The 112,518-nt window shown below is 73.3% G+C and carries 109 protein-coding genes, 3 tRNA genes and 3 pseudogenes (1 of these 115 only partly in view); 66 read left to right on the forward strand and 49 right to left on the reverse strand.

Annotation, left to right across the window (positions count from 1 at the left end):
• The 8 genes and pseudogenes from ACH495_RS00005 to ACH495_RS00040 form a co-directional block, all read right to left on the reverse strand.
• A pseudogene (locus tag ACH495_RS00005) lies at positions 1–1,163 on the reverse strand (hypothetical protein); the annotation flags it as partial.
• A 600-nt stretch (positions 1,164–1,763) separates the two neighbouring features.
• Positions 1,764–2,978 (reverse strand): RNA polymerase sigma factor, encoded by a 1,215-nt coding sequence (locus tag ACH495_RS00010; protein ID WP_396856473.1) that lies wholly within the window; start codon positions 2,976–2,978, stop codon positions 1,764–1,766.
• 70 nt (positions 2,979–3,048) lie between these two features.
• Positions 3,049–3,405: a YciI family protein gene (locus tag ACH495_RS00015; protein ID WP_396855569.1), complete on the reverse strand. Its 357-nt coding sequence runs from the start codon at positions 3,403–3,405 to the stop codon at positions 3,049–3,051.
• Between the two features lie 97 nt (positions 3,406–3,502).
• Positions 3,503–3,661 carry a hypothetical protein gene (locus ACH495_RS00020; RefSeq protein WP_396855570.1) on the reverse strand — a complete coding sequence of 53 codons (159 nt, stop codon included), beginning with the start codon at positions 3,659–3,661 and terminating at the stop codon, positions 3,503–3,505.
• A 4-nt stretch (positions 3,662–3,665) separates the two neighbouring features.
• Positions 3,666–4,025, reverse strand: a complete 360-nt coding sequence (locus ACH495_RS00025; RefSeq protein WP_396855571.1) for a YciI family protein — start codon at positions 4,023–4,025, stop codon at positions 3,666–3,668.
• 99 nt (positions 4,026–4,124) lie between these two features.
• Entirely contained in the window at positions 4,125–4,283 is a 159-nt protein-coding gene (locus tag ACH495_RS00030; protein ID WP_396855572.1) for a hypothetical protein, read from the reverse strand.
• A gap of 234 nt (positions 4,284–4,517) precedes the next feature.
• Positions 4,518–4,590, reverse strand: a tRNA-Arg gene (locus ACH495_RS00035).
• A 36-nt stretch (positions 4,591–4,626) separates the two neighbouring features.
• Positions 4,627–4,717: transfer RNA gene (locus ACH495_RS00040), tRNA-Ser, on the reverse strand.
• Positions 4,718–4,851: 134 nt separating this feature from the next.
• On the opposite strand from ACH495_RS00040, the gene ACH495_RS00045 reads away from it, so the two are divergent.
• Complete coding sequence (locus ACH495_RS00045; RefSeq protein WP_396855573.1) at positions 4,852–6,537, forward strand: hypothetical protein; 1,686 nt, start codon at positions 4,852–4,854, stop codon at positions 6,535–6,537.
• Here ACH495_RS00045 and ACH495_RS00050 read toward each other — a convergent pair.
• Positions 6,498–7,271 (reverse strand): CPBP family intramembrane glutamic endopeptidase, encoded by a 774-nt coding sequence (locus ACH495_RS00050; RefSeq protein ID WP_396855574.1) that lies wholly within the window; start codon positions 7,269–7,271, stop codon positions 6,498–6,500. The two genes, ACH495_RS00045 and ACH495_RS00050, sit on opposite strands and share 40 nt — an antisense overlap.
• A gap of 122 nt (positions 7,272–7,393) precedes the next feature.
• Here ACH495_RS00050 and ACH495_RS00055 point away from each other — a divergent pair, with 122 nt between their 5' ends.
• The gene (locus ACH495_RS00055; protein ID WP_396855575.1) at positions 7,394–8,515 is read left to right on the forward strand and encodes a globin domain-containing protein; all 1,122 of its coding nucleotides are present in this window, start codon (positions 7,394–7,396) and stop codon (positions 8,513–8,515) included.
• A gap of 255 nt (positions 8,516–8,770) precedes the next feature.
• On the opposite strand, the gene ACH495_RS00060 is transcribed toward ACH495_RS00055, so the two are convergent.
• The gene (locus ACH495_RS00060; protein ID WP_396856474.1) at positions 8,771–10,303 is read right to left on the reverse strand and encodes a peptide deformylase; all 1,533 of its coding nucleotides are present in this window, start codon (positions 10,301–10,303) and stop codon (positions 8,771–8,773) included.
• Positions 10,304–10,620: 317 nt separating this feature from the next.
• Here ACH495_RS00060 and ACH495_RS00065 point away from each other — a divergent pair, with 317 nt between their 5' ends.
• On the forward strand, positions 10,621–11,397 hold the full coding sequence (locus ACH495_RS00065; RefSeq protein WP_396856475.1) for a hypothetical protein: 777 nt from the start codon (positions 10,621–10,623) through the stop codon (positions 11,395–11,397).
• Positions 11,398–11,404: 7 nt separating this feature from the next.
• Here ACH495_RS00065 and ACH495_RS00070 read toward each other — a convergent pair whose 3' ends face one another.
• Positions 11,405–13,174 carry a hypothetical protein gene (locus tag ACH495_RS00070; protein ID WP_396855576.1) on the reverse strand — a complete coding sequence of 590 codons (1,770 nt, stop codon included), beginning with the start codon at positions 13,172–13,174 and terminating at the stop codon, positions 11,405–11,407.
• A 208-nt stretch (positions 13,175–13,382) separates the two neighbouring features.
• On the opposite strand from ACH495_RS00070, the gene ACH495_RS00075 reads away from it, so the two are divergent.
• Positions 13,383–14,087, forward strand: coding sequence for a class I SAM-dependent methyltransferase (locus ACH495_RS00075; RefSeq protein ID WP_396855577.1), 705 nt, complete (start codon positions 13,383–13,385; stop codon positions 14,085–14,087).
• Between the two features lie 83 nt (positions 14,088–14,170).
• Here the strand turns inward: ACH495_RS00075 and ACH495_RS00080 are convergent, their stop codons facing one another.
• The gene (locus ACH495_RS00080; RefSeq protein ID WP_396855578.1) at positions 14,171–14,704 is read right to left on the reverse strand and encodes a YbhB/YbcL family Raf kinase inhibitor-like protein; all 534 of its coding nucleotides are present in this window, start codon (positions 14,702–14,704) and stop codon (positions 14,171–14,173) included.
• Positions 14,705–14,899: 195 nt separating this feature from the next.
• Positions 14,900–14,989, reverse strand: a tRNA-Ser gene (locus ACH495_RS00085).
• Positions 14,990–15,061: 72 nt separating this feature from the next.
• Between ACH495_RS00085 and ACH495_RS00090 the strand changes: the two genes are divergently transcribed.
• Positions 15,062–16,036, forward strand: coding sequence for an NAD(P)H-quinone oxidoreductase (locus tag ACH495_RS00090; RefSeq protein WP_396855579.1), 975 nt, complete (start codon positions 15,062–15,064; stop codon positions 16,034–16,036).
• A gap of 4 nt (positions 16,037–16,040) precedes the next feature.
• On the opposite strand, the gene soxR is transcribed toward ACH495_RS00090, so the two are convergent.
• Positions 16,041–16,484, reverse strand: coding sequence for a redox-sensitive transcriptional activator SoxR (gene soxR, locus ACH495_RS00095; RefSeq protein ID WP_396855580.1), 444 nt, complete (start codon positions 16,482–16,484; stop codon positions 16,041–16,043).
• A 46-nt stretch (positions 16,485–16,530) separates the two neighbouring features.
• On the opposite strand from soxR, the pseudogene ACH495_RS00100 reads away from it, so the two are divergent.
• Together ACH495_RS00100 and ACH495_RS00105 are read left to right on the forward strand one after the other, a co-directional pair.
• A pseudogene (locus tag ACH495_RS00100) lies at positions 16,531–17,215 on the forward strand (transketolase).
• Between the two features lie 8 nt (positions 17,216–17,223).
• Positions 17,224–18,108: a transketolase family protein gene (locus ACH495_RS00105; RefSeq protein WP_396856476.1), complete on the forward strand. Its 885-nt coding sequence runs from the start codon at positions 17,224–17,226 to the stop codon at positions 18,106–18,108.
• A 48-nt stretch (positions 18,109–18,156) separates the two neighbouring features.
• Here the strand turns inward: ACH495_RS00105 and ACH495_RS00110 are convergent, their stop codons facing one another.
• The 6 genes from ACH495_RS00110 to ACH495_RS00135 form a co-directional block, all read right to left on the reverse strand.
• Positions 18,157–18,867: a glycosyltransferase family 2 protein gene (locus tag ACH495_RS00110; RefSeq protein ID WP_396855581.1), complete on the reverse strand. Its 711-nt coding sequence runs from the start codon at positions 18,865–18,867 to the stop codon at positions 18,157–18,159.
• A gap of 79 nt (positions 18,868–18,946) precedes the next feature.
• On the reverse strand, positions 18,947–19,579 hold the full coding sequence (locus tag ACH495_RS00115) for a hypothetical protein (RefSeq protein WP_396855582.1): 633 nt from the start codon (positions 19,577–19,579) through the stop codon (positions 18,947–18,949).
• A gap of 56 nt (positions 19,580–19,635) precedes the next feature.
• Positions 19,636–21,084: a sensor histidine kinase gene (locus ACH495_RS00120; protein WP_396855583.1), complete on the reverse strand. Its 1,449-nt coding sequence runs from the start codon at positions 21,082–21,084 to the stop codon at positions 19,636–19,638.
• Positions 21,077–21,769 (reverse strand): response regulator, encoded by a 693-nt coding sequence (locus ACH495_RS00125; RefSeq protein ID WP_396855584.1) that lies wholly within the window; start codon positions 21,767–21,769, stop codon positions 21,077–21,079. Before ACH495_RS00125 ends, ACH495_RS00120 begins: the two co-directional genes overlap by 8 nt.
• Positions 21,770–21,838: 69 nt before the next feature.
• On the reverse strand, positions 21,839–22,351 hold the full coding sequence (locus ACH495_RS00130; protein WP_396855585.1) for a hypothetical protein: 513 nt from the start codon (positions 22,349–22,351) through the stop codon (positions 21,839–21,841).
• A 69-nt stretch (positions 22,352–22,420) separates the two neighbouring features.
• Entirely contained in the window at positions 22,421–23,593 is a 1,173-nt protein-coding gene (locus tag ACH495_RS00135) for a thiolase family protein (protein WP_396855586.1), read from the reverse strand.
• Between the two features lie 125 nt (positions 23,594–23,718).
• Between ACH495_RS00135 and ACH495_RS00140 the strand changes: the two genes are divergently transcribed.
• Positions 23,719–24,153 carry a PH domain-containing protein gene (locus ACH495_RS00140; protein ID WP_396855587.1) on the forward strand — a complete coding sequence of 145 codons (435 nt, stop codon included), beginning with the start codon at positions 23,719–23,721 and terminating at the stop codon, positions 24,151–24,153.
• Between the two features lie 549 nt (positions 24,154–24,702).
• Here the strand turns inward: ACH495_RS00140 and ACH495_RS00145 are convergent.
• The gene (locus tag ACH495_RS00145; RefSeq protein ID WP_396855588.1) at positions 24,703–25,644 is read right to left on the reverse strand and encodes a rhomboid family intramembrane serine protease; all 942 of its coding nucleotides are present in this window, start codon (positions 25,642–25,644) and stop codon (positions 24,703–24,705) included.
• Positions 25,645–25,669: 25 nt separating this feature from the next.
• A complete protein-coding gene (locus tag ACH495_RS00150) occupies positions 25,670–26,200 on the reverse strand; it encodes a peptidylprolyl isomerase (protein WP_396855589.1) in 531 nt (176 codons plus the stop codon).
• Between the two features lie 84 nt (positions 26,201–26,284).
• On the opposite strand from ACH495_RS00150, the gene ACH495_RS00155 reads away from it, so the two are divergent.
• Positions 26,285–27,052, forward strand: a complete 768-nt coding sequence (locus tag ACH495_RS00155; protein ID WP_396855590.1) for a hypothetical protein — start codon at positions 26,285–26,287, stop codon at positions 27,050–27,052.
• Between the two features lie 99 nt (positions 27,053–27,151).
• Here the strand turns inward: ACH495_RS00155 and corA are convergent, their stop codons facing one another.
• Together corA and ACH495_RS00165 are read right to left on the reverse strand one after the other, a co-directional pair.
• Positions 27,152–28,300, reverse strand: coding sequence for a magnesium/cobalt transporter CorA (gene corA, locus ACH495_RS00160; RefSeq protein WP_396855591.1), 1,149 nt, complete (start codon positions 28,298–28,300; stop codon positions 27,152–27,154).
• Positions 28,301–28,585: 285 nt separating this feature from the next.
• Positions 28,586–29,680 (reverse strand): PLP-dependent aminotransferase family protein, encoded by a 1,095-nt coding sequence (locus tag ACH495_RS00165; protein ID WP_396855592.1) that lies wholly within the window; start codon positions 29,678–29,680, stop codon positions 28,586–28,588.
• A 197-nt stretch (positions 29,681–29,877) separates the two neighbouring features.
• On the opposite strand from ACH495_RS00165, the gene ACH495_RS00170 reads away from it, so the two are divergent.
• Together ACH495_RS00170 and ACH495_RS00175 are read left to right on the forward strand one after the other, a co-directional pair.
• Entirely contained in the window at positions 29,878–30,756 is an 879-nt protein-coding gene (locus ACH495_RS00170; RefSeq protein WP_396855593.1) for a 3'(2'),5'-bisphosphate nucleotidase CysQ, read from the forward strand.
• 104 nt (positions 30,757–30,860) lie between these two features.
• Positions 30,861–32,498, forward strand: a complete 1,638-nt coding sequence (locus ACH495_RS00175; protein WP_396855594.1) for a hypothetical protein — start codon at positions 30,861–30,863, stop codon at positions 32,496–32,498.
• Positions 32,499–32,559: 61 nt separating this feature from the next.
• Here the strand turns inward: ACH495_RS00175 and ACH495_RS00180 are convergent, their stop codons facing one another.
• The 4 genes from ACH495_RS00180 to ACH495_RS00195 are packed head-to-tail and all read right to left on the reverse strand — an operon-like array spanning position 32,560 to position 35,520.
• Complete coding sequence (locus tag ACH495_RS00180) at positions 32,560–33,474, reverse strand: glycosyltransferase family 2 protein (RefSeq protein WP_343444406.1); 915 nt, start codon at positions 33,472–33,474, stop codon at positions 32,560–32,562.
• On the reverse strand, positions 33,471–34,469 hold the full coding sequence (locus tag ACH495_RS00185) for a sulfotransferase family protein (RefSeq protein ID WP_396855595.1): 999 nt from the start codon (positions 34,467–34,469) through the stop codon (positions 33,471–33,473). The genes ACH495_RS00180 and ACH495_RS00185 overlap by 4 nt, the downstream gene beginning before the upstream one ends.
• The gene (locus tag ACH495_RS00190; protein ID WP_396855596.1) at positions 34,466–35,044 is read right to left on the reverse strand and encodes a glycosyltransferase; all 579 of its coding nucleotides are present in this window, start codon (positions 35,042–35,044) and stop codon (positions 34,466–34,468) included. The genes ACH495_RS00185 and ACH495_RS00190 overlap by 4 nt, the downstream gene beginning before the upstream one ends.
• Positions 35,044–35,520, reverse strand: a complete 477-nt coding sequence (locus tag ACH495_RS00195; RefSeq protein ID WP_281934126.1) for a UDP-N-acetylglucosamine--LPS N-acetylglucosamine transferase — start codon at positions 35,518–35,520, stop codon at positions 35,044–35,046. The genes ACH495_RS00190 and ACH495_RS00195 overlap by 1 nt, the downstream gene beginning before the upstream one ends.
• A 501-nt stretch (positions 35,521–36,021) precedes the next feature.
• Here ACH495_RS00195 and ACH495_RS00200 point away from each other — a divergent pair.
• The 13 genes from ACH495_RS00200 (at position 36,022) to ACH495_RS00260 (ending at position 52,630) form a co-directional block, all read left to right on the forward strand.
• On the forward strand, positions 36,022–37,872 hold the full coding sequence (locus ACH495_RS00200) for a Wzz/FepE/Etk N-terminal domain-containing protein (RefSeq protein WP_396855597.1): 1,851 nt from the start codon (positions 36,022–36,024) through the stop codon (positions 37,870–37,872).
• Entirely contained in the window at positions 37,869–38,876 is a 1,008-nt protein-coding gene (locus tag ACH495_RS00205; protein WP_396855598.1) for a DUF3048 domain-containing protein, read from the forward strand. Before ACH495_RS00200 ends, ACH495_RS00205 begins: the two co-directional genes overlap by 4 nt.
• Complete coding sequence (locus tag ACH495_RS00210; RefSeq protein WP_396855599.1) at positions 38,873–40,363, forward strand: O-antigen ligase family protein; 1,491 nt, start codon at positions 38,873–38,875, stop codon at positions 40,361–40,363. The genes ACH495_RS00205 and ACH495_RS00210 overlap by 4 nt, the downstream gene beginning before the upstream one ends.
• A complete protein-coding gene (locus ACH495_RS00215) occupies positions 40,363–41,568 on the forward strand; it encodes a hypothetical protein (protein WP_396855600.1) in 1,206 nt (401 codons plus the stop codon). The genes ACH495_RS00210 and ACH495_RS00215 overlap by 1 nt, the downstream gene beginning before the upstream one ends.
• Positions 41,569–41,585: 17 nt before the next feature.
• A complete protein-coding gene (locus tag ACH495_RS00220; protein ID WP_396855601.1) occupies positions 41,586–42,449 on the forward strand; it encodes a sulfotransferase domain-containing protein in 864 nt (287 codons plus the stop codon).
• Positions 42,416–44,035, forward strand: coding sequence for a polysaccharide biosynthesis C-terminal domain-containing protein (locus ACH495_RS00225; protein ID WP_396855602.1), 1,620 nt, complete (start codon positions 42,416–42,418; stop codon positions 44,033–44,035). Before ACH495_RS00220 ends, ACH495_RS00225 begins: the two co-directional genes overlap by 34 nt.
• A gap of 30 nt (positions 44,036–44,065) precedes the next feature.
• Positions 44,066–44,998, forward strand: coding sequence for a sulfotransferase family protein (locus ACH495_RS00230; RefSeq protein WP_396855603.1), 933 nt, complete (start codon positions 44,066–44,068; stop codon positions 44,996–44,998).
• 144 nt (positions 44,999–45,142) lie between these two features.
• Positions 45,143–46,186, forward strand: a complete 1,044-nt coding sequence (locus tag ACH495_RS00235; protein WP_396855604.1) for a glycoside hydrolase family 26 protein — start codon at positions 45,143–45,145, stop codon at positions 46,184–46,186.
• A gap of 217 nt (positions 46,187–46,403) precedes the next feature.
• Positions 46,404–49,460, forward strand: a complete 3,057-nt coding sequence (locus ACH495_RS00240) for a malectin domain-containing carbohydrate-binding protein (RefSeq protein WP_396855605.1) — start codon at positions 46,404–46,406, stop codon at positions 49,458–49,460.
• 150 nt (positions 49,461–49,610) lie between these two features.
• Positions 49,611–50,060, forward strand: a complete 450-nt coding sequence (locus ACH495_RS00245) for an NUDIX domain-containing protein (protein ID WP_396855606.1) — start codon at positions 49,611–49,613, stop codon at positions 50,058–50,060.
• Between the two features lie 89 nt (positions 50,061–50,149).
• Positions 50,150–50,881, forward strand: coding sequence for a sugar phosphate nucleotidyltransferase (locus ACH495_RS00250; protein WP_396856477.1), 732 nt, complete (start codon positions 50,150–50,152; stop codon positions 50,879–50,881).
• Positions 50,869–51,936: an iron-containing alcohol dehydrogenase family protein gene (locus ACH495_RS00255; protein ID WP_396855607.1), complete on the forward strand. Its 1,068-nt coding sequence runs from the start codon at positions 50,869–50,871 to the stop codon at positions 51,934–51,936. The genes ACH495_RS00250 and ACH495_RS00255 overlap by 13 nt, the downstream gene beginning before the upstream one ends.
• Positions 51,911–52,630: a CDP-alcohol phosphatidyltransferase family protein gene (locus ACH495_RS00260; protein WP_396855608.1), complete on the forward strand. Its 720-nt coding sequence runs from the start codon at positions 51,911–51,913 to the stop codon at positions 52,628–52,630. The genes ACH495_RS00255 and ACH495_RS00260 overlap by 26 nt, the downstream gene beginning before the upstream one ends.
• Before the next feature lie 357 nt (positions 52,631–52,987).
• On the opposite strand, the gene ACH495_RS00265 is transcribed toward ACH495_RS00260, so the two are convergent.
• Positions 52,988–53,182 (reverse strand): DUF397 domain-containing protein, encoded by a 195-nt coding sequence (locus ACH495_RS00265; RefSeq protein WP_396855609.1) that lies wholly within the window; start codon positions 53,180–53,182, stop codon positions 52,988–52,990.
• Positions 53,183–53,190: 8 nt separating this feature from the next.
• Positions 53,191–54,018, reverse strand: a complete 828-nt coding sequence (locus tag ACH495_RS00270; protein ID WP_396855610.1) for a helix-turn-helix domain-containing protein — start codon at positions 54,016–54,018, stop codon at positions 53,191–53,193.
• A 184-nt stretch (positions 54,019–54,202) separates the two neighbouring features.
• Between ACH495_RS00270 and ACH495_RS00275 the strand changes: the two genes are divergently transcribed.
• Together ACH495_RS00275 and ACH495_RS00280 are read left to right on the forward strand one after the other, a co-directional pair.
• A complete protein-coding gene (locus ACH495_RS00275) occupies positions 54,203–54,373 on the forward strand; it encodes a hypothetical protein (protein ID WP_396855611.1) in 171 nt (56 codons plus the stop codon).
• The gene (locus ACH495_RS00280) at positions 54,360–55,547 is read left to right on the forward strand and encodes a helix-turn-helix domain-containing protein (RefSeq protein WP_396855612.1); all 1,188 of its coding nucleotides are present in this window, start codon (positions 54,360–54,362) and stop codon (positions 55,545–55,547) included. Before ACH495_RS00275 ends, ACH495_RS00280 begins: the two co-directional genes overlap by 14 nt.
• Positions 55,548–55,589: 42 nt before the next feature.
• Here ACH495_RS00280 and ACH495_RS00285 read toward each other — a convergent pair whose 3' ends face one another.
• A complete protein-coding gene (locus tag ACH495_RS00285; protein WP_396855613.1) occupies positions 55,590–56,423 on the reverse strand; it encodes a TrmH family RNA methyltransferase in 834 nt (277 codons plus the stop codon).
• Positions 56,420–57,214: a phytanoyl-CoA dioxygenase family protein gene (locus ACH495_RS00290; RefSeq protein WP_396855614.1), complete on the reverse strand. Its 795-nt coding sequence runs from the start codon at positions 57,212–57,214 to the stop codon at positions 56,420–56,422. The genes ACH495_RS00285 and ACH495_RS00290 overlap by 4 nt, the downstream gene beginning before the upstream one ends.
• A gap of 121 nt (positions 57,215–57,335) precedes the next feature.
• Between ACH495_RS00290 and ACH495_RS00295 the strand changes: the two genes are divergently transcribed.
• Positions 57,336–57,818, forward strand: coding sequence for a GyrI-like domain-containing protein (locus ACH495_RS00295; protein ID WP_396855615.1), 483 nt, complete (start codon positions 57,336–57,338; stop codon positions 57,816–57,818).
• Positions 57,819–57,936: 118 nt separating this feature from the next.
• Here the strand turns inward: ACH495_RS00295 and ACH495_RS00300 are convergent, their stop codons facing one another.
• Positions 57,937–59,187, reverse strand: a complete 1,251-nt coding sequence (locus ACH495_RS00300) for a glycosyltransferase family 4 protein (RefSeq protein WP_396855616.1) — start codon at positions 59,185–59,187, stop codon at positions 57,937–57,939.
• A 24-nt stretch (positions 59,188–59,211) separates the two neighbouring features.
• Here ACH495_RS00300 and ACH495_RS00305 point away from each other — a divergent pair, with 24 nt between their 5' ends.
• The 5 genes from ACH495_RS00305 to ACH495_RS00325 all read left to right on the forward strand — a co-directional run bounded on the left by ACH495_RS00305 (position 59,212) and on the right by ACH495_RS00325 (position 66,085).
• Positions 59,212–60,072 (forward strand): Fpg/Nei family DNA glycosylase, encoded by an 861-nt coding sequence (locus ACH495_RS00305; protein ID WP_396855617.1) that lies wholly within the window; start codon positions 59,212–59,214, stop codon positions 60,070–60,072.
• A gap of 280 nt (positions 60,073–60,352) precedes the next feature.
• Positions 60,353–61,858, forward strand: coding sequence for a sugar transferase (locus ACH495_RS00310; RefSeq protein ID WP_396855618.1), 1,506 nt, complete (start codon positions 60,353–60,355; stop codon positions 61,856–61,858).
• 10 nt (positions 61,859–61,868) lie between these two features.
• Positions 61,869–63,092 carry a sensor histidine kinase gene (locus tag ACH495_RS00315; RefSeq protein ID WP_396855619.1) on the forward strand — a complete coding sequence of 408 codons (1,224 nt, stop codon included), beginning with the start codon at positions 61,869–61,871 and terminating at the stop codon, positions 63,090–63,092.
• On the forward strand, positions 63,089–63,856 hold the full coding sequence (locus ACH495_RS00320) for a LytR/AlgR family response regulator transcription factor (protein ID WP_396855620.1): 768 nt from the start codon (positions 63,089–63,091) through the stop codon (positions 63,854–63,856). Before ACH495_RS00315 ends, ACH495_RS00320 begins: the two co-directional genes overlap by 4 nt.
• A gap of 147 nt (positions 63,857–64,003) precedes the next feature.
• Positions 64,004–66,085, forward strand: a complete 2,082-nt coding sequence (locus ACH495_RS00325) for a carboxypeptidase regulatory-like domain-containing protein (RefSeq protein WP_396855621.1) — start codon at positions 64,004–64,006, stop codon at positions 66,083–66,085.
• An 83-nt stretch (positions 66,086–66,168) separates the two neighbouring features.
• On the opposite strand, the gene ACH495_RS00330 is transcribed toward ACH495_RS00325, so the two are convergent.
• Positions 66,169–66,720: a Uma2 family endonuclease gene (locus ACH495_RS00330; RefSeq protein ID WP_396855622.1), complete on the reverse strand. Its 552-nt coding sequence runs from the start codon at positions 66,718–66,720 to the stop codon at positions 66,169–66,171.
• Positions 66,721–66,890: 170 nt separating this feature from the next.
• Here ACH495_RS00330 and ACH495_RS00335 point away from each other — a divergent pair, with 170 nt between their 5' ends.
• Genes ACH495_RS00335 through ACH495_RS00355 form a run of 5 tightly spaced genes read left to right on the forward strand, consistent with a single transcriptional unit; the run spans position 66,891 to position 71,928 of the window.
• Complete coding sequence (locus ACH495_RS00335; RefSeq protein WP_396855623.1) at positions 66,891–67,325, forward strand: hypothetical protein; 435 nt, start codon at positions 66,891–66,893, stop codon at positions 67,323–67,325.
• A complete protein-coding gene (locus ACH495_RS00340; protein WP_396855624.1) occupies positions 67,325–68,965 on the forward strand; it encodes a cation acetate symporter in 1,641 nt (546 codons plus the stop codon). Before ACH495_RS00335 ends, ACH495_RS00340 begins: the two co-directional genes overlap by 1 nt.
• A gap of 31 nt (positions 68,966–68,996) precedes the next feature.
• Complete coding sequence (locus tag ACH495_RS00345) at positions 68,997–69,761, forward strand: ABC transporter ATP-binding protein (protein ID WP_396855625.1); 765 nt, start codon at positions 68,997–68,999, stop codon at positions 69,759–69,761.
• Complete coding sequence (locus tag ACH495_RS00350; RefSeq protein ID WP_396855626.1) at positions 69,746–71,440, forward strand: ABC transporter permease; 1,695 nt, start codon at positions 69,746–69,748, stop codon at positions 71,438–71,440. The genes ACH495_RS00345 and ACH495_RS00350 overlap by 16 nt, the downstream gene beginning before the upstream one ends.
• Positions 71,440–71,928, forward strand: a complete 489-nt coding sequence (locus ACH495_RS00355) for an SRPBCC family protein (protein ID WP_396855627.1) — start codon at positions 71,440–71,442, stop codon at positions 71,926–71,928. The genes ACH495_RS00350 and ACH495_RS00355 overlap by 1 nt, the downstream gene beginning before the upstream one ends.
• A 171-nt stretch (positions 71,929–72,099) precedes the next feature.
• On the opposite strand, the gene ACH495_RS00360 is transcribed toward ACH495_RS00355, so the two are convergent.
• Entirely contained in the window at positions 72,100–72,357 is a 258-nt protein-coding gene (locus ACH495_RS00360) for a hypothetical protein (RefSeq protein WP_396855628.1), read from the reverse strand.
• A gap of 74 nt (positions 72,358–72,431) precedes the next feature.
• A pseudogene (locus tag ACH495_RS00365) lies at positions 72,432–72,684 on the reverse strand (helix-turn-helix transcriptional regulator); the annotation flags it as partial.
• A gap of 117 nt (positions 72,685–72,801) precedes the next feature.
• Between ACH495_RS00365 and ACH495_RS00370 the strand changes: the two are divergent.
• Entirely contained in the window at positions 72,802–73,545 is a 744-nt protein-coding gene (locus ACH495_RS00370) for a flavin reductase family protein (RefSeq protein ID WP_396855629.1), read from the forward strand.
• Between the two features lie 44 nt (positions 73,546–73,589).
• Here ACH495_RS00370 and ACH495_RS00375 read toward each other — a convergent pair whose 3' ends face one another.
• Positions 73,590–74,570, reverse strand: coding sequence for a hypothetical protein (locus ACH495_RS00375; protein WP_396855630.1), 981 nt, complete (start codon positions 74,568–74,570; stop codon positions 73,590–73,592).
• A gap of 223 nt (positions 74,571–74,793) precedes the next feature.
• Between ACH495_RS00375 and ACH495_RS00380 the strand changes: the two genes are divergently transcribed.
• The 11 genes from ACH495_RS00380 to ACH495_RS00430 all read left to right on the forward strand — a co-directional run bounded on the left by ACH495_RS00380 (position 74,794) and on the right by ACH495_RS00430 (position 85,829).
• Positions 74,794–75,162 carry a DUF485 domain-containing protein gene (locus ACH495_RS00380; protein WP_396759729.1) on the forward strand — a complete coding sequence of 123 codons (369 nt, stop codon included), beginning with the start codon at positions 74,794–74,796 and terminating at the stop codon, positions 75,160–75,162.
• A complete protein-coding gene (locus ACH495_RS00385) occupies positions 75,140–76,813 on the forward strand; it encodes a cation acetate symporter (RefSeq protein WP_396855631.1) in 1,674 nt (557 codons plus the stop codon). The genes ACH495_RS00380 and ACH495_RS00385 overlap by 23 nt, the downstream gene beginning before the upstream one ends.
• An 82-nt stretch (positions 76,814–76,895) precedes the next feature.
• Entirely contained in the window at positions 76,896–77,876 is a 981-nt protein-coding gene (locus tag ACH495_RS00390) for an NAD-dependent epimerase/dehydratase family protein (RefSeq protein WP_396855632.1), read from the forward strand.
• A gap of 74 nt (positions 77,877–77,950) precedes the next feature.
• Entirely contained in the window at positions 77,951–79,195 is a 1,245-nt protein-coding gene (locus ACH495_RS00395; protein ID WP_396855633.1) for an LCP family protein, read from the forward strand.
• Positions 79,196–79,335: 140 nt separating this feature from the next.
• A complete protein-coding gene (locus ACH495_RS00400) occupies positions 79,336–80,550 on the forward strand; it encodes an LCP family protein (protein ID WP_396855634.1) in 1,215 nt (404 codons plus the stop codon).
• A 184-nt stretch (positions 80,551–80,734) separates the two neighbouring features.
• Positions 80,735–81,652, forward strand: a complete 918-nt coding sequence (locus ACH495_RS00405; protein ID WP_396855635.1) for an LCP family protein — start codon at positions 80,735–80,737, stop codon at positions 81,650–81,652.
• A gap of 26 nt (positions 81,653–81,678) precedes the next feature.
• Positions 81,679–82,014 carry a rhodanese-like domain-containing protein gene (locus tag ACH495_RS00410; protein WP_281934052.1) on the forward strand — a complete coding sequence of 112 codons (336 nt, stop codon included), beginning with the start codon at positions 81,679–81,681 and terminating at the stop codon, positions 82,012–82,014.
• Between the two features lie 14 nt (positions 82,015–82,028).
• Entirely contained in the window at positions 82,029–82,820 is a 792-nt protein-coding gene (locus tag ACH495_RS00415; protein ID WP_396855636.1) for a glycerophosphodiester phosphodiesterase, read from the forward strand.
• A 76-nt stretch (positions 82,821–82,896) separates the two neighbouring features.
• On the forward strand, positions 82,897–84,351 hold the full coding sequence (locus ACH495_RS00420; RefSeq protein WP_396855637.1) for an ATP-binding protein: 1,455 nt from the start codon (positions 82,897–82,899) through the stop codon (positions 84,349–84,351).
• 66 nt (positions 84,352–84,417) lie between these two features.
• Positions 84,418–84,840: an ATP-binding protein gene (locus tag ACH495_RS00425; RefSeq protein WP_396856478.1), complete on the forward strand. Its 423-nt coding sequence runs from the start codon at positions 84,418–84,420 to the stop codon at positions 84,838–84,840.
• Between the two features lie 104 nt (positions 84,841–84,944).
• Positions 84,945–85,829: a DUF5926 family protein gene (locus ACH495_RS00430; protein WP_396855638.1), complete on the forward strand. Its 885-nt coding sequence runs from the start codon at positions 84,945–84,947 to the stop codon at positions 85,827–85,829.
• A 73-nt stretch (positions 85,830–85,902) separates the two neighbouring features.
• On the opposite strand, the gene ACH495_RS00435 is transcribed toward ACH495_RS00430, so the two are convergent.
• Positions 85,903–87,117, reverse strand: a complete 1,215-nt coding sequence (locus ACH495_RS00435) for an arginine deiminase (protein ID WP_396855639.1) — start codon at positions 87,115–87,117, stop codon at positions 85,903–85,905.
• A 162-nt stretch (positions 87,118–87,279) separates the two neighbouring features.
• Here ACH495_RS00435 and ACH495_RS00440 point away from each other — a divergent pair, with 162 nt between their 5' ends.
• The 4 genes from ACH495_RS00440 (at position 87,280) to pheA (ending at position 90,221) form a co-directional block, all read left to right on the forward strand.
• Complete coding sequence (locus ACH495_RS00440) at positions 87,280–88,014, forward strand: hypothetical protein (RefSeq protein WP_396855640.1); 735 nt, start codon at positions 87,280–87,282, stop codon at positions 88,012–88,014.
• 235 nt (positions 88,015–88,249) lie between these two features.
• On the forward strand, positions 88,250–88,705 hold the full coding sequence (locus tag ACH495_RS00445) for a hypothetical protein (protein ID WP_396855641.1): 456 nt from the start codon (positions 88,250–88,252) through the stop codon (positions 88,703–88,705).
• Between the two features lie 27 nt (positions 88,706–88,732).
• Entirely contained in the window at positions 88,733–89,254 is a 522-nt protein-coding gene (locus ACH495_RS00450; protein ID WP_396855642.1) for a hypothetical protein, read from the forward strand.
• A 10-nt stretch (positions 89,255–89,264) separates the two neighbouring features.
• Positions 89,265–90,221 carry a prephenate dehydratase gene (pheA, locus tag ACH495_RS00455; protein ID WP_396855643.1) on the forward strand — a complete coding sequence of 319 codons (957 nt, stop codon included), beginning with the start codon at positions 89,265–89,267 and terminating at the stop codon, positions 90,219–90,221.
• A 43-nt stretch (positions 90,222–90,264) separates the two neighbouring features.
• On the opposite strand, the gene ACH495_RS00460 is transcribed toward pheA, so the two are convergent.
• The 3 genes from ACH495_RS00460 to ACH495_RS00470 form a co-directional block, all read right to left on the reverse strand.
• The gene (locus ACH495_RS00460; protein ID WP_396855644.1) at positions 90,265–90,987 is read right to left on the reverse strand and encodes an AIM24 family protein; all 723 of its coding nucleotides are present in this window, start codon (positions 90,985–90,987) and stop codon (positions 90,265–90,267) included.
• A 95-nt stretch (positions 90,988–91,082) separates the two neighbouring features.
• Positions 91,083–91,427 (reverse strand): metallopeptidase family protein, encoded by a 345-nt coding sequence (locus ACH495_RS00465; protein ID WP_396856479.1) that lies wholly within the window; start codon positions 91,425–91,427, stop codon positions 91,083–91,085.
• Between the two features lie 145 nt (positions 91,428–91,572).
• On the reverse strand, positions 91,573–92,001 hold the full coding sequence (locus ACH495_RS00470) for an OsmC family protein (protein WP_281934034.1): 429 nt from the start codon (positions 91,999–92,001) through the stop codon (positions 91,573–91,575).
• A gap of 109 nt (positions 92,002–92,110) precedes the next feature.
• Between ACH495_RS00470 and ACH495_RS00475 the strand changes: the two genes are divergently transcribed.
• From ACH495_RS00475 to ACH495_RS00485, 3 genes are all read left to right on the forward strand, one after another.
• Positions 92,111–92,845, forward strand: coding sequence for a hypothetical protein (locus tag ACH495_RS00475; protein WP_396855645.1), 735 nt, complete (start codon positions 92,111–92,113; stop codon positions 92,843–92,845).
• A 177-nt stretch (positions 92,846–93,022) separates the two neighbouring features.
• Complete coding sequence (locus ACH495_RS00480) at positions 93,023–93,844, forward strand: HAD family hydrolase (protein WP_396855646.1); 822 nt, start codon at positions 93,023–93,025, stop codon at positions 93,842–93,844.
• Complete coding sequence (locus tag ACH495_RS00485; protein WP_396855647.1) at positions 93,844–94,656, forward strand: HAD family hydrolase; 813 nt, start codon at positions 93,844–93,846, stop codon at positions 94,654–94,656. The genes ACH495_RS00480 and ACH495_RS00485 overlap by 1 nt, the downstream gene beginning before the upstream one ends.
• 37 nt (positions 94,657–94,693) lie before the next feature.
• Here ACH495_RS00485 and ACH495_RS00490 read toward each other — a convergent pair whose 3' ends face one another.
• Positions 94,694–95,284 (reverse strand): bacterial proteasome activator family protein, encoded by a 591-nt coding sequence (locus tag ACH495_RS00490; RefSeq protein ID WP_396855648.1) that lies wholly within the window; start codon positions 95,282–95,284, stop codon positions 94,694–94,696.
• 56 nt (positions 95,285–95,340) lie between these two features.
• Between ACH495_RS00490 and ACH495_RS00495 the strand changes: the two genes are divergently transcribed.
• Both ACH495_RS00495 and ACH495_RS00500 read left to right on the forward strand, forming a co-directional pair.
• The gene (locus ACH495_RS00495) at positions 95,341–96,156 is read left to right on the forward strand and encodes an alpha/beta hydrolase family protein (protein ID WP_396855649.1); all 816 of its coding nucleotides are present in this window, start codon (positions 95,341–95,343) and stop codon (positions 96,154–96,156) included.
• Positions 96,157–96,204: 48 nt separating this feature from the next.
• Positions 96,205–97,425: an ABC transporter substrate-binding protein gene (locus ACH495_RS00500; protein ID WP_396855650.1), complete on the forward strand. Its 1,221-nt coding sequence runs from the start codon at positions 96,205–96,207 to the stop codon at positions 97,423–97,425.
• Positions 97,426–97,479: 54 nt separating this feature from the next.
• Here ACH495_RS00500 and ddaH read toward each other — a convergent pair whose 3' ends face one another.
• Positions 97,480–98,313 (reverse strand): dimethylargininase, encoded by an 834-nt coding sequence (gene ddaH / locus ACH495_RS00505; protein ID WP_396855651.1) that lies wholly within the window; start codon positions 98,311–98,313, stop codon positions 97,480–97,482.
• A 59-nt stretch (positions 98,314–98,372) separates the two neighbouring features.
• On the opposite strand from ddaH, the gene ACH495_RS00510 reads away from it, so the two are divergent.
• A complete protein-coding gene (locus ACH495_RS00510; protein WP_396855652.1) occupies positions 98,373–98,831 on the forward strand; it encodes an Lrp/AsnC family transcriptional regulator in 459 nt (152 codons plus the stop codon).
• Positions 98,832–98,895: 64 nt separating this feature from the next.
• Positions 98,896–99,852, forward strand: coding sequence for a zinc-binding dehydrogenase (locus ACH495_RS00515; RefSeq protein WP_396855653.1), 957 nt, complete (start codon positions 98,896–98,898; stop codon positions 99,850–99,852).
• A gap of 10 nt (positions 99,853–99,862) precedes the next feature.
• On the opposite strand, the gene ACH495_RS00520 is transcribed toward ACH495_RS00515, so the two are convergent.
• From ACH495_RS00520 to ACH495_RS00530, 3 genes are all read right to left on the reverse strand, one after another.
• Positions 99,863–100,963 (reverse strand): T3SS (YopN, CesT) and YbjN peptide-binding chaperone 1, encoded by a 1,101-nt coding sequence (locus ACH495_RS00520; protein ID WP_396855654.1) that lies wholly within the window; start codon positions 100,961–100,963, stop codon positions 99,863–99,865.
• Positions 100,964–101,041: 78 nt separating this feature from the next.
• Entirely contained in the window at positions 101,042–101,299 is a 258-nt protein-coding gene (locus tag ACH495_RS00525) for a DUF6457 domain-containing protein (RefSeq protein WP_396855655.1), read from the reverse strand.
• On the reverse strand, positions 101,296–101,895 hold the full coding sequence (locus tag ACH495_RS00530) for a molybdenum cofactor guanylyltransferase (RefSeq protein WP_396855656.1): 600 nt from the start codon (positions 101,893–101,895) through the stop codon (positions 101,296–101,298). The genes ACH495_RS00525 and ACH495_RS00530 overlap by 4 nt, the downstream gene beginning before the upstream one ends.
• 156 nt (positions 101,896–102,051) lie before the next feature.
• Between ACH495_RS00530 and fdhD the strand changes: the two genes are divergently transcribed.
• Positions 102,052–102,906 carry a formate dehydrogenase accessory sulfurtransferase FdhD gene (gene fdhD / locus ACH495_RS00535; protein ID WP_396855657.1) on the forward strand — a complete coding sequence of 285 codons (855 nt, stop codon included), beginning with the start codon at positions 102,052–102,054 and terminating at the stop codon, positions 102,904–102,906.
• Positions 102,907–102,917: 11 nt separating this feature from the next.
• Here fdhD and ACH495_RS00540 read toward each other — a convergent pair whose 3' ends face one another.
• Complete coding sequence (locus ACH495_RS00540; protein ID WP_396855658.1) at positions 102,918–104,030, reverse strand: DUF4192 domain-containing protein; 1,113 nt, start codon at positions 104,028–104,030, stop codon at positions 102,918–102,920.
• A 172-nt stretch (positions 104,031–104,202) separates the two neighbouring features.
• On the opposite strand from ACH495_RS00540, the gene ACH495_RS00545 reads away from it, so the two are divergent.
• From ACH495_RS00545 to ACH495_RS00565, 5 genes are all read left to right on the forward strand, one after another.
• Complete coding sequence (locus tag ACH495_RS00545; RefSeq protein WP_396855659.1) at positions 104,203–105,117, forward strand: fructosamine kinase family protein; 915 nt, start codon at positions 104,203–104,205, stop codon at positions 105,115–105,117.
• Complete coding sequence (gene moaA, locus ACH495_RS00550; protein WP_396855660.1) at positions 105,114–106,130, forward strand: GTP 3',8-cyclase MoaA; 1,017 nt, start codon at positions 105,114–105,116, stop codon at positions 106,128–106,130. Before ACH495_RS00545 ends, moaA begins: the two co-directional genes overlap by 4 nt.
• Before the next feature lie 2 nt (positions 106,131–106,132).
• Positions 106,133–106,378, forward strand: a complete 246-nt coding sequence (locus tag ACH495_RS00555; protein ID WP_107156430.1) for a MoaD/ThiS family protein — start codon at positions 106,133–106,135, stop codon at positions 106,376–106,378.
• Between the two features lie 11 nt (positions 106,379–106,389).
• The gene (locus ACH495_RS00560) at positions 106,390–107,760 is read left to right on the forward strand and encodes a metallophosphoesterase (protein ID WP_396855661.1); all 1,371 of its coding nucleotides are present in this window, start codon (positions 106,390–106,392) and stop codon (positions 107,758–107,760) included.
• Positions 107,761–107,854: 94 nt separating this feature from the next.
• Positions 107,855–111,037 carry a UvrD-helicase domain-containing protein gene (locus ACH495_RS00565; protein WP_396855662.1) on the forward strand — a complete coding sequence of 1,061 codons (3,183 nt, stop codon included), beginning with the start codon at positions 107,855–107,857 and terminating at the stop codon, positions 111,035–111,037.
• A gap of 127 nt (positions 111,038–111,164) precedes the next feature.
• Here ACH495_RS00565 and ACH495_RS00570 read toward each other — a convergent pair whose 3' ends face one another.
• A complete protein-coding gene (locus tag ACH495_RS00570) occupies positions 111,165–111,845 on the reverse strand; it encodes a prepilin peptidase (RefSeq protein WP_396855663.1) in 681 nt (226 codons plus the stop codon).
• A gap of 11 nt (positions 111,846–111,856) precedes the next feature.
• Positions 111,857–112,518, reverse strand: the 3' portion of a protein-coding gene (locus ACH495_RS00575) for an EamA family transporter (RefSeq protein WP_396855664.1). 346 nt of this gene lie beyond the right edge of the window; 662 of the gene's 1,008 nt are visible here — the last part of the coding sequence; its start codon lies off the right edge, out of view; its stop codon occupies positions 111,857–111,859.

Genomic DNA, 112,518 nt, shown 5'->3' on the forward strand with positions numbered 1-112,518 from the left:
TCGAAACTGCCGAAGTAGAAGGGGAAGTGCGTACCCCAGTCGTTGCCCTCGGGGTAGTAGATCTCCGCCGAGTTCGGGCGGTAGATCGGGCTGGTGCCTCCGCTCGGCAACGGGAACGGCTTGTCGACCAGCGCACCGTACGTCCGGGTGATGTTGTGCAGCGCCGCCCTGGGCGCGGCCCGGTTGGCGAGCCCGTGGACGAAGCCCTGGTAGAGGCTCTGATCGAACGAGACCATGTACAGCGGATGCAGCCGTGAGTGATTCTGCAACGTCCCGTCGTCGGCGATGTTCGTGCCCTGTAGCCAGGACGACAGCCGAATCCCGTTGATCGTGGCGGTGCCGGTGAGATCCGCCGGACAGGCCGCCGCAGCCAGCAGGAGCTCGACGTTGCGGCGGGCCCAGCGAGCCACGTTGGCATGGCCGGGCAGCATCACCGCGGCCAGGGAGAGCGCGGCGGCGCTCCAGCTGTCCTCTTCGGCCTTGCTGTCGCCGGCCGTGACGACGGTGCCGTCACGGCGGGTCATGTAGAGCTGGTCACCGGCGGTACCCACGAGGTGGACCGCGTTGCCGGTGGCGAGCCGGTCGGCCTCCCAGGCGAGCATTGCCGCCAGATGTCCGTGCGTGACAGCGTCGAGATGGTCGGTGAAGAGCCGCCCGGCGAGCGCAGTGTAGTACGCCCAGAGCGCGCTCTGCCACGTTCCGCCCCAGCGGGTGGCGCTGTTCGTGTTGGTGGCCCGATGCCGGGCCGCGAGGGTACGGATCAGGTTGCGGGTGCGGACGGTGGCGTTTGGGACCGACAGGGCGCGAGGGTCGTAGGTGCCCGTGACCAGAGCCGCCGCGGCGGCGACGGCGGCCATCGCGGGCAGCCGGACAGCTCGCTCGTCGGTGCCCTGGAGATCGAGGTAACCGTCCGGCAGGTAATAGGTGTAGGTGGTCGCGTACCACGGCCCGATCAGGTAGCGGGAACTCCCCGCGAGAATCGGCGTCAACCGCTGGCCGGCAGCGTCGGCGTTGGGATACGACCCCAGTTTCCGCCAGTCGATCGGTACGACAGGGGTGGCGGCAGCCTGAGCGCGTCCCGGGGTCCCGAGCAGTGTGGCGGCACCGCTCGCACCCGCGGCACCCAGCAGTTGGCGGCGGCTGAGTCTGCCTGTACGGCTCATACGGGCGCTCCTTCAACTTATGCGTCGGGCACCTCGCAACTGGCGGCGACCATCCGCGGGGACGCGCGAACTCCAACGCCAGGCCGGTCGCCTGCCGGGGCGGTGCGGCTTACCGAACTAACGGTTAAGAAAACTTACAGATGATCCTCATGTCAATAGGTAGACGAAGTCCGCGTACGCATGCCTCCAACTTGGTCAAACGGCGAACCGCGATGAGTGGAGCGCGCGCATCAGTCGAGGACTCGTCCGGATCTCCACCATCACCCGCCCAGACGGCTGTGCCGGCGGAAGCCACCTCGCGTCCACGTCCACACATCAGGAGGCCGTTACTCATTGTTGTGGCGAAAGAACAGAAGACATCTCGCCGACAGGAGCACCCAACGGAGCATCATGCGTTCACAGAGTGAACGGTCACGCCACATCATGGGACACAAACAAGGCCGTGACCCGCGTTTCCGCTGGTCACGGCCTTGATCGTGAAGTGCGCCCGAAGGGACCCGCTGCTGGCTGGTTTCGTCGAACCCCAGCGCATCACGGATCGGCCCCAACGCGGCGGGCAGGGGCCCGCGTTGCACCCGGACTGCGTCCGGCGGAGGACGGTCACCGGTTCGGCGCCTGGGTCGCCGCGCCCGGGTCGAGGTCGTTGATCCGGCGCTGGAGGAAGTCGCGCTCGGCCCCGTTGGCGGTCAGGTCGAGCGCCGCGCGGTAGGCGGCGGACGCCTCGCCGCCCCGGCCGAGACGTCGCAGCAGGTCGGCCCGGACGGCGTGCACGTACGGGTAAGAGCGCAACCGGGGGTCGCCGGCGAGCCGCTCGACGATCGCCAGCGCCGCCGCCGGCCCGTCGGCGAACGCCAGCGCGGCGGCGCGGTTGAGTTCGACGACGGGTGACGGCTCGACCGCCAGCAGCAGGTCGTAGAGGTGCACGACGCGGGCCCAGTCGGTGGCTGCGAACGTCGGCGCGACGGCGTGGGCCCCGGCGATCGCGGCCTGCAGGGCGAACCGTCCGGGGTGCGGGGCCTGCAGGGACTCGACGGTCCAGCGCAGCCCCTCGACGATCATGACGTGGTCCCACTGCTGCCGGTCCTGGTGCTCGAGCAGCACGAGTCGGCCCTGCGCGTCGAGCCGCGCGACCCGGCGCGCGTGCGTGAGCAGCAGCAGCCCGAGCAGCCCGCAGGTCTCGCGCGTGGCGGGCAGCAGCTGCACGAGCGTGCGGGCCAGGTCGAGGGCGCGCTCGCAGAGGTCGTCGCGCACGAGCTGCTCGCCGGTCGGGGCGGTGTGGCCGGTGCTGAAGAGCAGGTGCACGGTCGTGAGCACGCTGTCGAGCCGTTTGGGCAGCTCGGCGGCCGTCGGGGTGCGGTAGGGGATCCGCGCCTGGGTGATCTTCTTCTTCGCCCGGGTGATCCGCGCCGCCATCGTCGGCTCCGGCACGAGGAACGCCCGGGCGACGTCGGGCGTTGCGACACCGCAGACCAGCCGCAGGGTGAGGGCGACCCGCGTGGCCGGGTCGAGCGCCGGGTGGCAGCAGGTGAAGAGCAGGCGGAGCCGGTCGTCGGGCACCGCCTCGTCGTTGCCGGCCATGGTGTGCTCCTCGGGTGCCTCGACGGGTTCGACGAGCAGCGGCAGTTTGCGGCGCAGGGTGACCTCGCGGCGAAGCCGGTCGACGGCGCGCCGCCGGGCCGTCGACGTGAGCCACGCCCCCGGGCGGTCGGGCACCCCGGTGCGCCCCCACGACTCGAGGGCGTCGACGTAGGCCTCCTGCGCGCACTCCTCCGCGACGTCGAGGTCACCGGCGACGCGCACCGTCGCGGCGAGCACGAAGGCCCACTCGCGCCGATGCGCGTCCGCCAGTGCCTCGGCGACCGCACCGGGCGTCGTGGTCACGCGGTCAGCGACCGCTGGCGGTCGAGACGTCCAGGACCGGCCGGATCTCGACCCCGCCGAACTGGGCGGGCGTGAGCTTGGCGATCTCGATGGCGTGGTCGAGGTCGCGCGCCTCGACGATGTAGAAGCCGCCGAACGCCTCCTTGGCCTCGACGAACGGCCCGTCGGTGACCTCACCGGACCGGATCGACGTGGCCGTTGTCGTGGCCTGCAGGACGCCGCCGCCGACGATCGTGCCGCCGAGGTCGCCGACGGCCTTGGCGAACGCGCTGTGCGCGTCGACGACCGACTGCCAGCCCTCGGGCGTCATGGTGGCGTAGTCGGCCTCGCGCTCGTAAATGGAGATCATGTACTGCGTCATGTCGGGCTCCTGTCGAGGGTGCGGGCCGGTCCCTCCGGCCCTACACCCTTCCGTCGCACAGCCTGACCCCAAATCGACAACGAGGACCCAGAAAACTTCAAACACTCGCCGGTTCGCCTGCAGGGTCACCCCGGCGGACGACGGCCGCGACGTCGAGGTCGCCGGCGACGCGCACCGTCGCGGCGAGCACGAAGGCCCACTCGCGCCGGTGCGCGTCCGCCAGTGCTTCGGCGACCGCACCGAGCATGGCGGTCACGCGGTCAGCGACCGTCGGCGTCCGTCGGGGCCTCCAGGACCGGCCGGACCTCGACGCCGCCCAACGGGGCAGGCGTGAGCTTGGCGATCTCGAGGGCGTGGTCGAGGTCGCGCGCCTCGACCACGTAGTACCCGGCGAGCGCCTCCTTGGACTCGAAGAACGGCCCGTGGGTGACCTTGCCGGACCGGATCGACTTGGCGGTGTTCGTCTGCTGCACTGCCTCGCCGCCCACGATCGTGCCGCCGAGGTCGGGGACGGCCTTGGTGAACGCGTTGTGCGCGTCGACGACCGAGGCCCAGCCCTCGGGCGACATGGTGGCGTAGTCGGCCTCGCGCTCGAAGATGAGGATCAGGTACTTGCTCATGGGGGGAGCTCCTGTCCGGGGTGCGGGCCGGCCTCTCCGGCCCCTGCACCCTCCCGTCGAACAACCCGGACCCACATCGACAACGAGGATCAAAAATCTTCAGACGCTCGCCTGGTTGCCTGCCGGGTCACCACGGCGGACGGCGGCCAGCAGCATCTGGGCGACGTCGACGACCTCCACACCCTCGCCCGCCGACCCGTCCGCCTGCTTGGACGTCAGGCTGTCCCCGAACAGAACACGGCAGAACAGGCCGGCCACACCGCGGCCCCACAACCGGCACCCCGACGCCGACCAAACCGAAAACAGGTGCTCCGACTCCACCGAAGCGCAAGCCGGCCGTGAAGCCGCAGGTCACGTCCCGACGAATCAGCGAAAAGGTCGCCTCCGGGCCTGCACCCACATCGCACCCACGTGACACCCACCATCCACACCGACCGGACAGCAAAAAGGGCCTGACCCGCGTCTCCGCAGATCAGACCCTTCATGATCTTGTGCGCCCGAAGGGACTCGAACCCCTAACCTTCTGATCCGTAGTCAGATGCTCTATCCATTGAGCTACGGGCGCCCGGTGCTCGGCCAGTCTACACAACCGGCTTTCGCGCGGAGACTCCGGGATTCGAACCCGGGAGGGGCTTTAAGACCCCAACCGCATTAGCAGTGCGGCGCCATAGACCAGACTAGGCGAAGTCTCCTCGGTGCCCCGAAGGTCACCGCGCCCGAGAATACAGGTCCGCACCCGCCGGGGGCAAAGCGGATACCGGCACCCCGCCGAACCGCCGCGTCGTCGCCGTGTGCCAGGTCACGTCCACGACTACGCTCCATCGATATGCAGGAGCAGCCGCCGAGCGATCCGCCCCATCGCGAGCCCACCGCCAAGGCCCGGCGGAGCCGCTCCCCCCGCCCGACCTTCAGCCCCCCGCCGACCCCCGAGCCGCCGCCGACGGACGTGACGGGCGACACGCCGCCACGCAGGCGAGCGCGCGGGGCCGCACCCACCGTGCTCTTCCAGCCGCCGACGCCGGCCGCCGACGTCCCGCCGGCCCCTCGCCCGAGACCGGCCGCCGAGCCGTCCCCGACCGATCCCGGCCCGCCGGCCGCCGCACCGGAACCGACCGATCCGGGTACGCCGGCCGAGCCGACGCCACCTACCGCGTCGGAGACGGCCGAGCCGACGCCGGACGAGACTCCACCCGCCGCACCGGCCCCCGCGAGCGCGGCAGCTCCGCAGCGGGCGCGCCGGGCCCCCGCCGCGAAGAAGGCCGCGCCGAAGACGCCCGCCACCACGCGCAAGACCGCCATCGCGCCGGAGTTCACGGCACCGGACCGGACGGATCCGTCCCCGACGGAGGCTTCCGAGGTAGCGGTGGAAGAGGCCGGGCCCGCGCCTCGGCCGGTGCGGGCCCGCCGGAGCACGAAGACCGCCCCGGCGGCGAAGACCAGCCCCGCGAAGCGCGCCGCCAAGCAGTCGCCCGCCGAGCCCCGGCCCGACGCGGCGGCCGGGGACGAGCCGATGACCCGACCCGCCCCCGCTCGGAAACGCACCGGCGCCACTGTCGAACGACCGGCCGCACTGATCGTGGGCCCGGACGTTCCCGGCCCAGACCCGGACCGGCCCGAGGGGACCGAGCGAAAGCAGGCCGAGCCTGAGCCGGCCGCACCCGAGCCGGCCGAGCCCGAGCAGCACAAGCCCGAGCCGACCGCACCCGAGCCGACCGGACACGAGCCGGCCGCACCCGAGCAGCACGCGCGGGCCGAGCGGAAGCGGAGCGATCCGGAGGCGGCCGGAGCAGCGGTCGCGACGGATGCGCGTACCCCGGTGGAAGGGTGGCGGGCGGTGGGGCCGCGCCTGCGCGACCACCCCGGGTTCGCGCCGGAGCTGCTGGCCCTGGCCGCGGTGGACGCGCTCGGGCCGCGGGCCCGGGGTTGGGTGGAGCAGGTCCGGCGGGCCTACCCGGCGGCGGACGCGGACGGGGTGGCCCGGCTGGCGACCCGCCGGTTCGTCCGGATGGCCGGTACGGGTGGCGCGCTCGCGGCGGGAGCCGGGGTGTTCGCGCCCGCTGCGGAGCTGGCCGTGGTGCTCTGGACGCAGGCGAACCTGGTGCTGCACCTGGCGGCCGCGTACGGACGGGATCCGGCGCATCCGGACCGGGCGGCCGAGTTGCTGGTGCTGACGTCGGTGCACCCGGACGACGGCACCGCGCGGGCGGCGCTGGCCGCGGCCCGGGCGGCAGACGTCCCGACGGACGGGCCGTGGGGCCGGACGGCCGAGGCGGCGTGGCGGCTGGCCACGCCGGTGGCGGCGCAGGCCGGCGGCTGGCTCGGGCTACGGCTGGCGGCGCGGTTGCTGCCGGGCGCGGCGGTGCTGGCGGCGGTGACCGGCGGCACGGCGGCAGCCGAGCGGGTCGCCGCCCGGGCGGTCGCGCACTACCGGACGCGAACGCCGAGCCGAGGGACGAGCGCCGACACGCGGGCTCAGAGCCAGCCGAACCAGGACTTCGGCAGCAGCGCGTAGCCGACGAAGGCGACCACGTCGAGCAGCGTGTGCGCGACGATCAGCGGGGCCACCCGGCGGGTGCGCAGATAGAACAGCCCGAAGATCACGCCCATCACCGCGTTGCCGACGAACGCGCCGAAGCCCTGGTAGAGGTGGTAGGAGCCGCGCAGCACGGCGCTGGTGGCGAGCACCGCGCCGACCCGCCAGTTGAGCTGCCGCAGCCGGGTGATCAGGTAGCCGACCACGATCACCTCCTCCAGCACGGCGTTCTGCACGGCGGCGAGGATCAGCACCGGCACCGCCCACCACAGGTCCGGCAGCGCGGCGGGGACCAGCGTGGCGTTCACGCCGAGTTGGGCCGCCACCCAGAACAGCGCCAGCCCGGGCAGGCCGATGAGCGCGGCCAGGCCCGCGCCCCGGACCAGGTCCGCGCCGGGCCGGGTCAGGTCCACGCCGAGCGTCCGCGTCGGGTCGCCGGGGTCCCGCGCCAGCAGGTGTACGGCGAGCAGCACCGGCAGCAGCGCGAAGACGATCCCGAGCAGTTGGTACGTGAGGTCGAGGTATGGCCGGGCCGACGTGGACGTGTTCAGCGCGGCGGTCTGCTTCGACAACCCGCCCGACGCGGTGAGCTTCGCGATCAGGGAGACCAGCGCGTACACGGCCGACTGGCCGAGGGAGAGACCGAGCACGAGCAGCGTCTCGGTGCCCAGCACCCGGCGGGAGACCGGCCGGGCCGACTCGTCAACCGTCACCGGACCATGAAACCACTTCGGCGGGCAGATGAGCCGATCGCACATTGTGTGCGACCGCCGCACACGCTCCGTGGACATTCTATCCGGGCCGATCCGCCCGTACGGAGAAGGAGCGTGCCCCTGTGGAGAACGTCGCGCGGCTGTTGAAGGAGAGCTGGGCCCTGGTCGAGGAGCACGGGGAGCGGCTCTGCGGCCACTTCTACGCCCGGATGTTCCTGCTCGACCCGGAGCTGCGGGCGCTCTTCCCGGTGCAGATGAGCGGGCAGCGCGACCGACTGCTGGAGGCGATCGTCACGGCCGCCCAGACGGCGGACGACCCGGAGGCGTTCGACGACTATCTGCGCGGGCTGGGCCGGGACCACCGGAAGTACCACGTCACGGCGGACCACTACGCGACGCTGGGCGTCGCGCTGCTGGACGGCCTGCGCACCGTCGCCGGGGACGGCTGGAGCCTGGAGTACGACCAGGCGTGGCGGGACGCATACGCGAGCATCAGTGAGCGGATGCTCGCCGGCGCGGAGGCCGACGGGAACCCGCCGTTCTGGCACGCCGAGGTGCTGACCCACGAACGGCACGGTCCGGACACCGCGGTGCTGACCGTGCGGGCGCTCCAACACACGTTGCCCTGGCGGGCCGGCCAGTACGTCAGCGTGGAGGTGCCCCGCCACCTCCCGCGGACGTGGCGGACGTACTCGGTGGCGAACGCCCCGAACGAGGAGAACGTGCTGGAGTTCCACGTCCGTACGCCGGCCGGGGCCGCCGGTTGGGTGTCCGGTGCGCTGGTCCGCCGCACCAAGCCGGGTGACCTGCTGCGGCTGGCCGCCCCGATGGGCTCGATGACGCTGGACCCGGAGTCCACCCGGGACGTCCTCTGCGTGGCCGGCGGGGTGGGACTGGCCCCGATCAAGGCGCTGGTGGAGGAGCTGACCCGGGTCAACCGCACCCGCTGGGTGCACGTCTTCTACGGCGCCGGCCACCCGGACGAGCTGTACGGGCTGCCCGGCCTCCAGGAGCTGGTGTCGGCGTACCCCTGGCTGTCGGTGACGCCGGCATGCAGCGCGGCCCCGGACTTCGCCGGCGAACTCGGCGACGTCTCCGAGGTGGTCACCCGGTACGGGCCCTGGACCACGCACGACTGCTACGTCTCCGGCTCGGCCGCCATGGTCCGGGCGACCCTGCGGGCGCTCGCCGCCGACGACGTCCCGCCGGACCACATCCGCTACGACACGTTCGGCACCCTCTAGAGCCCTACTCCCCCCCAAGCCGGGGGGGGGGGCCCCCCCCCCCCCCGGGCCCCCCCCCCCCCCCCCCCCCCCCGCGGCCTGGGGGGGGGGCGCGCCCCACAAGCCGGTGGGGCCGCCGGCCCCCCCCCCCCCCCCCCCCCCCCCCCCCCCCCCGCGGGGGGCGCCCCCCCCCCCCCCGGGCCCCCCCCCCCCCGGCCCCCCGTCTTCCGGTGCGCGGGCCGGGCCGGCAACCGGCCCGCGTGCCGGAGCCGGTCGTCAGTAACGCCAGGGGGTGCCGGTCTCGCGGTATTCCTCCACCGGCACCAGCGGCACGCCGGGCGCCATCCGGTCGACGTAGAGCCGCCCCTCCAGGTGGTCGATCTCGTGCGCGACCAGGCGTGCCATCGCGTACTCGAAGGACGTGATGACGCGGCTGCCGTCCCACTGGGCGTGTTCCACGTCGATCCGCAGCGGCCGGGGCACCAGGCCGCGGTGGTCGAAGAAGGAGAGGCAGCCCTCGTACTGTTCGTCGGTCTCGACGGCGGCGTCCACCACCCGGGGGTTGAGCAGCACGACCGGCTCGGCCGCCCGGTCGGCGGGGCGGACCAGCGCGGCGGCCCAGCCGATCCCGAGTTGCGGCGCGGCCAGGCCGACGCCCTTGCTGAACGGGTGCAGCTCGTCGAGGCGGGCCAGCATCCCGGCGAGCCGGTCGACCACCTGCCGGGCGTGCCGTTCCTCGGCCGGCAGGTCGAACTGGCGGGCGGGTTGCCGGAGCAGGTCGTCGCCGCGTTGCACGATGCCGACCGCGCGCATCCGGTCGCTGGCGCGCACCCGGGTCTCCCCGGCGGGTGCGCTGTCCGGCTCGGCGTCCGGCGCGGGGCTGCGGAACCGCCACTGCATCCGGTAGCGGGCGTTGAGCGGCGGGTCGTCGGTCCCCCACTCGTAGATCACCCGGTCGGCGTCGCGGGTGTGCTGGATCGGGGTACGCAGCGGGCCCTCCTCCGCCGACAGCGAGGTCTCCGCACCCCACACCTTGGGGTCGAGGTCCGCCGGCAGGTCGAGGCGCACCGCGAGGTGCCGGGTGGGCAGGCGTACGGCGCGCTGGAACCAGGGGCCCCACTTGTCCCGTCCGACGCGGTAGGCGTACTCGATGGTGACCCGGTCGCCCGGGTAGAGCGGGAAGCGCCCCTCGTCGTTCTCGAAGAGCAGCCAGATCTCCTTGAACGCGTCCCGGTCGTGCTTGGCCCGCCAGTGCATCGGCTCGCGCCCGCTGCCGTCGTCCCGGTAGGCGGTGAGTTGCAGCTCGGCGAAGGTCAGCGGGTGCTCGCGGTGGTGCCGGTTGGAGCGGCCCGGGTCGTTCGGGTAGCGGTCGACGGCGACCCGGACCAGGTAGCGGGTGACCGGCTCGGTGCCGGCGTTGTACAGCTCCCGCCGGATCGTGCAGTGGTAGCCGTCACCGGTGTGGGTGAGCGTGGCGATCTCGCGTTCGACCACCAGGCCGGTGCCGGGTGGCAGCCACTGGCCGGGGACGGGTGGATCCCGGTGTGTCCCGGTGGCCCGGCTGTGCCGCAGCTCGTCGTACTCCCGGAAACGCTGCCAGATGGCGCCGCTGGCCTCCAGGACGGCCTCGGCCCGGCGGGCGAAGTCCTCGGTGGGTCGGTGCCGGCGCCCTTCGACGTGGCTGACGTAGGACGGGTCGAAGCCCATCAGGGTCGCCAACTGCTTCTTGGACAGCCCTCGGCCGGTGCGGTGCCGGGCGAGCTCGGCCGCGAAGGAGTCGGCGGCACGCTCGATCGGTGAGGTCATCAGCTTCCTCGTACGCGGGAAGACCATTTTCACGTTTCGTGGTCGAACGCGCACGGAAACTGGCTCGTATTCGACAGTCACCTTGACAATTCAACGGCGTACGTCGATGCTTGCGCGACCCGGCCGGCGCTCCCGACGGCGTTTTCCGCCCCCCTCGCCGGGTAGTACGCGACGGCGGCGGAGTGACCGGGACCTCGCTGTGAAGCCCGCGCCACCACTTCCCTCCGCCGGAGGCTGTGGTTAGGCTAGCCTTAGCTTCGGTCGACGGCACGCGCCGGCCGACGGGCTACCAGACAGGGGACGGCCAGGTGACTGCGGTGATGCCGGGGCGCGACGTCGCCACCCCGTTCGCCCCGGTGACCGCGACGCTGCGCGCCATGTTCGGCACCGACGACCTGCCCGGGCTCGCGCCCGGCCTGCTGGTCCGCGACGAGCTGGACCGCTGGGCCCCGGCCACCCGCCTGATCGACGGCACGCTGCTCCCCGAGTTCCTGGCCGCCGCCGGCCGGCGCTGGGGCGGCACCCCGCACGCCTGCGCCGCGCTGGCCTGGAAGTCCTACAGCTACTGGACCGCACTGCCGGCCGTGCTCGGCTGGGCCTCGGCCCGGCGGGTGCCGCTGCTCGACCCCGCCGACGTGCTGGTGCACTTCGAGGACCACCACCAACTGCTCACCCTCGGGCTGCGCGGCTCCACGCCGGTGGCCGTGCTGCCCGGCGACCCGCTGGCGCTGGCCGGCACGCCGGGTGTCCGGGTCGTCGCCGACGAGGCGGCGCTGCTCGGCGCGCTGCGCACGTCGCTGCTCGACGCGCACTTCGCCCCGCTGATCGCCGCCATCCAGGGCGAGGTCCGGATCGGCACCCGTACGCTGCTCGGCTCGGTGGCCTCCGGCATCGCGCACGGCGTGCTGCGCGCGGCGGACGCGCTGCCCGGCCCGAGCGTGGCGGCCGTCGGCACGCTGCTCGACGCGCTCGACCTCGCCGACCTGGTCGAGCTGGTGCCCGGTCCGACCGGCGAGCCGACCGTGCAGCGGCGCACCTGCTGCCTGGCCTTCACGCTGCCCCGACCGAAGGTCTGCCAGGGCTGCTGCGTCCGCTGACCGCCGGTCAGTCGACCAGTGGGCGCACGTCCCACAGCCAGACCCCGCCGACGCGGGTCGGGGTGATCCCGGTCAGCTCGGTCATCGCCCGACGCAACGACTCGGCCGGCGGCAGCCGGGGGTCGAGGATCACCGCCCCGGCCCGCCAGTGACGCAGGTCGTCCACGGCGTCCACCCGGTCCTGCGGGGTGATCGGCGGCACCGCGTCGGTCCGCCGTACCGTCTCGAAGAACGTGCTGGTGGGGCGCGGCGGCGCGGTGAAGAGCGCGACCCGGCCGGCGCCCGGCCGGGTGTCCGGATAGAGGAAGTAGCCCCGGGCCAGCGGCATGTCCAGCCGGGTCTCGGCGGACCAGCGCAGCGGAACCGCGTAGGTGGTGTCGGGCAGCGGGAGCGTGACGATGCTCCGTCCACCCGCCACGTAGGGCCGCCACGCCCCGGAGGTGACGAACGCCGGCGTCGGGTCCAGGCGCGTCGCGGGCAGCGGGGTGGGCAGGATCGGCAGCAGCGCCATGGCGAGCACGGTGCCGGTGGCGAACCGGATCTGCCCCCGGGCCGCCGGGTGCCGCCGCGCCAGGCGTCGCGCCCGGTCGGCGCCGAACGCGAGCAGCACGCCGATGATCGGGGTGAGCGCGAGCGACCAGCGGGTGGGTACCACCGAGTGCAGGACCGGCAGGTCCTCCAGCGCGGCCCACGGCCCGGGAATGCCGGTGTCCCGCCCACCGAACCGGATCTCCCGGCCGAGCGAGAAGAGGCCGAACACCACACCGACCGCGGCCAGCCCGCGCACCACCGCGTCCCGGCGCAGCCACCAGACCAGCGCGGTCACCAGCACCACGAGCGGCCAGCCGAAGAACGCGTTCTCCTCGGTGGCGTTCTTGACCAGCGGCGCGCTGCCCCGGGCGTCGCCGGCCACCGACTCCCGGGACCAGGCGAGATGGGCGGCGAGGTCGGTGGAGTAGCCCCGGATCAGCGTGGAGAGCCCGGAGTACGCGCCGGGCCCGGCGAACTGCACGTGCAGCGGGTACGCGAGCAGCACCCCGGCCACCACGGCGGCCACCCCGAGCCCGGCGGCGAACGGCCGGGCCGCCGCCCGCAGCGCGGGCCGGCCGAGCGCGAGCGCGAGCACCACCACGCCCAGGCCGAGCGCGGTCATCAGCAGGATCTCCAGGTTGAGGAACGCCTGCCAGACGATCACCAGGCCGAGCAGCAGCCCGTTGCGCAGCCAGCGGCCGGGCTGCGCCAGCCGGAGCGTCCGCCAGACGATCAGCGGCACCACGAACTGGCTGACGATGTTGGGGTGGGCGTTGGCGTGCGACACCATGGCCGGCGCGAACGCGCAGAAGCCGGCGCCCAGCCAGGCCGGCCCTCGGGCGCCGACGACCACGCGGGAGAGCAGGAAGTACCAGGCGACGCCGGTGGCGGCGAGGCCGAGCGTGAGGAAAATGAGGAAGGACCAGCGCGGCCCGAACCATACCGTTATCGGTGACAACGGCAGCGAAATGGATAATACGGACGTATTTGCCATGAGATTGACGACGTCCGGCACATTCATCCGGTCCGAGGTGAATGGATAGGCGAAATCGGTCACCACGCGCGCACCGTGCGCCATCATCCACTCGAATTGCGCCTGGTCGGTGCGATTGTCGCGCACCCCGTTCGCCGGGTCGACCCAGAGCCGGGCGGTCACCCAGCACGCCAGCAGCACGAAGCTGAGCACGGCGAGGGCGTCTGTCCACCGCCCCCGCCGCGGGTCCGCGTCCGGTTGTGGAGTAGTCATGGCATTTCAGAGCGTAGTCATTGTATGACGGGCCCGTGACATATTTCTGGGACTCGCGTACTATGTGCCGAGTTCGCCGACCGCCGATCACGCGCCCCACCCGACCGCAATTCGGCCCGCGCGGTGCCCCCGATTTTCCCGCCGGCCATCCAGATGGTTGACTCTGACGGTCCAGGCGCGGGTCAGTCATATCGTGAGGAATCGACGCATGGCAGAAATCACTGGGGATCAGCGCGTCCAGGCGGAGGTGCTCGAGGGCCTGGCCACGGCGGTCAACCACCGGCGGTGGTTCGTCGAACTGGCCGTGCCCTACCTCGGTGACAACCCCATCGAGATCGGCAGCGGTCTCGGCGACTACGCCCTCGAGTGGGCCGAGCACATCCCCCGCATCACGGCCACCGAGGCCGACCCGGACCGGCTGGTCAAGCTCAAGGAACGGCTGTCCGAGCACCCCGGCGTCGAGGTCCGGCAGATGCTGCTGCCACACACCGAGCGGGGCGACTACAGCGCCGCCGTGTCGTACAACGTGCTGGAGCACATCGACGACCACGTGGGCGCGCTGCGCAGCATGCGCGACCTGGTCCGGCCCGGCGGCGCGGTGATCATCATCGTGCCGGCGTTCCAGTTCGCCATGGGCCCCGCCGACATCGCGACCGGCCACGTGCGCCGCTACACCAAGAAGACGCTCGCCACGGCGATGACCGACGCCGGCCTCACCGTGGAGAAGATCCACTACGCGAACGCGCTCGGCCTGATCGGCTACTTCATGGCCACCAAGGTCTTCCGGCTGATGCCGAAGGAGGGCCCGATGGTGAAGGTCTACGACACCCTGGTGCTGCCCGCCACCAAGGCCGCCGAGCAGCGCATCCGCCCCCCGTTCGGCCAGTCCGTCTTCGCGGTGGCCCGGGTGTAAGGCGGGGCCCCCGCTTAACGCTTTCGGTAGAGGCGGGGCCCCTTCTTAACACCAACTGTTAAGAAGGGGCCCCGCCTTACACCTCAGTCCTTGACCTGGTACGTGGGACGGATCACCGCGCGGGCCAGGGTGTGGAACGCGAGGTTGAAGCCGACGAAGGCCGGGCTCGCCTCCTTGCCCACCTCCAGGCGCTCCACGTCGACCGCGTGCACCGCGAAGACGTACCGGTGCGGGCGGTCCCCCGGCGGCGGCGCGGCGCCGCCGTAACCGGTGTCGCCGTAGTCGTTGCGGATGCTGAACGCGCCGCCGAGATCGGCCTCCCGCACCGCCGTGGGCAGCTCGGTCACGGACGCCGGCACGTCCACCAGGACCCAGTGCCAGAAGCCGCTGCCGGTCGGTGCGTCCGGGTCGAAGCAGGTCACCACGAAGCTCTTCGTCTCCGCCGGGAAGCCCGACCAGGACAGGTGCGGCGAGACGTTCCCACCACCGGCGCTGCCGTGCGCGTACCGCGCGTCCATCGGCTCGCCGTTGTGCACGTCGTCGCTGGTCAGGTCGAACGACGGCACGGTCGGCAGCAGCTCGTACGGGTCCGGGGCGATCGGTCGTTCCAGGGTCATCGAAACGGGTCCTTCCGGGTACACGGATGTTCTGCGCCCCTTCATACCCCGCTGTGGTGCTGCCGGCCGGGTCACCCGAGAAGAATGTGCACTCGAAACACTTATGCCTCTCAGTCATAAATATGACCGAGAGGCATAAGCCGCGGAAGCGATGGTTACTTCCGGCGCGACACGCCGATGCGGTCCGCGTGGAAGTGGCGGAGGGTGTGGGATTCGAACCCACGAAGACATCGCTGCCTTACCGGTTTTCAAGACCAGCGCCATCGGCCACTAGGCGAACCCTCCCGGCGCGCGCCCCGAGGGGGTACGCGACCGCGCCTAGTCTGCCACGAACGGCGGATCGGGTAAGACTGAGCCATGCGCGCGATCACGATCACGGAACCCGGCGGACCCGAGGCGCTCGTCTGGGCGGAGGTCCCCGACCCCGAGCCCGGCCCCGGCGAGGTGGTCGTCGACGTGGCGGCCAGCGCCGTCAACCGGGCCGACCTGCTGCAACGGCAGGGCCACTACCCGCCGCCGCCGGGCGCGTCCGCGTACCCCGGGTTGGAGTGCTCGGGGACGGTCCGGGCGCTCGGTCCCGGCGTGACCGGCTGGTCGGTGGGCCAGGAGGTCTGCGCGTTGCTGGCCGGCGGCGGCTACGCCGAGCAGGTCGCGGTGCCGGCCGGGCAGTTGCTGCCGGTGCCGGACGGGGTGGACCTGATCGACGCCGCCGCGCTGCCGGAGGTGGCCTGCACGGTCTGGTCGAACGTGGTGGACCTGGCCGGGCTGACCGAGGGGGACACGCTGCTGGTGCACGGCGGCGGCAGCGGCATCGGCACGTTCGCGATCCAGCTCGGGGTGGCACTGGGCGCGACGGTGGTGGCTACCGCGCGCGGGGCCAAGCACGACCGGCTGCGCGAGCTGGGTGCCGCGCACCCGGTCGACTACCGGGAGCAGGACTTCGTCGAGGAGGTCCGCCGGGTCACCGACGGACGCGGCGCGGACGTGATCCTGGACATCATGGGCGCGTCCTACCTGTCCCGGAACGTGGCGGCGCTGGCCACCGGCGGGCGGCTCGTGGTGATCGGCATGCAGGGCGGGCGCAAGGGCGAACTCGACCTCGGGATGCTGCTGGCCAAGCGGGCCTCGGTGCACGCCACCGCGCTGCGCTCCCGCCCGGTCGACGAGAAGGCGGCGATCACCCGGGGCGTACGCGAGCAGGTGTGGCCGCTCGTGGCGGCCGGCCGGATCCGCCCGGTGGTGCACGCCCGGGTGCCGATGGCCGACGCCGCCGACGCGCACCGGCTGGTGGAGACGAACGACCACCTGGGCAAGGTGCTGCTGGTGCGGTGACGCCTCAGTCCCGGGGGAGCACCAGGCGCGCGCCGGGTCCCTCGGCGGCGAGCGAGTCCCCCGGGTTGTAGAGCGTGCAGCGCTGCAACGACAGGCAGCCACAGCCGATGCAGCCGTCCAGGTCGTCGCGGAGCTTGCCGAGCAGCCGGATCCGCTCGTCCAGCCGCTCCCGCCAGGCCCGGGAGAGCGCGGCCCAGTCCTCCGGGGTGGGCGTCCGGCCGGCGGGCAGCGAGTCCAACGCCGCCCGGATCTCGTCCAGCGAGACGCCGACCTGTTGGGAGATCCGGATGAACGCCACCCGGCGCAGCTCGGTGCGGGCGTAGCGGCGCTGGTTGCCACCGGTGCGGGCGGCGTGGATCAGGCCGAGCCGCTCGTAGTAGCGCAGCGCGGAGGGGGCCACGCCGCTGCGCTCGGCGAGCTGGCCGATGGTGAGGGTTGCCTCGTGCATCACAGGCCCTTGAGGTGAAGTTCGGTTGAGGTTCGAGGCTATCGGCATGACGACGACCACCGCCACCGAGCTGGCCACCCTGCTGGACCGGGTCCGCGCCGGCCGCGAGTACGGCGCGAACGCGTACTCGACGCTCGACGTGCTCCAGGTGCTCTACGACCGGGTGCTCCGGATCACCCCGGCGACCGTGGCCGACCCCGACCGGGACCGGTTCCTGCTCTCCAAGGGGCACGCGGTCGCCGGCTACTACGCGCTGCTCGCCGCGCGCGGCTTCGTGCCGGTCGAGTGGCTGGACGACCAGGGCGGACCGGACAGCCGGCTCGGCGACCACCCGGACCGGACGCTGGTGCCGGGCGTGGAGATCGGGTCCGGCTCGCTCGGCCACGGGCTCGGGCTGGGGCGTGGGCACCGCGCTCGGCCTGCGGGCCCAGGGCCGCACCGACCCCCGGGTGTACGTGCTGCTCGGCGACGCCGAACTGGACGAGGGCGCCAACCACGAGGCGATCGCCTACGCCGGCGCGACCGGCCTGGCCAACCTGACCGCGATCGTGCTGGACAACCGCTCGGCCACGCACGGCTGGCCGGGTGGCGCGGCGAGCCGGTTCACCGTCAACGGGTGGACCGCCGCCACCGTGGACGGGCGCGACCACGACGCCCTGCACGCCGCCCTCACCGGGCACGACCACCACCGGCCGCACGTCGTCGTCGCGGCCGTCATCGACGGGGAGTGACCATGACCATGCGGGACAGGTTCGTGACCAGCGCCGAGGAGGTGCTGGCGGATCCCCGGAGCGTGATCGTGCTGGCGGACATCTCCGCCGACGCGTTCGCCCCGGCCGCCGCCCGCTACCCGGACCGGGTGGTCAACGTCGGGATCCGGGAGCAGCTCATGATCGGCGTGGCCGGTGGGCTGGCGTTGACCGGGCAGCGGCCGATCGTGCACAGCTACGCCCCGTTCCTCGTCGAGCGGGCGTACGAGCAGATCAAGCTGGACCTCGACCACCAGGGGGTCGGCGCGGTGCTGGTCAGCATCGGCGCCTCGTATGACCGGGCGGCGGCGGGACGGACCCACCTGGCGCCCGCCGACGTGAGCCTGATCGACACGCTCGACGGGTGGACCGTGCACGTGCCGGGCCACCCGGACGAGGTGCGACAGCTGCTGCGGGACGTGGTCTGCGGGACGCACCCGGCGTACCTGCGGCTGTCCACCCGGAGCAACGCGTCCGCGTACCCGGAGGCGGGTGACCTGCGGGTGGTCCGCGACGCCGGGCCGGGCGCGCCGCTGCTGGTGGCGGTCGGGCCGGTGCTGGACGCGGCGCTGCACGCGGTGGCGGACCGGCCGGTGACGGTGGCGTTCACCCACCGGCCGCGCCCGTTCGACACGGCCGGGCTGCGGGCGCTGGCCGGCGGCGAGGTGATCCTGGTCGAGCCGTACCTGGCCGGCACGTCCACCCGGGTGGTGTCCGACGCGCTGGCCGACCGGCCGCACCGGCTGCTCGCCCTCGGCGTGGGCCGGGCGGAGCTGCGCCGCTACGGCGGGCCGGAGGACCACGACCGCTGGCACGGGCTGGACGCGGCCGGACTGCGCCGCTCCGTGGACGCGTTCCTCGGCGTCCGACCCTGACACGACGAACCCCGCACCGAGGCCGGTGCGGGGTTCGCGGTCGTGCGGTCAGCGCGCGGCGGCGGGACCGGCCGGGCGGCGACGGGCGCGCTCGCGGGCCAGGATCCAGATCGCCTCGACGCCGTCCTTCCAGGTGATCTTCTTGCCCTCTTCCCGACCCCGGGCGCGGTAGCTGATCGGCACCTCGTAGGGGCGGATGCGCTGGCGGAGCAACTTGCCGGTGACCTCGGCCTCCATGCCGAAGCCCCGCGAGCGCACCTGAAGCGAGCGGTAGAGCTCCAGCGGCATCAGCTTGAAGCAGGTCTCCAGGTCGCCGATGTACGAGTTGTAGAGCACGTTGGCCGCCAGCGTGACGCCCTTGTTGCCCATCACGTACCAGAAGCTGTAGGAGCTGTGACTGCCGAACGTGCGGTTGCCGTAGACCACCGTGGCGTGCCCGTCGAGCACCGGCTGGAGCAGGCGCGGGATGTCCTGCGGATCGTACTCCAGGTCGGCGTCGAGGATGACCATGTACTCACCCTCGGCGTTGTCGACGGCGGTCTTGATGGCCGCGCCCTTGCCGGCGTTACGCGGGTGGGTGATCACCCGCAGCCGGGCGTCGTCCACCCGGCCGAGCACCTCGCCGGTGCCGTCCCGGCTGCCGTCGTCCACGACGACCAGCTCGATCTCGCACGGGTAGTCCACCGCCAACGCCTGCTTGAGGGCGTCCGCGATGCGTTCTTCCTCGTTGTAGACCGGCATGAGGATCGAAAGCTTCACGGGTTCTCCATGGAGGCGACGGCAGGTCGGGGCATAGCGTAGCCTGGCAGATTCCTGAGGTCACGACAGCCCGCCCACGTTACTCCTGGCGGAGCGGCACCACGACCAGCCGGGCGACCCCCTTCTCCCCGTCCTTGGCACCGGCCACGCCGACCGTCGTACCGACCTTGATCTCGTTCGCCCGGATCGTCGCGCGGCGCTCGACCACCCGCAGCTTCTCGCCGAACGTCCAGGTCATGGTGAACCCGTCGGCGGACTTCACGGTCATCGACTTCGCGTCGATCGCGGTCACCTGGCCGCGCTGCACGGCGACGGTCTTCGTCCCGTTCTCCTTGGTCTGCACCACGACCTCGCCGTGCAGCCGGTTCTTGCGCAGCAGCACCCGGGCGCGGTGCCGCTTGCCCCCCTCCTGCGCCCGGTCGCCCTTGCGCTCCGGCCCGGCCTGCTCCTCCGGCGTGCCGGAGTCGGCCTGCTCCGTCGGCGAGCCGGAGGCCGACGGGGCGGGCGCCGCGACCGGGTCGACGTCCAGGTCGGCCGGGTCCACCCCGAGCGCGGCCAGGGCCTGCCCGTCCGTGCCCATGGCGGCGGCCACCTCGACTGCGGTCTCCCGGGCCGCGTCGGCGCCGGTCTGCGCCGCGCCGCACCCGGCGAGGCCGAGCGCCGCGGCGGTGAGCAGCGCGGTGGCGCCGGTGACGATTCGCTGACGTGCCATCGGTGTTCCTCTCGTCGGTGGTGCGATCAGCGTTCCGCACCGGCGCGAGCGGACCGTCAGGCCGATGTTCGAGCCAGGTAAGGATCTCCGGGCAGCCGGACCGTGAACGCCGCGCCGCCCTCCGGCGCGTGCCCGGCGGCGATGTCGCCACCCAACCGGCGCACCAGCCCGGCGGCGAGCGCCAGCCCCAGCCCGCTGCCCACCTTGCGCACCCCCCGGTAGCGCTGGTGCAACGCGCCCCGCTCGAACGCCACCGCCAGGTCGTCGTCGGTGAAGCCGGGCCCGCCGTCCCGGACCTCCAGGATCCCGCCGGCCGCCGGGTCCGCGCCGGCGGGCCGGACCGCGAGCACCACCGGCGCCCCCGGGGGTACGACCCGCAGCGCGTTCTCCAGCAGCCCGTCCACCACCTGCCGGATCCGACCCGGATCGGTGTACGTGGGCACCGGCCCGCCCGGCGTCTCCACCCGGAACGGCACCCCGACCGCCGCGCACCGGTCCGACCAGGTGCGCTCGGCGTCGGCCGCCAGCCGGGTCAGGTCCACCCGCCCCGGTTCCAGCGGGAAGTCGGCGGCCTCCAGCCGGGCCAGCGAGAGCAGGTCGCTGACCAGCCGGTCCAGGTGTTCCGCCTCGGCCAGCACGGTACGACCGGTCGCCGGCACCGCGTCCGCGTCGATCACGCCGTCGGCCAGTGCCTCGGCGTAACCCCGGATCGCCGTCAGCGGGGTACGCAGCTCGTGCGAGACGGAGAGCAGGAACTCCCGCTGCCGGCCCTCGCTGGTGGCCAGCGCGGCGGCCAGCCCGTTGAGCGCGTACGCCAGGTCGGCCACCTCGTCGGGCGGCTCGACCGGCACCCGGACCGCCCGGTCCCCGGCCCGGAGCCGGGCGGCGGCCGTGGCCGCGACGCGGATCGGCCGGGCCAGCCGGCGGGCGAGCAGCAGCCCGGCGACCGCCCCGGCGGCGAGGCCGGCGAGCAGCGGCAGCCAGAGCCCGCTCAGCACCCGCCGCCAGGGGCCGGTGGTGACGGCGCGGGTGAGCACCACCCCGTCACCGCCGGGCAGCGCCCGCGCCTCGACGAGCCGGCGTTCCCCGTCGACGAGCCGCCGACCGGAGACGTTGCCGCCGGCGGCGACCCGGGCGACGAGCGGCGCCGGCAGGCCCGGCCGGTCGACCTGGCCACCCCGGACCACGTACACGTCGATCTGCTGCTGACGGAGCTGCCGGATGAGCCGGTCCCCGGCGCCGTCGCGCTGGCGTACCGCGCGGACGCGCAGCACGTCGGCGGCGAGCCGGGCCTGCGCGGCCAGCGCGTCCTGGTCCCGCCGTTCCGCGCCGCGTACCGCCAACGGCACCGCCACCAACGCGGTGACCAGCACCGACACCAGCGCCACCGCGCAGGTGACGAGCACCGCGCGGGCGGTCAGCGTGTGGCCGGGCCGGCGGCGGGCGGGCGGTGCGGGGGGCCCGGTCCGGATCACCGGCAGCGCCACGGTGAGCTGGTCAGGCATCGGCCGCGTACCCGACGCCACGGTGGGTGCGGATCACGCTGGCCGGGCCGAGCTTGGCCCGGACCTGCGCCACGTGCACGTCCACGGTCCGGGTGCCGGCGTGCGCCGCGTAGCCCCAGACGCCGGCCAGCAGCTCCTCCCGGGTGAACACCCGGCCGGGGCGGGCCATCAGGTGCGCGAGCAGGTCGAACTCGGTGGAGGTGAGCTGCACCGGCGTCCCACCGACGGCCACCGCCCGACGGGCCGGGTCGAGCGTGACCGGGCCGAGCACCCGCGGCTGCTCGGCGGTGGCCGGCGTGCCGGCGCTGCGCCGCAGCACCGCTCGGACCCGGGCGACCAGCTCCCGCGGGCTGAACGGCTTGGTGACGTAGTCGTCCGCGCCCAGCTCCAGGCCGACCACGCGGTCCACCTCGTCGTCGCGGGCGGTGAGGAAGATGACAGGCGTCCAGTCACCCGCGGCGCGCAGCCGCCGGCAGATCTCGGTGCCGGCCAGGCCGGGCAGCGCGATGTCGAGTACGCAGGCCACCGGGCGCAGCCGCCGCGCGGCGGCCAGCCCGGCCGTGCCGTCCCGTTCCAGGTGTACGCCGAAGCCGTCCCGGGTCAGGTAGAGCCGGACCAGGTCGGCGATGGACGGCTCGTCCTCCACCACGAGGACGAGCCCGCGCTGCGCGGTGTCGGCGGTCACCGGCCCATGATGACCGACCGGTGGCCGCCCGGACGGTACGGGAGACGTTCGGGTTCGGTAAGGAGAACGTCAGCGGGCCGGCGCCGGCCGGAACACGACGGGCCGGAGGCCGGCCGGTGGGTCACCGATGGTGGCGACCAGCCGTTCCGCCGGGGTCCGCAGCCGGGTCCGGAAGGCGTGGTGGAGCAGCGCGTCGAGCTGCCACACCCCCTTCGGATGGTGGGTACGGATCAGGAAACGCTCGCGTGCGCCGTCGATGGCGGTGGCGGCCAGCTCCAGGCTGTGCGCCCGTGGGTCCGGGCTCCAGGTGACGTTGCTCAGCTCGCGCAGCTCGGTGTTGAGGTGCAGGCGCAGCCGGTGCAGCAACCGGGTCTGCCGGGTCACCACCAGTCGTCGGTGGGTGAGGAGCATGAGGTATTCGCCGCCGACCGGATGCTCCGGGCGGCTGCACCGGGTGACCAGGATGGTGGCGTCACCGGAGCCGACGCAGCGGCGGAACACCGGCATGTGCCGGGTGGCGGTCTGCGTCGCCAGACCGGTCTCGGCCGCGGCCGGGAGGAACGTTCGGGAGAACACGTCCATGCAATGTGCAACGAGCGGTCGACCGGGGGTGACATGGGTCACCCCCGATTTCTGGAACTTCCACCGGCCTCAGAGCAGCTCGACGATTGTCGCGTTGGCCATGCCGCCGCCCTCGCACATGGTCTGCAGGCCGTAGCGGATGCCGTTGTCCCGCATGTGCTGGAGCATCGTCGTCATGATCCGCGCGCCGGAGCCGCCGAGCGGGTGGCCCAGCGCGATCGCGCCGCCCCGCGGGTTGAGCCGATCCGGGTCCGCCTCGGTCTCGGCCAGCCAGGCCAGCGGCACCGGGGCGAACGCCTCGTTCACCTCGTACACCCCGATCTCCTCGATGCCCAGCCCCGCGCGGCGCAGCGCCTTCGCGGTGGCCGGGATGGGTGCGGTGAGCATGGCGACCGGATCGTCGGCGGCCACCACGGCGGTGTGCACCCGGGCGAGCGGGCGCAGGCCGTGCCGGCTGGCCCACTCGGCGGTGGTCACCGCGAGCGCGGCGGCGCCGTCGGAGATCTGCGACGCGGACCCGGCGGTGACCACGCCGTCGGCGCGGAACGGGGTGGCCAGCTCGCCGAGCTTGGCCAGCGAGGTGTCCCGACGGATGCCCTCGTCGGCGCTGAACTTGCCGCCGTCGGCGAGCGCCACCGGCGCCAGCTCCGGCTCGAACGCGCCGGCGTCCTGCGCGGCGGCCGCCTTCTCGTGGCTGGCCAGCGCGAACTCGTCGAGCTGGGTACGCGAGAAGCGCCACCGCTCGGCGATCAGCTCGGCGCCGACGCCCTGGTTGAACGGCAGCGGCGAGTCCTCGGCGACGCCTTCGACGCCGCGGTAGCGGGCCAGGATGGCCGGGCTGAACGGCATCCCGCCGGCCACGCTGGAGCCCATCGGCACCCGGGTCATCGACTCGACGCCCCCGGCGACGACCAGGTCGGCCTGGCCGGAGAGCACGGTGGCGGCGGCGAAGTGCAGCGCCTGCTGGCTCGACCCGCACTGCCGGTCGAGCGTGGTGCCGGGCACCGACTCGGGCCAGCCGGCCGCCAGCACGGCGTTGCGGGCCACGTTCCAGGACTGCTCGCCGACCTGCGACACGCAGCCCCACATCACGTCGTCGACCTGACCGGGATCGATGCCGGTGCGCTCGGCCAGGGCGCGCAGCACGTGCGCCGAGAGGTCGACCGGATGCACGCCGGCGAGGCTGCCCTTGCGCCGCCCGACCGGGGTCCGCACCGCACCGACGATGACCGCGTCACTCATGTCTACTCCCCGGTAACGTCGCTTTGCCCCGATCCTACGTGCTGACCCGACCGACCGTCCTCCCCCGCCGCCCGGTCCTGCCGGGCGGCCGTGCCGGATGGTCGTGCCGCTGGCATGCTGGGCCGATGGATCCACAGCCGTCACCGGCCCGGGAGTGGCGCGTGCCCCGGGCGCTGCCGGTGGTCAAGGCGCTCGGCGCGCTCGCCCTGGCTGCGCTGGGCCTGGCACTCGCCGCCGGCGACCCGGTCCGCCCGGTGCTCGCCGGGTCGATCGCCGCCGCGCTGCTCGCGTGGGCGCTGCGCGACCTCGTCGCGCCGGTCCGGCTCGCCGTCGACCCGGAGGGCCTCACCGTGATCCGGGGGTACGCCGGCCGACGCCGGCTGCCGTGGGCCGCGGTGGAGGCGATCCGGTTGGACCGACGCAGCCGACGCGGGGTCACCGCCGAGACGCTGGAGATCGACGCGGGGGAGTCGCTGCACCTGTTCGGCCGCCGCGACCTGGACGCGCCGCTGGACGAGGTGGCCGCCACGCTCACCGCCGCCCGCGCCGCCGCACGCTGACGACGTGGCCGCTGCGGCGCGGCCCCGGCCCGGCGTGGGCCTTGCGACGTCGGCCCTGCGACGTGGGCCGAGGCTCGCGCGCGCCAGCGGATCGCATCCCAAGGTCGAGCGACCGCGCTGATCCGCGCGACTGGCCCGCCTATCGGTCACGTTGGGTAGGCGTTAGCCACAAACCGGTCAGTGACCACTGTGCGTAACGGCTGATTGACCCATCTCCGGGCGGCCTCCCGTGCCGCCACCCCCAGAACTGGCGCTGAGCTGGAACAACGCTCCCGAGTCCGAGCCACCGACAGAATGCCCTCCGCGCGCCTTTGCTCTGCAGCCATGGACGCAGCGGCAACGGTCCGTCACTGCTGCACCGGTGGCTGCAGAGCAAAGGCGCCGTGAGGATAAGGCCCGCCAGACCTCGGGCCACACGCACAGTGACGGTCAGCCGCGTCCGCCCGGCCCACCGCCGAGGGAGCGGGCGGCACCACGGGGAACGCGGGCCGTCCCACGGGAACGCGAATCGCGCCCGGCGGCGTCGGCCACGCGGAGGGGTACGCCGGATCAGCCGGTCAGCGCGGCGGTGCGGATGAGGGCCATGCCGATCAGGGCCACCAGCACGATCGCGCCACCCGCCGCCTGGAACACGGTCCGGCGCATCCGTGGGGCGTACGCCAGGACCAGCGCCGTGACCGCGCCCACCACGAGGCCGCCGAGGTGCCCGGCCACCGAGATGCTCGGCACGGTGAACGTGAAGACCAGGTTGATCACCAGGATCGGCACGATCGCCGAGGTGTCCCGGCCCAGCCGGCGCATGATCACGAAGATCGCGGCGAACAGGCCGAAGATGGCGGTCGACGCACCGGCCGAGAACCTGTTCGGCTCGGTGAAGACGTAGGCGGCCACGTTGCCGCCGAGCCCGGCGAGCAGGTAGAGCGCCAGGAACCGCAGCGGCCCGAGCAGCGCCTCCAACGACCGGCCGAGCACCCAGAGCCCCCACATGTTGAGCAGCAGGTGCAGCAGGCCGTAGTGCAGGAACATGGCGGTGACCAGCCGGTACCACTGGCCGTCAGCCACCCCGCCGACGGTGCCGTCGGGGAAGCGCGCCAGGCCGAGCACCGCGCCCCACTCGGTCAGCGGGGTCCCACCGCCCATCAGGCCGCCGAGGCCGCCGCCGGCGATCGCGGACCCGCTCCGGGCCGACGCGATGGAGATCACCATGACCAGCACGTTCAGCGCGATGAGGACCTTCGTGACGTGGCCGTGGCGGCCGGCGGCACCGCCCCCGAAGGCGGTACGCGCCGGCCGCACGCTGCGGCGTCCCTCGGCGACGCACTCCGGGCACTGGTGGCCGACGGAGGCGTCGCGCATGCACTCGGGGCAGATCGGCCGGTCGCAGCGGGTGCACCGGAGGTACGTCTCCCGATCGGGATGCCGGTAGCAGACCGGAGCGGTCGGCACCGGCCCCTCGGTGGCGTCGCCTGCCTGCCCGGAGCGCTCAGTCATGCGAGCAAAGGTACCCGCGCGACGTTCAGGACTGCTGCCGCTCGATCTCGACCCGCTCGATCACCACGTCCTGGCGCGGCCGGTCGCTCGGCCCGGTCGGGGTGTTCGCGATCGAGTCGACCACCTTCACCGACTGCTCGTCGGCCACCTGCCCGAAGATGGTGTGCCGGTTGTTCAGGTGCGGCTGCGGCGACACGGTGATGAAGAACTGCGACCCGTTCGTGCCCGGCCCGGCGTTCGCCATGGCCAGCAGGTACGGCCGGTCGAAGCGCAGCTCGGGGTGGAACTCGTCGTCGAACTTGTAGCCCGGGCCACCCCGCCCGGTGCCGGTCGGGTCGCCCATCTGGACCATGAAGCCGCTGATCACCCGGTGCGAGATGGTGCCGTCGTAGTACGGCCCGCTGCCCGGCTGACCGGTACGCGGGTCGATGTACTCCCGGTTGCCCTCGGCCAGCTCCACGAAGTTGCGGACGGTCTTCGGCGCGTGGTTCGGGAAGAGCTCCAGCCGGATCGGGCCGGCGTTGGTGTGCAAGGTGGCGTAGACAGCCTCGGCCACGGGTACTCCTCACTCGTTGGTCAGTTCCTTGCGGATCCTCCCATGTGCCCGATCTGGCCATGCGGAGGCATCCGAAGGTGGAGGATGACGAAGGAACAACTCCCAGGAGGTGGGACCGTGTTTGGAATCGGGCGGCGAAAGACCCAGGGCCAGCTCGCCAAGGCCGAGCTGAACCAGGGCATCGGTCACCTGAGGCAGGCCGCCTCGCACGCGGCGAAGGGTGCCGGTGCCACGGTCGGCCCGCGGGTCCAGGCAGCCCGGGTCGCCGTCGCGCCCACCGCGGTCATGGTCCGGGACCGGGCGTCCAGCGGCGTCGCGTCGAGCGCCGCCGCGCTCGCCCCGGTGCTCCTGGCCGTGCGCAGCGCCCGGACCGAGGCGGCGGGCAAGGCGCGCACCGGTCGCAAGGTGGTGGCGGCGAAGCAGTCCGCGATGACGAAGAAGGCGAAGAACATGAAGGCCGGAAAGAAGAAGCAGCGCAGGTCGCGGGGCATGACCGCCGGCCTGCTGGTCGCCGGCACCGTCGCCGGCCTGGCCGGGGCGATGGCCATGCGTCGCCGCCGCGAGCAGCAGGAGTGGGCCGAGTACGACCCGACCGGCACGCTCGGCCCGACCGGTCAGGACACGTTGGAGCCGATGCGGGAGGACGTGGACACGATCGTGGTGGAGACCCCGGACGCGAGCGCGAAGGTGACCCAGGCCACCACGCCCGGCGCCGACCCGGTGATCCACCCGAACAGCCAGGTCCCCTCCGTCGCCGAGGGCGCCCGGGACGTCTCCGGCCGGCCGGCCGACGACATCACCAAGGCCGTCCAGAACGGCCGGAACGCGGCGAAGGCCAGCGGTCGCCGCTGAGCCGGATCCGGCCGACGGATCAGCGCCGGCGCGCGGGCACGTCCCGCGTGGCCGGCGCTTCCGCGTCCGGACCCGCCGCGCCCCGGCCGGTGTCGCCGGTCACAACCAGCCGTTGCGACGGAACCAGCGGTAGAGGACGAACGACAGCGTCAGGTTGACCGCCCACACGCCCGGATAGCCGTACGTCCACGTCAGCTCGGGCATGTTCTGGAAGTTCATGCCGTAGATGCCGGCGATCGCGGTCCACACCGCGCCGATGGCGGCCCAGGCGGCGATCTTGCGCATGTCGTTGTTCTGGTCGACGGTGACCTGGGCCAACCGGGCCTGGAGGATCGAGTTGAGCAGGTCGTCGTAGGAGTTGACCTGCTCGACCGTGCGGCTGAGGTGATCCTGCACGTCGCGGAAGTAGCGCCGCACCTCCTGCGGCACCGCGCGGTTGACCTGGGCGGTGAGCGTCATCAGTGGGCGTTGCAACGGCACCACCGCACGCTTGAACTCGACCAGTTCCCGCTTCATCTGGTAGATCCGCTGGATCCGACCGCTGCTCTGCCGGTCGAAGACGTCCGCCTCCAGCACGTCGAGGTCGTCCTCCAGCCGGTCGGCGACCTCCAGGTAGAGGTCGACCACGCGGTCGGTGACCGCGTACGCGACCGCCCACGGCCCCTGCCGCAGCAGGTCGCGTTTCGCCTCCAGGTCGGCGCGGACCGGCGACAGCCGGCAGGCGTCCCCGTGCCGCACGCTGATCACGAAGTTCGGCCCGATGAAGAGCATCACCTGGCCGGTCTCCACCACCTCGGAGTTCTCGGTCAGCTCGGCGTGCTCGCAGTAGCGGGCGGTCCGCAGCACCAGGAAGACGATCTCCCCGAAGTGTTCCAGCTTCGGGCGCTGCTCGGCCTTGACCGCGTCCTCCACGGCCAGCTCGTGCAGGCCGAACGTGGCGGCGATCTCGGTCATCTCGGCCAGGTCGGGCTCGTGCAGACCGAGCCAGACGAAGCCGTCCCGCTCGCGGCGGGCGTCGGCCAGGGCGTCGGCGTACTGCGGGCGGCCGGGCCGACGCTCGCCGTCGACGTAGAGCCCGCAGTCGACGATCCCGCTGCGCCCGGGACGGGTCGGCTGGGGCGTACGCGGGGAGCCGTCGGCGTTGAGGATGCGGGACATGGCGCGTACCGGCGCTGCCCAGGCGCGGGGCCGGGGCGGCCGGTCTCCGTGCTGGCCGGCGGTTCGGTCGCGTGCCACCCGGTCCGTCATCTCTCGCCCCCTCTCCACGAAACTGCGGCTTGCAGGTTACGCCGATCGGGTGTGCGCGCAGCGCGGCCTGCGGTCGGGCGGCCGCGGTGCGGTGCCGGGCGGGCCGGCCGCGTCAGGGGGGTGAGGGGCGACACGGCCCACCCGGCACCCTTGGGGGCGGGAGTGATGCTGGCGGCGTCGCCCACGAAAGGTGAGCGACGCTCGCAGCATTGTGGGCCGAAGGCCGACCCGGCGGGAGAGCCGAGCCGGCCAGCGGGGCCATTCTGTCGGAAACCCGACAGAAAATCAGGCGCGAACGGCAGCCATCGCCTCGGCGAGTCGCCGTACCCCCTCGTCGATCCGATCCGCCGTCACCGCGGAGTACGCCAACCGCAGCGCGTGCCGACCGCCGTCGACCATGAAGTCGCTGCCCTTGACCACCGCGACGCCGCGCTCGGCGGCGGCCGGCGCCAGTCGGTCGACCTCGACGTCCTCCGGCAGCTCGACCCAGAGGAAGTAGCCGCCGTCCGGCTCGACGAACCGGGCCTCCGGGATGTGCCGGCGCAGCGACTCGGCCAGCACCCCGGCCCGCTCGCCCAGCGCCGTGCGGACCGTGTGGATCGACCGCTCGATCGAGCCGGAGACGCAGAACTGGTGCACGATCGCCTGGGCCACCATGCCCGGCGAGATGTAGAGGTTGGTGGCCCGCTTCGCGATCGCCGCGATCAGCTCCGCCGGGCCGACCAGGTAGCCGACCCGGACACCCGGGCAGACCGTCTTGGTGAAGCTGGAGGCGTGCACCACCACGCCCCGGCTGTCCATCGACAGCATCGAGGGCAGCGGCTCGCCCCGGAACCGGATGTCCGCGTACGGGTCGTCCTCGAAGATGGTGAACTCGTACTCGGCGGCCAGGTCGAGCAGCTCACGGCGCTTCTCCAGGGAGAGCGTCACGCCGGCCGGGTTCTGGTAGTTCGGAATCACGTGGGCCAGCCGCGGCCGGACCCCGGACTCCAGCAGCTTGCGCAGCTCGGCGGTGTCCAGGCCGTCCGGCTGGATGGTCACGCCGTGCACCTCGCCGCCCATCTGCTGAAGGTTGAGCAGCGTGCGGTCGTACGTCGGACGCTCGACGACCACCGCGTCGCCCCGGCGGACCAGGTGGTCGAAGAGGAACGCGTCGGCCTGCAACGAGCCGTTCGTGACCAGCACCTGGTCGGCCTCGACGCCGTGCTTCTCGGCGATCCACTTCCGCAGGGGCGGGTAGCCGACGGAGGTCCCGTACGCGGTGACCCCGGCGGGGTCGGCGTCGAAGGCGCGGACGGCGGCGGCCTTGAGCCCCTCGACATCGACGATGTCCAGCGAGGGAGCCCCACGGGCGAAGGAGATCAGCTGCTCGGCGGTCATGCGCAGAGCCTAGGGCCTGCCCCGTCGGGTCCGACCGGCATACACGCGAAGTTCAACATGCGGGCGGTCACCGGCGTCGACCAGCGTCGACGGGGAACCGAGGCCGGCTCGCGACTGTCTACGATCCGACCGGACGCTGGCGCCGGTGACACCGGTCGCCGAAGGATGACGGGTCGCGGCAGACCCGCGAGACAGGGATGGGGCTCGTGACCGAGGACGAGACGGGACGACTCGACGACCAGCAGTTCGCGCAGTGGCTGGCCGCCGAGGCCGGGGCGGCGCTCACCGCGTTGCGGGACCGGCAGGGCTTCGCCGACCCGAAGGCGCTCAAGGACGCCGGCGACCGGGCGTCGCACGAGCTGATGACGGCGGCGCTGGCGCGCTGGCGGCCGGCGGACGCGGTGCTCTCCGAGGAGGAGGCCGACGCGCGCCGCGCCTGGGCGGACGGGGAGCGGGCTCCCCGGCACGAGGCGGACCGGGTGTGGATCATCGACCCGCTGGACGGCACCCGCGAGTTCTCCGAGGCCGGGCGGGACGACTGGGCGGTGCACGTGGCGCTCTGGCAGCGCTCCGCCGCGCCGGACGGCGCGCTGGTCGCCGGCGCGGTCGGCATGCCGGCCCGGACCGGCGCGGACGGCAGGCCGGTCGTCCTCGGCACCACCTGCCCGACGCCGAAGGCGACCGACGGGCCGATCCGGATCGCGGTGAGCCGCAGTCGCCCGCCGGCGTTCGTGGGTGAGCTGGTCGAGCTGCTGGACGCCCGGGCCGTGCCGATGGGCTCGGCCGGGGTCAAGGTGTGCGCGGTGGTGACCGGCGAGGTCGACGCGTACGTCCACGCGGGCGGCCAGTACGAGTGGGACAGTGCCGCGCCGGTGGCGGTGGCACTGGGCGCGGGCATGCACGCGTCCCGGATCGACGGCTCGCCGCTGCGCTACAACCGGGCCGACCCGCGCCTGCCCGATCTGCTGGTCTGCCGCCCCGAGTTGGCCGACCGACTGCTGGACGCGATCGCCCGGACCGGGGTCGAGATGCCCGCTTCGGCCGTCACCGGTGACCCGGGTGAGGCGTTCGGCTGAGAGTGACGGTACGTACGGCCAGGGTGAATCGGGGTTATCGTCGGGTGCGAATGCGCGTCCGACCTGAGCCCGACACCACGGGCCGCCGACAGCCAGGGAGGGCCATGCCGGCCGACCGAGACCCGCACGATGCCTCAGGGCAGCCGACCGGCCTGTGGCCGGGGCAGGACATTTCTCGCCAATCGGGTGGCCTCGCGCTGCCCTGGCCCGAGAACCCGACCTCGCCACCGGCGCCGGTCCACAGCCACGGCGACCTGCCGTGGCCGGAACGGGAGCTGCCCGGCCCTGGTGGTCACGCGGACCAGTCCTGGGTGGACGCCGGCCCGGCCTGGCCGGGGCACGAGTCGCCCGGCTGGGGCGAGGCGCCCACCGCGCCCACGAAGTGGGCCCAGGGAGCGACCGCGTCCGCCGGTTGGGGCGAGGGACCGACCGCGTCCGCCGCCTGGGCCGAGGGACCGACCGCGTCCGCCGCCTGGGGCGAGGGACCGACCGCGTCCGCCGCCTGGGGCGAGGGACCGACCGCGACCGCCGGCTGGGGCGAGGGCGCGACCGCGACCGCGACGCTGACCGGGCCGCCGCCCGGAGGCGTACCCACCGGGCCGGACGCCCGACCGGGCGCGGGCGGTCCCGGCCAGCCGCCGCACCCACCGGTCGCGTCGGACCCGCCGCCCGGCGGGCCCCGGCGGCGCTGGCGCGCGGTGCTGGCGACGGCCGTCGCGCTGGCCCTGACCGGCGGCGGCGTCGCGGTGGCCGCGCTGCGGCCCGACGCGACCAACCCGCAGGCCAGCGAGGTGCCGACCACCGCCGGCCCGGCCCCGTCGGCCGGCCTGGGTGCGCCGGCCACGCCCGGCGCCGCCGCCCCGAGCGCCGACCAGGGCCTCGGCGGCAAGCCCGGCGCGAAACCGTCGGCCTCCGCCGCCCCCGGCGCCAAGGGCTTCGCCGGTACGCAGCAGACGTTGCCCGGCGCGTCGATCGGCGTGCAGAACGGGGAGAGCTTCGGTCAGGCGTTGAGCCGTTCCGACCGGACGTTCGGCAAGCTGCAGATGGCCCGGATCTTCTTCCCCGGCCTGCCGCCGGCCTGGTCGGGCAGCCGCGCCGACGTGGTGGACCGCACCGTGGTGGTGTCCTTCAAGGCTTCCCCCCACGAGATCAACTCCGGTCGGCACGACTCCCGCCTGCGCTCCTGGTTCGCCTCCATCCCGCGCGACCACAACGTCTACTGGTCCTACTTCCACGAGCCGGAGGACGACGTCGAGCGCGGCGCGTTCAGCACCGACGCCTACCGCGCGGCGTGGAAGCGGGTCGCCGGCCTGGCCGCACAGGCGGGCAACCCGAAGCTGATCAACACGCTGATCCTGATGTGCTGGACGCTCGACCCGAAGTCCGGGCGCAGCTTCGACGCGTTCTACCCCGGCGGCGACGTGATCGAGGCGCTCGGCTGGGACTGCTACAACTGGGGCAAGAAGTGGAAGCGGTACGCCTCGCCGCAGGAGATCTACGGCCCGATGATCAGCAAGTCGAAGGCGCTGGGCAAGCCGTGGGGTGTCGCGGAGACCGGCAGCGACCTGGTGCCCGGTGACTCCGGCGCCGGCCGGGCCGAATGGATCCGGTCGATGGCCGGCTTCCTCAACGGCCAGCGGCCGGAGTTCGTGGCCTACTACAACCAGACCGTCAGCCAGGGTGACTTCCGGCTGCTCGACCAGCCGAGCATCCAGGCGTGGAAGGCGTTCTGCGTGGCCTGAGCCGGGCCGGCGGACCACGACGGGCGGGCGACCTCGGTCGCCCGCCCGTTCCGCGTACGGCTCAGATGCCCCGGCCGCGCTTGTGCAGTGTGCGCAGCACCCGGTCGGCCTGCACGGCGCGGCTCGCCACCGCCAGCGCCAGGTAGGCGCGCGGCTCCTTCGGGTTGCGGGCCAGCGTGCGCCGGGCCCAGCGGACCGCGTCCCGCCGGTTACCCATCGCCGCCTGCGCGAACGCGATCTGGCCGGCCACCCGGGCCTCACCGTGCGGCACGGTGGCGAACTCGGGGTAGCGGCGCAGCAGCCACTGCAAGGCGGTCGAGATCGTCTCCCAGCGCTGCGCGAAGTAGGACCGCTTGTGCCAGCGCACCAGCACGTACGGGCTCTCCACGTTGACCAGCGGCGCGTACCGGGCGGCCCGGAGCAGGAACTCGTAGTCCTCCGCGTAGCTGCCCGGGATCTGCTCGTCGACCAGGCCGATCGCGTCGAGCAGCGCGGCCCGGCGGATCAGGAACGTGGACGGGTGCAGCTCGGTGAGCCGGTCCCGGAGCAACGCCTCCAGCGAGATCCGGGCCCGGTCCAGCGAGCGGTCCACCGTCCGGTCGTCGTAGCTGACCCGGATGCCGCAGCTCACCAGCGCGCCGTCCGGGTGCACGTCGAGCGCCCCGAACTGGGCGGCCAGCTTGCCGGGCAGCCACTCGTCGTCGTCGTCGCAGAACGCCACCCAGTCGCCGGTGGCGGCCTCGATGCCGGTGTTGCGTGCCCCGGCCAGGCCCGCGGTGCGGGTGTTCGTGATGACCCGGACGCGCCGGTCGCCGCGGTCGGACTCCAGCGACCGGTCCGGCTCGGACTGGTCGTAGACCACGATCGCCTCGATCAGGCCGGGGTGCGCCTGGCTGAGGATGGCGTCGAGCGCCGCGCGCAGCAGCTCCGGACGGTCCCGCGTCGGTACCACCACCGAGATGCTCGGCCCACTCATGCTCTCTCCACGGATTCGTCGGATCCCCGCTGGCCCAGGTAGCCGTAGCGGACTCGGAGCGGCAGCGTGGCCAGGCTGACCACGGCCCGGCTGCGACGCGGCAGGCGGTCCCGCCACGCCTCGTCCCGGCGTACCGTCAGCGGGCCGCCGCTGAACCGCAGCGGGTTGCCCGCGACGCTGTGCGCGCGGAACGGCGCGGCCGGCTCGGCCGGGGCGTCCGGCTGGTCGCCGGCCAGGATGCGCAGCGCCGCCGGGTCGTCCGGCAGGCCGCTGAAGTCGCGCACCCGGCGTACGGTGCCGGCCGGGTCGGCGGTGAAGTCCTCGTAGCGCAGCCGGAGCACCTTCGCCCGCTGGGCGAGCAGGTGGAACGCGGCGTTCTGCGCGGTCCACAGCTTGCTCACCTCGAACGGCGAGAAGGTCGGCATGAAGTCCTCGCCGTCGACCACCTCGGGCCGGCGCACCTGCTTGCCCCAGGAGTAGGCCACCGCCCGGCTGTCCCGGACCAGGTGCAGCACCCGCAGGTCGAGCCCGTCGGCCCAGCTCAGCGCGAAGGCGAGCGAGGCGTGCTTGCTGGAGTCGACCACCACCCGCGCCCCGGTCACCGCGAGCGCGGCGCGGTAGATCCGGGTGTAGAGGTCGGCGTAGCGGCGGACGTCGGCGAGCTGCTCGGGCGGGAGCGCGTTCTTGGCCAGCCGGGGAATGTGCCGGGTCCGGTCGACCCGGTCCTTGAGCGCCAGCACGTCGTCCCGGTCGATCGCGGACCAGCCGCCGAACGCCTGCTCGCCGACCTGCCGCCAGAACGGGCAGGCGGTGAACCGCTCGCCGCAGCCGCACCGCTCGTCCGCGCCGAGCGCCCGCTCCCAGAGGTGCACCACCTCACCGACGGCGCACACGTCGGGGCTCTGCGCCAGCAGCAGCTCCAGCAGCGTGGAGCCGCTGCGGCCGAGACCGCCGACGAAGAGGACGCGCGGCTGCGCCGGCTCCGGGGCGCTCATCCGCGCCGCCCGCCGGCCTGCTGACGGACCCGCCGGGCCACCAGGTCGTCGATCACGGCGCCGACCCGGGCGACCGCCTCGGCACGCGGGTCCGGCCGACCCGGGTCGGCGGCCAGCACGAACCGGCCTGGGTCGGCCAGCCCTTCGTCCAGCGCGGCGAGCAGCTCGGCCTCGGTCTCGCAGAGGCGGACCATGCCGGCCGCGCCCAGCCGTCGGGAGAACAACTGCTGGTGGTTGTCGACGTGCTCGTCGTGGGCCGGGTCGCGGGGCACCACGATCGGCAGGTGGCCGGTGCGCCGGGCCTCGGTGATGGTGGCCGGCCCGCCGTGGCTGACCACCAGCGTGGCCTCGGCCATCGCGCGTTGCAGCTCCTCGTGGCCGAGGAACGGGGTGGCCTCGGGCAGGGCCGGGGTGCGGCTGTGGCCGTACTGGAGGACCAGCCGGACCCCGGGCCGGGCGGCGTGCCAGCGCTCCAGCCAGCCGACGAGGCGGTCGAAGCGGTGCACGTCGGTGCCGACCACGACCAGCACGTAGGGGACGGACCGTCGGTCCCGCTGCTGCGGAATGAGCCCCATCAGAGGAGGTTCCCCACGACGGTCGCCTCCGGGTACATCCGGCGCTGCTCCTCCCACTGCACGAGCATCGCGGAGAGGAAGGGCCGGCAGAGCCGGGCGGTCAGCGTCGCGCTGTCGATCCGGTCGTACACCTCGATGTAGACCGTGGGGATCCGGCGCAGCCGGGCCGCCACCACGAACGGCAGGGCGACGCCGGCACCGGTGGTGACCACCGCGTCCACCCGGCGCCGGCGGATCACCTTCAGCGCGAGGAACGCGTTGCGGACCAGGTTCTTGACGTTACGGGTGGTGGGATGGTGCGCCCAGACCACGTCCTCGCCGTCGAGCAGTGAGCGGGCGTCCGGTGTGTCGAAGGTGACCCATGCCCGGTCCCGCTCCCGGTACCACGGTTCGAGAGCCAGGAGCTGGGCCAGATGCCCGCCACTGGAGCCGACCAGCAGGACCTGCCCCGAGCCCTCGGTTGACCCGCTCACCACAACGTTTCCTCCCGTAACCGTGCGTCCGCGCCCGGATTTACGTGAATGACCCTCGGACGCGCCCTGACAACCTACTGGCGCGGCCCTGGGCAACTGAAGGGGCCGTTGGACGGATGCCGGCCGGCCGGTCGGGTCACCTCGGGATTCCCGTCACCGGGATCCGGCCGGCGGTGCCACCCGCCAGGTCAGCCGCGCCGGCCCCGGGTCGGTGGGCCGGGACCACCGGCCCCCGGGCGGATGTGTCAGGATTCCGTCACCGCTCCGTACGCGAGCCGGCGGCGACGCCGGCTCCCGGGGGCAGGTCGGGCCCGATGCCGGGAAACCCGCTGAATGGCCAGCACCAATCGGCCATCTCTCCGCGGGCTGCCCACACCTGGGCAGGCTTACCGGAACGTGAGCAGACTTTCCCTCAACGTTCGGATCGGGGACACTCGAAGTCACGGTCAGTTCCAGCTGTGCCGTGGACTGCCCGGCTCGGTCGAAAGGGAGCGACAGACTCTGATGCCCTCACCCCATTTGGCCGAGAACGACTCCGACGGTCTTGCCCTGATGGCGTACCTGGGCTGGTTGCGCCGCCGCTGGTGGATCCTGCTGCTCGCCGCGGTCCTCGGCCTGGCCGGCGGCCTGGCGATCAACCAACTCCAGGACGCGCGCTACACCTCGACCACCTCGCTGCTGGTGCGCCCGCTCGGCTCCGGCGCGGAGAGCAACCCGAACGCCAAGGTCAACCTCGACACCGAGGCGCAGGTGGTCCGGTCGCTCGTGGTGGCGGAGCGGGCCAAGGGCCTGATGAAGGTCACCACCGGCGGCGACGAGCTGGTCAAGTCCGTGACCGTCAGCGTCCCGCCGAACAGCCAGATCCTCCAGGTGGCCTACGAGGCGGGCACCCCGGCCCAGGCGCAGGCGGGCTCGCACGCCTTCGCGCAGGCCTACCTCGACCTGCGCAAGGCCACCGCGCAGAAGGCGCTGGAGAACGAGACCACCGCGCTCAAGCAGCAGATCGCCGGCCTGAACAAGGAGCTCAGCGCCGTCGCGGGGCGGATCGCGGCGGCCCCGGCCAACTCCCCGGAGCGGGAGCGCGCCGAGGCCGACCGCAGCGTGCTGACCAACCAGCTCAACGGGTTGAACAACCGGCTCAGCCCGCTGGTCTCGGCCGACTCCGACCCCGGTGAGATCATCTCCGACGCCCGGCTGCCCGAGCGGCCCAGTTCGCCGAACCGCACGCTCAACCTGGCCAGCGGCATGGGCGCGGGGCTGCTGCTCGGCATCGTGCTGGCGCTGGTGCTGGACCGGCTCGACACCCGGATCCGGCGCGGACGCGACATCTCCGACCGGGTCGGCCTGCCGCTGCTGCTGGAGCTGACGACCCGCCCGCCGTCGCTCTCCGTCCTGCCCGCCACCCACCGGATCTCCCGCGAGCTGGGCCGGCTGCGCAACGTGCTGCTCTCCGCCGTCCCCGAGTCGGCCCAGGCCGGTCGCGGTCGTCAGCTCCTGCTCTGCGACGGCTCGGCCGGCACCGCCGCCGGGTTCGTCGCCGCCAACCTGGCCGCCGCGTACGCCCGCACCGGCGCGCAGGTCGCGCTGGTCACCACCAAGCCGGACTCGGCGCTGAGCGGCATCACCGGGGTCGCCGAGGGGCGGCACAGCCTCGCCTCGGTGCTCCGCCGCGACGTGCCGGCGCTCAAGGCGCTCGCGCCGGTGCCGGGCCTCGGTCAGCTCCGGGTGCTCGTCCCCGGCGACCTGGACGCGGAGGTCGAGCTGCCGGTCGCCGGCCTGCTGGAGATCCTGCACGAGCTGACCGCGCGCTTCGACCACGTGCTGATCGAGACCGGGCAGCCGACCCAGGCCGTGGAGGCGCAGGCGCTGGGCCGGTACGTCGACGCGGTGATCGTGGTGGCCGAGTCCGGCAAGACCCGCAGCGGTGAGATCACCGCCGCCCTCCAGCAGTTCGAGCAGGTGAACGCGCCGGTCATCGGTGCGGTGCTGGCACCGCGCCTGCCCGCGCCGACCGGTGGCGCCACCCGCCCGGCCACGCCGGCCGGCTCGACCGCCCCGGCGACGCCGGCCGCCAACCGGCCCAAGCCGCGGCCGAGTCCCGGCCCGTCCGCCGAGTCGACCATGGTGCTGCCGCGCATGCAGTCGTCCCGTTCCGGCCCGGGCGCCGGGTCGGCGAAGCCGGCGGCTCCGGGCAAGGGCGCCGCGTCGGTGAAGCCGCCGGCCGGTCCGGGCAAGCCGCAGGCCGGTCCCGGCAAGCCGATGCCGGTCAACGGCACCGGCGGCACCTACCGGTCCCGGGGTGACGGTGGCGACGGCCGCAGCTACGCCATCGACTCCGGCGAGGACCTGGGGTGAACCGCCGGCAGATGTTCCGCGCCGCCCTCGCGCCGGCCGTCGTCCTCGGCGTCGGCACCGGGTGCAGCGAGCCGCAGCCCAAGCCGGGCAGCGTCGACGTGGCCGACCCGGGCAGCGTCGCCGCGACGCCACCGTCGGCCAGCCCGACCTCGAGCCTGCCCACGGGCCCGCTGACCGGGGCGCCGGTGGGCACCCCGGCGGCGGCCACCCGCCAGGCGGTCGCGGTGCCGATGCGGGTGAGCCCCGCCACCACCCCGGCCGGGCTGGACGCCGCCGATCTGGTCTACGCCGAGTTCGCCGAGTCGGACACGCTGCACCTGACCGCCGTGTTCCACTCCCGGGACGCCACCAAGATCGGGCCGGTCACCGAGATCCGGCCGGTCGACATCCGCTCGGTCTCGGTGCTGCGCCCGTTCGTGGGGTACGCCGGCGGTCCGACCGGTTTCCTCAGCCAGTTCGAGAGTTCCGACCTGGACGGCGTCACCCCGGACGACGACGGGAAGGTCTTCAGCGGCGACTACACGTCGACGGCCGCGCTGCTCAAGGCCGCCCCGAAGGGGGGTCAGCCGCCCACGCCGGCGCTGGACCACGCCACCGACGGCGACGCGCTGGCCGCCCGGGACCTGACCCCCGCCACCGAGCTGTCGATCACGGTCTCCGGCGGCCCGCCGATGGTCTGGCGGTACGACCAGCCGAAGGCCCGCTGGGTGGGCAAGGTCGGCACCGCCACGGTGACCGCCACCTCGGTGATCGTGCTGACGATGGAATACCGCACGCTCGAGGTCCGCAAGCCGTCGTTCCGCGCGCTGCCGTCGGCGAACGTCTTCGGCGAGGGCGCGGTGGTCGCGGTGTCCGGTCCGAGCAGCGCGAAGGGCCGCTGGCGCAAGCCCGGCCTGGGGATGGTCTGCACGCTCGCCGACGCCGGGGGCGACCTGCTGCACCCGCAGCCCGGCAACGCCTGGGTGATCTACGCGCCGACCACCGCCAAGGTCACCGTGAAATGAGCACCGTCACCCCACCCCGCCCGGCGCGCGGGTCGGTCCCGGTGGGCGCGGTGGTGGCGGCGCCCGGGGGCAACCGGCTCGCGCCGGTCCGCGCCCGGCCGAAGGGCTGGTCGTGGCGGCTGCCGACCGCGTGGCCGCTGATCTCGCTCTTCCTGCTCTGGCCGGTGTGGTGGGCGCTCGGCGTGTCCAGCTTCGTCTTCATCATCTTCGCGGTCCCGATGCTGGTGCAGATGGCGCGGCGGGGTCCGATCCGGACGCCGGCCGGCTTCGGGATCTGGTTGCTGCTGCTGCTCTGGCTGTTCCTGTCCGTGCTCACGCTCGGGCTCACCGCGCCGGACACACTGCCGCCGGGCGGTGGCGGCGGCCGCTACCTCGGCTGGGGCATCCGGCTGGCCAACTTCGTCGCCATGACCGTCGCCATGCTCTACGTCTACAACCTCAGCGAGCGGGAGCTGTCCCGGCGCCGGATGATCCGCCTGTTCGGGTTCATGGGCGTGGTGGTGGTCATCGGCGGCTGGCTCGGCTCGCTCTTCCCCACCATGGGGTTCGTCGCGCCGCTGCGCTTCGTCCTGCCGCACTCGATCGCCACCCACCCCTTCGTCGCCTCGCTGATGGACGTGAAGTTCGCCCAGGTGCAGCAGGTGATCGAGGGGGAGGCCAGCTCACCCCGACCGTCCGCGCCGTTCACCTACACGAACTCGTGGGGCGAGAACACCGCGATCCTGCTGGTCTGGCTGATCGTCGGCTGGGTGGTGCTGGGCAAGCCGCTGCGCCGTACCGCCGGCGTGGCCGTCGCGCTGGCCGCCATCTTCCCGATCATCTACTCGCTCAACCGCGGCCTCTGGATCGGTCTCGGCATCGCCGCGGTCTACGTGGCGATCCGGCTCGCGCTGCGCGGCCGGATGGTGGTGCTCGGCGGGCTCGCCCTGGCGGTCGGGCTGATCGGCGTGCTGATCGTCGCCACCCCGCTCGGCCGCACGTTCGACGAACGGCTGCAGAACGGGCACAGCGACGACATCCGCACCACGCTGTCCGAGGGCGCGGTCACCGCGGCCAACCACTCGCCGATCCTCGGCTACGGCGGCAACCGGGCGCTGATCGGCAGCAACCGGTCCATCGCCATCGGCAAGTCCGACGACTGCAAGCAGTGCGGCAACCGGGAGCTGGGCAGCAACGGCCAGCTCTGGGCGCTGCTCGTCGGCCAGGGCTGGGTCGGCGCGCTGGCCTACAACGGCTTCTTCCTCTACTGCCTCTGGCGCTACCGACGCGACCACAGCGCGATCGGGATCGCCGGCACGCTCGTCATCATCCTGATGCTCTTCTTCCAGTTCACCTACGGCGCACTGGAAGCCACCCTCGCCTACGCCCTGATCTCGGTCGCCCTGCTGGCCCGCAACGACCGGCTCCGCCGGGCACTCGCGCCGGCGCCACCCAAGGGCACGATCGCCGGGCTACGGGCCCGACTGGAAGCAGCCGGTGAACGTTGATGGTGCTCCGCGTACCCCCGGACGGCGACGGCCGCTCCGCCTACCTCGGTGAGCTGGCCGGCCTGATCTGGCCCGAACCGGCCGAACCCGCGCTGCGCCGCGGCGGCGCCGGCTGGGTGGTGGTGCCCTCGGCCGCGCGCCCCCGGCTGCTGGTGCCCACCGGCTCGGGCCGGGCCGCGGCCGGGGCCGTCCGGCACTCCACCGAGGCGGTCGGCCGCAAGGCCAAGCTGGTCCGGCAGGGGCTGGCCACCGCGTTCCGACTCGGTGTCGGGCCGCTGGTGTTCCGCGACCGGCTGGTGGTCGCCGGCGGTGGGCTGGACGCCTACCTGACCGAGGTGCTGGGCGAACCGGCGCTGGTCAGCCTGCACATCGGCCCGGCCCGGGCCAACCGCAAGCCGGTGCTGCAACTGCTCGCCCCGGACGGCCGGGCCCTCGGGTACGCCAAACTCGGCGTCGACCCGCTGACCCGGGCCCTGGTCGACGCGGAGGCCGCCGCGCTGCACCGTCTCGCCGGCGTGCCGCTCGGCCCGGTCGTGCTGGCCGGGGTCCGCCATCACGGCGACTGGCACGGGCACGCGCTGCTGGTCCAGGAGGCGCTGCCGGTGCGGCTGCCCCGGGCCGCCCCGGCCGTCGCGGCGGCGGCCGAGCGGGCCGCCATGGTGGCGGTCGCCGGTTGTCTCGGCGTACGCCGGGAGTCGTGGGCGGGCAGCGGGCACGCGGCCCGGCTCACCCGGGCGGTGGACGCGCTCGGTGACCGGCCGGAGGTCGGGCGGCTGCGTGCGGCGCTGACGTCGGTCGCGGACGCCGACCCGGTGGTGGCGTTCGGCGCCTGGCACGGGGACTGGAACGGCGGCAACAGCGCGGTGCTGGCCGACGGCCGGGTGCTGGTCTGGGACTGGGAGCGGTTCGAGGCGGACGTGCCGGCCGGCTACGACGCGCTGCACCTGGCGGTGCAGGGCGCGATGAGCCACGACGGGGTGGAGCCGATCGAGGCCGCCCGCGCGTTGATCGCCGGCGCCGACCGGACGCTCGCGCCGTTCGAGCAGGTCGGTGGGGGCGCCGACCTGGTCGCCGTGCTCTACCTGGTGGAGCTGGCGGCACGTTATCTGCGGGACCGGCAGGCCGAGGCGGGTGCGCGACTGGGGCATGTCGACGCCTGGCTGCTGCCCGCCGTCGAGGAGCACCTGGCCCGCCGGGCCCGGTGAGAGTGAGGAGTGGGGACGTGACGGTGGCCAGGGAGCAGGCGCTCCGCGCGGTGAAGTCGGTGAGTCGGACGGTCGGTCGGTTGACCGCGGGCTCACGGATGGTGCCGGGATTCCTGATCGTGGGGGCGCAGCGCTGCGGCACCACCTCGCTGTTCAAGACGCTCTCGCAGCACCCCGGCGTGCTGCCGCCCGCCTACCACAAGGGCGTGCACTACTTCGACGTCGACTACCACCGGGGGATGAGCTGGTATCTCGGGCACTTCCCCACCAACGGCAAGGCGGACGCGGTGAAGGCGCAGCTCGGCGTGCGCGGGATCACCGGCGAGTCGAGCCCCTACTACATGTTCCACCCGCTGGCCGGGCAGCGGATCGCCAAGGACCTGCCGTCGGTGAAGCTGCTGGTGCTGCTGCGTGACCCGGTGGAGCGGGCCTATTCGGCGCACTCCCACGAGTTGGCCCGCGGCTACGAGACCGAGGCGGACTTCGAACGGGCGCTGGCGCTGGAGGAGCAGCGGACCGCCGGCGAGCGGGATCGGATGATCGCCGACCCGACGTACGCCAGCGAGCACCTCCAGCACAACTCCTACCTGGCCCGGGGCCGCTACATCGAGCAGGTGGAGCGGCTGGAGGCGCTGGTCGGCCGGGACCGGCTGCACGTCATCGACAGCGACGACTTCTTCGCCGACCCGCGGCCGTCCTTCGACGCGGTCTGCGACTTCCTGGAGTTGCCCCGCTGGGCGGACATCGCCTTCGGCAAGCACAACTCGCGGTCCCGTTCGCCGATGTCGGCCGAGCTGCGGGCCCGGCTGGAGGACCACTTCGCCCCATACGACGAGCGGCTGGCCACGTGGTGGGGACGCGTGCCGTCGTGGCGGCGGTGACCCGGGCGGACGCCGACGCCACTGTCGTCCTGCCGGCGGTCGGGCCGGGCGCGGGCCCGGGCGCGGGCCTGGGCGGCGCGGCCCGGCAGGGCTTCGCCAACCTGGTCGGGGTGGGGCTGGCCGCGGTGGCCGGCTTCGGTCTCAACATCGTCATCGCCCGGGGCTGGTCGGTCCGTGAGGCCGGCATGTTCTTCGCCGCCACCAGCGCCTTCATGATCGCCGCGTCGACGGCCCGGCTCGGCACCGACGTGGGCACCGTCTACTTCGTCAGCCGGCAGCGCACGCTGGACCGGCGGGACCAGATCCGCGGCACGATCCTGGCCGGCCTGCTGCCGGTGCTGGCGGTCGGCGCGCTGCTGGGCGCGGCCGGCTGGCTGGCCGCCCCGGCGCTGGCCCGGGCGACCATGCCGGAGGCCGGTCCGGGCGCGGTGACCGCGCTGCGCATCCTGCTGGCGTTCGTGCCGCTGGCCGCGCTGAACGACTACGCGCTGGCCGCCTGCCGCGGCTTCGGCCAGATGCGCCCGCTGCTGACCGTGGAGCGGCTCGGTCGCACCCTGGTGCAGTTCCTGGCCGTGGCGGTGGCCGCCTGGCTCGGGCTCTCCGCCACCGTCGCGTTGCCGGTGGCCTGGGTGGTGCCCTACCTGCTCGCCGCCGTGGTCGCGCTGATCTGGCTGGGCCGGCTGGTCGGCCGGGCCGGCCGGCAGGTGGCCCGGCCGGTCCCGACCGGCGAGATGATCGGGCCGTTCTGGCGGTTCACCGGCCCCCGCGCGGTCAGCAGCGTGGCCGCGATCGTGGTGCAGCGGCTGGACATCGTGCTGCTCAGCGCGCTCCGCGGGCCGGCGGACGCGGCGATCTACACGGCGGCGACGCGGTTCCTGGCGCTGGGTCAGCTCTCCAGCGTCGCGCTGTCCAGCTCGGTGCAGCACCGCCTGGCCGCCGCGTTCGCCCGGGACGACCGGGCCGACGCCCGGCAGCTCTACCAGGCCGCGACCGGCTGGCTGGTGCTGCTCTCCTGGCCGGCCTACCTCATCTTCGCGGCGTTCGCCGCGCCCATGCTGTCGCTGTTCGGCACCGGCTACGACGACGGCCGTCGGGTGGTCGTGCTGCTCGCGCTGACCATGCTGGTGGCGACCGGGTGCGGCATGGTCGACATGGTGCTCAACATGGCCGGCCGCACCGCGTGGACGTTCTACAACGCGATGGGCGGCACGATCCTCAACGTGGTCGCCAACGTGCTGCTCATCCCGCGCTACGGCATCCTCGGCGCGGCCCTGGCCTGGACCCTTTCCATCCTGGTCACCAACCTGGTGCCGCTGACCCAGCTCTGGTGGTCGATGCGACTGCACCCGTTCGGCGCCGGCACCCGGGCCGCGATGGCGCTGGCCGTCGTCGCGCTGGGCCTGCCGCTCGGGGCGGCCACCCTGCTCGGCGTGTCGCTTCCGGTGCTCGCGCTGGTGGCGGTCGCCGGCACGGCGGCGTACCTGGTGGGGGCGTGGCGCTGGCGGCGCACGCTGCACCTCGACGCGCTCCGGTCGCTGCGCCGGGGCCGTAACCGCGCCGGGGCGGACCCGGCGGCCCAGTCCTGACCGTTCCTGCGCACCCCGATGGGATCTTCGATGACCAGCGACTCCCCCCTCGCCCCGCACTCCGGGCTGTCCACGGTGAAGGCCGCGAAGCTGGCTGCGGTCGGCCTGCTGGCGGACCGCAAGGAACGCCGGGACCTGGAGCGGCCGGTGGAGGCCGGCAAGCGGAAGCTCACCCTGAAGGTGGAGCGGCCGATCTTCATCCTCGGCGCCCCGCGTTCCGGCACCACGTTCCTGGGTAGCTGCGTGGGCGCGTTGCCGGACGTGTCCTACCACTACGAGCCGCGGCTGACCAAGGCGGTCGCCCGCTGCGTCTACGAGGGAAGCTGGACCCCGCAGCGCGCCGCGCGTTACTTTCGCGGCTACTACGGCGCGCTGCTCGCCGCCGCCGGCCACGGTGGGCTGCGGTTCGCCGAGAAGGACCCGGAGAACTGCTTCATCGTGCCGTTCCTGGCCGACGTCTTCCCGGACGCGGTCTTCCTGCACGTCTACCGGGACGGCCGGGACGTGGCGGTGTCGCACGCCGAGCAGCCCTGGCTGAACGCCGCCTCGACCGGCACCGGGCGCAGCGGTCGCGGCGGTACGCCGTGGGGTGCCGCGCCGCGGTTCTGGGTGGAGCCGGACCGGCGCGAGGAGTTCACCCGGGTCTCCGACCTGGGTCGGTCCGCCTGGATGTGGCGGCGCTTCACCAGCAGCGCGTTGACCCAGCTCGCCGCGCTGCCCGCGGACCGGGTCCGGCACCTGCGCTACGAGGACGTGGTCACCCGGCCGGCTGAGGCGGCCGAGGTCGTCGCCGACTTCCTGACCGTCGGTGACCCGGCCGGCCGGCAGGCGTTGCACGCCCGGTTCGCGCAGGCCCGGCCCGGCTCGGTGGGGCGCTGGCGGAAGCGACTGACCGAAAAGGATCTGGCCGACGTGCTGGCCCAGGCCGGCCCGCTGTTGACGGAACTCGGCTACCACCCGTGAGGACGCTGGCACGGGTAGAGTGCCAGAGGTCGCCCGCCCGGCCCGGCGTGCCGTCCCGCTGACGCGGGGCCCGCCACCAGAATGACAGTGGGCCGGCGACCATCCTGGGGAGAGGTTGCGGTGGTACGACGGTTACGACGGACGATGGCGGCCGTGCTCGCTCTGGCCCTCCTGGCACCGGCGGTCGCGGCGTGTGACTCCGGGTCGGACGACCGGCCCGAGGAGACCGCGTCGGCGGTGCCGCCGCCCACGGTGACGCCCCGCAAGGGCGCGGTGCAGACCACCGGGCGCGGGCCGGAGCTGCCGGAGAAGGGCGCCTGGGTGGGCGCCTGGGTGAAGCCGGAGTTCCACAACGCGACCGGCCGGGTGGCGGCGTGGGACGACTTCAACCGGGCGGCCGGCGGCCAGCTCGCCATCGCGCACATGTTCCACGAGTGGAACGAGCCGTTCCCGGGCGGCACCGAGCGGGCGTTCCAGGCGCAGGGCAAGCTGCAAATGATCTCCTGGCAGGGCACCGACACCCGGTCGACGGTCAGCGGCGTCTACGACAACCTGATCCGGCAGCGGGCGCAGGACGTCAAGGCGTTCGGCGTGCCGGTGCTGTTGCGCTACCGGTGGGAGATGGACCGGCCGAACCTGGCCGCCAGCATGCACTCACCGGAGGACTACGTCGCCGCCTGGAAGCACGTGCGCGCCATCTTCACCGAGGTCGGCGTCACGAACGCGGCCTGGACGTGGTGCCCGCACGCGGACGGGTTCGCCGAGCCCGAACGCCGGGCCGCCGACTACTACCCCGGCGACGACCAGGTCGACTGGCTCTGCACCGACGTCTATCCCAGCCCGGAGTGGAACAGCTTCAGCAACCGGATGGACCACTTCATGGCGTTCGCCAAGAAGCACCCGCGGCCGGTGGTGATCGGCGAGTTCGGTCTCACCCAGGACGGCCGGCCGGGCCAGCGGGCCGAGTGGCTACGCGAGGTCGGCCCCTATCTGAAGAAGCACCCGCAGATCAAGGCCGTCATCTACTTCGCGGCCCGGCAGACCGAGAAGCCGCTGTACGACAGCACGTTCGGCAAGGACCCGGAGAGCGCGGCGGTGTTCCGCGAGCTGGCCACCGACCCGTACTTCAATCCGCCGATGCCGGATCTCAGTGCCTCCGCTGCGCCATCTCCCGCACGCACAGAGTGATCTTCACTCGTCTTTTCGTGCGACTCGGGTCGCTTCTTGAGTCAAAAAGGCCGGTCCCGGGTGGACGGGCGGTAGGCGAATGCGAGAAGGTATTGCTCTCACGTCTGCGGTCGGCCGTGCGACGCCACACCTCGCGTCGGCACCGGCCACGACCGCAGCGCCTCCGACGTTCCCCCCGGAGCAGCCTGTGCCTTCCTCGATCCTGAGACACCGCTCGGTGTCCGCCTTCGGTGCTGCCGTGCTCGGCATCGCCACCCTGTTCACACCGGTGCCGGCACTGGCCGCACCGGCGGCCACGGTCGCGCCCGACCACAGCACGCTGGTCGGCGAGGTGCCCTCGGAGAAGACGCCGAACATCAACGACGGCAACGTCGTGGCCATCCACGACGCCGGCAGCAAGGTCATCGTGGGCGGCTCGTTCACGAACGCGCAGAACCGCGGTTCCTCGCCCACCCCGGTCGACCGCCGGGGCCTGCTCGCCTTCGACAAGGCGACCGGCAAGATCGACAACGCGTTCGCGCCGGTGCTGGACGGTGACGTCACCGCGGTGGCCGCCGGTCCGACGCCGGGCACGGTCTACGTCGCCGGCACGTTCAACAAGGTCGGCGACAAGAACTTCCGCAAGCTCGCGCTGCTGAACGTCGCCGACGGCACCCCGGTCGACGGCTTCAAGGGCCCGGCGTTCAACGGCACGGTCAACGACCTCGCGCTGGTCGACGGCCACCTGCTGGTCGGCGGCATCTTCAGCACGGTCACCACGACCACCAACCGCGCCGGGCTCGCCTCGCTGAACCCGACCACCGGCGCCGTGGACGACTACCTGACCGTGTCGCTGACCGAGCACCACAACTGGACGCCGACCAACGGCGGCGCCTCGGCCGGCGTCGGCGTCGAGAAGCTGACCGTCTCGCCGGACGGCAAGCACCTCGTGGTGATCGGCAACTTCAAGAAGGCCGACGGCGCGGTGCACGACCAGATCGTGCGGATCAACCTGGGCGCCGGCTCGGCGACCGTCGCCAACTGGAACACCGACGGCTACTCCGGCGCCTGCAAGTACAGCGCGTTCGACTCGTGGGTCCGGGACGCGCAGTTCTCCCCGGACGGCAAGTACTTCGTGGTGGTCACCACCGGCGCGTCCTACCCGGGCACGCTCTGCGACTCGGCGGCCCGCTGGGAGACCGACGCCACCGGCGCCGGCCAGAAGCCGACCTGGACCAACTTCAGCGGCGGCGACACGTTCCTCTCCGTCGGCATCAGCGAGAAGGCCATCTACGTCGGCGGCCACTTCCGCTGGTCGAACAACCCGCTCGCCCGTGACAAGGCCGGGCCGGGCGCGGTGCCGCGGGCCAGCATCGCCGCCCTCGACCCGGCCAGCGGCCTGCCGCTGGCCTGGAACCCGGGCCGCCACCCGCGCGGCTACGGCGTCACCGAGATGCTGGTCACCCCGGAGGGCCTCTGGCTGGGCAGCGACCAGGAATACATCGGCAACTTCGACTACCAGCGGAAGCGGCTCGCCTTCTTCCCGCTGGACGGCGGCAGCACCCCGCACTCCACCAGCACCAAGGGCCTGCCCGGCGACGTCTACCAGGCCGGCCGCGCGGCGCAGACCGAGGTCCTCTACCGCGTCAACGCGGGCGGTCCGGCCATCCCGGCGACCGACGGCGGTCCGGACTGGGCGGCCGACACCGACGCCGCGCCCAGCCCCTACCACAACGGTGGCAACAGCGAGAAGGTGTACCCGACCAACGCGACGTTCGACGCCACGGTGCCGGCGAGCACCCCGACGACGCTGTTCAACACCGAGCGGTGGGACCAGTCGACCGCGCCGGACATGCAGTGGGACATCCCGGTCGCGGCCGGCACCCGGGTGGACGTCCGGCTCTACCTGGCCAACCGCTACCCCAAGACGGGCACGGCCGGCAAGCGCAAGTTCGACGTCAGCGTCGACGGCGTGCTCAAGCTGAACGACTTCGACCCGGTGGTGGCCGCCGGCGGCACCGACCGCGGCACCATGCAGTCCGTCTCCGTGGTCAGCGACGGCGTGGTCGACATCGACTTCGGCCGGGTCATCGAGAACCCGCTGATCCAGGGCATCGAGATCGTCAAGACCGCGCCCACGCCGGACGCCTCGGACGTGCTCTACCGGGTCAACGCCGGTGGCGACCAGCTCGCCGCGCCGAACGGCCCGGTCTGGGCCGCCGACACCCTGGCCGCGCCGAGCACCCTGCACAACGCCGGCAACACGGTGACGACGTACACCACCGACGCGACGGTCGACGGCACCGTGCCGGCCGGCACGCCGGTCCAGCTGTTCAGCAGCGAGCGGTGGGACGAGGCGCCCGCGCCGGACATGCAGTGGGACTTCCCGGTCCCGGCCGGCACGCCGGTGCAGGTGCGGCTCTACCTGGCCAACCGTTACGGCAAGACGGGCACGGTCGGCAAGCGCAAGTTCAACGTCAGCATCGACGGCGTGCAGAAGCTGAGCAACTTCGACCCGGTCGCCGCGATCGGCGCCACCAACAAGGGCACCATGCGGGCCTTCGCGGTCACCAGCGACGGCAACATCGACGTCGACTTCGGTCGCGTCCTGGAGAACCCGCTGGTGCAGGGCATCGAGGTCGTCAAGCTGCCGCCGGTGCCGCCGGCCACCACCGTCGACAGCATCACCAAGCGGTCGTACGACGGCGCGACCGGCGTCGGCAACGCGATGTCGGTGCCCAACCCGGACAACACCCGCTGGTCGGGCGTCAAGGGCGCGTTCTGGGTCGGCGGTGACCTGTTCTACGGCGTCGGCGGCGACCTCTACAAGCGCTCGTTCGACGGCACCGAGTTCGGCACCCCGAAGAAGCTCGACCCCTACCACGACGAGAAGTGGGACAAGGTCGTCACCGGCTCCGCGCCGGAGGGCTCGACCTACGCGGGCATGACCGTCAACTTCGGCGCCGAGCTGCCCAACGTGACCGCGATGTTCTACAAGAGCGGCCGCGTCTACTACGCGCTGGCCGGCCAGGCCACGCTGTTCTCGCGGCAGTTCGCGCCGGACACCGGCACGGTCGGCGCGGAGCGGACCACGATCACCGGAACGACCGCGTTCGCCGACGCGGGCGGCCTGTTCCTGGACGGCGACAAGCTCTACGTCGTCTCCCGGAGCACCGGCAGCCTGTCCTCGATGGACTGGGCGGACGGCGTGCCGACCGGTTCCGCCACCACCCGCAGCGGTCCCGCCGTCGACGACGTGGACTGGCGCGGCACCGCGGTCTTCGTCGGTCCCTGACGTTCACCTCGCACGACGCGATGGCCCGGCCGGTATCGGCCGGGCCATCGCCCGTGTAAGGCGGGGCCCCCTCTTAACGCCTGCGGTAGAGGAAGGCGCCCCGCTTAACACCACATCGCCGTGAGCGGCGCGGATGGCTACTGTCGGAGGGTGCCCACCGATCCCCTCCGCTGCGCCGGCGCGCTGATCGTCGACGACGACGGCCGCATCTTCGTCCAGCGCCGCTCGCCCCAGCGGCGTCTCTTCCCCAACTGCTGGGACATCGCCGGCGGCCACCTGGAGCCCGGTGAGGAGATCGACGACGCGCTGCGCCGGGAGGTCACCGAGGAGACCGGTTGGGCGGTGTCGCACGTGCTCGGCCTGGTCGGCGAATACCGCTACGTCGGCGACGACGGGCTGGACCGGGTGGAGACCGACTTCCTGGTCCGGGTGGACGGCGACCTGAGCCGGCCCCGACTGGCACCGGCCGAGCACACCGAGTTCCGCTGGCTGGCGGAGCGCGACATCGACCTGCTGGACGAGCACCGGGATGTCAACGACGGGCTGATCCGGCGGATCGTGGCGGACGGGTTCGCCGCGCTGCGGTCGATCGGCCTGTAAGGGCCCGATCATGGGCTGAACCACGGCGGCCGGGCCGCCGACGATATCCTCGCCTCGTGGAATCCGGTCGAGAAGAGGAGCGTGTCGGCATGATCGGGATGGTGCTCGCCGCGGGTGCGGGGCGCCGGCTGCGGCCGTACACGGACACCCTGCCCAAGGCCCTGGTGCCGGTCGACGGGGAGGTCACCATCCTCGACATCGCGCTGCGCAACCTCGCCGCGGTGGGGCTGACCGAGGTGGTCATCGTGGTCGGCTACGCGGCCGACGCGGTCCGGCAGCGGCAGGCCGAGCTGGCCGAGAAGTACGGCGTCACGATCACGCTCGTCGACAACGACAAGGCCGAGGAGTGGAACAACGCGTACTCGCTCTGGCTGGCCCGGGAGCACTTCTCCCGCGGAGTGCTGCTGGTCAACGGCGACACCGTGCACCCGGTGAGCGTGGAGAAGACGCTGCTGGCCGAGCGCGGCCCCGGCATCCTGCTGGCCGTGGACACGCTCAAGCCGCTGGCCGAGGAGGAGATGAAGACCACCTTCGACGCGGCGGGCCAGCTCACCCGGATCACCAAGCTGATGGACCCGGGTGAGGCGTACGGCGAGTACATCGGCGCGACGCTGATCGAGCCGCAGGTGGCCGACGCGCTCGCCGACGCGCTGGAGGCGACCTGGCGGCGTGACCCGAACCTCTACTACGAGGACGGCTACCAGGAGTTCGCCGACCGGGGCGGCGAGGTGCGGGCGGCGCCGATCGGGGACGTCTCCTGGGTCGAGGTCGACAACCACGAGGATCTGGCTCGGGCGCGGGAGATCGCGTGCCGCTACTAGCCCGTAGCGTCCTCACCCCGCTGCACATCGACGTGCGGCGGGGTGCGGTGGCGGACCTGGCGGCGATCCTCTCCGACGGCCGGATCTCGGCCGGCGGCGACGTCGCCGTGGTGGTCGGGCCGGGGCAGGGCGAGAAGATCGCCGAGCTGATCCGGCCGTCGCTGCGGTCGGCGGACGTGTTCACCGTGGCCGGGGGCACCCTGGACGCGGCCGACGAGCTGGGCGGCAAGCTGCGCGCCCGGTCGTACGACGCGGTGGTCGGCATCGGCGGCGGAAAGACCATCGACGTGGCGAAGTACGCGGCCACCCGGCGTGGGCTGCCGATGGTGACGGTGGCCACCGCGCTCGCGAACGACGGCATCGCCTCCCCGGTGGCCAGCCTGATCACCGAGGGCCTGAAGGGCTCCTACGGGGTGCACATCCCGATCGCGGTGATCGTCGACCTCGACTTCGTGGAGGCCGGGCCGGAGCGGCACAACCGGGCCGGCGTCGGGGACGTGGTCAGCAACATCAGCGCGCTGGCCGACTGGGAGCTGGCCCGGCGGGTCCGCGGCGAGCCGGTCGACGGGTTGGCCGCCTCGCTGGCCCGGGCCGGCGCGGAGGCGGTGTTGAACCATCCGGGCGACATGACCGACGACGCGTTCGTCACGGTGCTGGCCGAGGCGCTGATCTCCAGTGGCCTGGCGATGGCGGTCTGCGGCACCAGCCGCCCGTCCAGTGGCGGCTGCCACGAGATCATGCACGCGATCGACGCGCTCTTCCCGGGCACCGCCTCGCACGGTGAGCTGGCCGGGCTGGGCGCGTTGTTCTGCACGTTCCTGCGCGGCGACGAGCGCCGGTTCGCGGAGATGTCCGCCTGCCTGGCCCGACACGGGCTGCCCCGGCTGCCGTCCGAGGTGGGGCTGACCGATCACCAGTTCGTCGAGGCGGTGCAGTTCGCGCCCGCGACCCGCCCGGACCGCTACACCATCCTCGAACACCTGACGATGTCCGCTTCCGAGACCCGGGAGCGGCTGGCAGACTACGCCGGTGCCCTCCGCGACCACCTTGGCTGAGCCCCGTCCCACCGTCGCCGACTTCCACCGGGTCAACCGGGGTGGCGGCCTGTTCAGCGAGTCGATCAGCCAGTGGATCGGGGCGGCGTTCGCGCTGGCCGCCCAGCGGCTGGGACTGCGCCCGACCGCGTTGACGCTGGCCAACCTGGTGCTGGGGCTGGCCGCCTCGGTGACGGTGGTCGCGCTCGCCGACGAGGTGGCCGCCGGCAGCGTCCCGGCCTGGGTGGTGGGGCTGGTCGCGCTGGTCGGCTGGCAGATCGCGTACGCGCTTGACTGCGCCGACGGGCAGCTCGCCCGGGTGACCGGCCAGGGCAGCGCGGCCGGCGCCCGGATCGACGTGCTCTGCGACGTGGCCGCCCAGATCGCACTGGTGACCGCGATCGGCGCGGTGGCGGTGGCGCAGCGGCCGGCCACGCCGGTGTGGCTGGTGGCGGCGTTCGCCGGCACCTGGATGGTCAACCTGGTGACGTCGGTGATGCAGTCCGGCCCGAACGCGGCCAGCATGGTCACCTCGACCTCGTTCCCGGTGCGCGTGGTGAAGCTGGTCCGCGACTACGGTGCGGTGATCTTTCTGGCCGGGCTGGTGCTGGTGTTCGCGCCCGCGCTGGCGTTCTGGGTGATGGTGGCGTTCACCATCGTGAACGGCGGCTTCCTGCTCGCGAGCATCGCCTTCTCCGCCCGCGCTGCGCTGTAAGGCGGGGCCCCCGGTTAACGCTTTCGGTAGAGGCGGGGCCCCTTCTTAACACCGCCTGACGGAGTCGCCGGACCGCTGGCGTTCCTGGCGACAGGTTTCGTCGAGGCCCCTACAAGCTTGATGTCATGAATGACTCACTGAAGGGCTGCTCTTCGGTTCCACCTTCGAAGCCCCATGGGAGGTCCCCCACCTGCTGGTCCGTAAAGCGGCGGATGCGCAGGCAGCCGAGGCGATCCGCGCCTTCCATGTGGTGAGCAGGTTCCCGTCCCGTAGGCGCGGTTCCCGCTACCGACGCCGAACTCCGGGCAGCGGACGACTCTCAGTGGTAGCTGCTTGACCAGGTACGGGCAGCGGCCGCTAGTTGCTCTTGAGCGAGCCGATGAACGCGCGCCAACCCTGCGCTCCGAAGGCCAGCGTGGGACCGGCCTTGTCCTTGCTGTCTCGGACGGCCACCCCGTCGCGGAGATCGGCCACCTCGACACACGCACCACCGTTGGCGTCGCTACGGGTGGACTTCCGCCACACCGCGCCGGTGAGGTCCGGGTTCGTCATGTCAGCCTCTACTTCATCTCGTCGGCGATCCGGAGGATGAGCTTCCGGGACTCCGCCGGCCCCAGGGCCGCAGCCCGGAGACCATCCCAGAGTCGATTGTAGGACCGGAGCGCCTCGGGGCTGTCGAGGTAATCCGCGTCGGTGAGCGTCTCCAGATAGACAACATCGGACGCGACCTCCTCCCCGAACCGCAGGATGATGAAGTTGTACGAGGAAACCACATACGTCTCGGCATCCAACGGAAAGATCTGGATTGTCACGTTCGAACGCTTGGCGACGGCGGCGATTTGGGATAGCTGCTCCCGCATCGCCGTCCGGTCACCCAGGTCACGCCGTAGCGCCGACTCGCTGAGGATGAAGTTCAACTCCGGACCGTCCGGGCGATCGATGACCTTTTGTCGTTCGAGGCGCACTGCGGTCTGCGGCTCGACGTCCTCCCCGCCGATCATCGCCCGGATGTAGGGCTCGGTCTGGAGGATGCCGGGGATGACCTCGGACTGGTACCAGCGGATCTCGGCCGCGTCCGCCTCCAGATCGAGGTACTGCCGGAACCAGTCGGGCACGACGTTCCGGTAGCCGCTCCACCGTCCCCGCTGCCGTCCGGCGCGGGCGAGGTCCCGTAGCGGCTCGGCGTCCTCACCGGTCACCCCGTAGAAGTCGAGCAGCAGCTTCAAGTCCGTCAGCCGGATGCCCGACTGTCCCAGTTCCAGCCGACTGACCTTGCTGGATGCCGAATCGATGACCTCTGCGGCCTCTTCCTGGGTCTTGCCCGCCGCCTCGCGGGCACGCTTGAGGGCGTTGCCGAGACGACGCCTCTGAATCGTTGGGGTGACCATGCGGCGAGTATCCCGCCCTTCCGGCCACCCGCCCGGCGACACGCCGTGAGTTCCCAAATCAGGAACAGCGCCGTAGCCTACTTTTATGGACTCCTAATTTGAGGAACCAGAGAGATCTTCCAGGAGGGCTCATGGCTCAGCATGCAAGGGAAGAGTCGTACGGTGTAGTGCGGAGGCCCAGGTCGTGACGGGGCGACGGAAGCCCGAGCGTGAGGACCGGGGCGAGCAGATCCAGGCGGCGGAACGGGAGGCCGCCCGGCAGCGGCTTCTCGCCCAGGCCGAGGCGGAGCGGATACCGGCCGAGGAAACCACCCGGGCGGTGCCGGACCGGCGGCGGCAGCGTGGACAGCAGTGAGCTGCTGCCGGTCGGCCGGCGGGTGGCGTACTGGCGGGGGCGGCGGAAGTTGTCGCAGCAGGTGTTCGCCGATCGGCTCGGCCGGTCGAAGTCCTGGGTGGACAAGGTCGAGCGGGGTGTCCGGTCCCTCGACAAGGTGTCGACGCTGCGGGACATCGCCGCCGTCCTGCGGATCGACACCGCCGTGCTGCTCGGCCGGGACACCCGACCCGCTGCGGTGGCCGGGCGTACCGAGGGCGTGGAGGGGATCCGGGCGGCGCTGTCGGCGTACGAGATCGCTCTGGCACGGCCGACCACCCACGGCACGGTGCTGCCGGCGGACCGGGTGGCGCGGGATGTCGAGCACGCGTGGGTGACGTTCCAGCATGCCCGGTATCCGCAGGTGGTTGCCGCCACGCCGGGCCTGCTGGCCGGCGTGCAGCGCGTCGCCGCCGACGGGTGGGGGCGCCCGCTGCTGGTGGAGGCGTACCGGCTCACCGCGTCGCTGCTGGTCAAGCTCGGCGAGGTGGAGCTGGGCTGGCTGGCCGCGGACCGGGCCATGACGGCCGCGATCGGCGATCCGGTGTTGGTGGCCGCCGCTACGGTGCAGCTCGGCCAGGTGTTCCGCGCGTCGGGGCGGGCGCGGGAGGCACAGTCGGCGGCCTTGGCCGCCGCGTACCGGATCGCCCCCGAGGACGGTTCCCCCGGCCACTTGTCGTTGTGCGGGACGTTGCTGGTGCAGGCCGCGCTGGCGGCGGCCCGCCGGGGTGACGCTCGTGTCGCGGCCGACCTCATTGATGAGGCCGCCGGCATGGCCGCTCTGGTGGGCGAGGGGCACGACCATCACCGGACCGCGTTCGGGCCGACGGCGGTGGACCTGGCCCGCGCTGCCGCCGCGCTCGACCTGGGCGACGCGAGCGAGGCGGTCGCCTGGCACGAGAAGACGATCAAGCGGGACGCCTGGCGGTGGCTACCGGTGGAACACCGGGCGGCGCACCTGGTCGACGCGGCCCGCGCCTACCTTCAGGCCGACGACCCGGCCGGCGCCGGCCGCGTGCTCGTGGATGCGGACCGGATGGCACCCGCCGAGGTACGCCAGCGGCCGGTCGCGCGGCAGGTGCTCGCCCAGGTGGCCCGTGACCCGCGGGCGCCAGCTTCGATCATCCAGCTCGCCGCTGCTCTCGGCGTGGGCTGAGCACGACCGGGCCGGCTCGGACGGGCCGTAGCCGGCAGCCGGTCAGGGGGAGACACATCGGGCGGCAGCGCTGCGCTGGCGTGCCGATTCGTAGAGCACGACGGTCGCGGCGGCCGCCGCGTTCAGGGAACTCGCGGCGCCCGACATCGGGATCCGGACGAGCTGGTCGCAGGCCTCCCGCCAGCCGACGCTGAGACCGGTGGTCTCGTTGCCGATCAGGGTCAGCGTGGGTCGCGTGAAGTCGTGCTCGGCGGCCTCCAGTGCGCCGTGCTCATCGGCACCCACGATGCGGATGCCGACGCCGTCGGCGCGCACGTCGGCGACCCAGGACAGCACGGTCTGGTGTGCGGGCACCCGGACCACGGGCAGCGCGAACAACGAGCCGGTGCTCGCCCGCACCGCCTTCGGGTCGTACACGTCGGCGGCATGGCCGGTGACGATGACGCCGGACGCGCCGAAGGCGTCCGCGGACCGGATGAGCGTCCCGATGTTGCCGGGGCTGGTCGGCCGGTCGAACACGACGGTGAGCATGGACGGCCCGGCCGGGATGCGGCACAGGTCGTCCTCCCGGAGCGCGACCACGGCCAGCAGCTCCGGTGCCGTGTTCGCCTTGCCGCCCAGCTCGTGCATCAGTCCACGGGAGACGGCGTACCTCTCGGCCCGGACGGTGTCCAGGAGCGTGCGCGCCCAGCCGGACATCTGGGCGTCGGCGTCGTAGAGCAGCTCCCGGACCTGCCAGCCGTGTTCGACGGCCATGGCGATCGGGCGTACGCCCTGCACGAGGAACTCGCCGCGACGCTGCCGCTTGGTCCGATTGCGGAGCAGCGCCTCCCACTGCTGGAACCGTGCATTGCGGCCACTCACCCGCACCGTCACCGGTGCACCTCGGCAACGGGGGTGTCCCGTCCGAGTCCTCGGCGAATCGCGATCTCCACGGGCGAGTACGCACCGTCGGCCCGGTCCAGTTCGTACGGCACGGCCGGCATCAGCGGCGGCTGGGCCATGAAGCGCGGTCGCGTCCCGTGGTGCGGTTGCGCCGCGTGCACCAGGAACGGATGGCACAGGAAGACATCGCCCGGGGAACCGGTGGCCAGGGCGAGTGGCCGGTGGTCCGAGGCCGCCACCAACTCGGGCGCGAGGTCCAGCCCGCTCGCCCCGTCCTCCCCGTACCTCTCCAGCACCTTCGGCACGTCGAGGTGTGAGCCGACCCGGATCCGGGTCGGCGCGTCCCCCGCACCGACCTCGCTGAACAGGAACAGCATCAGCAACGCCCGGCCCCGGGAGCGAACATTCGTGAAGTACCAGCTCGCGCCCTCCGGCAGGTAGCTGCCCTCGATGTGCCAGCCCGCGTCGTCCGGCTCATCCCGGTGCGGGAAGCGCAACGGGAACGTGCCCAGCGAGTAACGCGGCTCCCAGCGTCCCGCGCCGACGAGCAGGTCGTACGCGTGATGGAGGAACGGAGAATTGGGTGCGGCGGCGAACGGCCCCTGCGCCATGCCGGGCACCCAGTGCACGGCCTGCGTCCAGGTTGTCGGGTCGTCCGGGTCGCAGCCCGTCTCCCGCCACAGCAGCCGCGCGCAGTCCGCGGCCACGCGCGGTGCGACGGCCCCCGCCACCTTCACGAAGCCGTCGCGAAGGAACCGGGATACCAGTGTCTCGTCGTCCATGCCCCCATCGTGTGGCGGCACCGCTCCCGATCACCCGACACTTCCCGCTCCGCCTCGGTCGGGTGTGCCGGTGACAGTGATGGTCACGCTACGGAGGCCCAACTGTCGCAGGGAGCAACGCATGGAAACCCGCATCGTCGACCGTCCCGCGTTCCGGCTGGTGGGGCACGCTGCCCGGGTTCCACTGATCCACCGGGGCGTCAACCCGTACATCCGGCAGCACGTCACCGCGCTGCCGGCAGCGGAGCACCTGCGCCTGACGGCACTCGGCGACACCGAGCCGGGCGGCCTGCTCGCGGTCTGCGACGACGTGGACGTGGACTACCGCGAGGGCAGCGAGCTGACCTACCTGCACGGGGTCGCCGTGTCCCCGAGCACGCCGATTCCGGGCGACCTCGACGTCATCGAGGTCCCGGCGGGCCGCTGGGTGGTCATCCGGGCCGTGGGGCCGCATCCGCAGACCCTGCAAAGGACCTGGGCCGCCGTCGCGGCCGAGTGGTTCCCGTTCCACCCGTGGCGGCTGCGGCCGGGCCCGGAGATCGTCGCACCGGGCGACCCCCGCACCTCGACCTGCGAGGTCTGGCTCCCCGTCGAGCCGGCGTAGCACCCCAGTAGCACCGACGGCCCACCGACGGCCCGGCACGGTTGATCAAGGAGTTTGCGTCGAAAACAAGCTGATTCTCGACGCAAACCTCTTGATCAACGCCGCGGGCGGGCGGCGGTCAGGTGAGGGAGGCGTAGACGTCGATCAGGCGCTTGGTGATCACGTCGGGGTGGAAGGTGCGCTCGTAGCGGGTGCGGGCCGCGCCGGCCAGGGCGCGCGCCTCGGCGGCGGCCAGCGGCAGCGCGGCGGCCAGCGCGTCGACCTCGGGTGCCACCACCCAGCCGGCCTCGCCGCGCTGCACCCCGGTCGGGAGCGACACCCGCCCGTCGCCGGGGGCGGCGGTCGCCACCTCGGCCGGGCCGGTGCCGGCCGGCTCACGGGGAGTGTCCGCGCCGACCAGGTACGGGATGCCGCCGAGCGCGGTGCCGAGCACCGGCCGGCCGGCGGCCAGCGCCTCGATGATCACGGTGGGCAGCACGTCGTGCCAGGTCGAGGTGGCCAGCACCACGGCGCTGTCGGCCAGCGCGGCGCGTACCCCCTGGCGGTCGAGCTGGCCCAGGTAGTGGACGTCGGACCGTTCGGCGGCGGCCGCCTCGGCCAGCGGACGCAGCTCGCCGTCACCGGCGATCCGCAGCGGGCCGAGCGCGCCCACCGGGTGCCGCCGCCACGCCGAGAGCAGCAGGTCCAGGCCCTTCTCCGGGCTGAGCCGACCCATGAACAGGAAACCGTCCCCCGGCGGCGCCGGCGTGCCCGGGTCCGGCACCGCGTTGGGCTTGACCACGATCCGCTCGTCCGGGATGCCGTAGTCCCGGAGATGGTCGGCGACCGCCGTGGTCAGCGCGACGAACCGGTCCACCGACCGCCAGGTCGGGCGGTGCACGGCCAGCGTGGTGGCCATCAGCGCGCTCTGCGCCCGGGAGTTGCGGTAGCAGCGGTGCACGATCGCCGGCACGCCCAGCGCGCGACCGCGGCAGTCCTGGCAGATCACGCCGTCGCGGAAGTAGAGACCGGAGGAGCAGACCTGGCGGTAGTTGTGCACCGTCTGCACCACCGGCACGCCGCGCTTGTGCGCGGTCCGCACCACCCAGGGCGAGAGCAGGGGGTACGGGTTGTGCAGGTGCAGCACGTCCGGCCGGTGCTCGGCGAGCAGGCGGTCCAGGTCGTGCTGGGCCTTCGGGGCCCAGATCGGCGAGATCGGCAGCAACGCCTTGGCCGGCTTCGACATCGACGGGATCTCGTCGGAGCTGCGCAGGAACGGCAGCACCTCCACGCCCGCAGCGGTGAGCTGGGCGATCTCCGCGTCGACGATGGTGTTCTCGCCGGACGGCTGAGCTTCCCGGTACCGGTTGTGCGCCACCACGATTCTCACGGGAAAGAAGGCTACCGTTGTCGGGTGCCTGAACTACCGGAGGTGGAAGCGCTCGCCGGTTACCTGCGTGAGCGGGCGGTCGGCCGGCGGGTCGAGCGGTTCGAGGTGGCCGCGATCAGCGCGCTGAAGACGTACGATCCGCCGCCCAGCGCGGTCGCCGGGCGGCCGGTCACCGGCGCGGGCCGGCACGGGAAGTTCCTGGACGTCCGGTTCGGCGAGGATCTGCACCTGGTGGTCCACCTGGCCCGGGCGGGCTGGCTGCACTATCGGGAGGCGTTTCCGTCGGCGACCCCGCTGCGGCCCGGCAAGGGCCCGATCGCGGTGCGGGTACGCCTCGACGACGGCTCCGGCTTCGACCTGACCGAGGCCGGCACCCAGAAGAAACTGGCCGCCTACCTGGTCACCGACCCGGCCCAGGTGCCCGGCGTGGCGAAGCTGGGGCCGGACGCGCTGGCGGCCGACCTGCCCACGTTCGCCGAGCGGCTGCGCAGCCGCCGGGGGCAGGTCAAGGGCGTGCTGACCGACCAGTCGGTGCTGGCCGGCGTGGGCAACGCGTACTCGGACGAGATCCTGCACGCGGCGCGGCTCTCCCCGTTCGCGATCACCGACCGGCTCACCGACGACCAGCTCGCCGGCCTGCACGCGGCGACCCGCACGGTGCTCGGTGACGCGGTCCGGCGGTCGATGGGCCAGCGGGCCGCGGAGCTGAAGGGGGAGAAGCGCTCCGGCCTCAAGGTGCACGCCCGGAAGGGCCTGCCCTGTCCGGTCTGCGGCGACACGGTGCGGGAGGTCTCGTTCGCCGACTCCAGCCTCCAGTACTGCCCCACCTGCCAGACCGGCGGCAAGCCGCTCGCTGACCGAAGGTTGTCCCGACTCGTACGGTGAGTAACCACACCCGTCGGTTACTGAGCGGAATCGACCGGGGATCGCGGAAGGTCCCAGTCGGTGGCTCTACCCGAGCCGCCATCCATCGGTATAGTGGCTCGGTCCCCGGCTTCACAACTGACTCGGAGCCGGCCAGATCGCCACGGTCAACGTGGGAGACTGGGACGGTGAGCGACCCGCGTCCTCACGGCGAGTGAGGTTCGGGTCATGCGGGAGGACATGGGTTGAGGTGACGACAAGCCTCCAGCGCCCGGTAACCGACACAGGCCGGAGCAAGAGCGTGCGGCACGTCGACAGCTTTGAGATCCAGCCGCCGACACCGCCGTCCCACAACGGCGTACCCCGGTCGGGGTGGGCCCGTGCCCGCCGCCGGGTCTCCCGCTGGCACCGCCCCTACATCGCCATCCTGCTGCTCGCCGACTTCGGCGCGGCGGCGCTGGCCAGCTTCCTGGCCGTGCAGATCTTCGAGCAGGCCGACTCCGGCTTCAAGAACTCCCCCCAGGTGTGGTTCTACACCGTCGCGTTCCTGCTCCTGCCGCTCGGCTGGCTGCTCATCCTGTGGGGAAACCGGGCCTACGACCGGCGCTACCTGGGCCTCGGCCCGGACGAGTTCAAGCGCGTCATCCGCTCCGGGGTGGCGGTAGCCGCCACCGTCTCGTTCCTGGCCTTCGCCACGGTGACGTCACTGTCCCGGTGGACGGTCGGCTTCGCGCTGCTCGGCGCGCTGCTGTTGATCCTGCTCGGCCGGATGATCGCCCGGGCGGGCCTGCACGGGCTGCGCCGCCGCGTCGGCCAGGCCGGGCACCGGATGGTGCTGGTGGGCACGCTGCCGGAGTGCCTGGAGGTCTACACCACCGTCACCCGCAACCCCGGCGTCGGCCTGGTGCCGGTCGCCATCCACCTCACCGACGGGTACGCCGCCGCCCGGGGCCTGGAGACGCCGGTGCCGGTGTACGCCGGCCGCGACGTGCTGGCCCTGGTCCGGGAGGTCGGCGGGGACACCATCGCGGTCTGCGGCTCCGCCACCGCCGAGCCGGGTGAGCTGCGTCGGCTGGCCTGGCAGTTGGAGGGCTCCGGCGTCGACCTGGTGGTCGCGCCGCAGCTCACCGACATCGCCGGCCCCCGGGTGCACATCCGACCGATCGAGGGCCTGCCGCTGCTGCACGTCGAGGAGCCGACGCTCTCCGGCCCGGCGCTGCTGCTCAAGAGTCTGATGGACCGGGTCGCGTCCGGGCTGGGCCTGCTGCTGCTCGCCCCGCTCTTCGCCGCGATCGCGCTGGCCATCCGGATCTCCGACCCCGGGCCGGTGTTCTTCCGGCAGCCCCGGGTCGGGCACGAGGGGCGCACGTTCCGGGTCTGGAAGTTCCGCACCATGTACGTGGACGCCGAGGAGCGGCTCGCCGGCCTGGTCGACCAGAACGAGACCGACGGCATGCTGTTCAAGATGAAGCAGGATCCCCGGGTCTTCCCGGTGGGCCGCTTCCTGCGCGCCTCGTCGCTGGACGAGCTGCCCCAGTTGATCAACGTGCTCTGGGGCGAGATGTCGCTGGTCGGCCCGCGTCCGCTGCCCGCCGACGACGGCGACTTCCTGGGCGACGTGCGGCGCCGGCTGCTGGTGCGGCCGGGCATGACCGGGCTGTGGCAGGTGTCCGGCCGCTCCGACCTCTCCTGGGACGAGGCGGTCCGGCTCGACCTCTACTACGTCGACAACTGGTCGCTGGCGTACGACCTGAGCATCCTGTGGCGGACCGTCGGGGTGGTGCTGGCACGTAAGGGCGCGTACTAGCGTTCCCGGGGTGGGTGGCAACCTCTCGTCCGTCTTCGCCGTCGTCTCGCTGGTCACCGCGTTGGCCGGGGCACTCTGGGCGGTGCTGCGGCTACGGGCCCGCCGGGGCATCGCCACCGCGACCCAGCGGGCCACGTACGAGGTGCTGCACACCGCCGGCCTGGCCGCCGAGCCGCTGCGCGCCGGCCTGAGCGCGGCGGGCGCGGCGAAGGCCGTACGCCATCTGCGGGCCCTGGTGGGCGCCGCCGGCCTGGCGCTGACCGACCGGGACGCGTTGCTGGCCATCGACGGGCGCGGCGCGCACCACGGCGACCAACTGGCCGCGGCGGCCCGGCGGGTGATCGGCAGCGGGCGCTCCACCGTGCTGCGCGAGTCGGAGCTGCACTGCGACCTGGTCGACTGCCCGGTGCGCGGCGCGGTGGTGGCGCCGTTGAGCGCGGACGGCCGGCTGGTCGGGGCGCTGGTGGCGGTGGCCGACGAGCGGCCGGCGCCGGGCCTGGTGCAGGCCACGCTGGAGACCGCGCACTGGGCCGGCGACCAGCTCGCCCTGGCCGAGCTGGACTCGTCGCGGGAACGGCTGGCGCGGGCCGAGGTGCGCGCCCTGCGCGCGCAGATCAGCCCGCACTTCATCTACAACGCGCTCACCGCGATCGGCTCGTTCGTCCGGACCGACCCGGACCGGGCCCGGGAGCTGATCCTCGAGTTCGCCGAGTTCACCCGCTACTCGTTCCGTTCGCACGGCGAGTTCACCACGCTGGCCGAGGAGCTGCGCTCGATCGACCGCTACCTGACCATCGAGCGGGCCCGCTTCGGCGAACGCCTCCAGGTGCGCCTCCAGATCGCCCCGGAGGTGCTGCCGGTGACGCTGCCGTTCCTCTGCCTCCAACCGCTGGTCGAGAACGCGGTCCGCCACGGGTTGTCCCGCAAGCCGGGCACCGGCATGGTGAGCATCGAGGCCCGGGACGCGGGCGCCGAGTGTCACATCACGGTGGAGGACGACGGAGTGGGGATGGATCCGACCACGCTGACGGCGGGCATCGCCGAGGTGTCCGGCGTCGGTAGCGACCCGGCCGACGACCCGGGGCAGCACGTCGGCCTCTCCAACGTCGACGAGCGGCTGCGGTCGGCCTTCGGGGACCGCTTCGGCCTGGTCGTCGAGACCGGCCTGGGTTCGGGTACGAAGGTCAGCATGCGGGTGCCGAAGTTCCACCCCGGCGTCCGGGTCTCCTCGTGACCGCGACCGGCACCGGGTTCCTCCGCGTGCTGGCCGTGGACGACGAGCCGCCGGCCCTCGACGAGCTGGCCTACCACCTGCGCACCGATCCCCGGGTGGCCCGGCTGCACACCGCCGGCGACGCGACCGAGGCGCTGCGGGTGCTCCGCGACGACGACGTGGACGTGGTCTTCCTCGACATCCGGATGCCCGGGCTGGACGGCATGGAGCTGGCCCGGGTGCTGCGCCGGTTCGCCCGGCCACCGGCGATCGTCTTCGTCACCGCGTACGACGACGGCGCGGTGGACGCGTTCGACCTGGGCGCCACCGACTACGTGCGGAAGCCGGTCCGCGCCGAGCGGCTGGCCGAGTCGCTGCGCCGGGTGATCGGCGCGCGGGTGGTGCCGTCGCACCCGGCGGCGCTGGCCCGGGCCGAGGAGGACCCGACGATCCCGATCGAGCTGGCCGGCACCACCCGGATGCTGCCCCGCTCGGCGGTGCGCTGGGTGGAGGCGCAGGGCGACTACGCCCGGCTGCACACCGCAGAGGGATCGCACCTGGTGCGGGTGTCGCTGGCCACGCTGGCGGAGCGCTGGGCCGACGCGGGGTTCGTCCGGGTCCACCGCTCCTACCTGGTGCAGTTGCGGCTCATCGCCGAGCTGCGGCTGGTCAACTCCGGCTACGTGGTGGTGATCGACGGGGCCGAGCTGCCGGTGAGCCGCCGGCACACCCGGGAACTGAAGGACAAGCTGGTCCGGGCCGCCAAGCAGGACTGGAGCCGCTGACTCCACAGTCGATTCCGCCGTTACGGCTGATCGACGGGTGTCGCACCGCGTACCTATCCTGGCCGGGCCGATCCCGGACGGGGCGCGGGGGGCGGTGTGGGCGCAGCCTGCGCGGGGTCGCCCCACCATCCTCACGTTGGGACGCAGATGCGTTTTTCCTTCGCACGTCGCGCCGCCACCGCGGCCGTCGTCGCCGGTTTCCTCGTCCTGCCCGGGTCAGCCCCGGCGCAGGCCGCGGAGACCAGCACGGTCAGCGGACGGCTGACCACCAGCGCCGGTGCCGGCGCGGCCGACGCCCAGGTCGAGGTGTTCGACGCCGACACCTACGCCACCGCCGGCTGGACCACCACCGACAGCGACGGCCGGTGGTCGGTCGGCGGGCTGGACGCCGGGCGCTACCTCGTCGGCTTCCAACCGGTCGACCAGCCGGCGCAGTACTACCGGCAGCAGGCCATGATCTGGGACGCGGACCCGGTGACGGTCGGCAACGGCGAGACCGCCACCGCCGACGACCAACTCCGGGCCACCGGCGTGCTCACCGGGCGGATCACCGACGCCGGTGGCGCGCCCGTCGCCTGGCTCAGCATCTACGCCGACCGGCCCGACAACTCCGGGAACGCCTACGGGTCGACCGACGAGGACGGACGCTTCCGGATCGCGGCGACGCCCGGCGACTACACCCTCTCCTTCCGGCCGATCGAGGGCTCCTACCAGACGCAGTACGTTCCCGGGAAGCTCGACGAGGTCGACGCCGGCCGCTACCGGGTGACCGCCGACCAGGAGACCGTGGTCGACGAGACGGTGCTGCCCACCGGCAGCCTCACCGGCACGTTCACCACCGCGACCGGCGCGCCGCTCGTCTCCGCCCAGGTCGCGGTCAACACCGCCAACATGTACGGCGGGGTCGACGCCGAGACCGGACCCGACGGCACCTTCACCGTCCCGGCGCTGCTGGCCGGCTCCTACAAGGTGCGTTTCGAGACCGGCCAGCGGACGCAGTACTACCGCGGCAAGCTCGACTACACCGACGCGAACCTCGTGGTGGTGCGCGGCGGGCAGCGGACCCGGATCGCCGACGCGCTGCTCGGCACCGGCTCCGTGCGGGTCCGCGCCGTCGACTCGGTCACCGGCGCCCCGGTGGCCGACTTCTGCGTCGAGTCGGCGGAGACGTGCAGCCGGGGCACCGGGTCCGTCACCCTCACCGGCCTGCCGCAGGGCCGGCACGAGATCTACGTCTACACGGCGGACCGCCTGCACTTCGACCGCCGCCTCACGGTGCGGGTGGTGGCCGGCCAGACCACCGAGGTCGCCCCGAAGCTGCGCCCGGGCGCGCTCATCACCAGCACCATCGTCGACCGGGCCACCGGACGGCCGGTGGCCGACGTCTGCCTCGACGCGTTCCTGCCCAAGCAGGCCACGCTGGTGGACGGGCACGGCAACTGCAGCGACGGGGCCGGACGGATCCGGGTGGGCCCGTTGACCGCCGGCACCTACCGGCTCTTCGCCGACCCGGGCGACGCCCCCTACGGCCGGCAGTGGGTCGGTGCCGACGGCGGCACCGGTGACGAGCGGCAGGCCGCCACCGTCACCGCGACGGTCGGCACGGTGACCGCCGGGCCGCAGGTCCGGCTCGACCCGGCCGGCCGGATCACCGGCACGGTCACCGACGCGGCCACCGGCAAGCCGGCGAACTCGGTCGACGTCTCGGTGCTGACCGGGCACCCCGGCGTCGGCGTCAACGACGCCAGCACCGACGAGCAGGGCCGTTACACGCTCGACCGGCTCGGCCCGTACGACTGGCCGGTGGTGTTCAGCGGCCACCCGTACGCCGTCCACTGGTCCGGTGACGCGGTCAGCCGCTACACCGCCACGCCGGTGACGGTGACCGCCGGGGGCACCGCGACGCTCGACACCGCCATGCGGGCGGGCAGCACGGTGACCGGCACGTTCACCAACCAGGACGGCGCGTCGTTCACCAACGGTTACGTGATCGCGCGCAGCGCCGACACGGGTGACGTCGCCGGCTCCGGCTGGATGTCGGACGGCCGCTACACGCTCCAGGTCACCGGCCGGCAGCGCGTCTACGTCACCTACGACGTGTCGTACGCCGGCCAGGACTACTCCGGCCGCTACCTGGTGACCGGCCCGGACGGCACCCGGAAGCTCGGGTTGTTCGTCGTGCCGGCCACCGGCTCGCTCGCCGTGGACCTGGTGGTCCCGACCACCTGATCCGGAACACCCTGAGGGGCCGGTCCCGTCGGGACCGGCCCCTCACGTCGTGCCCGCGGGGGCGGGGAAGTCTCTGATTCCGCTCAGAAGAGTTCGGCGACCGGCAGGACGAGTGGGAACGGATGGTCGGCGCGGTAGACGTCGGGGGCGGCGAGGACGGTCGACTCGCGATAGCCGTGGCCGACATGCTCCAGCACGGTCACGGTCTGCTTCCGCGGCTCCACCAGCCAGTAGCGCGGGATGCCGGCCAAGCCGTATTCATGGCGCTTGAGCACCAGGTCGCGCCCGGCGTTGCCAGGGGAGACGACCTCGACCACGAGCAGCACGTCGGCCGGGGCGAGCGCGGGGCCGCCCCGTTCCAGGGCCTCCTCGTGGGCGACGAACACGTCGGGCACGAAGTAGGAGGAACGTTTGGCGCTGACCCCGACGTCCTGCCCGACGAGCAGGCCGGCCGGCGCCTGCCGGTCGAGAAGCCGGCGGAGGCGGTTGGCGATCGCCCCGTGGCGGACGTCCGCGTGTGGGGACACGAGCAGGCTCCCGTCGAAGAGCTCGTAGTCCTGGCCGTCCTCGGGAAGGTCCTGGAGGTCGTCCACCGTCCAGGCGTCGCCGCTGCCGGGTCGTGCCGGGCTGGTCACTGTCACACCTCCTCTCCATCGGCCCACCCTGACATCCGGTCCGGTCGTCCACAACGACTCCACGCTCATCCACCGAGTTGTCCACAGGCTCGACCGTTTATCCACAAGTTGTGCACAGGGTCGCAGCCGGTGCGCTTGACATTCGCACCGAGCAGGCGAGACTGCCGGGGATGACCGCAGCCGAGGAACAGCAGCCGGCTCCGCTCCCCGGCCCGCGCGCGCCACAGCCGGCCCGCCCGCCGCAGCGGACCCGGATCGTGCTGGCCGAGGTCTCCCGTACCGGCAACCGGGCCGACCGCACCCGGTCCGAGCTGGCCCAGCAGACCCGGGTCGGCGAGACGCTGGTGCAGGGCCTGATGCGCGCCCAGCTCTCGCTGGCGCTGCGGCTCAGCCTGCTGGTGCTGATCGGGCTGGGCGGCCTGCCGTGGCTGTTCGCCATCGCGCCGTCGGTCGGTCGGGTCACCGTGCTCGGGGTCAACCTGCCGTGGGTGCTGCTCGGGGTGGCCGCCTTCCCGTTCCTGATCGCGGTCGGCTGGGCGTACGTGCGGCTGGCGGAACGCCACGAGCAGGACTTCGTCGACCTGGTCCAGCGGCCGGAGCGCTGATGGCCAACGGGTACGTGGTCCCCGCGATCGTGGCGGTCACCCTGGTCACCGTCGGCATCGGCTTCTACGGGCTGCGGCTGGCCCGCACCACGTCCGACTTCCTGGTCGCGTCCCGGGCGGTCAGCCCGACCTGGAACGCGGCCGCCATCGGCGGGGAATACCTCTCGGCGGCCAGCTTCCTGGGCGTGGCCGGGCTGATCCTCAAGTACGGCGTGGACGTGCTCTGGTACCCGGTCGGCTTCGCCGCCGGCTACCTGGCGCTGCTGCTGTTCGTGGCCGCCCCGCTGCGCCGCTCCGGCGCCTTCACGCTGCCGGACTTCTGCGAGGTGCGACTCGGCTCGCGCCGGCTCCGCACGATCGCCACCGTCTTCGTGATCTTCATCGGGTGGCTCTACCTGGTGCCGCAGTTGCAGGGCGCCGGGCTGACGCTGGCCACGCTGACCGGCTCGCCGTACCCGCTCGGGGCGCTGCTGGTGGCCGTGGTGGTGACCGCGAACGTGGCGTTGGGCGGCATGCGGGCGATCACGTTCGTGCAGGCGTTCCAATACTGGTTGAAGCTGACCGCGCTCGCCGTACCGGCGATCTTCCTGGCGTTGCAGTGGCAGGCCGACGCCCGCCCGGCGGTGACGCCGCCGGACGGGCCGGCGTTCCGGACCGCGACCACCGTGGTGGTCGAGCACCGCGCGACGCTCACCCTGCCCGACGGCGACGTGCGGGAGGTACGCCCCGGCGACCGCCTCGACTTCGCCGCGGGCGACCCGGTGCCCGAGGTGTCCGGCGCCGCGATCGCCGCCACCGACTGGCTGCTGCCGGACACCGCCGGCGACGACGACCGCAGCCTGTTCGCGACGTACTCGCTGATCCTGGCCACGTTCCTGGGCACCATGGGGTTGCCGCACGTGCTGGTGCGCTTCTACACCAACCCGGACGGCGCCGCCGCCCGGCGCACCACACTCGTGGTGCTGGCCCTGGTCGGCGTCTTCTACCTGCTGCCCACGATCTACGGCGTGCTGGGCCGCATCTACACGCCGCAACTGCTGGTCAGCGGCCAGACCGACGCGGTGGTGGTGCTGCTGCCGGGCGCGGCGCTGGGCGACGGCGTCACCGGCCGGCTGCTCGCCGCGCTGGTCGCCGCCGGCGCGTTCGCGGCGTTCCTCTCCACCTCGTCCGGGCTGCTCACCAGCGTCGCCGGGGTGATCTCCACGGACGTGCTGGGCCGTGGCTCGGTGCGCGGGTTCCGGATCGCCACGGTGATCGCCGGCGCGGTGCCGGCGGTGCTCGCGTTGAACGTCTCCGGGCTGGACGTCTCGCAGGTCGTGGGGTTGGCGTTCGCGGTCGCCGCGTCGAGCTTCTGCCCGCTGCTGGTGCTCGGCATCTGGTGGCGCGGCCTGACCGACCTGGGCGCCGCCGCCGGGGTGCTGGTCGGTGGCGGCGCGGCGATCGGCGCGGTGCTGCTCACCGTGCTCGGGCCGCCGCTGACCGGCTGGCCGGCGACGCTCACCACCCAGCCGGCGGCGTGGACGGTGCCGCTGGCGTTCACGGTGATGGTGGTGGTCTCCATGGCGAGCCGGCGGCGCCTGCCGCGCGATGTGGGCACCACCATGCTCCGCCTGCACACCCCGGAGTCGCTGCGCCTGTGAGGAGCTGGCCGGGGCGGGCTACCGTCGGTGCATGACCGATCAGCACCCGGCCCTGCACCTCCGTGGCCTGGCCAAGCGCTTCGACACGAAGATCGCGGTGGCCGGCGTCGACCTGGCCGTGCCGACCGGCTCGTTCTACGGCCTGCTCGGCCCGAACGGGGCCGGCAAGACCACCACCCTCTCCATGGCCGTCGGCCTGCTGCGGCCCGACGCCGGCGAGGCCCGGGTGCTCGGGTACGACGTCTGGGCCGATCCGGTGCGCGCGAAGAGCCTGCTCGGCGTGATGCCGGACGGCGTACGCCTCTTCGACCGGCTGAGCGGGGCGGAGCTGCTGGCGTACCACGGCCTGTTGCGCGGCATGGACCCGGCGGTGGTCGACCAGCGGGCGGCGGAGCTGCTCGACGTGCTGGCGCTCGGCGACGCCGGCCGCACGCTGGTGGTCGACTACTCGGCCGGCATGAAGAAGAAGATCGGCCTGGCCTGCGCGCTGCTGCACGGCCCGCGCCTGCTGGTGCTCGACGAGCCGTTCGAGGCGGTCGACCCGGTCTCGGCGGCGCTGATCCGGGACATCCTGCACCGCTACGTGACCGGCGGCGGCACGGTGGTCTTCTCCAGCCACGTGATGGAGGTGGTCGAGCGGCTCTGCTCGCACGTGGCGATCCTGGCCGACGGCCGGATCAAGCGGGTCGGCACGCTGACCGAGGTGCGCGGCGACCGGTCGCTGGAGGACGTCTTCGTCGAGGTGGTCGGCGGCCGGACCGCTACCGGCGAGGAGCTGTCGTGGCTGTCCCGGTGACCGCCGTCGAGCCGCCGACCCGGGCGGTCTCGCCTCGGCACTTCGTCCGGCTGAAGCTGCGGGTGCTCGGCAACAACTTCCGCGGCCAGGCGTGGCGGATCGTGCTGTTCGTGCTGGGTGTGCTGTTCGCGCTCTGGTTCGCCGCGACCGGGTTCTTCCTGCTGGCCGCGCCCGGCCTGGCCGACGAGTCGCGGTACGCGCTGATGGCCGCCGCGTTCGGCGGCGGCGTGCTGACGCTCGGCTGGCTGCTGCTGCCGCTGGTCTTCTTCGGCGTGGACGAGACGCTCGACCCGGCCCGGTTCGCGCTGCTGCCGCTCTCCCGCCGGACCCTGGTCACCGGCCTGCTCGCCGCCGCCCTGGTCAGCGTGCCGGCGCTGGCCACCCTGGTCACGGCGGCCGGGCTGGTGGTCACCGCCGGCGCGCTGGGCGGCTGGCCGGCCGCGCTGGTGGGGGCCGTCGGCGTGGTCGCCGGGCTGCTGGTCTGCGTGGCCGGGGCCCGCGCGCTGACCAGCGCGTTCGCCACCATGCTCCGGTCCCGCCGGGTCCGCGACCTGGCCGCCGTGCTGCTCGCGGTGCTGGCCGCGCTGCTCGGGCCGTTGCAGCTGCTGGTGCTGGCCGCGGTGCGGAACGCCGACTGGGACCGGCTGACCGGGGTGGCCCGGGTGGTCGGCTGGACGCCGTTCGGCGCGCCCTGGACGGCCGGCGTCGACGTCGCCGAGGGCCGGGCCGGCGCGGCCGTGGTGAAGCTGCTGATCACGGCCGCGACGATCGGCGTACTCCTGCTCTGGTGGTCACGCTCGCTGGAGTCGGCGATGGTCGGCGCGGCGAGCACCGGGCCGGCGCGGGCCCCGCGCGGAGTGGTCGGCGGCGCGGTCGCGCAGCTCTTCCCGCGCGCGGTCGGCTGGGCCCGGCGGGACCGGTTCGGCGCGCTCGTCGCGCGGGAGTGCCGCTACTGGTGGCGGGACGCCCGACGGCGGGCCAACCTGATCACGGTCGCCGTGGTGGGCGTGTTCGTGCCGGTGATGGTCAACCTGGGCGGCGCGTCGCTCGCGGTGGAGGGCGGGGCCGCGTTCGGCGAGGCCAGCGCCAACTCGTCGCCGGTGCTGGTCAGCATCTCCATGGTCCTCGTCGGGGTGCTCGCCTCGTTGACGCTGGCCAACCAGTTCGGTTTCGACGGCAGCGCGTACGCGGCGAACGTGGTGGCCGGTGTGCCGGGGCGGGTGGAGCTGCGCGCCCGGATGGTGGCGTTCTCGCTCTACGTGGTGCCGATCCTGGTCGTGGTCGCGGTGGTGCTGGCCGTCGTGCTCGGGCGGCCCGAGTGGCTCGGGGTGATGGCCGGCGGGCTGTTCGCCGCGTACGGCTGCGGGCTGGCGATCAACGGGTTCATCTCGGTGCTCGGTGCCTACTCGCTGCCGGAGACGAGCAACCCGTTCGCCATGAACACCGGCGCGGGCATCGCGAAGAGCATGCTGACACTGCTGTCCATGGTGTCCTCGGCGGTGGCGGCGATCCCGTTCGTGGTGGCCGCGGCGCTGCTCGGCGACGTCTGGCTCTGGCTGGCGCTGCCGGCCGGCCTGGCATACGGCGTGGGTGCGGCGCTGCTCGGGGCGTACCTGGCCGGGGACGCGCTGGACCGCCGGCAGCCGGAGCTGCTGGCCACCGTGACGCCGAGGCGCTGATGCCGGTCGTCGAGGCGGTCGTCACCGTGCCGGTCCCGCCGGAGCTGGCGTTCGCCGTCTCCCAGACCGTCGCCCCGGTGCGCTACCGGTGGGACCCGTTCGTCCGCGAGCAGCACTTCGTCGACGGCGCGACCCGGCCCGGCCGGGGCGTGCGCACGTTCACCCGCTCGCGGCACGGGCTGGTGATGGTCAGCGAGTACGTCTCCTGGGCGCCGCCGACCAACGTCGGCATGAAGATGGTCCGTGGCCCGTGGTTCTTCGAGCGCTTCGGCGGCGGCTGGCGCTTCGCGCCCGGCCCGGCGCCGGGCACCACGGTCGCCACCTGGCGGTACAACTTCCGGTGCCGGCCGGCGTTCCTGCGCCCGGTGGCGGAGCGGATCGGTGGTTGGCTGCTCAACCGGGACATCCGCCGCCGGATCGCCGGGTACGCGGCCGGCTGCGCCGACCCCGAGGTGCTGGCCGCCGCCCGCCGCGCGCTGCCGTCCTAGCTCGGCGCTCGGCGCTCGGCGCTCGGCGCTCGGCGCTCGGCGCTCGGCGCTCGGCGCTCGGCGGGAATCTACTTTTTCGCGCTATGACGGTGAGTCATAATTATGACCCGGCGTCATAACGCTGAAAAGCATGCATTCTTCTGGTCGTGGAACCATCGGCGGAGGTAGGTGCTACGGGATGCGGCGCATCGCGGCGTAGACGTGGTGACCGTCGCCGACGCTGAGCACGTTGACCAGCTCCCAGCCGTAGTTCGACAGGTGCTCGACCGCCTCCATCAGCGGCGGGAAGCCGCTGCTGCCCCACTTGTGCCGGGCGATGACCATCAGGTGCCGGTGCGGGTAGGCGCGCAGGTCGACCTGACCGCCGAGGATGGCCTCGGCGGTGATGACGCGGTCCTGGGCGAGCTTCTGCGGGGGTACGAGAGCCATGCCCGGAGGGTAGGCGGATCAGTCGAGCGGCGCCCGGTGGAGATGGGCGAGCAGGGACCGCCAGGCGTCCGGGGTGCACGCAGTCTGACCGCCTGCTGCTCGTACCCTCGCCAGGGCACGAACCACGACGGACCGCGCCCCTGGTCGGCGGTCGTGAGCAGGCTTGCCAGGAGGCCGCCGGTGCCGAGGGCCTGGTCGGCGGCGGCCGGTCTCGATGGCGGCGACCGTCGACGGGCTCCACCGGATGGTGGCCGCCAGCGCTTCCTGCGAGACGTCCGCCCCGGCGCGGGCGGCCTTCAACGCCCGGATCCACACCTCGATGTCCATCCTCACCTCTTCGGTAAGTACGCGACTGCGCGGCGACATCATGGAGATCTTGGAAGGAAAGGGCCCTCGGAGGGGCCCGGAGCCTCCAAGATCTGGACGGGACGGGCGCACCTTCCTATGCGGCCGGCGTGGCGGCGCCGGGCGTGCGGGGCGCCTTGGCCGTGCCAGCCGGCCCGGCTCGGGCTGCTGCGCGAGTTCCGGGGTGACCGGACGGCGCTGTTGTTCCAGCTCGGCGGGCTGCTCGTCGAGGCGAACACGCAGCTCGGTGACGCCACTGACCGGCACCGGCGCTTCCTCGGCTGGGCGCGGGCCCGGGGCGGCACAATGTTTCACGTGAATCATGAGCAGCCGGGTGCCGAGATCCACCACACCGACCCGTTCGCGGTGCCGGCCGGCCAGCGTTCGCCGGTGCGCCGGCTGCGCGGCCGGCTGGCCGCTCCGGTGACGCTCTGGACCGCGCCCGGTCCGGCCGGCCTCACCGTCTCCTCCACGCTGGTCGCCGAGGGGGAACCGGACCGGCTGCTCGGCCTCGTCGACCCGGAGTCGGAGCTGTGGGCGGCGGTCGAGGAGGCCGGCCGGTTCACGGTCACCCCGCTCGGGCCGCCCCACCGGCAACTCGCCGACCGCTTCGCCGGCCTCTTCCCGTCGCCGGGCGGGCTGTTCGCGCTGGACGCCTGGACCGAGACGCCGTACGGGCCGGTGCCGACGGATGCGGGTGGGTGGGCCGGCTGCCGGCTCGACGCCGCCCGGGAGTACGGCTGGGGCCTGCTGGTCGAGGCCACCATCGAGGCGGTCGACCTCCCCGGCGAGACCACCCCCCTGCTGCACTACCGCGGCCGCTACCGGGAGTTGACCGACTAGGCCGGGGACCGCCGGCACGAGCGGGCCGGAGGTCCCCGGCCGGGTTACTTGGTCAGCCCGCCGTTGCGCTGCTGACCCTGGGACGGGCCGGAAGCGCCGCTCGGCGGACGGATGCTCGGGTTGCCGCCCTGGCCCGCGTCGGGGGTGGAGGTCATCCGGGCGATCGCGGCCGTACCCCCGTTCTGGACCTGCGCGATCCGATCCGTCGGGCTCTCGCTGCCCCGCAGGTAGGCGCGTTGGACGTCCTGGTTCGTGTAGCCGCCGTCGCGAACCGCGTCGCGGACGGTCCGGGTCTCCTCCCGATAGGTGAAGCCGCGCTCCCCCGGCGGGCCCGCCGTCCGGAAGTCCAGCCCGGTCGCGGACTGCGTCATGTATTCCGTCATCCCCTCCACCGTGGAGTCGGTGAGACGGCTGCCGGACGCCTGGAGACTGGGGTGCTCGATGCGGTGGAAGTTCTCGTGGGCCTGCGCGAACACGGTGTGGTTGTTCGGGTTGAGGTAGGTGTCGCGTTCCCCGACCGGCCCCCGGGTGGTGATGCCCTCGACGTGCGCGGCCCGCCCGAACGCCTGCCCGGGCGCGCCGGCGTCGTTGGCGGCCACCTGTGACACGAACTCGCTGTAGCCGGGACGGTGCATCCGGCTGTCGTCCGCCAGCACCGACCGGTGCTGGTCGGTGTACATGTCGCTGCCGGTCAGGTAGTTGCCGACGATGTTCCGGGCGCGGTCGTTGTTCTGTTCCGGGGTGGGGCGTACCACCTGGTCCGGCTCCGGGGAGGGGGTCGACGCGGTCGGTTGCCGGCCGACGTACCTGATCTCGCCGGTCGCCGCGTTGCTGATCTGGATGTCCGTCCGCCGGGGGTCTTTCGCCCGGACCGCCGCCTCGATCCGCGCGCGCCAGGTGTCGTCCACCGCGAACGGCACCAGTACGGTCGTCCGGCTGGCGTTCTGGCCACTGTGCACGTAGTCGACCTGGATGCTGCTGTTGTTGTCGTAGGGCAGGTAGAGGTGCCCTCTCTTCGCGGGCATGGCACTCCTTCCGAAGGTGCCCGCTACGACGGATCGGGTTCCGTCCGGGTTCACGGCCGACCCGGATCCGACCGGTTAACGGAGTGACGTGGGTCACTGGGCGCAGCCGGAGTGCCGTTGGGCGCACCCGCCGACCGGCGCCCGGCCGAGCCTTTCGTGGCGGGCAGCGCGCTCTCTACCGTGCGCGGAAATCCCCCACGCCTGCGAAGGTGGTGATCCACAGATGTCCACGGACACACCCGCGTCCGCACCCTCCGAGTCGACGGCGGACCGGTACCTAGCCGTCCAGCGGTCGGACGAGTTCGCCGGGTTGCGGCGCGCGCTGCGCGGCTTCGTCTTCCCGATGACCGTCGCGTTCTTCCTGTGGTACGCGCTCTACGTCATCCTCTCCGCGTACGCGCGGGGATTCATGGGCACGAAGCTGGTCGGCAACATCAACGTCGCCCTGGTCTTCGGCCTGCTCCAGTTCGTCTCGACGTTCGTCATCGCCTGGCTCTACTCGCGGTTCGCCAACCGGCGGATCGACCCGGTGGCCGACCGGATCCGCGCCGAGATGGGGGAGGTGACCCATGAACACGGTCCTCGCGGCTGAGGCGGGCGGCACCACCGCCCGGAACCTCACCATCACGCTGTTCCTGATCTTCGTGGCGATCACGTTGGCGATCACGGTCTGGGCCAGCCGGCAGACCAAGACCGCCACCGACTTCTACGCGGGTGGTCGCTCCTTCTCCGGCTTCCAGAACGGCATGGCGATCGGCGGCGACTACATGTCCGCCGCGTCCTTCCTGGGCATCGCCGGCATCATCGCCCTCTACGGCTACGACGGCTTCCTCTACTCGATCGGCTTCCTGGTCGCCTGGCTGGTGGCGCTGCTGCTCGTCGCCGAGCTGCTGCGCAACTCCGGCCGGTACACGATGGCGGACGTGCTGGCGTTCCGGATGCGGCAGCGCCCGGTCCGGACCGCGGCGGCCGTCTCCACCATCACCGTGTCGATCTTCTACCTGCTGGCCCAGATGGTCGGCGCCGGCGCGCTGGTGGCGCTGCTGCTCGGCATCAAGCCGGGCACCACGTTCCTCGGCATGGACGCCGACACCGCCAAGGTGGCCACCATCGTCCTGGTCGGCGCGCTGATGATCATCTACGTCACGGTCGGCGGCATGAAGGGCACCACGTACGTCCAGATCGTCAAGGCGTTCCTGCTGATGACCGGCGCGCTGGTGATGACCCTGCTGGTGCTCGCGAAGTACAAGTTCAACCTGTCCTCGCTGCTCGGCGACGCGGCCGACGCCTCCGGCAAGGGCGCGGCGTTCCTCGAACCCGGGTTGCGCTACGGCGTGGAGACGCCCGGCGACGCGCTGAAGACGTTCTACAGCAAGATGGACCTGCTCTCGCTCGGCATCGCGCTGGTGCTGGGCACGGCCGGCCTGCCGCACATCCTGATCCGGTTCTACACCGTGCCCACCGCCCGGGCGGCCCGCAAGAGCGTGCTCTGGGCGATCGGCATCATCGGCGCGTTCTACCTGCTCACCCTGGCCCTCGGCTTCGGTGCGGCGGCCATCGTCGGCGGGCAGGCGATCACCGCGCAGGACAAGGCCGGCAACACCGCCGCCCCGCAGCTCGCCGAGGCGCTCGGCGTGGACTTATTCGGTGGGAACCTCGGCGGCGCGACACTGTTGGCGATCATCGCGGCGGTCGCGTTCGCCACGATCCTCGCGGTGGTGGCCGGGCTGACGCTGGCGTCGTCGTCCAGCCTGGCGCACGACTTCTACGCCAACGTCATCAAGAACGGGCAGACGTCGGAGCGGCAGGAGGTGAACGTCGCCCGGATCTCCGCGCTGGTGATCGGTGCGGTCTCGATCGTACTGTCGATCTTCGCGCAGAGCCTCAACGTGGCGTTCCTGGTCGCGTTGGCGTTCGCGGTGGCCGCCTCCGGCAACCTGCCGGCGATCCTCTACAGCCTGTTCTGGAAGCGGTTCAACACCTCGGGCGCGGTGTGGGCGATCTACGGCGGCCTGCTCGCCGCCGTACTGCTGGTCTTCTTCTCCCCGGTCGTCTCCGGCGCGCCGACGGCGATGTTCCCCGACCACGACTGGCACTGGTTCCCGCTGTCGAACCCGGGCATCCTCTCCATCCCGTTCGGCTTCCTCTGCGGCTGGCTCGGCACGATCCTGTCCAAGGAGCGCGACGACGACAAGTACGCGGAGTTGGAGGTGCGCTCCCTCACCGGCGCGGGCGCGCACTGACCGGGTAGTTGTTAAGCGGGGCCCCCGCCTCTACCGGAGGCGTTAAGCGGGGGCCCCGCCTTACCTGTATAGGGTGCTGAGCATGAAGGTCGCTAACCGGTTCGGTTCCGGACACCGCATCCTCGTCACCGGCGGCGCCGGCTTCGTCCCGTCCCACCTGGTCGACCGGCTCGTCGAGCGCGGCTGCACGGTGGTGGTGCTGGACAACTTCGTCACCGGTTCCAAGGACAACGTGTCCCACCTGCTGGAGAAGCCGACGTTCACGCTGGTCGAGGCGGACATCTCCGACGGCCTGCCGACCGACCACCCGGCGATGGCCGAACGGTTCGACGCGATCCTGCACATGGCGTCCCCGGCCAGCCCGACCGACTTCGAGAAGTTGCCGGTGGAGATCCTCCGGGTGGGCTCGGTGGCCACGCTGGCGCTGCTGGAGCGCGCCACCGCCGACGGCGCGCGGTTCCTGATGGCCTCCACCTCCGAGGCGTACGGGGACCCGAAGGAGCACCCGCAGCGCGAGACGTACTGGGGCAACGTCAACCCGATCGGCATCCGGAGCGTCTACGACGAGGCGAAGCGCTTCTCCGAGGCCGCCACCATGGCGTACCACCGCAGCCGGGGCACGGACACCGCGATCGTGCGGATCTTCAACACGTACGGCCCGCGGATGCGGCCGGACGACGGCCGGGCCATCCCGACATTCATCTCCCAGGCGCTGCGCGGCGAGCCGATCACGGTGCACGGCACCGGCAACCAGACGCGCTCCATCTGCTACGTCGACGATCTGGTGCGGGGCATCCTGCTGTTGCTCGACTCGACGCAGACCGGCCCGATCAACTGCGGCACCGAGCACGAGATGTCGATGCGGCAACTGGCCGAGACGATCGTGTCACTCACCGGAAGCACCTCCGAGGTGAGCTACATCACGCGCGCCTCGGACGACCCGGAGATGCGCCGCCCGGACCTGACGCTCGCCCGTGAGCTGCTGGGATACGAGCCGACTGTGACGCCCGAAGACGGCCTCGGACGCACCATCGCGTACTTCCGCGAGCGGCTAGGGTACTGAGCCCGGCTGTCAGCCGGCTGAGCGCCGCGCGCGCCTGAGGGCGGCGGTGGATCGGCCGACCTACCCTCGGTGACATGTCAGCGACCTCGTCTGCCGGCGCATCCCTCCCGCACCACCTGAACCGGGGTGCGGGCCGCGCCTCGGTCCCCGGCTCCGGCCGGGGCACCCCCGCGCGCACCCGCGCGACGGAAACCCGCTGGTACCCGTCGCACGACGAGGCGCCCCGCTCCGGTGGCCCCGGTGGTCCGGGTGGGCCGGCCGGTCCCGGTGGCCCGGGCGGCGGCGGCTTCGGTGGGCCGGGCCGTCGTCCCCGCCCGCGTTGGGGGCGCATCGGCTTGGTGGCCGGCGTCGCGGTGCTGGTGCTGGCGTTGCTCGGTGGGCTCGGCGCCTGGTTCTACGCCCGCAACCTCGACGACGACCTGGCCCGCACCGACCCGTTCTCGGAGATCACCGGGGGACGGCCGGCCAAGCAGGTCGACGGCGCGTTCAACATCCTGCTGGTGGGCAGCGACTCGCGTGACCCGGACGCCCCGGTCGACGGCGCCGGCAAGTGGCGGGCGGACACCGTGATCGTCATGCACATCCCGGCCGACCACAAGCGCGCCTACCTGGTCTCCGTCCCACGTGACCTGTACGTGCCGATCCCGGAGAACGCGGGCGCGTCCTGCGACTCCGGCTCACGTAACAAGATCAACGCGGCGTTCGCGTTCGGCGGCCTGCCGCTCGCGGTGAAGACCGTGGAGTGCTTCACCGACGTACGCATCGACCACGTCATGGCGATCGACTTCGCCGGGTTCAAGGACGTCACCGACGCGCTGGGCGGGGTCGACCTCAAGGTGGAGCGCACCGTCACCTCGATCCACAAGCCGTACCGGACGTTTACCAAGGGCGTGAACCACATGAACGGCGCGGAGGCGTTGGACTGGGTCCGGCAGCGCAAGCAGTTCCCGGACGGCGACTTCGCCCGGATGCGCCACCAGCAGGAGTTCCTGAAGGCGCTGATGGACAAGGCGGCGAGCACCGGCACGCTGACCAACCCGAAGAAGCTGAACGACTTCCTCACGTCGGTCACCGCGGCCGTCACGGTCGACCAGGGCTTCTCGTTGACCGACATGGCGGTGCAGTTCCGCAGCCTGCGCGGCGAGAACCTGACGTTCGTCACCAGCCCGAACCTGGGGGGCCAGACCATCGACGGCCAGTCGGTGGTGGTCTCCGACCGGGAGAAGGCGCTGGCGATGTACCAGGCCATCGCCGGGGACAAGATGGCCGACTGGGTCGCGGCCAACCAGAAGAATTCGGGCGACAGCGCCGGCGGCTGACCGGGCCCACGCCCTCGCCCGTTCGGCCACATCTCGGCAACATCGGCCGGGATTGACGGGAATACCCGTCTCAGGAGGTCGCGAGAACGGGAACAGATACGTAGAGTGGTCCCGCCCCCGATCACCGAGCTGGAGCACGCATGTCGGTCCAGGCCAGTCGTCGCCCGCACTCACCGGCGCCCGGATCATCCGGGCGGGTCCCCCCGGTCATCCCCACGCAGCCCGGTCCCGGCGGCCGTGGTCCCGGCGGCGGCAAGAAGAAGCGCACCAAGCGCAAGGATCCGCTCTGGGCGAAGCTCACGCTGGTGCTCGGCGCGGTGCTGATGGTGACCAGCGGCGTCGCGATCGTCGGCAGCAAGGCCGTGATCGGCCAGGCCACCAACAACATCGCCCAGCGCAACCTGCTGGGCGAGGCGGGCAAGAGCGAGGCCGAGGGCGGCAACAGCCTGGACGGCCCGATCGACATGCTGCTGCTCGGCGTGGACGCCCGGGCCCGCTGGGCCGCCGACGACGTCCGGTCGGACACGATCATCGTGCTGCACATCCCGGCCAGCCACGACCAGGCTTATCTGATCTCGATCCCCCGGGACACCGAGGCGCGCATCCCGGCGTTCAAGAACAGTGGCTACAAGGGCGGCACCGACAAGATCAACGCCGCGTTCTTCTTCGGCGCGCAGAACGGCGGTGGCTGGGAGGGCGGCGCCCAGCTGATGGCCAAGACGATCAAGGGGATGACCGGCATCAGCTTCGACGGCGCCGCGATCATCAACTTCGGCGGCTTCAAGAACGTCATCGACGCGCTCGGCACGGTGCGGATCTGCGTCAGCCACGAGGTCCCGTCGCACCACATGTCGATGGTCGAGGGCAAGCCGATGTGGAACGCGGACGCGAAGAAGACCGGCAAGCCCTACAAGCCGGTGGTGCACAAGAAGGGCTGCAAGGAGATGGAGGGCTGGGAGGCGCTCGACTACTCCCGCCAGCGCTACGGCCTGCCCAACAGCGACTACGACCGGCAGCAGAACCAGCAGCAACTGATCAAGGCGATGGCCAAGAAGGCCACCGACGGTGGCATGCTGACCAACCCGATCAAGCTGAACTCGCTGATGAAGGCCGCCGGGAAGGCGTTCGTCCTGGACACCGGCGGCGTCCCGATCGCCGACTTCATCTTCACGCTCAAGAACCTGAGCGGAAACGACCTGGTCACGCTGCGCACCAACGGCGGGACGTTCGCCGGGAACAGCAACGGCCGGGAGACGTTCAACGAGACGACCATGGACATGTTCCAGGCGGTCAAGAACGACAAGCTGGCCGACTTCATCGTGGCCAACCCGACCGTCCTCTCCACCCGGAAGTGACGGAAGCCGGCACCGGCCGGCCCGTCCCCCCGTAGCCTGACCTGAGCGAGTCTCAGGTCGGCGCCACGGGGGGATCGTCACGTCCAGACCAGCACGGAACCGACGCGGACGGGCCCGACCGGCCCGCTGGCCCCGGTTCCTGCTCGGCGGCGGGCTCGCGCTGGTCCTCCTCGCCACGCTCGGTGTGGCCGGGCTGCACTGGCTCACCCACCGGTACGACCGCACGGTGGCCAAGGAGCAACTGCTCGACCCGACCGCCCGGAAGAAGCGGACGGACCTGGACGGCGCACTCAACTACCTGCTGATCGGCTCCGACCACCGGCCCGGCGCGGACGCCGCCGACCAGCGCTCGGACACCATCCTGATCGTGCACGTGCCGGCCGGCATGCGGCAGGCGTACCTGATCTCCGTGCCGCGCGACCTGCTGGTGGCGATCCCGGCGGCGCCCGGCTTTCCCGGCGGTCAGGACAAGGTCAACGCCGCGTACGAGCACGGCGGCGGGGGGATCGGCGGTGCCCGGCTGCTCAGCGCCACCCTGACCCGGCTCACCGGCGTCCGCTTCGACGGCGCCGCGCTCGTCGACTTCTCCGGCTTCACCCGCGTGATCGACCAGCTCGGCGGCATCCGGATGTGCGTGGACACGCCGGTGCGCTCGATCCACACCGGGGCCCGGTTCGACCCCGGCTGCCAGCAGATGGACGGGGCCCGGACGCTGGACTACGTGCGGCAGCGCTACGGCCTGCCCGACGGCGACTACGACCGGCAACGGCACCAGCAGCAGATGCTCCGGGCGGTGCTCGACCGGGCCGGCGAGACGCACCTGCGCGGCGACCCGGTGAAGCTGGACCGGGTGCTGCGCGCGGTCGGCGGGGCGCTGACCGTGGACACCAACGGCGTACCCCTGGACGAACTGGTGTTCGCGCTCCGCGCGCTGCCGGCGGACGCGCTGCGCGGGGTCCGGCTGCCCTCCTCCCCGCAGACCATCGACCAGGTGTCGTACGTGGTGCTGGACCCCGGCGGCGGCGATCTGTTCACCGCGTTGCGGGACGCCCGGGTGCCGGCGTGGGCCGACGCCAACCCGCGCTGGGTCAACCGGCTCTGAGCCGGACGGGCGACTAGGATTTCACCGTGTTCGGAGCCCAACTTCCCAGCGTGCCCGCGTCGGCCGTGCCCGACGACGTCTACCTGCTCGACGTCCGGGAGGACGACGAGTGGGCCGCCGGCCACGCGCCGGCCGCCCACCACCTGCCGATGACCGAGCTGCCGGCCCGGCTCGCCGAGATTCCCGACGACCGCGAGGTGGCGGTGATCTGCCGCTCCGGCGGCCGCTCCGGTCAGGTGGTCGGCTACCTGCTGCGCAACGGCTGGGACCAGGTCCGCAACGTCGAGGGCGGGATGGGCGACTGGGCCGCCGCCGGGCGTCCGGTGGTCACCGACGACGGGCAGCCGGGTCGGGTCGTCTGAGGCACGTCCCGGCCATGACCGACCCCCTGGTCTTCGCCCACCGCGGCTCCTCGTACGACCTGCCGGAGCACACGCTCGCCGCCTACCTGCGCGCGTTGGAGGAGGGCGCGGACGGGCTGGAGTGCGACGTCCGGCTGACCCGCGACGGGCACCTGGTCTGCGTGCACGACCGCCGGCTGGACCGGACCAGCAACGGTCACGGCCTGGTCAGCGCGCGTACGCTCGCCGAGCTGGAGGCGCTCGACTTCGGCTCCTGGCACCCGGCCGCGGCGGAGGCCGTCGCCGCCGCGCGCCTCGACGAGTCGCACATCCGACTGCTCACGCTGGAACGGCTCCTCGACGCGGTGCTGGCCGCCGGGCGGCCGGTCCGGCTGCTGATCGAGACGAAGCACCCCTCGCGCTACCGGGGTGACGTCGAACGCCGGCTGGTCGGCCTGCTGCGTCGGCACGGGTTGGCCGAACCCGGCCCGGACGATCCGGTCCAGGTGACCGTGATGTCCTTCTCGCCGCTGGCCGTACACCGGGTCCGGGAACTCGCGCCGGCGCTGCCCACCGTGTTGCTGCTGGAGGTGCTGCCGCGCTGGCTGCGGCTCGGCCGGCTGCCCTTCGGCAGCCGCATCGCCGGGCCGGGGGTGGATCTGGTCCGGGCGCGCCCGCAGCTCGTCCCCGCGCTGCGGGCCGCCGGAAACTCGGTCTACGTCTGGACCGTCAACGAACCCGAGGACCTGGAACTCGTGCTGGCCGCCGGGGTGGACGGGGTGATCACCGACCGGCCCGCCCGCACGTTGGCCCGGTTGGGCCGGTGAGCCGCGTCGATCCGCCCGGGGACGGTCGCCCGGTGAGGGGGTGTCCCCGACGCGGCCGGCGCGGCACACTCGGGACATGCCGGAGCGAACCGACTACCCCGCCCTCATCGCCGGCCACACGAGCGCGATCGAAATGATCAATTCTGGCGAGTCCGGCCTCTCCGTGCTCACCCGCCTGCTCCGGGAGGTCGCACCGGCGCTCGGCGCGGCGGGCCTGGTCTTCGTGGAGTTCACCCCCGCCGGCGGGCGGGTGATCGCGGCGACCGGCAGCGCCGAGTTCGTGATCGGCCGTCCGCTGCCGGCCACCGACCCGGCCACCGTCTGCCTGCTGGCCGGCCCCCCGGTCCGGGAGGTCCGGGTCGACGCGATCCCGGGCGCGCTCGCCGACGAGGTCGTCGGCCGGGGGCTGCGCCGGATGATCGTGGCGCGCGCCGAGATCGCCGGGCTGACCGTCGGCAGCCTGCACGCCCTCTACCCGACCGGCGAGCCGCTGGACGCCTCGCAGCGCGCCGTCGTCGGGTACGTCGCCGCCTGCATCGCGCACATGTACGGCGACCAGACCGGCCTGCCGGTGCACGGCGACGGCCCGGTCGTGGCGGCGCTCGCCGACGGCCTGGCCGTGGTCGACCGCGACGAGCGGGTCCGGCTCTGGAACCCGGCCGCCGCCCAGGTGACCGGCCGGCCGGCCGGCGAGGCGCTGAGCCGGCCGCTGCCGTTCCCGCTGCCGCCGTCCGGCCAGGTGCTGGACCACCGGCTGCCGGACGGCCGCTGGCTGCGGATCACCTCCGGCGAGCTGCCCGGCCCGACCGCGCTGCGGGTGGTTACCTTCCGCGACATCACCGACCAGCAGCGGCGCGACCACGACCGGGACCTCTTCGTGGCGGTGACCAGCCACGAGCTGCGCACCCCGGTCACCGTGATCAAGGGGTACGCGGACACGCTCACCGACCACTGGGAGTCGCTCACCGACGCCGACCGGCGGCAGGCCGCCCGGATCATCGGCCAGCGCGCCAACGAGCTGGCCCGGCTGGTCGACCGGCTGCTCACCGCCGCCACCGAGAACCGCCCCGGCGGGGAGCCGGCCGCCCCGTTCGACCTGGTCGACGCGCTGCGGGCGGCGGTGCTCGACCTGCCCGCCGACCTCCGGCACCGGATCGTGCTCGACCTGCCCGCCGACCTGCCCAAGGCGCTCGGCGACCGGCACAGCCTGACCACCGTCCTCACCGAGCTGGGCACCAACGCCGGAAAGTACTCCCTGCCGGACACGCCGATCGAGATCGGCGCCGACGCGAACGAGCGGACCGTCTCGTTCCGGGTCGCCGACCGGGGCATCGGCATCCGTCCGGAGCACGTGGAGCGGGCCTTCGACCGGTTCTGGCAGGGCGAGTCCGGTGACCGTCGGCGCTACCCCGGCGCCGGGCTGGGCCTCTATCTCGTCCGGCAGATCGTGGAACAGCAGAATGGATGGGTATCCCTTCGGCCGAGGGCCGGCGGAGGTACGGTCGCGGAGGTGCGGCTGCCCCGGGGGTGACCCGGGGCGTCCACGGGGGTGGAGAGGAACGGCGTGTCGACGGGACCGGCCGAACGGTCATGGTGCGTGGTGGTGCCCCACCACGGGATCGGCGCGCGCGTGGCCCGGCACCGGCTCGCCGACGAGCTGACCGGCGTCGTACCCCCGGCTCTGCTGGCCGACCTGGTGGCGGTCCTGGCCGAACTGGTAGGCAACGCGGTCCGGCACGCCGAGGCGCTGCCCGGCGGTGTGGTCCGGGTGGCCTGGCGGGTGCGCGCCACCGACCGGGGGCCGGCCGTCCGGCTCCGCGTCACCGACTCCGGTGCCGGCGCCGGCCCGCGGATGCGGGTCGCGTCGCCCGACGCGGTCGACGGGCGCGGGCTGCACATCGTCGCCGGGCTGGCCAGCCGCTGGGGCGTCGAGCGGGACGGCCTGGGCCAGAGCGTGTGGGCGGAGTTCGACCCGGCCGGGTCGCACCGGCCGAACCTGATCGTCGCGCGGTCGGCGTGATCCGCGCGGTCGTCGACGAGCTGGGCCGGCCGGTCGCCGGCTGAGCCGGCGGGCGTGCGGGTCCCGCCCCCGGCCGGGCCCGCGGCCATCTAGGCTGACTGGCCGTGAGCAAGCGTCGAAAGAGCCAACGGGCCACCGAAGCCACGCCGAAGCGGGAGAAGGTGCGCGACATCTTCGTGCCCCGACCGTTCGAGGGCCTGGTCGACGAGCCGGAATGGATCGCCCTGCGGGAGCTGGTGCCGGCCGCGTCCGCGCCGCTGCGGCTGAACCCGGAGCTGGTCGAGGAGTACGGCGACCGGCCGGTCGTGCTGGCCACCGTGCTGCCGATGGCCGCCCCGGCGGTGGCCAAGCCGGACGGGCGGGTGCTGATCGGCCTCCAGCGGCACCAGCAGTCCGGCGACGTCTCCCGCGACCTGGCCGACGCGCTGCTCTGCGCGCTGCGGACCGAGCCGGGTGGTCAGGTGAGCGTGCCGCCGCTGCCCGGGCCCGGCCCCCGCCTCCAGGACGTCCTGGAGGACGGGCCGTTGGAGATCAGCATGCACGACGGGTTCGAGTTCTGGCTCGACCCGGGGGCCATCGACGACCCCACCGTGCAGGCGTCCCTGGAGCGGGCCAACGCGGCGGTCTACCCGACGGTCAAGCTGGACGCGGCACGGGCCGCGTACTGGTGTCAGGTGCCGGAGAAGGCCCACGTGCGCTGGGTCCTGCCGGACGACGAGGACGCGGCGCTTGACGCCCTGTCCCGGCTGGGCGCGACCGGCACGCTGACGCTCGGCGAGGACACCCGGTTCGCCGGCATGTTCCGGGCGCACGGCCGCCTGGCGCCGGTCTGGGACCTGCCGGAGGGCACCCCGGCCGCCGAGTGGGAGGGCCCGGTCGCCGAGTTCGCCAAGCGCTACGCCGAGGCGCTCGCCGAGCGGGAGCCGCTGGACGCGGCCGGCCGCCGGACCCGCCAGGGCCTCCTCGGCCGCCAGCTCACCCTGCGCTGACCGCCCGGATGTTAGGCGGGGGCCCTTTTTAACGCACGAGTGTTAAGCGGGGCCCCCGCCTCTACCGAAAGCGTTAAGCGGGGCCCCCGCCTTGCTCGCGGACCAGCGGGCAGGACATGCAGCGGGGGCCGCCCCGGCCGGAGCCCAGCTCCGAGCCGGCGATGGCGATCACCTCGATGCCGGCGCGCTCGAGCTGCGCGTTGGTCTCCACGTTGCGTTCGTAGCCCACGCACAGGCGTGGCGCGAGCGCCAGCGTGTTGTTGCCGTCGTCCCACTGCTCGCGTTCGGCGGTCACCGGGTCCAGGCCGGTGTCGATCACCCGGAGCTGGTCGAGGTCCATCGCGTCGGCGGCGGCCCGCAGGAACGGCGCCGGACCGTCCACCCGTGGCTCGCCGTCCGCGCCGGCGACCACGGTGTACGCGGACAGCTCGCTGGCGATGTTCGGGTACATCAGCACCGCGTCCACGTCGACCATGGTGCAGACCGTGTCCAGGTGCATGGTGGCGCGTTCCTGCGCGATCGGCACCACCAGGATGGTGTGCGCCAGCCCGGCGGCGAAGACCTGCCGGGCCAGCCGCTCCGCGCCGGCCGGGGTGGTGCGCTCGCCGACGCCGACGGCGAGCACGCCCGGGGCGAGCAGCAGCACGTCGCCGCCCTCCAGGTGCTCCAGCTCGGGGTGGTAGACGAACTCGGTGCCGACGAAGCGCGGGTGGTGGCGGTAGATCGCGTCGGTGAGCGTGGTCTCCCGCCGCCGCGCCGGCATGGCCAGGCTGGTCACGCCCACCCGGTCGCCGATCCACACCGACGAGTCGCGGGTGAAGAGCAGGTTGGGCAGCGGGTCGATGACGAAGTCGTGCCGGTCCATCAGCGTCCAGACCAGACCGCCCGGTCGTTCCGCGCCGATCCGCAGCTCCTCGTGGGCGAGCCCGGCCATGAAGACGTCGGCGAGGGCGGCCGGATCGAGGTACGCCAAATGGTCGGCGACCCGGGCGCGCAGGGTGTCGCCGAGGCGTGGGGACCGCAGCACCTGCTCGGTGAGTTCGGCGCGGGCGTCCGCCACGGCGAGCGTCTCGGCCAGCAGGTCGGCGAGGTAGAGCACCTCCACGCCGCGCGAGCGCAGTGCCGCCGCGAACGCGTCGTGCTCCTCCTGCGCCCGTCCCACCCATGGGATAGCGTCGAAGAGCAGGGAGTCGTTGTTGCGTGGGGTGAGGCGGGCGAGTTCCGGCCCCGGGCGGTGCAGCAGTACCGTCCCGAGTCGAGCCACTTCGCTGTCCACGTAGTGCGTCACCCCCGCAGCCTAGGGCAGGCTTCCGCACCATCCGGAAAAGAAGTGTGAATGAATATGGCATTCATCCGCACTCACTCCGGCGCTCCAACTTGCCGAGCCCCCGGGTGCGCAACGTAGGGTAGTGGAGACATAACTTCGAGAGACCTTTTGCCGGAGGTCGCGATGACTGTCTTTCCCGCTCGTCGAGCCGTACCGAGCCGGGCGCTGCCGCCTCCCGCGGCGCACCCCCGGGTCGAGGCCGCCTCGGTGCTCGAGCCGGCTCGACCGACTCCCCTGGAGTGGGCCCGCCGCCGCCGTGCCGAGCGGGGCGCCCGCCGGCTGGAGGCCGCCGGCGCCCGCGCCCTGGGCCAACTCGACCACCTCGGTCCCGCCTGGCACGTCATCGAGTGGCCCCGGACGGACCCGGCCGACGCGCTGTTCGACAATGGCGAGTCCGACCGGGCCGGGTTCCTCGCGATCGGGCCGAGCGGTCTCTTCGCGGTCACCATCGCCGACCACGGCCGGGCCCGCGTGCTGGTCGCCGGCGACGTCGTGCAGATCAACGGCAAGCGTCCGCCCTATGTGGCCGAAGCCCGCCGCGACGCCAAGCGGGCCAGCAAGGCCCTCTCCGACGCGGTCGGGCTGCCGATCCCGGTGACGCCGGTGCTGACGTTCGTCGGCTCCGGCGTGATCAGCGTCTACGGCCTCCCGAAGGACTGCCTCATGGCCACCCACCGGGAGCTGGACCGGCTGCTCGTGGCCGCCGGCAACCGGATCAGCCCGGCCACCGCCGAGAAATTGTCCCGGGTCGCCCAGGCGCCCTCGACGTGGCTGAACGGCACGTACCGTCCATCCGCCGACTACCGGTGGTATGACGAGGGCCGAACGGCCGCTGACAAGCGGGCCGCCCGCCGGTAACGTCTCCGGCGACGCCACGCGGTCCGCGGCACCGCCCCGACCGGTTCCGTCGGTCCGCGTCGTCGCCGGCCGCCCGACCCCCCGGGGCTCCCGCCGCACCGACGCATGTCCCCCGGCACCCGAGCCATCCCGGCCCCACGGGCGGCACCGGCGGCCGGGAGAGCGCAGCGCGGCCGGGAGGTCGCCGTGCCGACCGGCTAGCGTGGACGGACCGTCGGTGTACATAGGAGGCGCGGTGGCCCACGTCGAGCTCTCACTCTCGGAAGTGTTCGCGTCCCCGGCGGAGACAGGCACCGAGCAGGAGTCCGACAACTTCGCGCAGTGGTCCGGGACGGTCTCCCGGGCCGCCGAGCCGTGCCTGTTGATCGACGCCGACACCACAGTGGTGGCGATCTCCTCGTCCGGCTGCGACCTGCTCTGCCTGGGCGCGCCGGAAGACGTGATCGGCCGGCCGCTGCTCGAGGGTGGCCTGCGCCTCGTCGACTTCACCGCCAGCCCGAGCGAGCTGACCGAGCAGGAGACCGACAAGATCCCGCCGCTGCTCGCGCTGCTCTCCGGCCGGCTCGCCCGCGGCCTGCTCCGCGTCCAGGGGCCCGGCTCCGACGCCGGGACGACAGTGGACGCCATCTCCACGCCGGTGCTCACCGGCGCCGCGGTAGCCGGCTCGCTCACCTTCTTCTCCGTGCTCTGACCGCTCGCCGAGGTCGAGGACCGCACCGTGCCCCGCACCCCACCCCGCCGCCGGCATGCCCCGGTGACGCTGCTCACGCTGCTCGTGCTGGCCTCCTGCGGCACCCCGCCCGAGCTACGCGAGCCGCCGGCCACCCCGACCAGCACCCCCCGCGCCTCGGCGTCGGCCACCCCCACGCCGAGCGCGATCCCGACCGCGCCGGCCACGCCGGCCCTGCCACCACGTACCCCATCGGCCCCCGACCCGGTCGCCGTGCCCTGCCGGGGCCGGCCGTCCGGCGACCGGATCGTCGCGTTGCTGCGCGGCTCCGCCGGGGTGCTGCCCCGCAACGTCCGGATCACCGTGCGGACCGGCCCGCTGTGCGCGGAGGGCTGGCACTACACCGTGCTGGCGGTCTCCGGGCACGAGGAACTCCAGGTGGTCACGCGCGGCCGGTCCGGCACACCCACCCTGGTGACCGCCGGGACGGACGTGTGCGGCGTCGAGGTACGCGCCACCGCGCCCACCGGCATCCGCACCCTGGCCTGCGACGGCGCGCCGGGTGCGTAGGCTGGTCGCCATGCCCGGAACACCGCCGACCCGCTTCGTCTACCTCGGTCCCGAGGGCACCTTCGCCGAACAGGCGCTGCGCACCGTGCCCGCCGCCGAGCGGGGGGACCGGACGCCGGCCCGCAGCGTGGGCGAGGCGCTGGACGCCGTACGGGCCGGGGAGGCGGACGCCGCCCTGGTGCCGCTGGAGAACTCCATCGGCGGCGCGGTCGGGGTGACGCTCGACGAGTTGGCCGAGGGCGACCCGTTGGTGATCACCCGGGAGGTGGTGCTGCCGGTCGAGTTCGTGCTCGCCGGCCGGCCCGGCGTCACGCCGGCCGTGGTGCGCAGCATCGCGGCCCATCCGCAGGCCTCCACCCAGTGCCGGGGCTGGCTCCGGGACCACCTGCCCGACGCCACCGTGGTCGACGTGCTCTCCAACGGCGCCGCCGCGGCCGGCGCGGCGACCGGCGAGTACGACGCCGCGATCTGCGCCCCGATCGGCGCCGCCCGGCACCGGCTGACCGTGCTCGCCGACAAGATCGCCGACCACCCCGACGCGGTGACCCGGTTCGCGCTGCTGTCCCGCCCCGGGGCGCCCCCGCCCCCGACCGGCGACGACCTCACCTCGCTGGCGGTCTACATCGCGCACGACCGGGTGGGCGCGCTGCTGTCGGTGCTCATGGAGCTGGCCGTCCGCGGCGTGAACCTGACCCGCATCGAGTCCCGCCCGACCGGTGAGGCCCTGGGGCGGTACGTGTTCTTCCTGGACTGCACCGGGCACGTCGCCGACGTACGCCTCGGCGAGGCGTTGCAGGGGCTGCGCCGGGTCTGCGCCGACGTGCGTTTCCTCGGGTCGTACCCCCGACACCGCTGGAGCACGGCGGCGGGTGACCGGCCGACGCCCGCGCCGGCCGGCCTCTCCGACGCCGACTACGCCGACGCGGCGGCCTGGCTGGCCCGGCTGCGCGCCGGCGAGCTGAGCTGACCGGGCCGGGTGCGTCCCCCAGGGGCGCACCCGGCCCGGGGATTCACTGGAGCAGGCCGCCGAGCAGGCCACCCTGCTGCTGCTGGGCGCCGCTGCCGGCCACCGGCGGCTCCTCCGACGGCTGGACCACGACGAAGCCCTGACCGGCGAAGCTCATCGTGAACGCCTCGCCGGTGCTGCGGCCGAGCAGCGTGCCCAGGCCGAGCTGCTCGGCCCGGTGGTAGCCGGTCTGGAGGTTGGCGGACCAGCAGACCGCCGCCTGCGGGTCGACATAGGTCGGGGCGTCCACGTTCAGCACCACCGGGGTGCCCTTGGTGGTGATCGCGATCCGGCCGTGCCCGCTGAAGACGCAGTTGAACAGGCCGGCCGAGGACGCCATGCCCATGCCGCTGACCATCTTGATGTCGTACTGGAGGGTGGAGTCGAACGCCAGCACGCTGGAGCCGTTGATGGAGAGCGCGTCGCCCGGCTCCAGGTCGATGACGTGCACGTCCTTGGCGGCCTCGGCGAGGAAGACGTCGCCGCGGCCGGAGAGCTTCATCAGCGGGACGCCCTCGCCGGTGAGCCGCTGCTTGATGAACTTGCCGATGCCGCCCGAGCCGAGCGCCTGGAACTGCACCTGGCCCTGGTACGCGACCATCGACCCGACGCGGGCCATCGCCTCGCCGTTCAGCTCGATCTTCAGCATCTTGGAGTTCTGCAGCCGCATGCCCGGCTGCTGGGACTCCTTCTCCAGGTTCTCCGCGGAGAACAGCTCGCTGCGCATCGGGTTTCCTCCTGCATCGGGATGTGCCTGATCCGCAGGTTAGGGGACGGGCGCAAGTACGGGGATCGGCCGAGCGGGGACCGGCCGGGAGCCGGTCAGCCCCAGCCGAGGGCGTGCAGGCGCTCGTCGTCGATGCCGAAGTGGTGGGCGATCTCGTGCACCACGGTCACCGCGACCTCGTCGACGACGTCCTCGTCGGTGTCGCAGATCGCCAGGATCGGGTTCCGGTAGATCAGGATGCGGTCCGGCAGCACGCCGGAATAGTCCCAGCCGCGCGCGGTGAGCGCGTGCCCCTCGTAGAGCCCGAGCAGGTTCTCGCCGGGCGGCGGGTCGTCCTCCACCAGGATGACCACGTTGCTCATCAGCCCGAGCAGTTCCTCGGGCACCTCGTCGAGCGCCTCGCCGACCAGTTCCTCGAACCGGTCCCGGCTCATCTCCACGGCCACGCCCACCATCCTCCCCGCTCCGGCCGCCCGGCCGCCAGCCGTCGAAGATCGACGCGCCTTCTCGGAAAGAGGGCTCATCGGTGGCCCGATGGGCCCTCTTTCCGAGAAAATGCGGCCGGGCGAGCCGGGCGAGCCGGGGTCAGGCCAGGCGGGCGGTCAGCGTGATCTCGGCGCCCGGGGAGAGCAGCCGGGAGATCGGGCAGCCCTCCTTGGCGGCCTCGGCCAGCTTCGTGAAGCCGGCCTCGTCGAGGCCCGGGGCCTGGCCGACGGTCTCCAGGTCGATGCGGGTCACGGTCATGCCGGCGTCGGTCTTGTCGAAGTGCACCTTGGCGGTGGTCTCCACCGACGTGTCGGTGACGCCCGAGTCGGCGAGCTGCTTGGAGAGGGCCATCGAGAAGCAGCTCGCGTGCGCGGCGCCGATCAGCTCCTCGGGGTTGGTGCCCTCACCCTCCTCGAAGCGGGACTTGAAGGAGTAGTTGCCGGACAGGCCGCCCTTGCCGGTGCGGACGGTGCCGGACCCCTCGGCGAGGTTGCCCTGCCAACGAGCGGAAGCGGTACGTATAGGCATGGCACCGACGCTAACCGAAAGCGGACCGCCCCGCATCGCCGGTCCAGGTGACCGGGGGCCGGTTGTGCCATGATTCGACGCAGGCCCGCGTACGGGAGAAGGGTGGCCGATGTCGCAGGATCTCCCCATCCCCAGGCAGGACAACCGCGCCGACGGCACCACGGTGGTGGAGTGGGGCGACGTCGACACCGGGAGGGCCCCGTCCGGCCGGGTCGGTCGGTCGCTGGCCGGCCTGGGCCGGGACCACCGCCTGCCGCCGGTGCTCGCCGGGCTGGGCGCGGTCGCCGCGCTCGCCTCGCTCATCGGCGAGTGGCTGGTGATCACGGTGCCCAACGAGGGCGAGGACGGCAACACCACGTTCCGGCTGCCCAGTGGCGTCGCCGAGATCGGCGGCTTCGGCACGGCGTACCTGGTGGGTCTCCTCGGGCTGTCGGTAGCGGTGGCGCTGGCGCTGCGCGGTGCCCCGGCGGTGCGTCAGCATGCCCGGATCGCCGGGTTGGGCCTGGCGGCGACGCTGCTCGGCGTGCTGGTCGCGACCGCCGCCTCGCTCCAGTCGCTCGCCCGGCGCATCCTCTTCTTCCCGGTGGAACGGGACCTCCAGGTGGAGCACGGGCGCGGCCTGGTCACCGCGTTCCTCGCGGTGGCGTTGCTGGCGGTCACGCTCTACCTGGCCGGGCGGGCCACAGGCCGGGCGGAGGACGAGGCGGCACCGGAGGACGGGGCACCGGACGACCGGCCGTTCCGGCGGCGTCGCCGGGTCCGGAACGACGAGGCGCCGCCGGCACCGGCCGACCTCACGGTGGAGCCGACGGTGCCGTTCGCCGGCCCCGAACGCTCCCGCTGAGCGGGCTGGCCCACCGGTCCGCCGGCCACCCGATCGCCGCCCTGGATTCGCGGCGGATTCGCCGGAACGCCATGGTTGCCCCCCGCCGCGCGAGATACGGTTGCTGCCCGCCGTCCGACGGTCGCGGCACGAGGACCGGGCCGGCCGGCGCGACGGCGGCGGGGCGAAGGAGGAACCATGACCCGCCCGGGGCTGCCCAAGCTGATCGCCACCGACCTCGACGGCACGCTCGTCCGCAGCGACGACACCGTTTCCGCGTACACCCACGGGGTGCTGGACCGGGTGCGGGCCGCCGGGATCCCGGTGGTCGGCGCGACCGGACGCGGCCCCCGGCTGGCCGAGCTGAGCCGCAACGACATCCGCGCCGCCGACTTCCTGGTGATGGCCGGCGGCGGGTGGGTGGTCGACCAGAGCGACCCGGCCGGCCCGCTGGTGCTGCGCGACGAGCGGCTCCGGGGCGAGGTGCTCGCCCGGCTGCTCGCCGACCTGGAGGCCGCCGTCGGCCCGCTCACCGTGATGGTGGAGGCGTCCGGCGAGGACGACACGCCGCTGTGGGGCGACTACCACCCGAGCTGGCCCTACCCGGACCGGTTCGAGGCCCGCAGCCGGGCCGAATGCCTCTCCTGCGACGTGGTCAAGGCGTTCGCCCGGACCGAGGACCACCACGTCGACGAACTGCTGGCGGTGGCCCGCCGGATCGTGCCGGCGGAGGTCGCCTCGCTCACCCAGGCCGGGCTCGGCTTCGTGGAGATCTGCCCGCCCGGGGTGGACAAGGCCTCCGGGCTGAGCGTGGTCGCCGAGCGGCTCGGCGTGGACCCGGCGGACGTGCTGGTCTTCGGCGACCAGCCCAACGACCTGCCGATGTTCGGCTGGGCCGGCTGGGCCCGGGTGGCGGTGGCGAACGCCCACCCGGAGGTGCGCGCCGCCGCCGACGAGGTCACCCTGCGCAACGACGACGACGGCGTCGCGGTCTACCTGGACCGACTACTCTCCCGGTGATGGGAGAGCCACCTCGCCTCGTCGCCACCGACATCGACGGCACGCTGCTGCGCGACGACCGGACGCTCAGCCCGCGCACCGCGGGCGTGCTGGCCCGGATCGCCGCCGCGGGCACGCCGGTCGTGCTGGTCACCGGCCGTCCGATCCGCTGGCTCGATCTCGTGTACGAGCAGCTCGCCGCGCCGCTGCCGGCGATCTGCGCCAACGGCGCGGTGGTGTACGACCCGGCGACCGACGAGGTGCTGCGCGCCGACCCGCTCGCCCCGGAGCTGCTCGCCGAGGTGGCCCGGCGGCTGCGGGCCGAGGTGCCCGGGGTGAGCTTCGCGGTGGAGATCGTGGACAGCCGGCAGATGCGGCACGAGGCGCACTACCCGCTGCGGTGGGACGCCGACGAGGACGCGATCCGCGCCGTCGAGTCGCCGGAGGAGCTGCTCGCCGCGCCCGCGGTGAAGCTGCTGGTCCGGGCTGGGGAGCAGGACCCGGACGTGTTCGTCCGGGTGGTGGCCGGCGCGCTCGAAGGGCTGGCCGAGGCGACCCACTCGTCGTACAGCGGGCTGATCGAGGTCTCCGCCGCCGGGGTGACCAAGGCGGCCGGGCTGGCCTGGTACGCGGCCCGGCTGGGCGTCGACGAGCGGGACGTGCTGGCGTTCGGCGACATGCCGAACGACGTGCCGATGCTGACCTGGGCCGGTCGGGCGGTGGCGGTGGCCAACGCCCATCCGGCCGTCCGGGAGATCGCGGACGAGGTGACCGGGGCGAACACCGACGACGGCGTGGCCGCGTACCTGGAGAAGGTCTTCGGGGTGGACTGACCGGCCGGGGCGCGTCAGGCGCCCCGGCCGGTGTCGGTCAGAGGTACTGGCCGGGCGCGTGGCCCTCGGCGCCGCCGGGCATGCCGGGCATGCCCGGGACCATCCCGCCGGGGCCGCTGGGCAGCGCCTGCCGGCCGGAGCGCATCTGCTCCAGCTGGACGCGGGCGGCCATCTGCTGGGCCACCAGCGCGGCCTGGATGCCGTGGAACAGCCCTTCCAGCCAGCCGACCAGCTGGGCGTGGGCGATCCGCAGCTCACCCTCGCTGGGTGCCTGCTGCTCGGTGAACGGCAGTGAGATCCGCTCCAGCTCCTCGCGCAGCTCGGGAGCGAGGCCCTCCTTCAGCTCGACGATCGAGCGTTCGTGGATCTCGCGCATCCGGTGCCGGCTGGCGTCGTCCAGCGGGGCGGCCTTCACCTCCTCCAGCAGCTGTTTGATCATGCTGCCGATCCGCATCACCTTGGCCGGCTGCTCGACCAGGCGGGTCGGGTCCTCGCCCTTGCCCTCCTCGGTCTGCACCGTGCCGACCGGTCGACCGTCCGGGCCGACCACCACCACGGTGCCGGGGATGCCGTCGTCGGCCTGTTCGTCGTCGTGTCCGCCGGAGTGTGCTTCGGTCATGGGTCCCATCTTTACCCACCCCGGCCACGCGCACGCGCCCGGACCGGGCACGCTAGCGTCCGGGCATGCCCAGCGACCCGCGCGACGTGCTGACCAGGCCGGCTCCGCCGCCGGACGCCACCGTCGCCTACGGCGACCACCCGGACCAGTGCGCCGACCTGCGTGGCCCGGCCGGGGACGGGCCCGCCCGGCCGCTGGTGGTCGTGGTGCACGGCGGCTTCTGGCGCGCGGAGTACGACCGGACCCACACCGGCCCGATGGCGGCGGCGCTGGCCGCGCTCGGCCATCCGGTGGCCCAGCTCGAATACCGCCGGACCGGCGGTTGGTCGAACCCGCTCACCGACGTGCTCACCGGCGTCGCCGCGCTGCCGGGGCTGGCCGCCGCCGCGCTGCCCGGCCGGGTGGCGTCGACGCCGCCGATCCTGGTCGGCCACTCCGCCGGCGGCCACCTGGCGCTCCACGTGGCGGCCCACGCCCCGGACACGACCGGTGGGGTGCTCGCGCTGGCCCCGGTCGCGGACCTCGCCGAGGCGTACCGGCTGGACCTGGACGCCGGGGCGGTGGCCGCGCTGCTCGGCGGCGGCCCGGCCGACGTGCCGGACCGGTACGCCGCCACGGATCCATCGGCGTTGGTACCGATCCGGACACGCACGGTAGTCGTGCACGGTCTCCTCGACCAGCAGGTCCCGGTGTCGATGAGCCGTTCCTGGGTGGCCGCCGACCGCGCCGCCGGCGGCTCCGCCACGCTCATTGAGCTGCCAGAATGCGAGCATTTCGGGCTGATCGCGCCGGACTCGGCCGCCTGGCCCCGCGTGCTGGCGGCGTTGCGGTCCCTGCACGGTGATCCATCCGGCATTGACGCAGCGTCGCCGACCAGGTAGAACGCCGGAGGGGTGTGCACCTTGGCCACCCCGGCGGGAAGGAAGTCGGTGGCACAGATGAACCGCAGGCGAGCCCTGCAACTGCTGGCCGCACTGGGCACCACCGGGCTCGCGGCGGGCTGCGGCTCCGGCGACGACAGCGGGGACCAGGCCGCCCCCGGCAGCCCGGTCAAGATCGGGCTGATCGTGCCCGGCAGCGGCCCGAACAAGGTCATCGGTGACGAGATCGCCAACGGCTTCCAGCTCTTCCTCGCCACGCACGGGCAGCAGCTCGGCGGGCACCCGGTCACCGTGGTGCCGGCCGAGGAGGGCGACAGCGTCGCGACCGGCAAGGCCGCCGTCGACCGGCTGCTCAAGGAGGGCGTGCTGGCGCTCACCGGCGTGGTCAGCCCGGCCGTCATGACCGGCATCCGGGACGCCGTGGAGGAGGCCCGGGTGCCGCTGATCGGCTCCAACGCCTCCCCCGCGACGCTCCAGGGCGTCGTCTACATCTGGCGCACCTCGTACGTGCTGGACGAGCCGGGCGTGGCGCTCGGCGAATACCTGCGGGACAACCTGGACGCGTCGAGCCGGATCGCGATCTTCGGCACCCAGGGCTCCGGCAGCCGGGACGTCGTCGACGGGCTGCGGCGCGGCTATGAGCAGGGCCGCCGGCTCACCGAGGACCCGATCTACACGCCCGACTACGCCAACCCCAGCAAGGGCGCCTACACCGGGCCGATCCGCAAGGCGCTGGGGCGCCGGCCGGACGCGGTCTTCTGCCACTACACCGGCCCGCAGGCGGTGCAGTTCGTCAAGCAGCTCTACGACGAGGGCTTCCGGGGGCCGATCTACGCGCCCGGCTTCCTCACCGAGGGCACCGTCCTCGACCAGCTCGACGACGGCGAGAAGGGCCGGGACCGGGCGCTGATCGAGAAGTACGGCATCGAGACCGCGTTGAACTACTCGGCCGACCTGAACAACACCGCGAACCGGATCTTCGCCTCGGCGTACCGCAAGACGTTCAACACGTCCCCGACCACGTACGCGATGGCCTCGTACGACGCCGGGCTGGTGCTGGACAAGGCGATCCGGCTGGTCGGCGGGGACGTGTCCCCGCAGCTGGTCAACCTGGCGCTCGGCAAGATCGGGCAGATCGACAGCCCGCGCGGCTCCTGGCAGTTCAACCAGCCGCGTACGCCGCAGCAGAAGTGGTACCTGCGCAAGGTGCAGCTCGACGGCCGGATGCTCTCCAACGTGGTGATCAACGAGCTGGCCACGCTCGGCTGATCCGACGACGAGGGCGGCCTCCCTTCCGGGGGGCCGCCCTCGCACGTGTCGTGGTCAGTGCCGCAGCTCGGCGATGCAGCACTTCACGCTGCCGCCGCCCTTCTTCAGCTCGGCCAGCTCGACCGGCACCGGGTGGTAGCCGGCCGCCTTCAGCTTGCCGGCCAGCCGGGTGGCATCGCTGTTCAACACCACGTTGAGCCCGTCGCTGACCAGGTTCAGGCCGAATGCCAGCGCGTCCTCGTCGTCCGCGACGACCGCGTCCGGGAACAGCTGGGTCAGCACCTTCTGGCTGGCCGCGGAGAACGCGCCCGGGTAGTAGACGACGTTCCCGTCGTCGATCGAGGCGAGCGCCACGTCGAGGTGGTAGAAACGCGGGTCGACCAGGCGCAGTGACACGACCGGCCGGCCGAGCGCCTCCTGCGCCTCGGCGTGCGCGGCCAGCTCGGTGCGGAAGCCGTGACCGGCGAGGACCAGGCCGCCGTGCGCGTCCGGCAGGTACGCGAAGTCGCCCTCGCCCTCGTTGGTCTCGCTCGGCGCGATGAAGTGCCAGCCCTGCGCCTCGTAGAACGCCCGGTGGGCGGCGGCCTCGGCGGCCCGCTGCTCGTGCTTGAACCGGGCGCCGTAGACGGTGCCGTCCACCACGAACGCCCCGTTGGCGGCGAAGACCATGTCCGGCAGGCCGGCCTCGGGGGTGAGCAGGTGCACGTCGTGGCCGAGCCCGACCAGCGTCTCGCGCAGCCGGTCCCACTGCTTGACCGCCAGGTCGGCGTCGACCGCCGTGGTCACGTCCATCCACGGGTTGATCGCGTACTCGACCGCGAAGTACTCCGGCGAGCACATGAGATATGTCCGCTTTCGCGAGACTCGCTGCTGGTTCACGGTCACCAAGAGTAGGTAGGCTAGAACTTTGGTAACAGCCACAACCATTGCTTCCCAGAGGCGGAACGTTGCAGATAGACGCGGTAGACCAGCGAATCATTGCGTTGCTCGTGGCGGACGCCCGCGCCTCGTACGCCGACATCGGCACCCGGGTGTCACTCTCCGCCCCCGCCGTCAAGCGCCGGGTCGACCGGCTCCGCGCCACCGGCGTGATCCGCGGCTTCACCGCGGTCGTCGACCCGGCCGCCGTGGGGTGGACCACCGAGGCATTCGTCGAGCTGTTCTGCGCCGGCCGGACCACACCCACGCAGATCGGCGTCGCCGCCCGCCGGCACCCCGAGGTGGTCGGCGCGTACACCGTCTCCGGCGAGGCGGACGCGCTGGTGCACCTGCGCGCCGCCGACATCGCACACCTGGAGGAGGCGCTGGAACGACTGCGCGCCGAATCGTTCGTCACCTCGTCCCGCAGCACCATCGTGCTGTCCCGGCTGGTCGAGTCCCCGGGCGTCGGGCCGTCCACGAGTTGACCTCAAGCCCGCTTCACGTCGTTGACTCGTCGTAGGCGACGTCGGTTCGGGACGGGGAGGCGTGATGCGTGCGGTGTGGCTGCGAGAGTTCGGCGGGCCCGAGGTGCTGGTGCCCGGCCCGGCACCCGACCCGGAGCCCGGGCCCGGCCAGGTGCTCGTCGAGGTGGCGCACGCGAACCTCACCTTCGTCGAGACGATGTTCCGGGCCACCGGGTTCGGCCCGTTCACCGGCGACCCGCCGCTGATCCCCGGCAACGGCGTCGGCGGCACGATCGGCGCGGTCGGCCCCGGAGTCGACCCGGCGCTGGTCGGCCAACTCGTCGTCACCGGCACCGGCGGCACCGGCGGGTACGCCGAACGCGTCGTGGTCGACCAGCACGCGCCCATCCCCGTACCCCCGGGGTTGCCGCTGGACGCGGCCGTGGCGCTGCTCGCCGACGGCCGGACCGCGCTGATGCTGGCCCGGGCGGCCGGGCTGCGGCCCGGCGACCGGGCGCTGGTGGAGGCCGCAGCCGGCGGCGTCGGCAGCCTGCTGGTGCAGCTCGTCGCGCGGGCCGGCGCCACAGTGGTGGCCGCCGCCGGCGGCCCCGCCAAGGTCACCCTGCTCCGCGCCGCCAACCTCGACGTGGTGGTCGACTACCGGGAGCCGGACTGGACCGACCGGGCCCGGGCCGCCGTCGGCGCGCTCGACGTGGTCTTCGACGGGGTCGGCGGCACCCTCGCCCGGGAGGCGTTCGACCTGCTCGACTGCGGTGGCCGGATGCTCAGCTTCGGGCTGGCCGCCGGCACCTGGGCGGACGTCCCGACCGACGTCGCCGCCGCCCGCGGCGTGACGCTGCGACGCCCCCGACCCCGGCCGGACGAACTGCGCGACCTCACCGAGGAAGCACTCGCCATGGCCGCCGCCGGCCAGCTCCGGCCACTGATCGCCCAGCGCTTCCCGCTGGAACGGGCCGCCGAGGCGCACGCCGCGATCGAGGGCCGGTCCACCGTCGGCAAGACGCTGCTGGACGTGCGCTGACCCGGCTCCCTCAGAGGTACATGCCGGTGCGGTGCTCCTGCGGCCGGGCCGGCTTGTCACCCTCGCCGAAGAACCGCTTGCCGCCGAACTCACCGTGCAGCCGGTCGTCCAGCTCGTCGGCGAGGCCGGTCATCACCTGCACGGCCAGCATCAGATGGGTGGCCTGGAAGTTGCGGCCGAAGACCGGGATGGACGCCCAGACCGTGTCGTCGGCGCAGTAGAGCCGGCCGATCGGCATCCGGTTGGTCAGCTCGGAGAGCTTCACGTAGAGGCGCTCCGTCGGCTCGACCTCGGTCAGCACCGGGGAGAAGACGTCGACCAGCGGCGGATTGTCGCGGACCCGCACGAAGACCATCGCCGAACCGGCCCGGATGTTGATGTCACCGTCCGAGTCCACCTGCACCTGGTCGGAGTTCGACTTCAACATCGTCGAGACGACCGTACGGACCCGCTCCTCCAGGGCCAGCACGTCGTTCTCGCCCGCCTGGGCGGCCGCCGCGGCGGCCAGCGCCTCCTCCAGGTCGGCCTCCACGTCCCGGTCCGGACCGAACTCGCTGCGGGCGGTGCCGAGCGGCTCCACCGGCAGCGGCTCACCCTCGGCGTCGTGCACCAGGTAGACCAGGAAGGCGGGATGCGGGGCACCGTAGACGTCGCGCAGGGTCCGGGAGAGCACCGCGGACAACCGGGTCGCCTCGTCGACGCCGCAGTCCAAGCCGAACTGCTCGCCGGAGCCCGCCACCACGCCGGGCGGCGACCAGCCCAGCGCCACCATGTCGGCCACCGCCGCCCGGTCCAGCCGGTAGCCCGCCGGCAGCGTGGCGTTGCCGACCGCCCGAGCCGACAGCGCGCCGTCCTCGCCGGCATCCGCGCTGACCGAGTAGACGGCATCCCCGGTGCCCGAGGCGGTCGGGTCGAGCGTGACCTCCAGGTGACCACCGGCGGGCAACCCGCGCAGCCGCTCGGCCAGCGCCCGGGCGAACTCCCGCCAGGCCTCGGTCACCTTGGCCCGCAGGTCAGCCGTGGTCGGCTCGTCGAGCAGGATCGACTCGTGCTGCTCCGGCGTACCGCCGGAAGGCTGGTCGACCGGCGCCGAGGGGTGGTCTGCCGTCATGATCGCCTCCGTCCGTTCCCGCCACCCTACCCACGGGCGGCGGGGCCGAGTCACAGCCGACCGGGATCGGACAAGCCGCTACTCCGCCGGCGTCGTCCCGTCCAGCTCCACCGGCCACGACCCCGCCAGCGCGCTGAGCCGGGCGGCCACCGCGGCCGGATTCGCGCCGCGCCCCACGGCCACCCCCAGGAGGTACGCGCTGACCGGTGCACCCGGCCGCACCACCTGATGCGCCACGTCCCGGGCCACGTCGAGCACGGCCGACACCGGCACCTCGGCCGGATCCAGCTCCAGCTCCGCGCAGGCCGCGGTGACCCAGTCGTCCAACACGGTCATGTCGTCCACTCCTCGGCCCGGCATACGTCCTCGTCAGTGTCGCAGTCGAACCAGGGTGGCGGCCCGACGCCGGACCAGGCCACCTCCCGAACCGTGGCACCGGCCAGCAGCCCCCGCACCGCCGCGCCGTCGACCGTGCCGCCGCGCTCCGCCGCCAACCGGTCCACCGCCGCGCGCAGCGCCGACAGCCGCCACACGCCGCAGAGCTGCTGCCGGCGACCGGCGTCGTCCACGTAGCAGGCCAGCCCGGCGGTCGACCCGTCGAGCGCGCGCCGCAGCTCCGTCACCGCGGCGGCGGTGAGCAGCGGCAGATCGGCAGCGAGCAGAGCGACAGTGGCCGTACCGGGTCGCAGCAGGGCCAGCCCCGCCGCGGTCGCCGCCACCGGGCCACCGCCGGGCGGCTGCTCACGGGTCACCCGCACCCCGTCGGGCACCGGGCCGGACGAGCCGACCACGATCCGCTCGTCCGCGTCGGCCACCGCGGCCAGCACCCGGTGCAGCATCGGCCGGCCGCCGACCGGGCGGGCCGGCTTGTCCACGCCGCCCATCCGTCGGGCCGCACCGCCGGCAAGCAGCACCGCCGCATACCCGGTCACCGCCTCACCCTACCCACGGCCCGCGCCACCGACCGGCCCGCGCCCGTCGCTCGGCGGTGCGGTAGATCTTGGTACGAGCTGGCCCCTGGAGGCGGACTCAACTAGTGGTTGCGACACCCCGTGCGGGTGCGGTGGGGTGCGGGAGAGGATGGCGGCATGGGACGGGCGACAGACCGGCGTGCGGTGCTGCGGATCGACCTCGGGGCGACGGGCGACCGCCGGGCTCGGGTCCGCCGGCAGGACACGCTGGCCGTGGAGGAGCCGCTGGAGATCCGGGTCGGGACGGCCGGCCCCGGCCGTCGCCGGCCGCTCGCGGTGACCATGCGCACCCCGGGCGACGACCTGGACCTGGCGATCGGCTTCCTGCTGACCGAGGGGCTGATCCGCTCGGCGGAGGACGTGCACACCGCGCAGCTCTGCGCCGGGGCGGAGACCCCCAACACCTACAACGTGGTCGACGTGGTGCTCGCCCCCGGCGTGCCGGAACCGGCCACCGACCCGGCGCGCAACTTCTACACCACCAGCTCCTGCGGGGTGTGCGGCAAGGCGAGCATCGAGTCGGTGCGTACCCGCTCGCAGTTCGCCGTGCGGGAGGACCCCGTGGAGGTCACCGCCGAGCTGCTGGCCGAGCTGCCCGACCGGCTGCGCGCCGCGCAACGCGCCTTCGACCGTACCGGCGGCCTGCACGCCGCCGGGCTCTTCACCGCCGGCGGCGAGCTGCTGACGCTCCGCGAGGACGTGGGCCGGCACAACGCCGTGGACAAGGTGATCGGCTGGGCCGCCCGGGCGGGCCGGCTGCCGTTGGCCGGTCACGTCCTGCTGGTTTCCGGGCGGGCCAGCTTCGAGCTCACCCAGAAGGCATGGATGGCCGGCGTACCGCTGCTCGCGGCGGTCTCCGCACCCAGCACGCTCGCCGCCGAACTGGCCGAGGAGGCCGGGATGACGCTTGTCGGATTCCTGCGCGGCTCGACCATGAACGTCTACACCGGGGCGCACCGCGTGCCTCGCTGACCCGCTCCGGCTCACCGGCGCGGACGGCGGCGTCGGCGGCGCAGCACCGCCGGACCGGCTGCACCCGGCCAGCCGTCCAGCTCCGACGGAGCCAGCCCCCGGCGGAGCGCGTCGTCGAGGAGCACCGCGAGGGAGTAGTCGGGGTGTGCCGCGAGCACCCGTTCCAGGGCGACGGCGGCCAGCGCGCCGTGCCCGGACCGCCAGGCTGCGAACGCGAGCAGCGTCCCGGGCGCCGCGGTCAGCTCGGGTTCGGCCCTTCGTAACACGTCGGTCCACAGGCTGATGTCGGCGTCCCGCCCATCCGTACGGGACCAGGCGTGGTCGCGCACCACGAGGTGGGTGAGGAGCACGGTCAACCAGGCCACCTCGTCGTCGTCGAGTCGCTCACCGCGCCGCTGTCGCCGGAAGGCGGCCCGCACCGCCGCCGTCCCGGCCGCGCGTACGGCCCGCGCCGCCGGAGCGTCTCCGGACCGGGTGGCGTCGGCCGGCGTCCCCCCGGCTGGCCGCCCGTCGGACGCCGTGCCCCCGGGCGAGGGACCGCCGGGCGGCTCCCCGGTGAGTACGGCCAGCCGGCGGCGGGCCCGGACGGTGGCCGAGCGCATGGCGAGCCGGACCGGACCGCCGAACGGCGACACCTGCGCGGCCAGCGCGGCGCGGTCGGGCAGGGCGACCTGACCGGCGAAGACGGCCGCCGCACTGACCCGGCTCGCGGCCGGGTCGTACGGCGTGCCCTCGGCCGGGCAGCAGGTGGGCTCCTCGCAGAGGTAGGACCACCAGCGACCGTCCGTCACCCGGAGCGCGTCGAGGACGATCAGCCCCACCTCGTCCAGCGCCTCACCGACCGCGTCCACGGTGCCGGTGACGCGGGCGGCCGGGCCGTAGCCGATGACCGTCGCAGCGTCGGCGTCCTGCCGTGCCACCACCTGCGCCAGGTGCCGCGCCGCCGGACCTGGGTCGGCACCCGGCTCGGGCAGGTCGCCTCGGGCCGCGAAGACCACCCGCCGGCCCCGGACCGCGACCACCACCACGCTGTCCTCGGGGTGGAAGCCGAGCAGGTAGGGCACGGCGGCGACGAGGTCGGCCGGGGAGCGGACGGAGAGGCGGGGACGCTCGGTGGAGTTCATGCCGGGAGCGTGCGGGGACGCCGGCCACCGCGACAGGCCCGCGCCGCGCCCTGTTGACGACACGCCGCTCATCCACAGCTACTGAACGTATCGGCCCAGGTGGACGAGGTTCGCCACCCGCCACGGTACGACAGGGCCGACGCTTGTCCCAGGTACCGGCTACCTTGCGCTCATGGACCTGGCGTACCTGCGGGCACACCCGGAGCACCTGCCGACCTTCCGGACCCACCAGCGCATCCGGGAGACGCCGGTCTCCGGCGGCGACATCTGCGCCGCGTCCCGGCTCACCCTGGACGACGGCCACTCCGTCTTCGCGAAGACCTGGCCGGAGCGGGCGACCCGGCCGGCGCCGGACGGCTTCTTCGCCACCGAGGCGGCCGGTCTGCGATGGCTGCGCGAGGCCGGCGCGGTCCCGGTGCCGGAGGTGCTGGTAGCGCTGCCGGAGCTGCTGGCGCTGGACTGGGTGGAGCCGGGGGAGCCGAGCGCGGAGGCGGCGGAGGCGTTCGGCCACGGGCTGGCCGGGCTGCACCGGGCCGGCGCGCCCGCGTTCGGCGCGGAGTGGACCGGGTTCATCGGCGCGCTGCCGCAGGACAACACACCCGACCCGGGGCCGTGGTCGGTGTGGTTCGCCCGGTGCCGGCTGCTGCCGTACCTTCGGATGTCGGTCGACAACGGCGCGCTCACCGGCGCCGCGGTGGCGCTGGTCGAGCAGGTCGTCGACCGGATCGGCGAGTGCGGCGGCGACGAGTCGCCGGCCCGGGTGCACGGCGACCTCTGGTCCGGCAACCTGCTCTGGGGCGCCGACGGCCGGGTCTGGTTGGTCGACCCGGCCGCGCACGGCGGCCACCGCGAGACCGACCTGGCGCAGCTCGCGCTCTTCGGCGGCCCGCCGCAGTTCGAGCGGATCCTGGCCGCCTACCGGGAGGCCTGGCCGTTGGCCGACGGCTGGCGCGAGCGGGTGCCCCTGCACCAACTGCACCTGCTGCTGGTGCACACCGCGCTGTTCGGGGCGGCGTACGCGGCGGCGGTGGTCTCCGCCGCCCGCGCCACGCTCGGCGGCCTCGGACGCGCTACGGTCGACAGATGACCGCCCCCCGGACGACGGCCGACGGGCTCCTCACCGACCGGTACGGTCGCGTCGCCCGGGACCTGCGGGTCTCGCTGACCGACAAGTGCAACCTGCGCTGCACCTACTGCATGCCGGCCGAGGGGCTGCCCTGGCTGGCCGGTCCGCAACTGCTCACCGACGACGAGATCGTCCGGCTGGTCGGTGTCGCGGTGCGCCGGCTCGGCGTCACCGAGGTGCGCTTCACCGGCGGCGAGCCGCTGATCCGGCCCGGCCTGCCCGGCATCGTGGCGGCCGTGGCCGCGCTGTCGCCCCGGCCACGCATCTCACTGACCACCAACGGCATCGGCCTGGCCCGCCTCGCGCCGGCGCTGCGCGCCGCCGGGCTGGACCGGGTCAACGTCTCGCTGGACACGCTGGACGAGGCCCGGTTCGCCGCGTTGACCCGCCGTGACCGGCACGCCGACGTGCTCGCCGGGTTGGCCGGCGCGGCGGCCGCCGGGCTGACCCCGGTCAAGATCAACTCGGTGCTGATGCGCGGCGTCAACGACGACGAGGCGCCAGGGCTGCTCCGGTTCGCCCTGGCGCACGGCTACGAGCTGCGGTTCATCGAGCAGATGCCGCTGGACGCCCAGCACGGCTGGGACCGGTCGACCATGGTCACCGCCGACGAGATCCTGGCCGCCCTGCGCGCCGAGTTCACGTTGCGGCCCGACCCGACCGAGCGGGGCGCCGCGCCGGCCGAGACCTGGCTGGTGGACGACGGGCCGGCCCGGGTCGGGGTGATCGCCAGCGTGACCCGGCCGTTCTGCGGCGACTGCGACCGCGCCCGGCTGACCGCCGACGGCCAGGTGCGCAACTGCCTCTTCGCCACCGACGAGTCGGACCTGCGGGCCGCGCTGCGGGCCGGGGCCGACGACGACGAGCTGGCCCGGCGCTGGCGGGCCGCGATGTGGGGCAAGCGGGCCGGGCACGGCATCGACGATCCGACCTTCCTGCAACCCGTCCGGCCGATGTCCGCGATCGGAGGTTGACGGTGGAGCTGACCGTGCGTTATTTCGCCGGCGCGCGCGCCGCGGCCGGCCGGGCCGAGGAGACCGCATCCGCCGGCCGGTCGCTGGACGAACTCCTCGACGACCTGTCCGCCCGCCACGGTGATCGACTGGCCGTGGTGCTCAAGGCGGCGAGTTTCCTGGTCGACGGCGTCGCCTGTCATGATCGTCAGGCACCGTTGCCGGCCGGGGTGACGGTGGACGTGCTGCCACCCTTCGCGGGCGGCTGAGGGAGGCCGACGTGCTGGCGATGGCGACATTCGTGGGTTTCGTCATGCTCGTCATCGGCTTGATCCACTTCTACCTGTGGCGGCGGCTGGTCCGGGACACCACCCGACCGGGGCGTGCCCGCCGGGTCGGCGCGGCGGTGGCGATCCTGCTCGCGCTGCTCGTGCCGGCGACCATGGCCGGCACGCAGAACGGCTTCTACTGGCTGGCCTGGCCGGGCTACGTGTGGCTGGCCCTGATGTTCTACCTGCTGGTGCTGCTGCTGGTGCTGGAGGTGCCGACCGCGGTGGCGCGGCTCGTCCTGCGCCGGCGGGCCCGGTCGGCAACGCCCGCGGCTCCGGCGGCCGAGCCGGCGCTGGTCGGCGCCGGCACCTCCGCCGCGGCGCCCGCCGAAGCCGGCACCTCCGCCGCGGCACCCGCCGACGCCGGCGACACGCCGCCGTCCGCCGACGCCGATGACACGCCGCCCGGCCACGCCGGTGACACGCAGTCGCCCGGGGCGACCGGCCGGCCGGCGGCCGGGGTCGCACCCGAGGCGGACCACGACCCGTCCCGCCGGCTGCTGCTCGCGCGCGGCGCGGCGATCTTCGCCGGGCTCACCGCCGCCGGTGTCACCGGGTACGGCGTCCGCACCGCAATGGGACCGCCCCGGCTGGACCGGGTCCGGATTCCGCTGGCCAAGCTGCCGCGGAGCATGGACGGGCTGCGGATCGCGACCGTCTCGGACATCCACCTCGGGCCGCTGCGCGGCCGGGCGCACACCGAACGCATCGTCGCCATGATCAACCGGCTCGACGCCGACCTGGTCGCAGTGGTCGGTGACCTGGTCGACGGCTCGGTGGCCGAGCTGGGCCGGGCGGCCGAGCCGCTGCGTGACCTGCGCTCCCGCTACGGCAGCTTCTTCGTGACCGGCAACCACGAGTACTACTCCGGCGTGGAGGAGTGGGTCCGCGAGGTCGACCGGCTCGGCCTGCGGGTGCTGCAGAACGAGCGGCAGGAGATCCGGGCCCGGGGCGGCGTGCTGGACCTGGCCGGCGTCAACGACGTGACCGCCGACGGCACCGGGCTGGCCGCGCCCGCCGACTACGCGGCCGCGCTCGGCGACCGCGACCCGAGCCGTCCCGTGGTGCTGCTGGCCCACCAGCCGGTGGCCGCGCACGAGGCGGCGAAGTTCGGCGTCGACCTCCAGCTCTCCGGGCACACCCACGGCGGCCAGATGGTGCCGTTCAACCTGGCGGTGAAGCTCCAGCAGCCGGTGGTCTCCGGGCTGGGCGAGGTGGACGGCACCAAGGTCTACGTCACCAACGGGGCCGGCTTCTGGGGGCCGCCGGTGCGGGTCGGCGCACCGCCGCAGGTGACGCTCGTCGAGCTGCGTGCCCCATAGCGGGTCGGGGGCGCGTCGTCCAGCACCGCATTGCTCAGGTCACGCGTACGCGTGGCGGCGGGCGGGTAGGCAACCGGACGTGACAGGATGCGGCGTGCCTCCGTTCAGCGCCGCACCCCCCGGTGGCCTCCCGCCCTACGTCGCGGATCTGCACATCCACTCGAAGTACTCCCGTGCGTGCAGCCGCGACCTGACCCTGCCGAACCTCGGTTGGTGGGCCCGGCGCAAGGGCATCGGGGTGCTCGGCACCGGCGACTTCACCCACCCCGCCTGGTACGACCACCTGCGCGAGACGCTGCACCCGGCCGAGCCCGGCCTCTACCGGCTGTCGCCGGAGGCGGAGCGGGACATCGCCCGGCGGCTGCCGCCCCGGTTGGCCAGCGAGGCGGAGGCGGACCCGGTCCGGTTCATGCTCAGCGTGGAGATCTCCACGATCTACAAGCGGGACGACCGGACCCGGAAGGTGCACCACCTGATCTATCTGCCGGACCTGGACGCGGTGGGCCGGTTCAACGCCGCGCTGGGCCGGATCGGCAACCTCGGCTCGGACGGCCGGCCGATCCTCGGGCTGGATTCCCGCGACCTGCTGGAGATCACGCTGGAGGCCAGCGGAGACGGCTTCCTGGTGCCGGCGCACATCTGGACGCCCTGGTTCTCCGCCCTCGGCTCGAAGTCGGGCTTCGACGCGATCGCCGACTGCTACGCCGACCTGGCCGGGCACATCTTCGCGGTGGAGACCGGGCTCTCGTCCGACCCGGAGATGAACTGGCGGGTCGGCAGCCTCGACCGCTACCAACTGGTGTCCAACTCGGATGCCCACTCGCCGCCGGCGCTGGCCCGGGAGGCCACCGTCCTGACCGCCGACCGCGACTACTTCGCGATCCGGGAGGCGCTGCGGACCGGCGACGGGCTGGCCGGCACCGTCGAGTTCTTCCCGGAAGAGGGCAAGTACCACGCCGACGGGCACCGGCTCTGCGGCGTGAACTGGTCGCCGGAACGCACCCGCGAGGCGGGCGGGCGCTGCCCGGAGTGCGGCAAGCCGCTGACCGTGGGCGTGCTCAGCCGCGTCGAGGCGCTGGCCGACCGGCCGGCGGGCCACCGGCCGGCGCACGCCCGCGAGGTGGCGCACCTGGTGCCGCTGGCCGAGATCCTGGGGGAGATCAACAAGGTCGGCGCCCGGTCGAAGAAGGTCGAGGGCAAGCTCAACGAGCTGGTCGCGGCGCTCGGCCCGGAGCTGGAGATCCTCACCCGTACCCCGGTGGAGGAGATCGGCCGGGTCGGCGGTGAGCTGCTCGCGGAGGGCATCGGCCGACTGCGGCGCGGGGAGGTCCGCCGGGTGCCGGGTTACGACGGGGAGTACGGCGTGATCACGCTCTTCGATCCGGCGGAACTGGGCGCGTCGGGCGGTGGGGCCGGGCAGGACACGCTCTTCGACGTACCCGTGCCCGCACAGCGGCGACCCGCGGAGCCGGCGCCGAAGCCGAAGGCCAAGCGACCGGCGGCGGCCCGGCCGGAGCCGAAGCGCAAGCCGCCGGCGCCACCGCTGGCGCCGGCGCCCTCCCCGCACGAGCCGTTCGAGCCGATGCTCGCCGGCATGGAGGAGGTCGGCACCGGCCTGCTGGACCGGTTGGACGCGATGCAGCGGGTGGCCGCGTCCGCGCCGGGTGGGCCGCTGCTGATCGTGGCCGGTCCCGGCACCGGGAAGACCCGGACGCTGACCCACCGGATCGCCTACCTCTGCGCGGAGCTGAACGTCTTCCCGGACCAGTGTCTGGCGATCACGTTCACCCGCCGGGCGGCCGAGGAGCTGCGGCACCGCCTGGACGCGCTGCTCGGGCCGGTCGCCGAGGACGTCACGGTGGGCACGTTCCACGCGCTCGGCCTGACCGTGCTGCGGGAGAACGCGGCGGCCGCCGGGCTCCCGGCGGACTTCCGGATCGCCGACGACGCCGACCGGGCGGCGGCCCGCGCGGAGGCCGGCGAGGACGACGAACGGTACGCGGCGCTGCTGCGCAAGCGGGACCTGGTCGACCTGGACGAGCTGCTCACGCTGCCGGTGGCGTTGCTGAAGGGCGACCGGAAGCTGGTCCGCGACTACCGCGAGCGCTGGAAGTGGATCTTCGTCGACGAGTACCAGGACGTCGACGCGGTGCAGTACGAGCTGCTGCGGCTGCTCAGCCCGGCGGACGGCAACCTGTGCGCGATCGGCGACCCGGACCAGGCGATCTACTCGTTCCGGGGCGCCGACGTGGGCTACTTCCTGCGTTTCTCGCAGGACTTCACCGATGCCCGGCTGGTCCGGCTGAACCGCAACTACCGCTCCTCCGCGCCGATCCTGGCCGCCGCCGTGCAGGCCATCGCGCCGTCGTCGCTGGTCCGGGGCCGGCGGCTCGACCCGGCCCGGCTCGACCCGGAGGCGCCGCTGGTCGGCAGGTACGCCGCGACCACGGTGGCCGACGAGGCCGACTTCGTGGCCCGCACCGTCGACGAGCTGGTCGGCGGCCTGTCCCACCGGTCGCTCGACTCGGGGCGGATCGACGGGCGGACCACCACGCTCTCCTTCTCCGACATCGCCGTGCTGTACCGCACCGACTCGCAGGCGGCACCGATCGTGGACGCGTTGACCCGGGCGAACATCCCGGTGCAGAAACGCTCGCACAACCGGCTGCGGGACCGTCCGGGCGTCGCGGCCATCGCCCGCGAGCTGCGCCACGCCGGCCTCGACGGCTCCCTGGCCGCCCGGGTACGCGAGGCCGGCCGGCTGGTGGCCGAGCGCTTCGCCGTGCCCACACTCGACGGCTCCGGCGCGGTACGCCCCGACGACGTCCGCACCGCCGTGGACCTGCTCACGCCGCTGGCCCGGCGCTGCGGCGACGACCTCGGGCTCTTCCTCAACCAGCTCGCCACCGGCGCCGAGGTGGACGCGCTCGACCCGCGCGCCGAGGCGGTCACGCTGCTCACGCTGCACGCGGCCAAGGGGTTGGAGTTCCCGGTGGTGTTCCTGGTCGGCGCCGAGGACCGCCTGCTGCCGCTGCGCTGGCCCGGCACCGAGCCGGACGACGACGCGGTGGCCGAGGAACGCCGGCTCTTCTTCGTCGGGCTCACCCGGGCGCAGGACCGGCTCTACGTGAGTCACGCCGCCCGGCGCACCCGGCACGGGGCGGAGCGGGACACTCGCCCGTCGCCGTTCCTCGACGCGATCGACCCGGCCCTGTTCGACCGGCTCGGCACGGCGGAGCCGCGCCGCCCCAAGGACCACCAGCTCCGGTTGATGTGAAAGGCGGGGCCCCTTCTTAACGCTTCCGGTAGAGGCGGGGCCCCTTCTTAACACACCTGTTAACAAGGGGCCCCGCCTAACAACGCGGGCGGGTGGGCGGGTGGGTGCGGGTGGGCAAGGGGCAGGGTCAGGTCAGCACGGCGGCGAGCCAGGCGCCGGCGAGGATCGCCGGGCCGAACGGCAGCGGCGTGTCCCGGCGGATCCGGCCGGCGGCGAGCAGGACGAGGACGGTCACCCCGCCGAGCAGGTGCGGGAGGAGCAGTCCGAGCCGGAGCGCCGGCCAGCCGAGCCAGCCCAGCGGGAACCCGAGCGCGGCGGCCAGCTTCACGTCGCCGAAGCCGAGCCGGGCGCCGGGCAGCAGCGCGAGCAGCAGGTAGCCGCCGAGGGAGAGGCCGACCCCGGCCAGGGCGGTCGTCAGGCGTGCCGGCCCGCCGGCCGCCGGCGCGGTGCCGGGCAGGCCGAGCACCGCGCCGAGCGCGACCGCGCCGACCAGCGGGTCGGGCAGTCGCAGCGCGATCAGGTCGGTCACCGCGAGCACCAGCCCGACGGCGGCGACCAGCAGCAACGCCGGCAACGCGCGCTCGTCCCCGCGCGCGGCGGCCAGCCCGCCGAACACCACGGCCCCGGCCACGGCCACAGTGGACAGGCGCGGCACGGCGCGGCCCACGCCCACGGTACGGCCGACGTCGACGGCACGGCCGACGTCGACGGCACGACCCACGCCCACGGCACGGCGGCCGATCGGCACGGCGAGCAGGCCGGCGCCCGCGCCGAGCACCGCCGTTCCCGCCACCGTCACCGTCGACACCGGCCGGGACGCTACCGGCCGGCGGGTCTCCGGGCCGTCCCGTCCCCGGCAGCCGGCGAGGTCCGGGTCGGCCGCTCGGTGCTCACCACCACCGCGACACCGGCCACGATGACCGCGCCGCCGACCAGCACCTGCGCGGTGACCGGCTCGGCGGCGAGCAGCGCGCCGAGCGCCACCGCGACCGCCGGGTTCACGTACGCGTACGTGGAGGCCAGCGAGAGCGGCGCGTGGGCGAGCAACCAGACGTACGCGGTGAAGGCGACCAGCGAGCCGGCCACCATCAGGTACGCCAGCGCCGCCCAGGACCGCGCGGTCACCTCGGCGGGGGCGAAGTCGGCCAGTTCGCCGCGGACGGCGGCGATCAGCGCGAGCGCCACCGCGCCGGCCGCCATCTCGTAGACGGTCGCCACGAACGGGTCGGCCGGCATCCGGATCCGCCCGGCCAGGTAGGAGCCGACCGACCAACTGGTCGCGGCCCCGACGACGGTCAGCGCGCCCGCCAGTGGCACCCCGTCCACACCGTCACGGGGCAGGACGAGCAGGACGAGCCCCACGAAGCCCAGCGCGACGCCGACGAACGTCCACGGGCGGGGCCGGTCCCCGCCGGCCGTGCGCAGCACCACCACCAGCAGTGGAACGGTGGCGATCAGCAGTGCGGCGACCCCGGAGGGCA

It is taken from the genome of Micromonospora sp. NPDC018662 (assembly GCF_044391475.1).
Taxonomy (GTDB): Bacteria; Actinomycetota; Actinomycetes; order Mycobacteriales; family Micromonosporaceae; genus Micromonospora.

What these genes read in the sequence shown, in the direction of transcription:
- ACH495_RS00370 (WP_396855629.1), top strand. Translation starts at nt 72,802, where the DNA reads ATGCGGCCGGCGTGGCGGCGCCGGGCGTGCGGGGCGCCTTGGCCGTGC.
- ACH495_RS00140 (WP_396855587.1), top strand. Translation starts at nt 23,719, where the DNA reads ATGGATCCACAGCCGTCACCGGCCCGGGAGTGGCGCGTGCCCCGGGCG.
- ACH495_RS00080 (WP_396855578.1), bottom strand. Translation starts at nt 14,704, where the DNA reads ATGACCCTGGAACGACCGATCGCCCCGGACCCGTACGAGCTGCTGCCG.
- ACH495_RS00210 (WP_396855599.1), top strand. Translation starts at nt 38,873, where the DNA reads ATGAGCACCGTCACCCCACCCCGCCCGGCGCGCGGGTCGGTCCCGGTG.
- ACH495_RS00200 (WP_396855597.1), top strand. Translation starts at nt 36,022, where the DNA reads ATGCCCTCACCCCATTTGGCCGAGAACGACTCCGACGGTCTTGCCCTG.
- ACH495_RS00025 (WP_396855571.1), bottom strand. Translation starts at nt 4,025, where the DNA reads ATGAGCAAGTACCTGATCCTCATCTTCGAGCGCGAGGCCGACTACGCC.
- ACH495_RS00120 (WP_396855583.1), bottom strand. Translation starts at nt 21,084, where the DNA reads ATGCCTGACCAGCTCACCGTGGCGCTGCCGGTGATCCGGACCGGGCCC.
- ACH495_RS00525 (WP_396855655.1), bottom strand. Translation starts at nt 101,299, where the DNA reads ATGACCGTGTTGGACGACTGGGTCACCGCGGCCTGCGCGGAGCTGGAG.
- ACH495_RS00440 (WP_396855640.1), top strand. Translation starts at nt 87,280, where the DNA reads ATGACTGTCTTTCCCGCTCGTCGAGCCGTACCGAGCCGGGCGCTGCCG.
- ACH495_RS00340 (WP_396855624.1), top strand. Translation starts at nt 67,325, where the DNA reads ATGGCCAACGGGTACGTGGTCCCCGCGATCGTGGCGGTCACCCTGGTC.
- ACH495_RS00250 (WP_396856477.1), top strand. Translation starts at nt 50,150, where the DNA reads ATGATCGGGATGGTGCTCGCCGCGGGTGCGGGGCGCCGGCTGCGGCCG.
- moaA (WP_396855660.1), top strand. Translation starts at nt 105,114, where the DNA reads ATGACCGCCCCCCGGACGACGGCCGACGGGCTCCTCACCGACCGGTAC.
- ACH495_RS00380 (WP_396759729.1), top strand. Translation starts at nt 74,794, where the DNA reads ATGTCCACGGACACACCCGCGTCCGCACCCTCCGAGTCGACGGCGGAC.
- ACH495_RS00145 (WP_396855588.1), bottom strand. Translation starts at nt 25,644, where the DNA reads ATGACTGAGCGCTCCGGGCAGGCAGGCGACGCCACCGAGGGGCCGGTG.
- ACH495_RS00105 (WP_396856476.1), top strand. Translation starts at nt 17,224, where the DNA reads ATGCGGGACAGGTTCGTGACCAGCGCCGAGGAGGTGCTGGCGGATCCC.
- ACH495_RS00420 (WP_396855637.1), top strand. Translation starts at nt 82,897, where the DNA reads ATGCCGGAGCGAACCGACTACCCCGCCCTCATCGCCGGCCACACGAGC.
- ACH495_RS00325 (WP_396855621.1), top strand. Translation starts at nt 64,004, where the DNA reads ATGCGTTTTTCCTTCGCACGTCGCGCCGCCACCGCGGCCGTCGTCGCC.
- fdhD (WP_396855657.1), top strand. Translation starts at nt 102,052, where the DNA reads ATGGGACGGGCGACAGACCGGCGTGCGGTGCTGCGGATCGACCTCGGG.
- ACH495_RS00130 (WP_396855585.1), bottom strand. Translation starts at nt 22,351, where the DNA reads ATGGACGTGTTCTCCCGAACGTTCCTCCCGGCCGCGGCCGAGACCGGT.
- ACH495_RS00400 (WP_396855634.1), top strand. Translation starts at nt 79,336, where the DNA reads ATGTCGGTCCAGGCCAGTCGTCGCCCGCACTCACCGGCGCCCGGATCA.
- soxR (WP_396855580.1), bottom strand. Translation starts at nt 16,484, where the DNA reads ATGCACGAGGCAACCCTCACCATCGGCCAGCTCGCCGAGCGCAGCGGC.
- ACH495_RS00540 (WP_396855658.1), bottom strand. Translation starts at nt 104,030, where the DNA reads ATGAACTCCACCGAGCGTCCCCGCCTCTCCGTCCGCTCCCCGGCCGAC.
- ACH495_RS00230 (WP_396855603.1), top strand. Translation starts at nt 44,066, where the DNA reads ATGACCAGCGACTCCCCCCTCGCCCCGCACTCCGGGCTGTCCACGGTG.
- ACH495_RS00355 (WP_396855627.1), top strand. Translation starts at nt 71,440, where the DNA reads ATGCCGGTCGTCGAGGCGGTCGTCACCGTGCCGGTCCCGCCGGAGCTG.
- ACH495_RS00155 (WP_396855590.1), top strand. Translation starts at nt 26,285, where the DNA reads ATGACGAAGGAACAACTCCCAGGAGGTGGGACCGTGTTTGGAATCGGG.
- ACH495_RS00045 (WP_396855573.1), top strand. Translation starts at nt 4,852, where the DNA reads ATGCAGGAGCAGCCGCCGAGCGATCCGCCCCATCGCGAGCCCACCGCC.
- ACH495_RS00490 (WP_396855648.1), bottom strand. Translation starts at nt 95,284, where the DNA reads ATGGGACCCATGACCGAAGCACACTCCGGCGGACACGACGACGAACAG.
- ACH495_RS00545 (WP_396855659.1), top strand. Translation starts at nt 104,203, where the DNA reads ATGGACCTGGCGTACCTGCGGGCACACCCGGAGCACCTGCCGACCTTC.
- ACH495_RS00265 (WP_396855609.1), bottom strand. Translation starts at nt 53,182, where the DNA reads ATGACGAACCCGGACCTCACCGGCGCGGTGTGGCGGAAGTCCACCCGT.
- ACH495_RS00115 (WP_396855582.1), bottom strand. Translation starts at nt 19,579, where the DNA reads ATGGCACGTCAGCGAATCGTCACCGGCGCCACCGCGCTGCTCACCGCC.
- ACH495_RS00170 (WP_396855593.1), top strand. Translation starts at nt 29,878, where the DNA reads ATGGGGCTCGTGACCGAGGACGAGACGGGACGACTCGACGACCAGCAG.
- ACH495_RS00460 (WP_396855644.1), bottom strand. Translation starts at nt 90,987, where the DNA reads ATGCGCAGCGAGCTGTTCTCCGCGGAGAACCTGGAGAAGGAGTCCCAG.
- pheA (WP_396855643.1), top strand. Translation starts at nt 89,265, where the DNA reads ATGCCCGGAACACCGCCGACCCGCTTCGTCTACCTCGGTCCCGAGGGC.
- ACH495_RS00485 (WP_396855647.1), top strand. Translation starts at nt 93,844, where the DNA reads ATGGGAGAGCCACCTCGCCTCGTCGCCACCGACATCGACGGCACGCTG.
- corA (WP_396855591.1), bottom strand. Translation starts at nt 28,300, where the DNA reads ATGACGGACCGGGTGGCACGCGACCGAACCGCCGGCCAGCACGGAGAC.
- ACH495_RS00165 (WP_396855592.1), bottom strand. Translation starts at nt 29,680, where the DNA reads ATGACCGCCGAGCAGCTGATCTCCTTCGCCCGTGGGGCTCCCTCGCTG.
- ACH495_RS00335 (WP_396855623.1), top strand. Translation starts at nt 66,891, where the DNA reads ATGACCGCAGCCGAGGAACAGCAGCCGGCTCCGCTCCCCGGCCCGCGC.
- ACH495_RS00345 (WP_396855625.1), top strand. Translation starts at nt 68,997, where the DNA reads ATGACCGATCAGCACCCGGCCCTGCACCTCCGTGGCCTGGCCAAGCGC.
- ACH495_RS00070 (WP_396855576.1), bottom strand. Translation starts at nt 13,174, where the DNA reads ATGACTACTCCACAACCGGACGCGGACCCGCGGCGGGGGCGGTGGACA.
- ACH495_RS00395 (WP_396855633.1), top strand. Translation starts at nt 77,951, where the DNA reads ATGTCAGCGACCTCGTCTGCCGGCGCATCCCTCCCGCACCACCTGAAC.
- ACH495_RS00390 (WP_396855632.1), top strand. Translation starts at nt 76,896, where the DNA reads ATGAAGGTCGCTAACCGGTTCGGTTCCGGACACCGCATCCTCGTCACC.
- ACH495_RS00360 (WP_396855628.1), bottom strand. Translation starts at nt 72,357, where the DNA reads ATGGCTCTCGTACCCCCGCAGAAGCTCGCCCAGGACCGCGTCATCACC.
- ACH495_RS00235 (WP_396855604.1), top strand. Translation starts at nt 45,143, where the DNA reads ATGGCGGCCGTGCTCGCTCTGGCCCTCCTGGCACCGGCGGTCGCGGCG.
- ACH495_RS00015 (WP_396855569.1), bottom strand. Translation starts at nt 3,405, where the DNA reads ATGACGCAGTACATGATCTCCATTTACGAGCGCGAGGCCGACTACGCC.
- ACH495_RS00185 (WP_396855595.1), bottom strand. Translation starts at nt 34,469, where the DNA reads ATGAGCGCCCCGGAGCCGGCGCAGCCGCGCGTCCTCTTCGTCGGCGGT.
- ACH495_RS00290 (WP_396855614.1), bottom strand. Translation starts at nt 57,214, where the DNA reads ATGGACGACGAGACACTGGTATCCCGGTTCCTTCGCGACGGCTTCGTG.
- ACH495_RS00135 (WP_396855586.1), bottom strand. Translation starts at nt 23,593, where the DNA reads ATGAGTGACGCGGTCATCGTCGGTGCGGTGCGGACCCCGGTCGGGCGG.
- ACH495_RS00475 (WP_396855645.1), top strand. Translation starts at nt 92,111, where the DNA reads ATGTCGCAGGATCTCCCCATCCCCAGGCAGGACAACCGCGCCGACGGC.
- ACH495_RS00495 (WP_396855649.1), top strand. Translation starts at nt 95,341, where the DNA reads ATGCCCAGCGACCCGCGCGACGTGCTGACCAGGCCGGCTCCGCCGCCG.
- ACH495_RS00075 (WP_396855577.1), top strand. Translation starts at nt 13,383, where the DNA reads ATGGCAGAAATCACTGGGGATCAGCGCGTCCAGGCGGAGGTGCTCGAG.
- ACH495_RS00520 (WP_396855654.1), bottom strand. Translation starts at nt 100,963, where the DNA reads ATGACGGCAGACCACCCCTCGGCGCCGGTCGACCAGCCTTCCGGCGGT.
- ACH495_RS00175 (WP_396855594.1), top strand. Translation starts at nt 30,861, where the DNA reads ATGCCGGCCGACCGAGACCCGCACGATGCCTCAGGGCAGCCGACCGGC.
- ACH495_RS00375 (WP_396855630.1), bottom strand. Translation starts at nt 74,570, where the DNA reads ATGCCCGCGAAGAGAGGGCACCTCTACCTGCCCTACGACAACAACAGC.
- ACH495_RS00385 (WP_396855631.1), top strand. Translation starts at nt 75,140, where the DNA reads ATGAACACGGTCCTCGCGGCTGAGGCGGGCGGCACCACCGCCCGGAAC.
- ACH495_RS00295 (WP_396855615.1), top strand. Translation starts at nt 57,336, where the DNA reads ATGGAAACCCGCATCGTCGACCGTCCCGCGTTCCGGCTGGTGGGGCAC.
- ACH495_RS00480 (WP_396855646.1), top strand. Translation starts at nt 93,023, where the DNA reads ATGACCCGCCCGGGGCTGCCCAAGCTGATCGCCACCGACCTCGACGGC.
- ACH495_RS00180 (WP_343444406.1), bottom strand. Translation starts at nt 33,474, where the DNA reads ATGAGTGGGCCGAGCATCTCGGTGGTGGTACCGACGCGGGACCGTCCG.
- ACH495_RS00415 (WP_396855636.1), top strand. Translation starts at nt 82,029, where the DNA reads ATGACCGACCCCCTGGTCTTCGCCCACCGCGGCTCCTCGTACGACCTG.
- ACH495_RS00470 (WP_281934034.1), bottom strand. Translation starts at nt 92,001, where the DNA reads ATGCCTATACGTACCGCTTCCGCTCGTTGGCAGGGCAACCTCGCCGAG.
- ACH495_RS00090 (WP_396855579.1), top strand. Translation starts at nt 15,062, where the DNA reads ATGCGCGCGATCACGATCACGGAACCCGGCGGACCCGAGGCGCTCGTC.
- ACH495_RS00215 (WP_396855600.1), top strand. Translation starts at nt 40,363, where the DNA reads ATGGTGCTCCGCGTACCCCCGGACGGCGACGGCCGCTCCGCCTACCTC.
- ACH495_RS00270 (WP_396855610.1), bottom strand. Translation starts at nt 54,018, where the DNA reads ATGGTCACCCCAACGATTCAGAGGCGTCGTCTCGGCAACGCCCTCAAG.
- ACH495_RS00190 (WP_396855596.1), bottom strand. Translation starts at nt 35,044, where the DNA reads ATGGGGCTCATTCCGCAGCAGCGGGACCGACGGTCCGTCCCCTACGTG.
- ACH495_RS00515 (WP_396855653.1), top strand. Translation starts at nt 98,896, where the DNA reads ATGCGTGCGGTGTGGCTGCGAGAGTTCGGCGGGCCCGAGGTGCTGGTG.
- ACH495_RS00065 (WP_396856475.1), top strand. Translation starts at nt 10,621, where the DNA reads ATGCCGGGGCGCGACGTCGCCACCCCGTTCGCCCCGGTGACCGCGACG.